At 63.8% G+C, this 110,476-nt stretch carries 119 protein-coding genes and 2 pseudogenes (2 of these 121 running past the window's edge); 57 read left to right on the top strand and 64 right to left on the bottom strand.

Features of this window, described 5'->3' with window-relative positions; translation table 11 throughout:
- Positions 1-65, bottom strand: the 5' end (the start) of a protein-coding gene (locus LJF34_RS07615; RefSeq protein WP_231184283.1) for a hypothetical protein. It extends 733 nt beyond the left edge of the window; the window shows 65 of its 798 coding nt (coding positions 1-65); it begins with the start codon at positions 63-65; the stop codon falls past the left edge of the window.
- 120 nt (positions 66-185) lie between these two features.
- Between LJF34_RS07615 and LJF34_RS07620 the strand changes: the two genes are divergently transcribed.
- The 4 genes from LJF34_RS07620 (at position 186) to LJF34_RS07635 (ending at position 3,529) form a co-directional block, all read left to right on the top strand.
- Entirely contained in the window at positions 186-374 is a 189-nt protein-coding gene (locus tag LJF34_RS07620; RefSeq protein WP_231184284.1) for a hypothetical protein, read from the top strand.
- Positions 375-391: 17 nt separating this feature from the next.
- Complete coding sequence (locus LJF34_RS07625) at positions 392-1,459, top strand: endonuclease/exonuclease/phosphatase family protein (protein ID WP_231184285.1); 1,068 nt, start codon at positions 392-394, stop codon at positions 1,457-1,459.
- Positions 1,460-1,740: 281 nt separating this feature from the next.
- On the top strand, positions 1,741-3,210 hold the full coding sequence (locus LJF34_RS07630) for a sodium-dependent transporter (protein ID WP_231184286.1): 1,470 nt from the start codon (positions 1,741-1,743) through the stop codon (positions 3,208-3,210).
- A 1-nt stretch (position 3,211) separates the two neighbouring features.
- Positions 3,212-3,529, top strand: coding sequence for a hypothetical protein (locus LJF34_RS07635; RefSeq protein WP_231184287.1), 318 nt, complete (start codon positions 3,212-3,214; stop codon positions 3,527-3,529).
- Between the two features lie 56 nt (positions 3,530-3,585).
- On the opposite strand, the gene LJF34_RS07640 is transcribed toward LJF34_RS07635, so the two are convergent.
- A complete protein-coding gene (locus tag LJF34_RS07640) occupies positions 3,586-4,791 on the bottom strand; it encodes a cytochrome P450 (RefSeq protein WP_231184288.1) in 1,206 nt (401 codons plus the stop codon).
- 446 nt (positions 4,792-5,237) lie between these two features.
- Between LJF34_RS07640 and LJF34_RS07645 the strand changes: the two genes are divergently transcribed.
- Positions 5,238-6,896, top strand: coding sequence for an MFS transporter (locus LJF34_RS07645; protein ID WP_231184289.1), 1,659 nt, complete (start codon positions 5,238-5,240; stop codon positions 6,894-6,896).
- 16 nt (positions 6,897-6,912) lie between these two features.
- On the opposite strand, the gene LJF34_RS07650 is transcribed toward LJF34_RS07645, so the two are convergent.
- Together LJF34_RS07650 and LJF34_RS07655 are read right to left on the bottom strand one after the other, a co-directional pair.
- Positions 6,913-7,578 (bottom strand): DUF308 domain-containing protein, encoded by a 666-nt coding sequence (locus tag LJF34_RS07650; protein ID WP_231184290.1) that lies wholly within the window; start codon positions 7,576-7,578, stop codon positions 6,913-6,915.
- 82 nt (positions 7,579-7,660) lie between these two features.
- On the bottom strand, positions 7,661-7,906 hold the full coding sequence (locus LJF34_RS07655) for a DUF202 domain-containing protein (RefSeq protein WP_231184292.1): 246 nt from the start codon (positions 7,904-7,906) through the stop codon (positions 7,661-7,663).
- Positions 7,907-8,052: 146 nt separating this feature from the next.
- Here LJF34_RS07655 and LJF34_RS07660 point away from each other — a divergent pair, with 146 nt between their 5' ends.
- A complete protein-coding gene (locus LJF34_RS07660; RefSeq protein ID WP_231184293.1) occupies positions 8,053-8,466 on the top strand; it encodes a DUF5518 domain-containing protein in 414 nt (137 codons plus the stop codon).
- Between the two features lie 274 nt (positions 8,467-8,740).
- Complete coding sequence (locus LJF34_RS07665; RefSeq protein ID WP_231184294.1) at positions 8,741-9,658, top strand: serine/threonine-protein kinase RIO2; 918 nt, start codon at positions 8,741-8,743, stop codon at positions 9,656-9,658.
- Here LJF34_RS07665 and LJF34_RS07670 read toward each other — a convergent pair.
- Entirely contained in the window at positions 9,655-9,807 is a 153-nt protein-coding gene (locus LJF34_RS07670; RefSeq protein ID WP_231184295.1) for a DUF1328 family protein, read from the bottom strand. The two genes, LJF34_RS07665 and LJF34_RS07670, sit on opposite strands and share 4 nt — an antisense overlap.
- A 215-nt stretch (positions 9,808-10,022) precedes the next feature.
- Between LJF34_RS07670 and LJF34_RS07675 the strand changes: the two genes are divergently transcribed.
- Positions 10,023-10,160, top strand: coding sequence for a hypothetical protein (locus LJF34_RS07675; protein ID WP_231184296.1), 138 nt, complete (start codon positions 10,023-10,025; stop codon positions 10,158-10,160).
- Between the two features lie 4 nt (positions 10,161-10,164).
- Here the strand turns inward: LJF34_RS07675 and LJF34_RS07680 are convergent, their stop codons facing one another.
- Together LJF34_RS07680 and LJF34_RS07685 are read right to left on the bottom strand one after the other, a co-directional pair.
- Positions 10,165-12,270, bottom strand: coding sequence for a hypothetical protein (locus tag LJF34_RS07680; RefSeq protein ID WP_231184297.1), 2,106 nt, complete (start codon positions 12,268-12,270; stop codon positions 10,165-10,167).
- A 28-nt stretch (positions 12,271-12,298) separates the two neighbouring features.
- Positions 12,299-13,000 (bottom strand): hypothetical protein, encoded by a 702-nt coding sequence (locus LJF34_RS07685; protein WP_231184298.1) that lies wholly within the window; start codon positions 12,998-13,000, stop codon positions 12,299-12,301.
- Positions 13,001-13,227: 227 nt separating this feature from the next.
- Here LJF34_RS07685 and LJF34_RS07690 point away from each other — a divergent pair, with 227 nt between their 5' ends.
- On the top strand, positions 13,228-13,818 hold the full coding sequence (locus LJF34_RS07690; protein ID WP_231184299.1) for a 50S ribosomal protein L15e: 591 nt from the start codon (positions 13,228-13,230) through the stop codon (positions 13,816-13,818).
- A 47-nt stretch (positions 13,819-13,865) separates the two neighbouring features.
- Here LJF34_RS07690 and LJF34_RS07695 read toward each other — a convergent pair whose 3' ends face one another.
- Positions 13,866-15,446, bottom strand: a complete 1,581-nt coding sequence (locus tag LJF34_RS07695; protein WP_231184300.1) for a lamin tail domain-containing protein — start codon at positions 15,444-15,446, stop codon at positions 13,866-13,868.
- A 190-nt stretch (positions 15,447-15,636) separates the two neighbouring features.
- Between LJF34_RS07695 and LJF34_RS07700 the strand changes: the two genes are divergently transcribed.
- Positions 15,637-16,260, top strand: coding sequence for a TMEM175 family protein (locus LJF34_RS07700; RefSeq protein WP_231184301.1), 624 nt, complete (start codon positions 15,637-15,639; stop codon positions 16,258-16,260).
- 305 nt (positions 16,261-16,565) lie between these two features.
- Here the strand turns inward: LJF34_RS07700 and LJF34_RS07705 are convergent, their stop codons facing one another.
- Together LJF34_RS07705 and LJF34_RS07710 are read right to left on the bottom strand one after the other, a co-directional pair.
- Entirely contained in the window at positions 16,566-17,582 is a 1,017-nt protein-coding gene (locus LJF34_RS07705; protein ID WP_231184302.1) for an NADP-dependent oxidoreductase, read from the bottom strand.
- Positions 17,583-17,656: 74 nt separating this feature from the next.
- Positions 17,657-18,469, bottom strand: coding sequence for a CPBP family intramembrane glutamic endopeptidase (locus LJF34_RS07710; RefSeq protein ID WP_231184303.1), 813 nt, complete (start codon positions 18,467-18,469; stop codon positions 17,657-17,659).
- A 97-nt stretch (positions 18,470-18,566) separates the two neighbouring features.
- Here LJF34_RS07710 and moeB point away from each other — a divergent pair, with 97 nt between their 5' ends.
- The 4 genes from moeB (at position 18,567) to LJF34_RS07730 (ending at position 22,418) form a co-directional block, all read left to right on the top strand.
- Positions 18,567-19,385: a molybdopterin-synthase adenylyltransferase MoeB gene (gene moeB / locus LJF34_RS07715; RefSeq protein ID WP_231184304.1), complete on the top strand. Its 819-nt coding sequence runs from the start codon at positions 18,567-18,569 to the stop codon at positions 19,383-19,385.
- A gap of 110 nt (positions 19,386-19,495) precedes the next feature.
- Positions 19,496-20,065 carry a DoxX family protein gene (locus LJF34_RS07720; protein WP_231184305.1) on the top strand — a complete coding sequence of 190 codons (570 nt, stop codon included), beginning with the start codon at positions 19,496-19,498 and terminating at the stop codon, positions 20,063-20,065.
- Between the two features lie 37 nt (positions 20,066-20,102).
- The gene (locus LJF34_RS07725; RefSeq protein ID WP_231184306.1) at positions 20,103-21,221 is read left to right on the top strand and encodes a VIT1/CCC1 family protein; all 1,119 of its coding nucleotides are present in this window, start codon (positions 20,103-20,105) and stop codon (positions 21,219-21,221) included.
- Between the two features lie 78 nt (positions 21,222-21,299).
- A complete protein-coding gene (locus LJF34_RS07730) occupies positions 21,300-22,418 on the top strand; it encodes a hypothetical protein (RefSeq protein ID WP_231184307.1) in 1,119 nt (372 codons plus the stop codon).
- Positions 22,419-22,431: 13 nt separating this feature from the next.
- Here the strand turns inward: LJF34_RS07730 and LJF34_RS07735 are convergent, their stop codons facing one another.
- Genes LJF34_RS07735 through LJF34_RS07745 form a run of 3 tightly spaced genes read right to left on the bottom strand, consistent with a single transcriptional unit; the run spans position 22,432 to position 24,494 of the window.
- Positions 22,432-23,601 carry an NAD(P)/FAD-dependent oxidoreductase gene (locus tag LJF34_RS07735; protein WP_231184308.1) on the bottom strand — a complete coding sequence of 390 codons (1,170 nt, stop codon included), beginning with the start codon at positions 23,599-23,601 and terminating at the stop codon, positions 22,432-22,434.
- Between the two features lie 33 nt (positions 23,602-23,634).
- Positions 23,635-24,147 carry an ArsR family transcriptional regulator gene (locus LJF34_RS07740; protein WP_231184309.1) on the bottom strand — a complete coding sequence of 171 codons (513 nt, stop codon included), beginning with the start codon at positions 24,145-24,147 and terminating at the stop codon, positions 23,635-23,637.
- A 23-nt stretch (positions 24,148-24,170) separates the two neighbouring features.
- The gene (locus LJF34_RS07745; RefSeq protein WP_231184310.1) at positions 24,171-24,494 is read right to left on the bottom strand and encodes a hypothetical protein; all 324 of its coding nucleotides are present in this window, start codon (positions 24,492-24,494) and stop codon (positions 24,171-24,173) included.
- Between the two features lie 110 nt (positions 24,495-24,604).
- Here LJF34_RS07745 and LJF34_RS07750 point away from each other — a divergent pair, with 110 nt between their 5' ends.
- Genes LJF34_RS07750 through LJF34_RS07770 form a run of 5 tightly spaced genes read left to right on the top strand, consistent with a single transcriptional unit; the run spans position 24,605 to position 27,989 of the window.
- On the top strand, positions 24,605-25,240 hold the full coding sequence (locus tag LJF34_RS07750) for a DsbA family protein (protein WP_231184311.1): 636 nt from the start codon (positions 24,605-24,607) through the stop codon (positions 25,238-25,240).
- A gap of 58 nt (positions 25,241-25,298) precedes the next feature.
- Positions 25,299-26,018, top strand: coding sequence for a ribonuclease H-like domain-containing protein (locus LJF34_RS07755; protein WP_231184312.1), 720 nt, complete (start codon positions 25,299-25,301; stop codon positions 26,016-26,018).
- A 40-nt stretch (positions 26,019-26,058) separates the two neighbouring features.
- On the top strand, positions 26,059-26,655 hold the full coding sequence (locus LJF34_RS07760; protein WP_231184313.1) for an aminodeoxychorismate/anthranilate synthase component II: 597 nt from the start codon (positions 26,059-26,061) through the stop codon (positions 26,653-26,655).
- Complete coding sequence (locus LJF34_RS07765; RefSeq protein WP_231184314.1) at positions 26,640-27,533, top strand: aminotransferase class IV; 894 nt, start codon at positions 26,640-26,642, stop codon at positions 27,531-27,533. Before LJF34_RS07760 ends, LJF34_RS07765 begins: the two co-directional genes overlap by 16 nt.
- 48 nt (positions 27,534-27,581) lie before the next feature.
- A complete protein-coding gene (locus tag LJF34_RS07770) occupies positions 27,582-27,989 on the top strand; it encodes a Rieske (2Fe-2S) protein (protein ID WP_231184315.1) in 408 nt (135 codons plus the stop codon).
- A 31-nt stretch (positions 27,990-28,020) separates the two neighbouring features.
- Here LJF34_RS07770 and LJF34_RS07775 read toward each other — a convergent pair whose 3' ends face one another.
- Positions 28,021-28,317, bottom strand: a complete 297-nt coding sequence (locus LJF34_RS07775; RefSeq protein WP_231185051.1) for a transcriptional regulator — start codon at positions 28,315-28,317, stop codon at positions 28,021-28,023.
- A gap of 92 nt (positions 28,318-28,409) precedes the next feature.
- Between LJF34_RS07775 and LJF34_RS07780 the strand changes: the two genes are divergently transcribed.
- Together LJF34_RS07780 and LJF34_RS07785 are read left to right on the top strand one after the other, a co-directional pair.
- A complete protein-coding gene (locus tag LJF34_RS07780) occupies positions 28,410-30,425 on the top strand; it encodes a bacterio-opsin activator domain-containing protein (protein ID WP_231184316.1) in 2,016 nt (671 codons plus the stop codon).
- A gap of 78 nt (positions 30,426-30,503) precedes the next feature.
- Positions 30,504-31,478: an NDP-sugar synthase gene (locus LJF34_RS07785; RefSeq protein WP_231184318.1), complete on the top strand. Its 975-nt coding sequence runs from the start codon at positions 30,504-30,506 to the stop codon at positions 31,476-31,478.
- A 229-nt stretch (positions 31,479-31,707) separates the two neighbouring features.
- On the opposite strand, the gene LJF34_RS07790 is transcribed toward LJF34_RS07785, so the two are convergent.
- From LJF34_RS07790 to LJF34_RS07850, 13 genes are all read right to left on the bottom strand, one after another.
- Positions 31,708-32,415 carry a diphthine--ammonia ligase gene (locus LJF34_RS07790; RefSeq protein ID WP_231184319.1) on the bottom strand — a complete coding sequence of 236 codons (708 nt, stop codon included), beginning with the start codon at positions 32,413-32,415 and terminating at the stop codon, positions 31,708-31,710.
- A gap of 37 nt (positions 32,416-32,452) precedes the next feature.
- Complete coding sequence (locus LJF34_RS07795; RefSeq protein WP_231184320.1) at positions 32,453-33,592, bottom strand: DUF373 family protein; 1,140 nt, start codon at positions 33,590-33,592, stop codon at positions 32,453-32,455.
- Between the two features lie 103 nt (positions 33,593-33,695).
- Positions 33,696-34,877, bottom strand: a complete 1,182-nt coding sequence (locus LJF34_RS07800; protein ID WP_231184321.1) for a DHHA1 domain-containing protein — start codon at positions 34,875-34,877, stop codon at positions 33,696-33,698.
- 52 nt (positions 34,878-34,929) lie between these two features.
- Positions 34,930-35,784, bottom strand: a complete 855-nt coding sequence (locus LJF34_RS07805) for an SDR family oxidoreductase (RefSeq protein WP_231184322.1) — start codon at positions 35,782-35,784, stop codon at positions 34,930-34,932.
- 68 nt (positions 35,785-35,852) lie between these two features.
- Positions 35,853-36,287, bottom strand: coding sequence for a DUF5791 family protein (locus tag LJF34_RS07810; RefSeq protein ID WP_231184323.1), 435 nt, complete (start codon positions 36,285-36,287; stop codon positions 35,853-35,855).
- The gene (locus LJF34_RS07815; RefSeq protein ID WP_231184324.1) at positions 36,256-39,471 is read right to left on the bottom strand and encodes a hypothetical protein; all 3,216 of its coding nucleotides are present in this window, start codon (positions 39,469-39,471) and stop codon (positions 36,256-36,258) included. The genes LJF34_RS07810 and LJF34_RS07815 overlap by 32 nt, the downstream gene beginning before the upstream one ends.
- A complete protein-coding gene (locus LJF34_RS07820) occupies positions 39,468-40,301 on the bottom strand; it encodes a hypothetical protein (protein ID WP_231184325.1) in 834 nt (277 codons plus the stop codon). The genes LJF34_RS07815 and LJF34_RS07820 overlap by 4 nt, the downstream gene beginning before the upstream one ends.
- Entirely contained in the window at positions 40,301-40,699 is a 399-nt protein-coding gene (locus LJF34_RS07825; protein WP_231184326.1) for a hypothetical protein, read from the bottom strand. Before LJF34_RS07825 ends, LJF34_RS07820 begins: the two co-directional genes overlap by 1 nt.
- Positions 40,677-41,174, bottom strand: coding sequence for a hypothetical protein (locus LJF34_RS07830; protein ID WP_231184327.1), 498 nt, complete (start codon positions 41,172-41,174; stop codon positions 40,677-40,679). Before LJF34_RS07830 ends, LJF34_RS07825 begins: the two co-directional genes overlap by 23 nt.
- 74 nt (positions 41,175-41,248) lie before the next feature.
- The gene (locus tag LJF34_RS07835) at positions 41,249-42,961 is read right to left on the bottom strand and encodes a type II secretion system protein (protein ID WP_231184328.1); all 1,713 of its coding nucleotides are present in this window, start codon (positions 42,959-42,961) and stop codon (positions 41,249-41,251) included.
- Positions 42,958-44,994: an ATPase, T2SS/T4P/T4SS family gene (locus LJF34_RS07840; RefSeq protein ID WP_231184329.1), complete on the bottom strand. Its 2,037-nt coding sequence runs from the start codon at positions 44,992-44,994 to the stop codon at positions 42,958-42,960. The genes LJF34_RS07835 and LJF34_RS07840 overlap by 4 nt, the downstream gene beginning before the upstream one ends.
- Positions 44,995-45,020: 26 nt before the next feature.
- Positions 45,021-45,551: a hypothetical protein gene (locus LJF34_RS07845; protein ID WP_231184330.1), complete on the bottom strand. Its 531-nt coding sequence runs from the start codon at positions 45,549-45,551 to the stop codon at positions 45,021-45,023.
- Positions 45,548-46,033 (bottom strand): hypothetical protein, encoded by a 486-nt coding sequence (locus tag LJF34_RS07850; protein ID WP_231184331.1) that lies wholly within the window; start codon positions 46,031-46,033, stop codon positions 45,548-45,550. Before LJF34_RS07850 ends, LJF34_RS07845 begins: the two co-directional genes overlap by 4 nt.
- A 130-nt stretch (positions 46,034-46,163) precedes the next feature.
- On the opposite strand from LJF34_RS07850, the gene LJF34_RS07855 reads away from it, so the two are divergent.
- On the top strand, positions 46,164-47,240 hold the full coding sequence (locus LJF34_RS07855; RefSeq protein ID WP_231184332.1) for a tubulin/FtsZ family protein: 1,077 nt from the start codon (positions 46,164-46,166) through the stop codon (positions 47,238-47,240).
- Positions 47,241-47,341: 101 nt separating this feature from the next.
- Here LJF34_RS07855 and LJF34_RS07860 read toward each other — a convergent pair whose 3' ends face one another.
- Complete coding sequence (locus LJF34_RS07860; RefSeq protein ID WP_231184333.1) at positions 47,342-48,499, bottom strand: pyridoxal phosphate-dependent aminotransferase; 1,158 nt, start codon at positions 48,497-48,499, stop codon at positions 47,342-47,344.
- Positions 48,500-48,626: 127 nt separating this feature from the next.
- Here LJF34_RS07860 and LJF34_RS07865 point away from each other — a divergent pair, with 127 nt between their 5' ends.
- Both LJF34_RS07865 and LJF34_RS07870 read left to right on the top strand, forming a co-directional pair.
- Positions 48,627-49,523, top strand: a complete 897-nt coding sequence (locus LJF34_RS07865; protein WP_231184335.1) for a 1,4-dihydroxy-2-naphthoyl-CoA synthase — start codon at positions 48,627-48,629, stop codon at positions 49,521-49,523.
- A gap of 294 nt (positions 49,524-49,817) precedes the next feature.
- Positions 49,818-50,213 carry a hypothetical protein gene (locus tag LJF34_RS07870; protein ID WP_231184336.1) on the top strand — a complete coding sequence of 132 codons (396 nt, stop codon included), beginning with the start codon at positions 49,818-49,820 and terminating at the stop codon, positions 50,211-50,213.
- A gap of 3 nt (positions 50,214-50,216) precedes the next feature.
- Here the strand turns inward: LJF34_RS07870 and LJF34_RS07875 are convergent, their stop codons facing one another.
- Together LJF34_RS07875 and LJF34_RS07880 are read right to left on the bottom strand one after the other, a co-directional pair.
- The gene (locus LJF34_RS07875; protein WP_231184337.1) at positions 50,217-50,714 is read right to left on the bottom strand and encodes a GNAT family N-acetyltransferase; all 498 of its coding nucleotides are present in this window, start codon (positions 50,712-50,714) and stop codon (positions 50,217-50,219) included.
- 434 nt (positions 50,715-51,148) lie between these two features.
- A complete protein-coding gene (locus LJF34_RS07880) occupies positions 51,149-51,907 on the bottom strand; it encodes a DNA-directed RNA polymerase subunit epsilon (protein WP_231184338.1) in 759 nt (252 codons plus the stop codon).
- A gap of 129 nt (positions 51,908-52,036) precedes the next feature.
- Between LJF34_RS07880 and LJF34_RS07885 the strand changes: the two genes are divergently transcribed.
- From LJF34_RS07885 to menE, 4 genes are all read left to right on the top strand, one after another.
- Positions 52,037-52,420 carry a hypothetical protein gene (locus LJF34_RS07885; protein ID WP_231184340.1) on the top strand — a complete coding sequence of 128 codons (384 nt, stop codon included), beginning with the start codon at positions 52,037-52,039 and terminating at the stop codon, positions 52,418-52,420.
- 590 nt (positions 52,421-53,010) lie between these two features.
- Positions 53,011-53,952, top strand: coding sequence for a 1,4-dihydroxy-2-naphthoate polyprenyltransferase (locus LJF34_RS07890; RefSeq protein ID WP_231184342.1), 942 nt, complete (start codon positions 53,011-53,013; stop codon positions 53,950-53,952).
- The gene (locus tag LJF34_RS07895) at positions 53,949-54,971 is read left to right on the top strand and encodes an o-succinylbenzoate synthase (protein WP_231184343.1); all 1,023 of its coding nucleotides are present in this window, start codon (positions 53,949-53,951) and stop codon (positions 54,969-54,971) included. The genes LJF34_RS07890 and LJF34_RS07895 overlap by 4 nt, the downstream gene beginning before the upstream one ends.
- Positions 54,968-56,431: an o-succinylbenzoate--CoA ligase gene (menE, locus tag LJF34_RS07900; RefSeq protein ID WP_231184344.1), complete on the top strand. Its 1,464-nt coding sequence runs from the start codon at positions 54,968-54,970 to the stop codon at positions 56,429-56,431. The genes LJF34_RS07895 and menE overlap by 4 nt, the downstream gene beginning before the upstream one ends.
- 29 nt (positions 56,432-56,460) lie before the next feature.
- On the opposite strand, the gene LJF34_RS07905 is transcribed toward menE, so the two are convergent.
- Positions 56,461-57,072: a CHRD domain-containing protein gene (locus LJF34_RS07905; protein WP_231184346.1), complete on the bottom strand. Its 612-nt coding sequence runs from the start codon at positions 57,070-57,072 to the stop codon at positions 56,461-56,463.
- Positions 57,073-57,162: 90 nt separating this feature from the next.
- Between LJF34_RS07905 and LJF34_RS07910 the strand changes: the two genes are divergently transcribed.
- Together LJF34_RS07910 and LJF34_RS07915 are read left to right on the top strand one after the other, a co-directional pair.
- Positions 57,163-57,864, top strand: a complete 702-nt coding sequence (locus LJF34_RS07910) for an NRDE family protein (protein WP_231184348.1) — start codon at positions 57,163-57,165, stop codon at positions 57,862-57,864.
- 25 nt (positions 57,865-57,889) lie between these two features.
- A complete protein-coding gene (locus LJF34_RS07915; RefSeq protein ID WP_231184349.1) occupies positions 57,890-58,240 on the top strand; it encodes a MarR family transcriptional regulator in 351 nt (116 codons plus the stop codon).
- Positions 58,241-58,251: 11 nt separating this feature from the next.
- On the opposite strand, the gene LJF34_RS07920 is transcribed toward LJF34_RS07915, so the two are convergent.
- The 5 genes and pseudogenes from LJF34_RS07920 to gatC form a co-directional block, all read right to left on the bottom strand.
- Positions 58,252-58,917, bottom strand: coding sequence for a bacterio-opsin activator domain-containing protein (locus tag LJF34_RS07920; protein WP_231184350.1), 666 nt, complete (start codon positions 58,915-58,917; stop codon positions 58,252-58,254).
- An 89-nt stretch (positions 58,918-59,006) separates the two neighbouring features.
- Positions 59,007-59,153: pseudogene (locus LJF34_RS07925) on the bottom strand (amidase family protein); the annotation flags it as partial.
- A gap of 80 nt (positions 59,154-59,233) precedes the next feature.
- The gene (locus LJF34_RS07930) at positions 59,234-59,551 is read right to left on the bottom strand and encodes a cupin domain-containing protein (RefSeq protein ID WP_231184351.1); all 318 of its coding nucleotides are present in this window, start codon (positions 59,549-59,551) and stop codon (positions 59,234-59,236) included.
- A gap of 213 nt (positions 59,552-59,764) precedes the next feature.
- Positions 59,765-61,033 (bottom strand): Asp-tRNA(Asn)/Glu-tRNA(Gln) amidotransferase subunit GatA, encoded by a 1,269-nt coding sequence (gatA, locus tag LJF34_RS07935; RefSeq protein WP_231184352.1) that lies wholly within the window; start codon positions 61,031-61,033, stop codon positions 59,765-59,767.
- Positions 61,030-61,308: an Asp-tRNA(Asn)/Glu-tRNA(Gln) amidotransferase subunit GatC gene (gene gatC, locus LJF34_RS07940; protein ID WP_231184353.1), complete on the bottom strand. Its 279-nt coding sequence runs from the start codon at positions 61,306-61,308 to the stop codon at positions 61,030-61,032. Before gatC ends, gatA begins: the two co-directional genes overlap by 4 nt.
- 277 nt (positions 61,309-61,585) lie before the next feature.
- Between gatC and LJF34_RS07945 the strand changes: the two genes are divergently transcribed.
- Positions 61,586-62,560 carry a transcription initiation factor IIB gene (locus LJF34_RS07945; RefSeq protein WP_231184354.1) on the top strand — a complete coding sequence of 325 codons (975 nt, stop codon included), beginning with the start codon at positions 61,586-61,588 and terminating at the stop codon, positions 62,558-62,560.
- Positions 62,561-62,597: 37 nt separating this feature from the next.
- On the opposite strand, the gene LJF34_RS07950 is transcribed toward LJF34_RS07945, so the two are convergent.
- From LJF34_RS07950 to thsA, 3 genes are all read right to left on the bottom strand, one after another.
- Entirely contained in the window at positions 62,598-62,990 is a 393-nt protein-coding gene (locus LJF34_RS07950) for a hypothetical protein (RefSeq protein WP_231184356.1), read from the bottom strand.
- 43 nt (positions 62,991-63,033) lie between these two features.
- Positions 63,034-63,297, bottom strand: a complete 264-nt coding sequence (locus LJF34_RS07955) for a hypothetical protein (protein WP_231184357.1) — start codon at positions 63,295-63,297, stop codon at positions 63,034-63,036.
- Positions 63,298-63,410: 113 nt separating this feature from the next.
- Positions 63,411-64,973: a thermosome subunit alpha gene (thsA, locus tag LJF34_RS07960; RefSeq protein WP_231185052.1), complete on the bottom strand. Its 1,563-nt coding sequence runs from the start codon at positions 64,971-64,973 to the stop codon at positions 63,411-63,413.
- A 147-nt stretch (positions 64,974-65,120) separates the two neighbouring features.
- Between thsA and LJF34_RS07965 the strand changes: the two genes are divergently transcribed.
- A complete protein-coding gene (locus tag LJF34_RS07965) occupies positions 65,121-65,945 on the top strand; it encodes an amidohydrolase family protein (protein WP_231184358.1) in 825 nt (274 codons plus the stop codon).
- 6 nt (positions 65,946-65,951) lie between these two features.
- Here the strand turns inward: LJF34_RS07965 and LJF34_RS07970 are convergent, their stop codons facing one another.
- Together LJF34_RS07970 and LJF34_RS07975 are read right to left on the bottom strand one after the other, a co-directional pair.
- Entirely contained in the window at positions 65,952-66,875 is a 924-nt protein-coding gene (locus LJF34_RS07970; protein ID WP_231184359.1) for a glycosyltransferase family 2 protein, read from the bottom strand.
- 54 nt (positions 66,876-66,929) lie between these two features.
- Entirely contained in the window at positions 66,930-67,637 is a 708-nt protein-coding gene (locus LJF34_RS07975; protein WP_231184360.1) for a class I SAM-dependent methyltransferase, read from the bottom strand.
- A gap of 110 nt (positions 67,638-67,747) precedes the next feature.
- Between LJF34_RS07975 and LJF34_RS07980 the strand changes: the two genes are divergently transcribed.
- On the top strand, positions 67,748-67,906 hold the full coding sequence (locus LJF34_RS07980; RefSeq protein WP_231184361.1) for a hypothetical protein: 159 nt from the start codon (positions 67,748-67,750) through the stop codon (positions 67,904-67,906).
- Positions 67,907-67,917: 11 nt separating this feature from the next.
- On the opposite strand, the pseudogene LJF34_RS07985 reads toward LJF34_RS07980, so the two are convergent.
- Positions 67,918-68,314 (bottom strand): annotated as a pseudogene (locus LJF34_RS07985) (PPOX class F420-dependent oxidoreductase).
- Between the two features lie 137 nt (positions 68,315-68,451).
- On the opposite strand from LJF34_RS07985, the gene LJF34_RS07990 reads away from it, so the two are divergent.
- The 4 genes from LJF34_RS07990 to LJF34_RS08005 all read left to right on the top strand — a co-directional run bounded on the left by LJF34_RS07990 (position 68,452) and on the right by LJF34_RS08005 (position 71,129).
- A complete protein-coding gene (locus LJF34_RS07990) occupies positions 68,452-68,712 on the top strand; it encodes a helix-turn-helix domain-containing protein (RefSeq protein ID WP_231184362.1) in 261 nt (86 codons plus the stop codon).
- Between the two features lie 106 nt (positions 68,713-68,818).
- Positions 68,819-69,568 carry an MBL fold metallo-hydrolase gene (locus LJF34_RS07995; protein ID WP_231184363.1) on the top strand — a complete coding sequence of 250 codons (750 nt, stop codon included), beginning with the start codon at positions 68,819-68,821 and terminating at the stop codon, positions 69,566-69,568.
- 45 nt (positions 69,569-69,613) lie between these two features.
- Positions 69,614-70,252 (top strand): YkgJ family cysteine cluster protein, encoded by a 639-nt coding sequence (locus tag LJF34_RS08000; protein ID WP_231184364.1) that lies wholly within the window; start codon positions 69,614-69,616, stop codon positions 70,250-70,252.
- A gap of 442 nt (positions 70,253-70,694) precedes the next feature.
- A complete protein-coding gene (locus LJF34_RS08005) occupies positions 70,695-71,129 on the top strand; it encodes a TRAM domain-containing protein (protein ID WP_231184366.1) in 435 nt (144 codons plus the stop codon).
- Between the two features lie 352 nt (positions 71,130-71,481).
- Here the strand turns inward: LJF34_RS08005 and LJF34_RS08010 are convergent, their stop codons facing one another.
- On the bottom strand, positions 71,482-73,209 hold the full coding sequence (locus LJF34_RS08010; RefSeq protein ID WP_231184367.1) for a radical SAM protein: 1,728 nt from the start codon (positions 73,207-73,209) through the stop codon (positions 71,482-71,484).
- Between the two features lie 966 nt (positions 73,210-74,175).
- On the opposite strand from LJF34_RS08010, the gene LJF34_RS08015 reads away from it, so the two are divergent.
- Both LJF34_RS08015 and LJF34_RS08020 read left to right on the top strand, forming a co-directional pair.
- Positions 74,176-74,334 (top strand): hypothetical protein, encoded by a 159-nt coding sequence (locus tag LJF34_RS08015; RefSeq protein ID WP_231184368.1) that lies wholly within the window; start codon positions 74,176-74,178, stop codon positions 74,332-74,334.
- Positions 74,331-74,708 carry an Hsp20 family protein gene (locus LJF34_RS08020; RefSeq protein ID WP_231184369.1) on the top strand — a complete coding sequence of 126 codons (378 nt, stop codon included), beginning with the start codon at positions 74,331-74,333 and terminating at the stop codon, positions 74,706-74,708. The genes LJF34_RS08015 and LJF34_RS08020 overlap by 4 nt, the downstream gene beginning before the upstream one ends.
- Before the next feature lie 16 nt (positions 74,709-74,724).
- Here LJF34_RS08020 and LJF34_RS08025 read toward each other — a convergent pair whose 3' ends face one another.
- From LJF34_RS08025 to LJF34_RS08040, 4 genes are all read right to left on the bottom strand, one after another.
- The gene (locus LJF34_RS08025) at positions 74,725-75,867 is read right to left on the bottom strand and encodes an FAD-dependent oxidoreductase (protein ID WP_231184370.1); all 1,143 of its coding nucleotides are present in this window, start codon (positions 75,865-75,867) and stop codon (positions 74,725-74,727) included.
- Positions 75,864-76,628, bottom strand: a complete 765-nt coding sequence (locus LJF34_RS08030) for a creatininase family protein (RefSeq protein ID WP_231184371.1) — start codon at positions 76,626-76,628, stop codon at positions 75,864-75,866. Before LJF34_RS08030 ends, LJF34_RS08025 begins: the two co-directional genes overlap by 4 nt.
- A gap of 104 nt (positions 76,629-76,732) precedes the next feature.
- A complete protein-coding gene (locus tag LJF34_RS08035; protein WP_231184372.1) occupies positions 76,733-77,518 on the bottom strand; it encodes a luciferase in 786 nt (261 codons plus the stop codon).
- A gap of 169 nt (positions 77,519-77,687) precedes the next feature.
- On the bottom strand, positions 77,688-79,259 hold the full coding sequence (locus LJF34_RS08040; RefSeq protein ID WP_231184373.1) for a flippase: 1,572 nt from the start codon (positions 79,257-79,259) through the stop codon (positions 77,688-77,690).
- 245 nt (positions 79,260-79,504) lie between these two features.
- On the opposite strand from LJF34_RS08040, the gene LJF34_RS08045 reads away from it, so the two are divergent.
- Together LJF34_RS08045 and LJF34_RS08050 are read left to right on the top strand one after the other, a co-directional pair.
- The gene (locus tag LJF34_RS08045; protein ID WP_231184374.1) at positions 79,505-80,830 is read left to right on the top strand and encodes a hypothetical protein; all 1,326 of its coding nucleotides are present in this window, start codon (positions 79,505-79,507) and stop codon (positions 80,828-80,830) included.
- 183 nt (positions 80,831-81,013) lie between these two features.
- Positions 81,014-82,237, top strand: a complete 1,224-nt coding sequence (locus LJF34_RS08050) for a glycosyltransferase family 4 protein (RefSeq protein ID WP_231184375.1) — start codon at positions 81,014-81,016, stop codon at positions 82,235-82,237.
- Positions 82,238-82,239: 2 nt separating this feature from the next.
- Here LJF34_RS08050 and LJF34_RS08055 read toward each other — a convergent pair whose 3' ends face one another.
- Together LJF34_RS08055 and LJF34_RS08060 are read right to left on the bottom strand one after the other, a co-directional pair.
- Complete coding sequence (locus tag LJF34_RS08055) at positions 82,240-82,953, bottom strand: TOBE domain-containing protein (protein WP_231184376.1); 714 nt, start codon at positions 82,951-82,953, stop codon at positions 82,240-82,242.
- A 50-nt stretch (positions 82,954-83,003) separates the two neighbouring features.
- The gene (locus tag LJF34_RS08060) at positions 83,004-84,356 is read right to left on the bottom strand and encodes a cytochrome P450 (RefSeq protein ID WP_231184377.1); all 1,353 of its coding nucleotides are present in this window, start codon (positions 84,354-84,356) and stop codon (positions 83,004-83,006) included.
- A 90-nt stretch (positions 84,357-84,446) separates the two neighbouring features.
- Between LJF34_RS08060 and LJF34_RS08065 the strand changes: the two genes are divergently transcribed.
- From LJF34_RS08065 to LJF34_RS08075, 3 genes are all read left to right on the top strand, one after another.
- A complete protein-coding gene (locus tag LJF34_RS08065) occupies positions 84,447-85,109 on the top strand; it encodes a helix-turn-helix domain-containing protein (RefSeq protein ID WP_231184378.1) in 663 nt (220 codons plus the stop codon).
- A gap of 166 nt (positions 85,110-85,275) precedes the next feature.
- Positions 85,276-86,514: an MFS transporter gene (locus LJF34_RS08070; protein WP_231184379.1), complete on the top strand. Its 1,239-nt coding sequence runs from the start codon at positions 85,276-85,278 to the stop codon at positions 86,512-86,514.
- Positions 86,515-86,565: 51 nt separating this feature from the next.
- Complete coding sequence (locus LJF34_RS08075; RefSeq protein ID WP_231184381.1) at positions 86,566-87,102, top strand: 20S proteasome subunit A/B; 537 nt, start codon at positions 86,566-86,568, stop codon at positions 87,100-87,102.
- Between the two features lie 63 nt (positions 87,103-87,165).
- Here the strand turns inward: LJF34_RS08075 and LJF34_RS08080 are convergent, their stop codons facing one another.
- Positions 87,166-87,333: a hypothetical protein gene (locus LJF34_RS08080; protein ID WP_231184382.1), complete on the bottom strand. Its 168-nt coding sequence runs from the start codon at positions 87,331-87,333 to the stop codon at positions 87,166-87,168.
- A 174-nt stretch (positions 87,334-87,507) separates the two neighbouring features.
- Here LJF34_RS08080 and LJF34_RS08085 point away from each other — a divergent pair, with 174 nt between their 5' ends.
- The gene (locus LJF34_RS08085; protein ID WP_231184383.1) at positions 87,508-87,810 is read left to right on the top strand and encodes a HalOD1 output domain-containing protein; all 303 of its coding nucleotides are present in this window, start codon (positions 87,508-87,510) and stop codon (positions 87,808-87,810) included.
- A gap of 3 nt (positions 87,811-87,813) precedes the next feature.
- Here the strand turns inward: LJF34_RS08085 and LJF34_RS08090 are convergent, their stop codons facing one another.
- On the bottom strand, positions 87,814-88,113 hold the full coding sequence (locus LJF34_RS08090; RefSeq protein ID WP_231184384.1) for a hypothetical protein: 300 nt from the start codon (positions 88,111-88,113) through the stop codon (positions 87,814-87,816).
- A 113-nt stretch (positions 88,114-88,226) separates the two neighbouring features.
- On the opposite strand from LJF34_RS08090, the gene LJF34_RS08095 reads away from it, so the two are divergent.
- Positions 88,227-88,553 carry a hypothetical protein gene (locus LJF34_RS08095; RefSeq protein WP_231184385.1) on the top strand — a complete coding sequence of 109 codons (327 nt, stop codon included), beginning with the start codon at positions 88,227-88,229 and terminating at the stop codon, positions 88,551-88,553.
- A gap of 275 nt (positions 88,554-88,828) precedes the next feature.
- On the opposite strand, the gene LJF34_RS08100 is transcribed toward LJF34_RS08095, so the two are convergent.
- A complete protein-coding gene (locus tag LJF34_RS08100) occupies positions 88,829-89,521 on the bottom strand; it encodes an SDR family NAD(P)-dependent oxidoreductase (protein ID WP_231184386.1) in 693 nt (230 codons plus the stop codon).
- Positions 89,522-89,661: 140 nt separating this feature from the next.
- Here LJF34_RS08100 and LJF34_RS08105 point away from each other — a divergent pair, with 140 nt between their 5' ends.
- The 9 genes from LJF34_RS08105 (at position 89,662) to LJF34_RS08145 (ending at position 99,066) form a co-directional block, all read left to right on the top strand.
- Entirely contained in the window at positions 89,662-90,288 is a 627-nt protein-coding gene (locus tag LJF34_RS08105) for a heme-binding protein (RefSeq protein WP_231184387.1), read from the top strand.
- Between the two features lie 375 nt (positions 90,289-90,663).
- The gene (locus LJF34_RS08110; RefSeq protein ID WP_231185053.1) at positions 90,664-91,806 is read left to right on the top strand and encodes a 2-isopropylmalate synthase; all 1,143 of its coding nucleotides are present in this window, start codon (positions 90,664-90,666) and stop codon (positions 91,804-91,806) included.
- Between the two features lie 363 nt (positions 91,807-92,169).
- Positions 92,170-94,005 carry a biosynthetic-type acetolactate synthase large subunit gene (gene ilvB / locus LJF34_RS08115; protein ID WP_231184388.1) on the top strand — a complete coding sequence of 612 codons (1,836 nt, stop codon included), beginning with the start codon at positions 92,170-92,172 and terminating at the stop codon, positions 94,003-94,005.
- Positions 94,002-94,721 carry an acetolactate synthase small subunit gene (gene ilvN / locus LJF34_RS08120; RefSeq protein WP_231184389.1) on the top strand — a complete coding sequence of 240 codons (720 nt, stop codon included), beginning with the start codon at positions 94,002-94,004 and terminating at the stop codon, positions 94,719-94,721. The genes ilvB and ilvN overlap by 4 nt, the downstream gene beginning before the upstream one ends.
- A 12-nt stretch (positions 94,722-94,733) precedes the next feature.
- Positions 94,734-95,795, top strand: a complete 1,062-nt coding sequence (gene ilvC / locus LJF34_RS08125) for a ketol-acid reductoisomerase (protein WP_231184391.1) — start codon at positions 94,734-94,736, stop codon at positions 95,793-95,795.
- Positions 95,796-95,835: 40 nt separating this feature from the next.
- Positions 95,836-96,075, top strand: a complete 240-nt coding sequence (locus LJF34_RS08130; protein WP_231184392.1) for a hypothetical protein — start codon at positions 95,836-95,838, stop codon at positions 96,073-96,075.
- Entirely contained in the window at positions 96,072-97,493 is a 1,422-nt protein-coding gene (gene leuC / locus LJF34_RS08135; protein WP_231184393.1) for a 3-isopropylmalate dehydratase large subunit, read from the top strand. The genes LJF34_RS08130 and leuC overlap by 4 nt, the downstream gene beginning before the upstream one ends.
- Entirely contained in the window at positions 97,490-98,089 is a 600-nt protein-coding gene (gene leuD / locus LJF34_RS08140) for a 3-isopropylmalate dehydratase small subunit (protein WP_231184394.1), read from the top strand. Before leuC ends, leuD begins: the two co-directional genes overlap by 4 nt.
- Positions 98,086-99,066, top strand: a complete 981-nt coding sequence (locus LJF34_RS08145; RefSeq protein WP_231184395.1) for an isocitrate/isopropylmalate family dehydrogenase — start codon at positions 98,086-98,088, stop codon at positions 99,064-99,066. The genes leuD and LJF34_RS08145 overlap by 4 nt, the downstream gene beginning before the upstream one ends.
- Positions 99,067-99,085: 19 nt before the next feature.
- Here the strand turns inward: LJF34_RS08145 and LJF34_RS08150 are convergent, their stop codons facing one another.
- Both LJF34_RS08150 and LJF34_RS28885 read right to left on the bottom strand, forming a co-directional pair.
- On the bottom strand, positions 99,086-99,319 hold the full coding sequence (locus tag LJF34_RS08150) for a hypothetical protein (RefSeq protein ID WP_231184396.1): 234 nt from the start codon (positions 99,317-99,319) through the stop codon (positions 99,086-99,088).
- Positions 99,320-99,377: 58 nt separating this feature from the next.
- Positions 99,378-99,509 (bottom strand): hypothetical protein, encoded by a 132-nt coding sequence (locus LJF34_RS28885; RefSeq protein ID WP_255665758.1) that lies wholly within the window; start codon positions 99,507-99,509, stop codon positions 99,378-99,380.
- On the opposite strand from LJF34_RS28885, the gene LJF34_RS08155 reads away from it, so the two are divergent.
- Entirely contained in the window at positions 99,508-99,948 is a 441-nt protein-coding gene (locus LJF34_RS08155; protein ID WP_231184397.1) for a VOC family protein, read from the top strand. The genes LJF34_RS28885 and LJF34_RS08155 overlap by 2 nt on opposite strands.
- Before the next feature lie 4 nt (positions 99,949-99,952).
- Here the strand turns inward: LJF34_RS08155 and LJF34_RS08160 are convergent, their stop codons facing one another.
- The 10 genes from LJF34_RS08160 to LJF34_RS08205 form a co-directional block, all read right to left on the bottom strand.
- Positions 99,953-100,363 (bottom strand): hypothetical protein, encoded by a 411-nt coding sequence (locus LJF34_RS08160; RefSeq protein WP_231184398.1) that lies wholly within the window; start codon positions 100,361-100,363, stop codon positions 99,953-99,955.
- 57 nt (positions 100,364-100,420) lie between these two features.
- Positions 100,421-101,218, bottom strand: coding sequence for an ABC transporter permease (locus LJF34_RS08165; protein ID WP_231184400.1), 798 nt, complete (start codon positions 101,216-101,218; stop codon positions 100,421-100,423).
- Positions 101,215-102,222, bottom strand: coding sequence for an ABC transporter ATP-binding protein (locus LJF34_RS08170; protein WP_231184401.1), 1,008 nt, complete (start codon positions 102,220-102,222; stop codon positions 101,215-101,217). Before LJF34_RS08170 ends, LJF34_RS08165 begins: the two co-directional genes overlap by 4 nt.
- 46 nt (positions 102,223-102,268) lie before the next feature.
- Entirely contained in the window at positions 102,269-103,585 is a 1,317-nt protein-coding gene (locus tag LJF34_RS08175; protein ID WP_231184403.1) for an aspartate aminotransferase family protein, read from the bottom strand.
- Between the two features lie 18 nt (positions 103,586-103,603).
- Positions 103,604-104,941, bottom strand: coding sequence for a dicarboxylate/amino acid:cation symporter (locus tag LJF34_RS08180; RefSeq protein WP_231184405.1), 1,338 nt, complete (start codon positions 104,939-104,941; stop codon positions 103,604-103,606).
- A 295-nt stretch (positions 104,942-105,236) separates the two neighbouring features.
- Positions 105,237-105,458, bottom strand: a complete 222-nt coding sequence (locus tag LJF34_RS08185) for a hypothetical protein (RefSeq protein ID WP_231184406.1) — start codon at positions 105,456-105,458, stop codon at positions 105,237-105,239.
- Between the two features lie 141 nt (positions 105,459-105,599).
- The gene (gene ilvD / locus LJF34_RS08190; RefSeq protein ID WP_231184407.1) at positions 105,600-107,351 is read right to left on the bottom strand and encodes a dihydroxy-acid dehydratase; all 1,752 of its coding nucleotides are present in this window, start codon (positions 107,349-107,351) and stop codon (positions 105,600-105,602) included.
- Positions 107,352-107,434: 83 nt separating this feature from the next.
- Positions 107,435-108,814, bottom strand: a complete 1,380-nt coding sequence (locus LJF34_RS08195; RefSeq protein ID WP_231184408.1) for an FAD-dependent monooxygenase — start codon at positions 108,812-108,814, stop codon at positions 107,435-107,437.
- A 91-nt stretch (positions 108,815-108,905) separates the two neighbouring features.
- Complete coding sequence (locus LJF34_RS08200) at positions 108,906-109,136, bottom strand: hypothetical protein (protein WP_231184409.1); 231 nt, start codon at positions 109,134-109,136, stop codon at positions 108,906-108,908.
- Positions 109,137-109,209: 73 nt separating this feature from the next.
- Entirely contained in the window at positions 109,210-110,094 is an 885-nt protein-coding gene (locus tag LJF34_RS08205; RefSeq protein ID WP_231184410.1) for a sulfurtransferase, read from the bottom strand.
- A gap of 106 nt (positions 110,095-110,200) precedes the next feature.
- On the opposite strand from LJF34_RS08205, the gene LJF34_RS08210 reads away from it, so the two are divergent.
- Positions 110,201-110,476, top strand: the 5' portion of a protein-coding gene (locus LJF34_RS08210) for a hypothetical protein (protein WP_231184411.1). The gene runs 6 nt beyond the window's last position; the window shows 276 of its 282 coding nt (coding positions 1-276); the start codon lies at positions 110,201-110,203; its stop codon lies off the right edge, out of view.

Below are 110,476 nucleotides of genomic sequence, written 5' to 3' on the forward strand. Positions count from 1 at the left end.
TAGCTATCGAAACGACAGCGTTCGTCGGCGAAGTCGGCGAAATAGAGCGAGACGGGGGAGGACATGAGGGGGCGTTCGATAGCTGGTGACTTCACGGTGTCGTGACCATGACATCGTCTGTCAGCTGTAAATCAGCGGCCAACTCCGCCAAAAAGGCATTATGATGGCGTGTGGTATGAGATAACGTGCCAGAAGGATACATCTGCGACGAATGCGGTGATTTTCTCACCGTCAAACCCCACTCGCTGTTCCGATACGGTCCGGGCGGAACTGAACAGGACCGCGAGTTCACGTTCTGTGAGGAGTGTGCACCCGACATCGTCAAGGAGCACGGGTGGTCACCGCCGAGTCGTGAGGAAGGACACATAGAGTAAGCGAAACGGTGATTCACATGGGGGAGTACGTCTTCGCTCAGTACAACGTCGAGCGGCTGACCACCGAGAAGGTTCAACGGACCGGCACCCCGCAACTCGAGGCGGCCGCCGAGATGATTCAACGGTCGCCGACGCCTGACGTGCTTCTCGTGAACGAGATGGACGACAACACCGTCCAAGGGTGGGAAGGCAGACACAACGCGACGGCGTTTCTGGAGGACTATCTACGCGAACCCCAAGCCCCGGACGTCGAAGGTGTCGATTTCGAGGAGTGGGTGGCACCGCGATGCAACACCGGCATCCCGAGCGGGATGGACGTCGGCAAGGACGGAATCGGCGTCGAACCGGGGACGGACGCGTACGCCCGGGATTGTTTCAGTTATGCTCCCTATCCGGGGCGGTATTCGATGGCCCTGTACAGTCGGTATCCTATCCAGCGGGACGAAATCAGAACCTTTCGGGAGTTTCTCTGGAACGACCTTCCCGATAACCGTATTCCGACCGACTCGAACCGTGACCTGTATCTCACCGACGATGACCGGAACCGTTTCCGACTCCCGGCGAAGACGATTGCGGACGTCCCGATAGCGCTTCCCGACGGCGAGGTTCACGTCGTAATCGCACATCCGTCGCCGCCGCTCGCCGACGGCATGGACACGCTCAACGCCCCGCGGTGTCACGACGAGATCCGTTTTCTCGGGGATTACATCGACGGTGCCGAGTATCCGTACGACGATGCTGGTCGCAAAGACGGTCTGCCGGACGGTGAACGGTTCGTCATACTCGGGGACCTGAACGCCTACCCGGGTGAGGCGGTGACCGACGACGCGGTCACGAGACACCTCCTCGAAAACCCACGAATCGGGTCCCTGACGCCGTCGAGTCCGGGCGGGCGTGAACGCAGCGCGCCGCACGCGACCGGACTCCTCTCACGTGGACCCGCGCGAGTAGACTACGTTCTTCCGTCAAACGGGTTCGACGTCTCGGCTTCGGGAGTCGAATGGCCCGCGGCCGACGAACCGCATCGGGAGATTGCCGAGCGAGCGTCCGACCATTTTCCGGTGTGGGCGGTCGTCGCGGACTGACCGTACTCGATGCAAACGGTGCGAGCGATTTCACGACACGGTCGGGAACCTCACCGGTGCAAAATCCATCGGCGCTATTTCGTATATCGTTATAGAATATATCGAGGCGCGTTTCGGTAATTCCCCACCGAAGGACGGTTCGAGCGCCGACCTTTCCTCCGATGGATATGCAGTTGTCGATATATCTGTAGTCCATAGTATAAGGAAGGAAATTTGAGCAGAAAATACCACGGCGACCGTATCCCTATAAGTTTCTCCCGCCCGTCGGAACCGCCGTAACCATGTCAGATGCTAGCGCACGGACTGTTCGGGAGCAGTGGGGGAGCAGGTTCGGCTTCCTCATGGCGATGCTCGGTGCGATGGTCGGCGCGGGAAACATATGGCGGATGCCGTTCACGACGGGAGAGAACGGGGGTGGTGCGTTCCTCGTGGCGTACGTCATCCTCCTGTTCCTTATCGCCGTTCCCGGCCTGATGGCCGAGACGGTGTTCGGGTCCTACACGGATCGGGGCGTCATCGGTGCGTTCAAATCCGCCTTCGGCGAGGGTCGGGCGGAGGGACTCGGGTTGGTCGTCGTCCTCGTGAACATCGCGCTGATGTCCTACTACGCGCCCATCATCGGGTGGACGCTGTACTACGCGGCCCACTCGCTCCTCTTGACCTTCTCGCAAACCGGCTTCGCGTCGGGGGCGTTCTGGGACTCGTTTTCCGGATCGCCGATGCTCACCGTCGGGATGGACACCATCGCGATGGCGGCGACGGGCGGCGTCCTCCTGTTCGGCATCAAGGACGGCATCGAGCGCGTCGTCAAGTGGATGATTCCGTTCCTCGTCCTCGCGCTCATCGCGATCGGAATCAAGGGACTCACGCTCCCCGGTTCGATGGACGGACTCGCGTTCGCGTTCACCCCGAAATGGGAGTATCTCAGTAAATCGTCCACGTGGATCGCCGCGCTCGGACAGGCGCTGTTCTCGACCGGTCTGGGCTGGGGGATTGCACTTACCTTCGGGAGTTACCTCAGCAAGAACGACGACGTACCCCTTGGCGGCGGGGTGTTCACCGCCATCGGTAACACGAGCATCGGACTGCTCGCTATCTTCGCCACCTTCCCGGCGGTGTTCGCGTTCGGCCTCGAACCGAGCGCCGGTTCCCAACTGGCGTTCGTCGCGCTCCCCAAAGTGTTCGGAAGCATGGCGGGCGGGCAGGTCTGGGCCATCCTGTTCTTCGTCGGCTTCCTGTTCGCGACGTTCTCGTCCGGACTCGCCATCACGGAAGTCGCGGTGACGACGATTTCCGAGGAGACGAGATTAAGCCGGAAGAGCACCGTGCTCGCGGTCGTCGGTATTATTTGGCTGCTCAGCCTACCGAGCGCCTATTCCGGGGACTTCCTCAACACGATGGACTTCATGTTCGGGAACTGGGGCCTGCCGCTCGCGACCCTGCTCATCATCCTGACCGTCGGGTGGAAACTCGAAGCCGAACCCATGCGCGTCATCGCGCTCAACCGCAATTCGGACATCCACGTCGGCAGATGGTGGGTCGGCATCATCAAATACCTCATCCCGATAGTGATGGTGTTGATAATGGTCATATACGTCGTAACATACATGAGCAAATCGCTGGCCCAGACGGTCGGTGGCGTCGTGCTGATGGCCGTCCTGCTCGTCGGTTCCGTCCTCATCATGGGCGCACTTCGCGGCCGCGGAGGCTCGCGTGAAGCGCCGGAAACTGCCACAGGAGGGGGTGACTGAGATGGCACTCTCGATGATCACGTGGGTGGTCATGCTCGGTGCGATCACCGTCCTCTGGGGAACCGCGGTCTGGGCGCTCGTCCGTTCGCTCCGGGACGAGGACGAGAAGCTCGAACTGCTGAACGAACAGGGGGAAATCGACACCTACTCGCCGCGCTCCTTGACGGAGCTACGAGAGTGGATACGCGACAACCCCAGCGACAAACACGCGTCCGAGGCTCGCAACCGGTACAACGAGTGCGTCGAGACGCTCCAGCGCATCGATACGACGTTTTACGACTGGAATCGGGAGGAAATCGACTCGCTGGAGAAGCTGTAGCGGCACGAAAGCCGATTTTCGAACCGCAGAGGGGGGTCATCGGGGGCCGATTCGACTCATTCGACGCGACAGGGGAGCGATTCGAGTCCGTACAGAATCTGGCTGGGAACCGGTTTCTTCGTCGCTTCGGTGGGTTCGACGGTGTCGAACCGTTCGAGCAGGGCTTCGAGCGCTACATCCGCTTCGACGCGCGCGAGCGGGGCCCCGAGGCAGTAGTGGATACCCTTCCCGAACGCGATGTGTCGGTTCGGGCTTCGTTCGGGCCGGAACTCGTCGGGCGTGTCGAACACGTCGGGGTCGCGGTTCGCGGACCCGACCCACGCCGAAATCAGATCACCGGATTCGATGGTTTTTCCACCGAGTTCGACGTCGCGGGCGGCGACGCGGCGAAGCGACTGCACGGGGGAGCGGTATCGAAGCACCTCCTCAATGGCCCGTTTTCGGTCGATACCGCCGGTCCGAACGGCATCGGTCACGTCGTGTTCGTCGAAACACCAGACTGCGTTCGTGATGAGGTTCGTCGTGGTGATGTTGCCCGCGGTGAGAAGGAGCATACAGAACCCGATCTTCTCGCTTCGTTCGAGGTCGTCGCTGGTCGCGGCGAGCGTGACGAGGTCGTCGCCGTCGCCGTCGGCCCGTTCGTCGAGGAGGTCGGCGAAGTAATCGCTCATCTCGCGGGAGGCCCGCTGGCGATTTTCGCGATTTTCCTCTATCGCCGCTTCCGTCTCGTCGCGTGGGCTGGCGACGAGCGCGTCGGACCACGCCTTGAACTGGTCGCGGCGGTCGGCGGGGATACCGAGCAGTTCCGCGATGACGGTCACGGGAAACGGATACGCGAAATCGCCGACGACCTCGATTCGATTTTCGTCCTCGATAGCGTCCAGAAACTCGTCCGCCAACTCCTCGATTCGGGGTCGGAATTCGCGTATCGTCCCCGGCCGAAACCGTTCGTCGACGAAGCCACGAAGACGGTCGTGTTCCGGCGGTTCCGTGTTTATCATCGTCCGGTTGAACGCCTGGTCGTCGTCGAACGACACCTCGGTGGCGTCCCGCACGCCCGACGTGAAGGAGTCGTGATCGGAGAGAACCCGGTCGACGTCCTCGTATCGGAAGACGTCCCAGATGTTGCGACGTTCGTCGTACCGTATCGGTGCATCCCGGCGCATCTCCGCGTACCAGTCGAACGGTGCGAGTTGTCGCTCTCTGTCGCGCAGTTCCGTTGGAGGTCGGAGGGCCGCGTTCGGTTTGTCGGGGGAGTCCATCGACTGAATGATCGTTCAGTCAGTTTGTAGGTTTTTCGGTCGAGACGCTTTTCGGAACGAACGGCGTCGAAGCCCCACAGTTGCTCGTCGATATCGCGCGTTTCGGAGGGAAGGCGGCGACTGACTGATCGGTTACCCCGCTGTCTTCTCCGTTTTCCTCTTTTCACGACCATACGGTCGAACCGCCCTTGTGCCGAGGGTGATGGTGAGGTCGTGAAACGGTCTGCCGAGATCGTCGGCCTTCGATCAGAAGATGGCACGCGTGATTGGGAATCGAATCGTCCGTCCGTATTCGACAGTCGAACGATCATTCAGCGGACATAGAATAAATTTGTTAACACTATTTATCACCGTGAGCGTCGTACCTCGTTCGGGGGTTCTCATGGGCACGAAACATCGGGAACACGAGCGACAGCAGTTGTCGACTGTTCCAACGGAGGGTGAGCGTGGCGACTGATAACGCGGATGTGGAAGCGGGGACCGAGCGGGAATCCGATTCGTTTCTCGACACGTGGGGGACGCTCGTCGTCGTGACCATCGTCATGTTCGTCGTCAGCCTCGACGCGTCGATGATTCCGGTGGCCATCGAACCGATCAGTACCGACCTTCGAACGAGCGCGAGCGGGGTTCAGGCCGCGCTCGCCATCTACTCGGTGGTGGACGCGCCGCTGTTGCTGACCGGTGCCGGACTGGGCGTCCTCTACGGGAACAAACGGATATTCCGATACGGTATCGTCCTCTTCTCGATCGGGACCCTCATCGGCGCGTTGAGCCCGTCGCTCGGGATTTTCGTCCTCGGGTGGTCCGTTATCAAGGCCGTCGCCGATACCATGATCACGCCCATCTCGCTGGCGTTGCTTCTGGCCACGTACGATGGAAAGCGACGGGCGACGGCGTTCAGCGTTTGGGGTGCGGTCACTGCGTCGGCGCAAGCCGTGGGGCCGTTGCTGATGGGGTTTCTGGCTACCGTCGCCACGTGGCGGTTGGCCATCGGACTGGAAAGCGTCGGCCTGCTCGTCGCATTCGCGCTGCTGTTTTCGGTCCCCGAAACCGAGACGGAGGAAGAAGCGGCGTTCGATTGGGGCGGGACTGTCCTGTCCTTCCTCAGTATCGGGGCTGTCATCCTCTCGTTCCTGTTGGCGGGCCAGTACGGCTGGGTGACTCCAATCCGACCGCTCGTCGTCGAGGGCGTCCGGATAGCTCCCTTCGGCCTCTCGGTCGTTCCGTTCGTGTTCGGATTCGGATTGGTCGTGCTGTGGGGTCTCATCGAGTGGGAGCAACGACGGCTATCCCGCGGCGAAGCCGCGCTCTTTCGGCCGAAACTGTTCACGAACCGCGTGTACGTGACGGGTCTCTCCATCTACGGCATCTACAGCGTCGTCACGACCGGGTTCGGGTTCGTCCTGCCGACGTTTCTTGCGATGGCGGTCGGGTTCGACCCGTTGACCATCGGTATCGCCTTTCTGCCGTTCGCGATAGCCGCCATCCTCGTCTCGATCGGCTCGGGGTGGGTGGAAGGATACCTCTCGCCGAAACATATGATTCAGATCAGCGTTGCGTTGTTCGTCGCGGGCCTGCTGCTGCTCGGGTACGTGCTGTCCCCGACCGTCACGGTCGAGGCGATGGTCGTTCCGCTGGCCGTGTTCGGCGCGGGTGCAGGACTCATGCGAGCACCCGTTTCGAACATGTCCCTGTCCTCTGCCGGCGACGAAGAGGGCGGAGAGGCCTCGGGAATCCTCGAAACGGGGAAGGAGTTCGGGAGAGGCATCGGGAACGCCGTCATTGGAAGCATCTTCCTGGCGAGCCTGTACGGCGGCATCGTCGACCGGGTGCTGCACTCCACGGGTATCCGCGTTTCGACGAGCGAGCGAACCCGACTCATCGTCGCGCTCGAAGACGCCGCCCAAACGTTCAACTCGCCGGGGAACAGCGCCGCTGCCAAGGAACTCCCGAACGCAGTGCGAGGGCTGCTCGTCGAAATCGTCGAGAACTCGGCCGTCGAGGCGGTACAGCTCGCGCTCGTCATCGTCGTCGTGTTCGTCCTCATCCAGTTGCTCCTCTCCGGATTCCTGCCCGGAACGCAGCGGTCAGAGAACGACGAGTAGCGTGAAAACGTCGCCCCTAGCGATGCGGGGCCTCGGTCGGCGGCGTGACGACCGCGTCACGTTCGCGCGACACCTTTCTCCGCCCCATCGCGGTGGCGACGAGGGCGACGCCGCTCGCGAACAGGTTCACGCCGAAGACGAGGCCGATGATGCGGAGCGCGCCGACCGGCGAGACGAACAGGACGATAGCCCCGGCCACCAACGCGACGACGCCACTGAGGACGAGCCACGACCATCCCGACTCGGGGCGGGTTCGAAGGCCCGTCCCGAGTTCGAGCAGGCCGCCGAGGAGGAAGAAGACGAGCAACAGGGCCGTAAACGACGTCGCCTCGACCAGCGGATTGATGAGGAGCGCGAGGCCGAAGACCGTATAGACGGTCGCGAGGAGTATCTCCAACCGCCTTCCCTTCCACTCCCTCGCGCCGAATCCCGTCGCCGTGAGAACCGTCCCACCGATCAGTAACAACACGCCGAACAGCAACGAGACGGCGATGGTCGCCGCGAACGGGAGCACGATGAGGACGCTCCCAAGTCCGACGAGTACCTGTTCGGCACCGACGACGGCGACGATACTCAGGATAACCAGTAGTACCCCGACACTCAGAAAGAGTCGCCAGTTTTCCGCCGCCGTGTTCGGTACTCGTTCCCGCGACTGCTCTTCAGGTCGAACGTCGTGACTCATTTTCCCCCTCCGTTCTGCCCTACGCCGGGGAGCAGCATAAACGAATAGTCGGCCGGAACGGACCCCTCTGGAACGGACGACGTCACCTGGAAGCGATGAACAGATAGAGACCACCGAGGACGAACAACGCACCCACGAGCAGGAAGAAGACTCCCGTGTAGTCGGTCAGTTTCCCCGCGAAGAGGCGAATGAGGGCGATACCGAAGATGAACGACGCGAACCCCGTTCTGATGTACGAGAGAATCGTTCGGGTCCACGCGAGACGCGTCGTTCGGTCGCCGGAAATTCCGCCCCGCCCGTCGGCCACGTCTATCGAGTCGTTCGACATGGGGTCGAAGTCGACTCGAAGCCGCAAATCCCTGTTCCCGTACGTTGATGGTTACGGTACTGTCGCCGAGTCGTTACCGTTTTAGCAGTCCTGTCACCGTCGAGAGGAGCGATTCCGCTATATCGTCGGCTAGCGTAGCTCGACCTATGGCAACGAATTGGAGAGCGGTGATAATCGGATTCATCGTCATGGTCGTCATCGGCACGTTCGGAGGAATCGTCCTGCCTGTCGTCGGTACCATCGGTGGGGGAATAATCGGGGGATTCGTCGCTGGCTACATGGCGGGAGAGGGAATCGGAAACGGAACGTGGAACGGATTGCTCGCGGGCGGGTTCGGCGGTATCGTCGGGGCGATACTGCTCGCGCTCGGCGGCGCGCTCGTCGGGAGCCTCGCCGGCCCCGTGGGAAGCGTGTTCGCGGGAACAGGGGTGCTCCTCGTCGGTATCGTCGTCGCCCTCCTGTTCGCCATTCCGAGCGGTATCGCGGGAGCGCTCGGCGGTTGGTTGAAGGGTTCGCGACAGGAACGCGGCGTCAAGCCGCCGGAGCCAGCGACCCGCTGAATCGATTACGACTGTTTTTTCGACATGTCCGAACGGGCATAAACGGATACGGATATCGGTGAGGGAAACCCGGTGATGGAATCGTAACTCACCAAATAAATCATTTTTATATACAAAATCTGAGTTTATTCCGGCGACGAATCCGGCCGAACGGGGTCGGTGGAGGGGTAATTTTAGCACGAACGACGTCGAGTGATTGTCGGGTACGGGATGGTGATTCGTCCCTCGGTTCGTGGCGCAAGTCCCTTACGCACCGGACGAGTAGGCGAACGCGATGGTTCGGAACGTCGCGCCCGAGATGGCCGAGTTGGAACAGGAGGACTTCTATCTCCTCTCGGGCGTCGAGCAGGGAATGCGCTTTAGCGAATGGGTACAGAAGGAGAAGATTCCAAACTTCTCGCGGTTGACCGCGGAGGAAGTGGCGTATCGAATCGACCGCTGTCTCGACCGCGAACTCCTCCAACGCAAGACCATCCAGTACGAGGGCTACACGCTCACGTTCGAGGGATACGACGCACTCGCGCTTCGGACGTTTTCCGAACGCGATACGATTCAGGGCGTCGGCTCACCGCTCGGCGTCGGCAAGGAAAGCGACGTGTACGAAGTGCAGTCGTTTCGCCCGATGGCGTTGAAGTACCACCGCGAGGGGTACACCAACTTCCGCGAGGTGATGAAAGAGCGCGATTACACGTCCGACCGCGAGCACGTCTCGTGGCTCTACACCGCTCGGAAAGCCGCCGAACGGGAGCACGATATCCTCGAAGCGCTGTATCCGGACGTAAGCGTCCCGCGTCCCATCGATCACAACCGCCACGCCATCGTGATGGAGAAGATAGACGGCGTGGAACTCGCGCGCTCGAAGTTCGAGGACGAACAGGTCGTTCCCGTCCTCGATCTCGTCCTCCGCGAGGTCGGCGACGCGTACGAAGGCGGATACGTCCACGCCGACATGAGCGAGTACAACGTGTTCGTCAACAGCGACGGAATCACCATCTTCGACTGGCCCCAATCGATTCCGACCGACCACCAGAACGCGTCGGAGTTCCTCGAACGCGACGTTCGCAACATCGTGGGCTACTTCGAGCGGAAATACCCCCGCCTCGTCAGGGACGTGGACGTACCTGAAGTCGCGCGCGCAATCGCGGAAAACGAATTCGAATCGGTCAGCAACTACGCGGACGACGGACCCTAGATGACGTAGGACACCACCGCCAAGACCAGGAACACGATTATCAACCACTTGGCGATGTCCATCGACATGCCAGCGACGCCACCCGCGCCGAGGACGCCAGCGACGATAGCGAGGACGGCGAACGCGATTGCGAGTTCGAGAATCGCCATTAGCGACCCACCTCGCCGACGCCGTATCTGTGTGCGAGATACATGCACGTTGATTTCCCGGCTAGTTACTTCCTCTCACGGGCTGAATTAGCAAGTACCGTATGTTATTTATGGCCGAAACGGGATTTTATCAGAGAAACCGAGGCTTCGTATAATAATTGTCTTGTTAAAACTGATTAAATAAATTAATTTTGTTTAGGGAATATAGGATATGTATGGCACGAAACGATGTTGCCACGTACCTCGAACAGCACCCACGAATGATCGGCGTTTTGTTTATGGCCAGTTTGCTACTGATGGAGGTCGTTCCCGTGGTCGCAGGCGGGACGGCAGAAGCGACGGGTGGTCCGTAGAGTTTTAATTAATAAAGTCAATCGGATTCCAATGGATTTGACCGTTGATAGTTGCTGGTTGTTGCTCTAGTCCTAAAAAATCTTCAAGATCTGCGACGATTACGTTTTCAAAAGAGGTATCGCTTGAAACGAGAGTTCTCGATGTGCGACCAAGTACATTTACAGTATATGTAGACCCAAATTGACATCGGGGATCGAGAAAAGTGTTGAATGTAAGATTATATTGATTATCTTCCTTCAACGTGATTGATATCCAACTCGGAATCCCACCATCAGATTGCACCAACGATCGACTCCCATTTCCGAGCGTAATGTATCGATAGCCGGATACGGATTCGCTTCGAGCAATCGACAGTGCTGTTCGTAACGGGAAGCCACTGTTCAGGAAAGCCGCAAAGGTTCGACCAACCCGTGTAGCCGTTTCATTGGCAACGTCGTCAAGCGTAACCACACCGCCCATACTTCCTTTCCCAATCAGTGCCATTCCCTGTTCATACGAAGAACAAGCATTCAAAAAGAAGGCCTTGATACCAACGTCATCGAGTGTCTGAGCGTCCAAACTACCGTCCACACAGAGGAATCCGCTATCATCTACATGACCGATGTAGTGGAACAAATCTACGGGTGTCTCTAGTATCTCACGCAACTCGGCCACGGTTCGATTGTAGTCGATGGTTATGTCGTACTCGACCAGTTCACGAAACCCGTACAGTTCGTCCACGATTTCGTCACTCATCTCGGCGTCGTTACAGACGACGTGAATGCTGATACTGGATTTGTTCGGTGCGGAGTAATCGAATCTCCGTTTGAGTGTTTCGACCGTCAGTTTGTTCGCACCCAACGGAAATCCGTCCCCGACCCACGCGTGTTCGGTCGTCTCCACGGGGTCGGGTCGGACGATTTTCCCTGCGTCAGTTCGGTCACTTACCCCTCGAAGGAAATCCGCGTTTTCGAACTCCCGCTTTTGTTCCCGCGTGAATCCCGTTCGGTAGAAGTCGTCGAACATCTGTGGCTTCGAAATCGACTGTTCCGAGGACTGAAGCGGCGCAGAGCGAATCTGGGACAGGTCGTATGCGAGAAACGGCAACACCCTGGCGTGTTTTTCCAGCGGCGTGACGTCAGTCGTGAGGTTCCACGTCGGGACGTACTCCGAAATCGCCTCGAGCGGGATCGAGAGGTACGTCTCCAACTGCTCGGGAAGCGAACTGCGGTACACCTCCGCGAAGTCCATGTCGAGTCGCGGTTCGAGTTGATTTCGTTCGTACGACTCGTCCTTGACGATTCCCTCGGTTCGGACCAGACAGTCGAGAAACGCGGTCTGGCGGAGGAGGCGGTGGAGGGTCTCCTCGTACGTTCCGTCGCTTTCGAGGGAGTACTCGAAGTCGCCAGCGATCAGTTTCGGAGTCCCGCCGGTCGGAACCACCTCCGCACCGAGGTAGTAGGCCAGCGACGCCGCCGGAAAGACCTTCTCGTGCATCAGGGGCAGTTCGAGTCGAACCCCGGTGTCCGGCGGGTCGATGGACTCCGGGACGTGGAACTCCTCGCCCAGTTCCACCAGCGGCGGGTGGCCTCGGAGGGTCGGATGGGCGCGGTCGGGGGTCGTCATCTTGAGCGCCGACCCGAACGTCGAGAGCGCTCGCATCGTGTCCCGCACCGACCCGGTGACGGTGACGGTTCCTTCCGGCGCTTCGTGATACGAGCGTGCGCCGATTCGAATCGGTGTCGGTCCGTCGAACGAGAGTCGTATCTCCGTCTCCGACTTTCGAATCGTGACCGCGGAAGAGAACGAGAGGTAGATGACTATCGGCGTCCCGTTGATCTGGAGGTATCGTGGTCCGGAATCGAGCGTCAGTTCGGAGTCGCTGTTCGGGGTGAAACTTCGGTCGAACTCACCGTCCACCGAATAGGCGAAAACGCTCGCCAGTATCGGGAGGGCGATTTCGTCCGTCTCGATGGTTACGGCCGAATCGACCGGATAGTAGAACGAATCGGCGTCCGCTGGCGTCGGTTCGACGGCACGCGGCGTGTGCAACTCGAAGCGAACCGTTTCGATGGGGTCCCGAACCTCGATACCGGGTCTCGCTGCCAACGACTCGAACTGTGGGTCCACGATTTCGTGTGTTACAGACTCCGTATATTTATAGGTCTACCCACGCGGTCGTCATGTCGAGGGACGGTACGTGCCACCGGTGGTCGGGGTGGTCACCGTTCCGTTGACGGAGTTCGATCCGCGCGTCGAACAGGGGTGATAACTCCGCAACCGTAGCGTCGTCGTCCGGCACCGAAAAGTGGTAGTGCGCCATTCCACGCACGCCCTTGATGATGGCACAGATGGAACGGAGAAAACGCTTGAGCGCGAGAAGGTCCTGCTCGTCGACGAGGTAGTTCAGCGAATCGACACAGAGCCGAAGCTCCGCCGGGGCGACGCCGTCCGTCGCGTCGTCGTAGTATCCCGTGGCGGTCACTATCTCCTCGCGGAGTTCGTGAAGGCCGTTTTTCCCGTCCAACGGCGGAAGGGTTTCGCCGATACTGGCGGCCGCCTGCGGAAGGGAACGGCGGCGGTTCCCGCGGTCGATGAGCCAGACGGAGGAGTCGTCGGGAGAAACGTCAACCGGGAAGTGTTCGTTCGCGGTGTTGATTCCCGCATCAGTGAGTGCAAGAACCCGCTTTCGGTCGTGTATATCGTCACCGAAGAGGGTTCGTGACGCTCGATTCGTAACGCGTTGTGACACTTCACCGGTGACGAGGAGGTTGCTTCCGTGCTGTCGGAGGCTTTCGAGGTGGTCCCGGAACACGTACACGTCCTCCTCGTCCCGGAATAACGACCGACAGTCTTTCATCTTACATTGTATCTTTCGTAATTTTATAAAACATCTCTGATTCCGACGAGCCAATACGAAGGCCTTAAACCCGCCAACCGGGAACGTTCGATAACTCGCTGGAAGACGGGCACCAGCGGGCACCTGCGATAGCAGGACGGAATGTGGCGTACGCGATTCGACCGAATCGCGAGGAGGCGGGCTACCGCCGAACGCGCTGAACCACCCAACGCCCGTGGTGATAGACCATGGCAAAAAGTTTCTACTCCCACATTCGAGACGCGTGGAAGGACCCGGACGACGGCAAACTCGCCGAACTCCAGTGGCAACGAAAGCAGGACTGGCGAAAACAGGGTGCCATCGAGCGAATCGACCGCCCGACCCGACTCGACCGCGCCCGCTCGCTCGGCTACAAGGCCAAGCAGGGCGTCGTCGTGGCACGCGCGAGCGTCCGCAAAGGCGGCGCGCGCAAGCAGCGACACAAGGCCGGACGCCGTTCCAAGCGGCAGGGTGTCAACCGCCTCGGACGGCGGAAGAACATCCAGCGCATCGCCGAGGAGCGCGTCAGCAAGAAGTACCCGAACCTTCGCGTCCTCAACTCCTACTGGGTCGGCGAGGACGGCAGCCAGAAGTGGCACGAAGTGATTCTGGTGGACCCCGAACACCCCGCCATTCAGAACGACTCGGACCTCAACTGGATCTGTGACGACTCGCACCGCGGCCGCGCCCACCGTGGCCTCACGAGCGCGGGACAGCGAAACCGCGGCCTCCAACAGCGCGGCAAGGGGACGGAACACACCCGACCGAGCAACTCCAGCGGCAAAGGCCGCGGCAAGTAACGCGTTCGCCGATTTCGATTTTTTGGTCGATAACTCCCCGAGAGACGTCAGTACGAGCGTTCCGTCACGAGGGAATCCGTATCGTCGAACACGGAAACCGTGTCCCCGTCGTCGTTCCAGACGCTCCGCGAGCGACCCCAATTGAGGACGACTTCGTCGGTTCCGGTCCCCGTTCGAAGCGTTGCCGCCGCTCCGGGTGGGAGCGTGAACCCATCCGGGAACCGGTACTCGTGTTCGGCTTCGTCCGTCACCCTCCAACCGGTCAAATCGAGCGGCCGGTCGGTCGTGTTCTCCACGACGATGGATTCCGCCGTCGGCGAACCGGACCCGTCCTCCGGACGCGGGTGTACCTCGATAACCGAGAGCGACGGTTCCGACGCGGAGTCCGGGGTGTGCGCGTCGAACAGGTCGAACGACGCGTTCAGTTCGGTCGTCGTCGGCAGGGACGGGTCGCCGTTCAGGTTGGCGGGTTCGTCCGTCACTCGGTCGTTGTTCAACCGGAGGTCCGTCCCGAGTTCCGCGGCGAGCGCGTTCAATCGTGACCGCGCCTCGTCGGGCATGCCTTCGTCGGAATGACCGACGAGAACGACCGCACCGCCGGATTCCGCGAAGGATGCGACCGCCTCCCGCTCCGCCGCCGTGAACGGTTCGGCGGGCGGCGTCACGAGGAGCGCCCGTCCGTTCAGCGCACCGTCCCCCGCCAATTCGTTCACCTGTCGGAGCCGGAGGTCCTGCCCTTCCAAATATCGCCCGTAGTAAGCGGTATCCTCGGCGGAAAGGGCGTACTCCGCGTCGAACTGCCCGTGTCCGCCGTCCATCAGGACCGCGCCCGACCGTTTGGTGAGCGAGGCGATTACGTTGGTGAGGAAGGGGAAGTTTCCGTAGCGACTGGTGTCGGCCGGGAACCCCTCCGCCTGCTCGTACGTCTCGTCGATGAGCGGGCCGCCGACCAGCACGACGGACGCCGATTCGTCGACGGCGACCAACGGAATCCGCTTCTCGTATGCGGTTCCGTCCCCCGGACGCTGCGTCGCGGTTTCGGCGGCGAAGACGGGAACCCTGTCCGATGAAACCGGTCCCCCGTCGGTTTCGATGCTCGCGGGGGTGGGCACGAAGAGTTTCTCCACGGACCGGTCCCGAACTTCGGGAGCGGCGGCGACGTTGCTCTTCGTCCAGACGTGTCGGTGTTCTCTCCTCGCGGTGGCTTCCAGTTTGGAGTACTCGTCGTGGTGTGTGAACCCGGAGTCGTAGACGCGAGCGAACCCTTCGGCGACGGCCTCGCGATTGTAGACCGTCTCCCGTTCGCCGGTGTCGTCGGCGTCGTACCGAACGTATCGCAGGAGTCGACCGTAGCTTCCCCTGTTCGGTTCGTTTTCGTCCGTCAGGAGGTCGACCGTCGCCCCGGCGAGTTCGTCCTTCGCGAACCGACTCGCCGCTTCTCCCCACCGGCCGAGATAGTTCAGTTCCTCGATTCCCTCCCACTCGGCGCGGCGCTCGGCATCGGCGTTATCGGTCGTTTCCGGCGTGTCGATGCCGATGATTCGGACCGTTTCGGTGGTTCCGTCGTCGAACCGGACGTCTATCGTGTCGCCGTCGGTAACTTCGGCGACGGTGGCCGTCGTGGACATACGTTCCCCGATACGCACCGTAGCCGCATCATTCGTTCTTAGATTTTCTGATAAAATTTCAAGTGGTATAAATAGCAATAAATATGTGAACCGAACGGCACCGAAAGACGGTCGGCCCGGTTCGGAAAGAAACGGACTCGTTCGTGAACCCACACAAATGCTATCTGGCAGCGAGTAGTTAACGAGAAAAATGGGCGAATCGGAGGGGGAGGCGGGGAACCTGACGGACCGAAAGCGAACCGAAGGGATGAATCGGCTCATGGGCTTCAGCGACGGCGTCTTCGCCATCGCCATCACGCTGTTGATACTCAACATCGAAGTACCCAAGCCGACGGGAGCGGCGGCGTTGAGTCAAATCGTCGACGAGTGGCCCGACATTCTGAGCTACGTCATCAGCTTTCTCGTCATCGGAAACTACTGGATCGTCCACCACGACATCTTCGGGGATGTCGAGCGCTACAACCAGAAACTCCTCTGGCTGAACATCATCTATCTCATGTTCATCGCGTTCATCCCGTTTTCCACCTCGCTCATCGGCGACTTTCCGGGGGGCGTTCCCGTGATGGTTTACGCCGGAACGCTCACGCTGACGAGCATCGTCCTCGCCGTTCTCTGGCGGTACGCGTGGGGAAGCGACCTGCTCGACGGGACGGTCGACCGCGATGACATGCGCGAAGTCACGTACGACATTCTCACCCCCGCCACCGTCTTCGCCGTGTCGATTCTGATAGCGCTCGTGAACGCACGGTGGGCGACGTATTCGTGGTTTCTCCTCCTCGTCGCCGACCCGATTCGGGAGCGATTGATCGGATGATCTCCAAGATCGCATATTTTGGACGGTACAGGACGGTAAACGTCGGAAACTCGGATCGAGACGGGAAATGTATAAACTGCAAAATGCGATATCAAATGGCTGTACATACCACCCGACCATTTGACTTCTGATAATTCGGTCAGCGCCGACGGGGTTTCTCCATCGGAGAACCGTGACGCTATATGGATGACTCCGGGGACTCTCCGACGTACTCGCCGAACACGGTTTCGAACTCACCACGTTCGCACCGAAGCCGGACGTGGGAGTCGTAGAGACCGCTATCGTCGAAAAACGGACGGACCGGACTACTCCTCTCGCTCGCCGACCTTCACCAACTGCTTGCCGATGTTTTCGCCCTCGAACAGGCCGAGGAAGGCGTCGGGGGCGTTCTCCAACCCCTCGGTGACGGTTTCTCGATACCGGATTTTGTCCTCGGAAATCCACTTACCGAGTTGCTTCGCGCCCTGTTCGAATCGCGGCGCGAAGTCGCCGACGAGGAGACCCTCCACGGTCGCACGCGTCTCGATGAGTTTGCCGAGTTTGCGCGGACCGGTCGGTACGGATTCGGCGTTGTAGAGCGCGATTTGACCGCAGACGGCGACGCGAGCGTCGACGTTGAGTTTGGAGAAGACGGCGTCCGTGATCTCGCCGCCGACGTTGTCGAAGTAACGGTCCACGCCCCCGGGCGCGGCGTCGTCGAGCGCCTGCCCGTAGTCGTCCACGTCCTTGTAGTTGATTCCGACGTCGAACCCGAGTTCGTCTTCGAGGAAGGACACCTTCTCGTCGGACCCGGCGAAACCGACGACTTTGGCACCCGTGAGCTTCGAAATCTGGCCGACGACGGAGCCGACCGCACCGGCCGCACCGGTGACGACGACCGTATCGTCCGCGCGGGGTTGGAGGACTTCGCGGGTGCCGAAGAAGCCGGTCAATCCCGGCATACCGAGGACGCCCAGCGAGGTGGAGATGGGCGCGAGGTCCGGGTCGACTTCTTGGAGTTCCGGTCCGAGGGCGGTGACGTAGTCGGCCCATTCGAGGTTGCCGGTCACGATGTCGCCCACCTCGAATTCAGTGCCGTTGGATTCGACGACTTCACCGACGACGCCGCCTTCGAGTGGGTCGCCGACCGCCCACGGGTCGGCGTAGGACTCCCGGGCGTCCATCCGACCGCGCATGTACGGGTCCACGGAGAGGTACAACGTGCGGACGAGCGCCTCGCCCGGACCCGGTTCCGGGACGTCCCCTTCGACCAGTTCGAAGGTGTCTCGGTCGGGCGTTCCGCTCGGGCGCTTCGACAGCAGGAATTTTCGATTCGTCGCCATACTGAGCGATAGTTGGTACACGGATAAGGGGGCTGTGGCGGAAGCCGCCTTTGCCGCTTACGGGAGGACGACAACTAAGGGAGGACAGCAAGCGACACGACGACGACGAGGTGGAAGGTGACGTGACCGGCCATCGACGATTCGATGCTGTTCTGCCAGTAGAGCCATCCCAAACCGACGCCGACGAGCGCGTTGAGAAAAACGACCGGAACGACCAGCGCGGGCGTTACCGCGGCGGTGGCCGCGAGCACGGGGAGATGACCGGCACCGAACGCCACCGCGGAGACGGCGATTGCGGCCCACATGACGCCGGAGGAGGGACGGTCCCCGCCGGTGAGCTTCCAGAGGACCCACGCGACGAACGTCATGAAGCCGTACCGGACGAGCAACTCCTCGGTGATACCGCCGTAGAGGAATTTGGTCAGGAGTCCCACCGCTACCGAGTAGACGGTTGCGTCGTTCGCAGCGACCGCGAGGAGTGACGACAGTCCGGGAACGAACGCCGCGAACGCACCGTCGAGGACGAGAACGGCGAGAGCGAGGACGACGCCGACACCGACCGATGCGGGTAGCTCCTCGGCGAACAGCACCGGCGGTTGCGTCGTTCCGACGACCCGGTAAAGGACGTGCGAATGGAGTCGCACGCGGGGAATGAGGGCGGTACCGACGAGGCAGGCGAGTGAGAGGAGGACGAGCGGTTGTGCGATGGCGAGCAAGAAGAGGAGATGGGTAGGCACGTCGGCAACCTGCGGAAGGCTGTGCAGTTCGTCGAGCGACGACGCGCCGACGAACAGGACGCCGGGAATCCCGAGCGCGAACATCAGGGCGGCCCCTTCGACGAACGAGCGCGGTCGTAGTCGGTCCCTCGTCGAACCGCGGTGACTCATATGACCCGGACCGTACCCGAGGACCAAAAAGGTTCGAGTGACGGTTCGGGTTCCGGTGGAACCACGGATTTATAGCCGGATGTGCCCACTGGAAACCATGGGCGGCCTTTCGCTCGACGCGACGCAACTCGACCGCTACTCCCGGCACATCATTATGGACGAGGTGGGCGCGGAGGGCCAACAGGCGCTCCTCGACGCCCGCGTCCTCGTGATCGGTGCCGGCGGCCTCGGCGCACCGGCCATCGAATACCTCGCGGCGGCGGGCGTCGGCACCATCGGAATCGCCGACGACGACGCCGTGGAGCGGAGCAACCTCCAGCGACAGGTGATTCACGGCGACGGCGACGTTTCGCGTCCGAAAGTCGAGAGCGCCGCCGACTTCGTTCGGGACCTCAACCCCGACATCGCCGTCGAGACCTACGAGGTCCGCGTCGAACCCGACAACGCGGAATCGCTCATCGCGGACTACGATTTCGTCGTGGACGCGAGCGACAACTTCCGAACCCGGTACCTCGTCAACGACGTGTGTACCCTCACCGACACGCCGTTCTCCCACGGCGCGATTTACAAGTTCGAGGGACAGGTCACGACGTTCACGACCGACGGGCCGTGTTACCGCTGTCTGTTCCCCGAAGCGCCGCCGGAAGACATGGTCGCCGACTGTGCGACGACGGGCGTCCTCGGCGTCCTCCCCGGAACCGTCGGCTGTATTCAGGCCACGGAGACGGTCAAATCGCTCACGGGAATCGGCGAGGTGCTGGAGGGCCGGATGCTGTTCTACGACGCGATGGACATGAGCTTCGAGGAAGTTCAGTATCGCAACAACCCCAACTGTCCCGTCTGCGGTTCGGACCCCATCGACTCCATCGAGGACGTGGAGTACACCGAATCGTCGTGTGCAGTGCGGGCGGACTGACCGTATTTTTCGACAGTGCTAAACACCGTCAAACACGGTTCTTATGCCATGAGAACCGCAACATAGGTTTATCACATATCCCGACGTCTCTACAATCGTAGGTGAATGCAATGGCAACTAACCAACTCAACACTGGAGCAAACACGTTCGAAAGCAAAATCGGCGGCCTAACCGTTCGCGGACAGGCACACAGCCTGAGCGCGTGGTTCGTGTTGGCGCTCCGTCTCATGATGGGCTACGCGTTCCTCGCCGCCGGATGGGCGAAGATCGCGGCGGCCGAACCGTTCGACGCGGCGGGCTACCTGACGAACGCGGTTCCCGCGGCGAGCCCGATGGTCGGCGTGTTTCACTGGATGGGTACCACTCCCTGGTTCGTGGACGTCGTGAACGTCGCCGTCCCGTGGGGTGAACTGTTCATCGGCCTCGCGCTCCTCGTCGGCGCCTTCGTTCGCCTCGCGGCGTTCTTCGGCGCGTTCATGATGGCCATGTTCTACTTCGGCAACTGGACGGTCGAACACGGCGTCATCAACGGCGACTTCGCGTACATGCTCGTCTTCCTCGCCGTCGCGGCGTTCGGCGCGGGGTACATCCTCGGCTTGGACACGCTCATCGCGCGCTACGAAGTTGGCGGCGAGGCGCTGGTCGAGCGCTATCCCGCCCTGCAGTACATCCTCGGCTGAGCACGCTTTTTTCGCGGTGGACAGCGACAGTAGTACCATGAAATCGGGGGACGTGGAACGCTGGCGAAATAACTGGCAGGACGAGGTGGACGGCGCGGCGCTCTATCGCGCGATGGCCGAGTCGGAATCGAACCCGGAACTCGCGGAGTTGTACCGAAATCTGGCCGAGACGGAAGGAGAACACGCGGATTTTTGGGCGACGAAGCTGGACGACGCTGACGAACCGGTCGGGTTGCCCGCCCCGAGCCGTCGTGTGCGAACCCTCGCGTGGCTCGCGCGGCGGTTCGGCGCGAACTTCGTCCTTCCCGCGGTTCGCGGAAGCGAAATCGGCGGGAGCGTGGAGTATCACCGCCAGCCCGATGCTGACTCCTCGCTCGTGGACGACGAACGCTCACACGCTCATCTCCTCGCGAATTTGGACACGTCGAGCGGCGTGGAGGGCGGGACGCTGGCACGACTGGAAGGCAGACACCACGCGACCAGCGGGAACGCGCTCCGGGCCGCCGTCCTCGGCGCGAACGACGGTCTCGTCTCGAACCTGAGTCTGGTGATGGGCGTCGCGGGCGCGGCGCTGGCCCCGACCTCGATTCTCATCACGGGACTCGCCGGACTGCTGGCGGGTGCTGGCTCCATGGCGATGGGCGAGTGGCTCTCGGTCACGAGTTCGCGGGAACTGTACCAGCGCCAAATCGGCGTCGAAGCCGAGGAACTCGCGGAAGTGCCCGAGGAGGAGGAAACCGAACTGGCGCTTATCTACCGGGCGAAGGGTCTGTCGCGGGAACAGGCGGAAGAACTCGCCGCCCAAATCGTCTCGGACCGGGAAACGGCCCTCGACACGTTGGCGCGGGAGGAACTGGGCATCGACCCGGAAGGTCTCGGCGGGTCGGCGTGGGAGGCGGCGGGGTCCTCGTTCGTCCTGTTCGCGCTGGGCGCGATCGTTCCGGTCGCGCCGTTCGCCGTCTTTTCGGGCCTCACCGCGGTCGGGGTGAGCCTGCTCGCGAGCGCGCTCGCGCTGTTCGCCATCGGCGCAGGTATCACGCTCCTCACCGGACGGAGCGTCCTGTACTCCGGCGGTCGTCAGGTCCTCATCGGACTCGCGGCGGCGGCGCTGACGTTCGGCGTGGGCCGACTCATCGGCGTGACCATTGCGGGATGATTTCCGAGGGGCGGTGCGGTGAAACAACCCTCGACGAAAATCCGTGAGTACATGACGATGCGACAGAGATGGGCGAGTATGGACTCGAACGTGGGGCGGTGGAGCGGTCGAGCGGTCGTCGCGGTGACGGCGCTCGGCGCGCTTCCGGTGGTTTCCGCTCACGGCGAGAGCCACCCGCAACCGTATCCGCAATGGCTCGCGCTGGTCGTCATGGCCGTCGGTATCGCCATCGTCGGCGGGAGTGTCCTTCTCGGACGCACCGTGTGGGAACATCGCCGAACCCAAACCCTCTACGGCGTCTACCTCGGCCTGTTCGTCGCCGCCGCGGGTGCGGTCGGTCTGGTACAGCTTTCGCCGGTGCAGACGCTTCGGGCGTCGCAGGAACCGATCGCGAGACAGTGGTACCAACCGCTGACGCTGGCACTCGGGACGATGATAGCCGTCGGAAGCCTCATCGCCGGGCGTCTGCGATTTCCCGAGCGCCCGCGCTACGCCGCATTCGGGATAGCCCTCGGCGCGTGGGTCGCCTACCCGACGGTGATGTCGTCCGTCGGCGCGGCGACGAACCCCGTGGGATACGCCCTCGTCCTCGGACTCCCGGTCGGCGTCGGCTACATCCTCTGGCGGGACGCGCGCGAACCGCTATCGCGGGTTTTCAGCAACGGCAAGGCCCGGTGGTTTGGCGTCGGAACGGGCGTCCTCGCGTCGCTGTTCTTCGCCTTCTCGATGGGCATGGTGACGTTCGTCCCCGAACACGGAATCGGCATCCCGAAGGGGTCGTTCGTGACGACGGCGCAGGTCGCAAACCCGCTCGTCTACTGGACCGCCGTGGAGTTCGGCTTCCCGTCGATTCCGATCTCCGGGGTGTTCTCGACCGGACTGCTGATTCAGATCGGGCTCGTCGGCGTCCTCGTCGGCTTGAACGGCGGGATAATCGCCAACCAGTGGCTCGGCGACGCAAGGACCGGGTCCACCGGCGCGGCCTCGGGAACGGCGGCCGTCGCGGCCCCGAACGCCTGTTGTTGCTGTGGTCCGGTCATCTCCGAACTCGCCGTCGTGTCGGTCGGTCCGTCGGCCGCGGCCCCGCTCTACTGGCTGTTCGTGGACCTCGCGTCGCCGGTCGGCGCGCTCTTTTTCGTCGTCAGCGTCGGCCTGCTGGTCGGCAACCTCGCGCTGTTCGGCATCAGGAACGAGTGAGCGAATCGAACGCTCAGTTTCCGCGGTCGTACTCCCAGTCGTCGCGGAGCGCCCGCCACACCGACGTTCGCACGGCCGGGATAGACAGCAAGCGAGAGATGAGCGACGGATGGGTGAGGAGGCGGAACAGCGCTCGGGTGGGGTGTCGGTCGATGTCCTCGATGTCGATGCCGGACGCCACCGCGAGCAGGTCAGCCAGCAGGTCGGTTCGTCCCTCGTCCAAAACGGTCGTGACGAGCGACGAGAGGAGGTATTCGGCCCGCATCCCGCGATGGAGCCTGTCGGGATACACGTCCAGTTCCCCCGATGCGACGCAGTTTCCGAGCAGGGACGCGGAGTGAATCGCCTGCGAGATTCCCTTTCCCGTGAACCGGTTCGCGATGCCAGCGGCGTCGCCGACCCGGACAGCGTTGTTCTCCGGGCGGTAGATCCGTTCCGGGTCCAAACTCGGCCCGCGCGGAATGATGGCGACGTTCGTCTTGCTTCGCTCCGGTTTCGGCCAGTCGTTCCGCTCGCACGCGGCGTTGAAGGCGGCGAAGTAGTCGTCGGGGACGTCGCCCTCGTGCCATCCGACGCCGACGTTGGCCCGCGTTTCGGTCTTCGGGAACAGCCACTCGTAGCCGAGGTAGCCCTCGAAAACGATGCGCGAGTGCGGGTAGAGCGCGGAAAAGTCACCCGTCACGTCCGCGTTGAGCGCGACCATCCGCCCGGAGTATTCGTTCGTCGTCCCGCAGACCTTGCTCGTGAGTGAGGGCTGGCCCGTGGCATCCACCAACAGGTCGTACTCGCCCGCGAGGCGGCGAAATTCCGCCTTGCTCACGCCGTGTTTCTCGCGGATGTCGACGCCCCGGTCGGCGAGCCACGCCGCCCACCGCCGTTCGACCACGTTTCGGTCGGTGATGTAGGCGTCCGCCGCCGGAAACGTTCCGCTGCCGATGACGTTCTCGCCGCCACGAACCGCGACGTGGAACGACGGCACGCGGTTCAGAAATCCGTTCTCCGCGGTCTTTTCCAGCGGAATTTCCGAGGCCGACGTCATCGCCTCGCCGCAGTTGACCCGTTTCTCGTCGTATCGCTGCCGCTCGTAGAGCGTCACGTCGTCGCCGAGTCGGTGAAAAGCGGTGGCGGCCGCGAGACCGCCGACCGCACCGCCGATGACAGCAATTCGTCCCCGACTTCGCATGTCGTCCTCGGTACGGTTCGGGACGCAAAAAACCTACTCAGCCAGCAAACTGTCCACGAGTCTGGTGAAGCGGTCCACCATCCGCTCGGGAAACGACGGCGTCACGGCCGCCAGCAGATGGGCCGTCTCCTCGGGTCGGGTCGGCGCGAGCGTCACCCGGTTTCGAACGTCGCGGTGCTTCTCCACGAGGTCCTGCTCTTCGAGGTGCGAGACGTGCCATTCGAGCGTGCTCCGGGCGATGCCGAGGTCGTCGGCCAGCGTCGCGGGACGCGCCGTGTCGCGTTCCAACAGCGTGACGAGCACGTCGCGAGCGGTTTCCCGGCGGAGCAGGGCGAGTGCCGCCCGCTCCCACTCGTCGTACTCGGGAGCGTAGTAGTGGGTCTTCCCGTAGAGTTGCTCGCTCACGAGTCGCTCTTCGGCCAGCAACTCCCGCATGTGATACTGTATCTGTCCCGGAGCGATGTCCGACTCCCGGACGAGGTCGTTGAAGTGAATCCCCGGACGGGAGTCCACACATCGCGCGATTCGTGTTCGTGTTTCCGTCATCGTCGTTCGGTCGTCATGGTTGGTTATCGCGTTTCGACGCTTCGTGCGTAGTACACCGCACCCACGAGGAGCGCGATTACCACGATGTCGAGGCCATGTTCGTACAGGTGGTGCGTGTTCGCGGAGAGGTAGTTCGCCGCCGTCATCCCGCCGACGAACTCGCGGCCCGCGAGCGCCCCGAACGCGAGCGCGACCAGCAGATAGGGAAGCGTCCGCCGCTGTCGAAACGCCGCGAGCGCCAGCAGAAACACCGCCGCGGACCCGAGCGCCGCCACTGCCAACACGACGTGGAGCGCCAAACTCCCCTCGGAAGCGACGGCGTGGAGCGGGTACAGCGCGGGAGCCATCTGGCGTGGCGTTAGTGCCGGACGTACCTGAGGCGTTCGGTTCGGACGGACAAGGGGCAACGGCTTCCGGGGACATCCGGTTTTACCCTCCCAGCACACAAGCAACGGGCATGAGCCATCCCGAAGCGACCGACCGACTCGTCGTGTACTCCGATTACGTTTGCCCGTTTTGCTACCTCGGGCGGCAGTCACTGAAGCGGTACCGTGAGACGCGCGAGGAACCGCTCGCGCTCGACTGGCACCCGTTCGACCTCCGGAGCGGGAAGCGCAACGCGGACGGGTCCATCGACCACAGCGCGGACGACGGGAAGGACGACTCCTACTACGGACAGGCGCGGGAGAACGTCCGACGGCTACAGGAAAAGTACGGCGTCGAGATGGCCCAGGAGATCGCGACCGACGTGGATTCGCTTCCCGCGCAAGTCGCCTCCTACTACGTCAAATCCGAACACCCCGAACGCTGGCTCGACTTCGACGAAGCTATTTTCGAGGCGCTGTGGCGGGACGGGCGGGACATCGGGGACGACGACGTTCTCGCCGAACTCGCGGCGAACAACGGACTCGACCCCGAGGAGATACGCGACGCAATCGAGGACGACGCCCTGCACGAGGAACTGCGGGAGCAGTTCACCGAGGCACGACAGCGCGGCGTGACCGGCGTTCCGACGTTCACGTACGACGGCTACGCCGCCCGTGGTGCGGTCCCGCCGGAACAACTCGAACGACTCGTGGAAGGCGGGCAGTAACGCGTTCGAAACCGATTACAGTAGTTTTACCATCGCCCGTCGACGCCGTGAAAGATAGATGGCAGGACGGTTCGCACTCGACATCGAGACGGTGAGTCCGACGCTCGAACACTACGAGACGCCGCCGGATTTCGACGACCCGGCGTATTTCGAACTCCTCGCGGTCGCGCTCGGCTACGAATCGCCGGACGGAGACAGGGAGACGGAGATGTTGTTCCGGCGGGACGACACGCAAAACGACGAACTCGACTTGGTGGCACGGACGCTCGATTGGCTTGCAGAGCGACACGGGGACGAGTACGTCACCTACGGCGGCGAGACGTTCGACGTTCCCCAACTCATCGGCCGAACGAGGGCGGCCGCGGACGGTTCAGTGCGGGACGGTCTCGTCGACCGACTCCGAACCAGACTCGAAATCGACCTCATGCACGTCGATTTACGGCGGCCGGCGTGGGACGCGTTCGGCGACTACACGCGACTCGAAGCGGCCTGCCGAAACGTCGGGATACGGCCGGATGACACCGACTGGGAACAGTACGACCACGGCATCGACCTCGACGCGCTCCGTCCCGAGAAGTTTCAGGGCTTCGGGAAGGTCATCAACAAGGACGTCCCGGTGTTCGGCGAGCGGTACATCGCGCTCGCGGCCGCCGGTGCGACCGAGACGCTGACGTTCCGATCGTTGCACGAACTGCTGGACCACTACGGGCGGGAGGACATCGTCCACCTGTTCGACCTCGCCGACGCTCGGCCGTTCGGGGAACCGAACACCTTTTAGCGGCGGTACGCCCAAACGACGCCATAGTGAACGCGTACCAATGATTCTCGTCATCGACAACTACGACTCGTTCGCCTACAACCTCGTCCAATACCTCGGCGAGTTCGCCGACGACGTAGTCGTGCGGCGGAACGACGCCATCGACGTGGCGGGGATCCGCGACCTCGATCCGGACGGAATCGTCGTCTCGCCGGGACCGGGGACACCCGCCGAAGCGGGCGTCTCGATGGACGTGTTCGCGGAGACGACGTATCCCGCGCTCGGCGTCTGTCTCGGTCATCAGGCGCTCTGTGCGGCCCACGGCGCGCCGGTCGTCCACGCTCCGGAGGTCATCCACGGGAAACCGTCGACGGTGACACACGACGGGGAAGGCGTGTTCGCTGGACTCCCCGACGAGTTCGAGGTCGGCCGCTATCACTCGCTGGCGGTCGAACGTACTGACCTCCCGGACGTGCTGGCCGAGACGGCCCGAACCGCGGACGACCGCCGGACGCTGATGGGGATTCGACACGCGACCGTACCGCACGTCGGCGTGCAGTTCCACCCCGAAAGCATCCTGACCGACGAGGGGAAACACCTCGTTCGAAACTTCTGTGACCTGTGCTACGGAACGGAGGAACCGTGCACTACCACGTGAACGGCGACATCGTGCCCGAATCCGAGGCGACCGTGAGCGTCCGCGATCGGGGGTTCATGTACGGCGACGCGGCGTTCGAAACGATTCGCGCCTACGGCGGGAGTCCCTTCGAGTGGGACGCCCACGCGGACCGCCTGCGTGCCACCTGCGACGCGCTTTCGCTCGATCACGGCATCGCCGACGACGAGCTCCGTCGGCGTGTCCGCCGGACGCTCGACGCGAACGACCTCCGGGAGGCGTACGTCAAACTCTCGATTTCGCGCGGCGTCCAACCCGGAAAGCTCACGCCCGGTCCAACGACGAATCCCACCGTGGTCGTCATCGTCTCCGAACTGCCGCGCGGCGGAATCGCTGGCGAATCCGTCTGGAGCGGCCCCGCAACCGCCGACGTGGTGGAGACGCGACGCGTCCCCGATGCCGCGCTTCCGACACGCGCGAAGACGCACAACTACCTGAACGGCATCCTCGCCCGCCTCGAAACCGACGCCGACGAGGCCGTCATGCTCGATTCGTCGGGGGCCGTCACCGAGGGCGCGACGAGCAACCTGTTTTTCGTCCGCGACGGCACGCTTCACACGCCCTCGCTCTCGGGACCCGTCCTCCCCGGAATCACGCGCGACGTCGTCCTCTCGCTCGCCGAGGCGGAAGGGATTCCGACCGAAACGGGACGGTACGAACCGGACGATGTGCTGTGCGCCGACGAGGCGTTCCTGACGAACACGACGTGGGAGGTTCGCCCGCTCGCCCGAATCGGCGCGACCGAAATCGGCGAGGGGGACGAAACCGTCGAACTCGGTGGCGGGGACGTGACCGCACAACTCGCCGACGCGTTCGACGCGCTGGTGGGGACGCGCCACTACGCCGGAAGTCGGGACTGACGCCCGGTTTGAAAAGGCTCAAACGCCTCCGCTGGCTACGTGAACGCGATGGACGAGAACCGACGAATCGCCGCCGTCGAGGAGATCCCCGACGACACGACGTTCCTGTTCACGATTCGGAACGGCTTCGACGAAGAGGAGGCCGTGCTGGTCGAGAACGACGGCGATGTACGGGCGTGGAAGAACTACTGCCAGCACTGGACCGACGTGCGCCTCGACAAGGGCGACGGCGCGAGCATGCGCGACGGCGAACTCGTCTGCGGCAAGCACGGCGCGCTGTTCGAGGCCGATTCCGGCATCTGTACCTACGGCCCGTGTGAGGACGCGGTTCTCGACGAAGTGGACGTGACCGTCGAGGACGGTGCGGTGTTCCTCACCGACTCGGAATACGAGTTCGTCCAGCGCGGGTCGTCCATCGAGTACGACCTCTCCTCGAACCGCTCGCTCGGGTTCTGACGGACGGCGGGAAATCGGTTCCTGTCCGTCTCTATTCCGCCTCACGAATCACGAACGTCGGTTCGTCCACCGCTTCGCTTTTGCACTCCGGGCACCGTGACGGCCTGTTCGCCGGGTTGTCGAACCGGTGGAAGCCACAGTCCCGACACTCGGGCGGGGCGACTAACAACTGCTCGCCGTTCGATTCGACCGAACGGGCGACGTGTCGGACGTGTCGCACCGCCGCACCGGCCGTGATTTCGAACTCCGTCGCGAGGGTGCTCGGGGACGCCGGTTCGCTTCGGAGGAACGTCGCAATCCGCTCGCGCGTCGTCTCGTCGTCGCGCATACTCATCGTTCGTCGTCGGGGTTCAAATTTGTAGCGCGAAATTTCGGACAACATAAACTGTTTTCCGGTCGGGGTTCATGAGGTAATTTGCGATGGGGGAGCGACCGACCACCGGCGAATCGACCGGGACGGAGATGACGAGAGATCATACGGTTCTCTTCGTCGAACACGAGACGGATATCGCGCGGGTCCTCGACGGTTACGAGGACCTGACGGTGCACGTCGAACCGTCCATGAGCGAATGCCTCTCCCGTCTCTCCAACGAAGCGATAGACTGCATCGTCAGCAACTACGACCTGCCGAATTCGACGGGGTTAGAGCTCCTCGATTCCGTACGCGAGGAGCATCCGAACCTCCCGTTCGTCGTGTTCACGGGGGAAGGGAACGAGCGAATCGCCAGCGACGCCATCGACCGCGGCGTGAGCGATTACGTCCCCGAAACGGCCATCGAGGACGCCGCCGACCTCCGAGAGCGAATCGTGAGCGCTATTCGAACCCACCTCCGCGGGCGCGGCGAGAGCCGAATCGATACGCTGATGAGCGCGTTCCCGGACGTCGCGTTCCTCTTCGACGAGGACGGTCGGTATCGGGAACTCCTCGTCGGCCCCAACTCCGAAAACCTCGCCATTACCGCACCGCCCGACCTCGTCGGGCGGCGGATTCACGATGTGTTTCCGGCGGACATCGCGGACACGTTTTTAGCGCATATCCACCGGACCTTGGAGAGCGGTCGCGTCGAAACGATGGAGTATCCGATGACCGTCGAGAGCGGACGACGATGGTACGAAGCGCGTTCGACGCCGCTCGGCCAGGAGATAGACGGAAAGGACGTCGTCGTATGGGTCGCCCGCGACATCACCGACCGACGCGAGCGTGAACGGACGTTGACCTGCCAACACGAGGAACTGGAGACGTTGAATCGGATTCACTGGGTGATTCAGGAGGTCATCCACGAACTCGTTCACGCCGCGACCCGCGACGACATCGAACAGTTGGTGTGCGAGCGGTTGGTCGAATCCGGGCTGTACGAACTCGCGTGGACCGACGAGAGCGAGGTCAGTCGCGGCGGCGTCACGCCGCGAACCCGTGCCGGCGGTATCGACGGCTATCTCGATACCCTCGTCGAGTTCGGCGAGGATGTCGGCGACGACCCCGCGAGCAGGGCGATGCGGACCGACGAGCTACAGGTAATCCAGGACGTTCGAAATACGCCGATGCTCCCCGAACCGATCAGAGCCGAAGCGATCGCCCGCGACATCGAGTCGGGCATCTCCATCCCGCTCTCGTACGGCAACACGATGTACGGGTCGCTGTCGCTCGTTTCGACCCGCTCGGGCGTCCTCGGCGAGCGGGCACAGGCCGCCCTCGAAACCCTCGGGGACACCATCGGGTTCGCCATCAACGCCGCGCGGAACAAGAAGATACTGTTGTCCGACAGCACCGTCGAACTGGAGTTCCACGTGAGCGGGTCACGGGACGCGGTTATGGCCGCATCCCGCGAACTCGACTGCACGTGTCACCTCCTCGGATTGGTTCCGGCCGCGGAGGGCCAACTTCTCCACTACATCCGCGTAGAGGACGCTCCCACCGACCGTCTCGAAGCGATGCTGTCCGAGTCGGATGACGTGGCGGAGTGCCGATTCATCGATACGGAAGAGACCGGTGCCGTCATCGAAATCCGCATGACTGAATCGACGCCCAAGCGGCTGGTCGAAGCCGGTGCGGCCGTCCAGTCCGCGACGGCGAATCGAGGGGAGGTGTCCATCGTCGCCGAAATCCCGCGCGAGACCGACGTTCGGACGGTCGTCGATACCTTTCAGTCGACGTATCCGTCCGCGGAACTGGTCGGGAAACGCACCATCGACCGCCCGATTCAAACCGCACAGGAGTTCCGCCAGTCGTTGACCGACCGTCTCACCGACCGACAGGAGACGGCGCTTCGAACCGCCTACTTCGCCGGCTACTACGACTGGCCGCGCGGAAGCACCGCCGAGGACGTTGCCGGCGCGCTCGACATCGCCTCGGCGACCCTCCACTACCACCTTCGAAAGGCACAGCACGGACTGCTCGCCGCGTTGTTCGACGAGACGGGTACCGACGACACCTGACCGATTACCCGACAGTATTTCCCGCAGAACGGTCACGCAATGAAAAAGGACTTAGGGAGGCGCGGTGACGATGTGGCTATGAAAGCCGTCGTCCTCGCGGGCGGATACGCGACGCGCCTGTGGCCGATTACGAAACAGCGCCCGAAGATGTTTCTCCCCATCGGTGAAACCACGGTCATCGACCGTATTTTCGCCGACTTGGAAGCCGACGAGCGCGTCGACACCGTCTATGTGAGCACGAACGAACGATTCGCGGACGATTTCCGTGACCACCTCGCGGAAAGCGAGTTCGAAAAACCACAACTGAGCGTCGAAGACACCTCCGAGGAGGACGAGAAGTTCGGCGTGGTCGGCGCGCTCGCGCAACTCGTCGAGCGCGAGGAGGTCGACGACGACCTCGTCGTCATCGCCGGCGACAACCTCATCAGCTTCGACGTGGACGAGTTCGTCGACTTCTTCGAGGACAAAGGCTCGTCCTGTCTCGCCGCGTACGACGTGGGAAGCAGGGAACTCGCGAAAGCCTACGGTCTCGTCGAACTCGACGGCGACCGAGTCGTCGAGTTTCAGGAAAAGCCGGAGGACCCCAACTCGACGCTGGTCTCCATCGCCTGCTATGCGTTCACAGAGGAGACGTTGCCGCTGCTGGAACGGTATCTCGAAGACGGCAACAATCCCGACGAACCGGGGTGGTTCCTCCAGTGGTTACAGTCCCGCAAACCCGTTTACGCTTACGTCTTCGAGGAGGCGTGGTTCGACATCGGAACCCCCGAGAGCTACCTCGAAGCCGTCGCGTGGTATCTCGGCGGTGACTCCCGTATCGCCGACAGCGCCACGCTGGAGAACACCACGATCGGCGAGAACGTCCACGTGATGGACGGCGCGGAAGTCACCGACGCCAATCTCGAAAGCGCTATCATCTTCCCCGAGGCGACGATTCGGGGCGGCGACGTGCGCGATTCCATCATCGACGAGGGAACGCACATCGAGAACATGAATTTGGCTGGCGCACTCATCGGCGCTCACACGCAGATAACGAGCGATTCGGACGAGTAAGACCCACCTTTCGTTCCCACCTTTTTTACGCTCGGATAACGCGAGAGCCGGAGGCTCTCGCGTACCACTCGCGCAAAAAATCTGGACCAAAAAATGCCGCTCGCTCACCATGTTCGCTCGCGGTAGAGCCGAGAGCATGACTCCGCACCGCTACCTGCCAAGAGGCCAAACGACAGCCTACAACCGCGCCGTAGACATCACAACTCCAAACCACGACCGCAAACTGCGATCACGCGCCGAGCCAAGCGTCCGTAATCCGCACCCGTCCCCGCGACCCGTCCCACTCAGTTTCGAACTCCAACTCGATGCGACGGTCCATGTGCGGCGCGTCCGTCACCAGGGTTTCGAACTCGCCGCCTTCACCCAAGATGTGAACGCCGTACTCGTCGTTGAGGGCTTCGAGTTCGGAAAGCGCGTCGGCGTCCAGCGTCCGTCCGAGCCACGATTCGTCCAGTCCGTACGCCGCGACCTGAACGATTCTGATCTCGAATCCGGCGTCGAGCATCGCGTCCGCGAGTTCGCGGGGGTCCTCCCGCCAGAGCGGCGCGAACAGGTCGATGCCGAGGTCGTCACAGAGGTCCTGAATGCGGTGCGTTTGGAACTCGCTTTCGACCGCACCGGCCGTGACACCCGCGAGGTCGATATCGAGGTCGCGGAGGGCGACTTCCATGATTTCCGTCTCCATGTCGCCCTGTTCGCCCGCGTCCTCGACTGATTCGGCGTCGAAGTCTCCCTCGACGTTCACGAGCGGGATACCGATGCTTTCGGCGGCGAGCGTCGCGAGTTCGGTCGCCGGAACGTGATACATGTACGAGTCGCCCGCCGGATGAACGGTGAGGAGTCGCTCGACGTTCAACCCCTCTTCGAGCGCGCAGTAGAGCGCCCACGAGGAGTCCTTACCGCCGGAAAAGAGGCTGACCCACGCCTGCTGGTTCATGGGGCAGTTTGCGAGTCGGGGGATAAATGCGCCTCGGTTACTCGACCAGTTCCTCGCTGATGGCCGTCCCGCTCACGTAGGACGTCACGCGAACGCCGACGAGGCTGACCAGAACGCCGAGGACGACGTACACCGCCAGTCGCATACTGGGGTCGAACGTGAGTTGCTGAACCGTCGTCTGACCGACCGTGATCTTGGGAATCACGACGGGCGGGATTTCGCCCGCCCGCTGGAGGAAGTAGGCCGAAAAGCCACGGACGACGAGTCCGACGGCGAGGACCCCGAACGGGAGGTTGAGATACGAGTTTCGCACCCGGTCGTTGCGGATGGCCTCGTCCAGCAGGCGGCCCATGCTGGCGGTGAGGGCGGCGACGGCTATCCACGGGACGCTCTCGAAGGCGAACGCCATCGCGGTCATGAGGACGTTACCGGTCGAATCGACCGGTGCGGCCCGGAGCGCCCCGGCGAACACGCCGATGAGCGACAGGCCGACGCCGACGACGTAGGTCACGATGGACACCCGGCCGGAGTAGAGGGCGTCGCGGGCCTCGCCGGGGAGCTTACGGAAGTAATCACCGATGGCGAGTCCCTTGTACAGGACGAACAGGCCGATGACGGCGGTGATGGTCGATGTCGCCATGGCGAGCCCTAAATACAGGAGGAGAACCGGGAACGTGATGAGCGCCACACCGGTCGGAACGAGGATGGTCTGTCGAAGTTCCTCGTCGGCGAGGAACTGCTTGAGCAGGTAGTAGGTGGATTCGATGTCGCGGGCCTGTCTGACGACGACCCGGTCCACGGCGTCCACGCGGACGCGACTTTCGAGGATGGGGACGAGTCGCTCGTCCTCCGCGCTGTCGATGACGATGATGGTCGAGTCGGGGTCGTACGTCTCCATGAGTTCATCCATCTGGGCCGCCACGGCGCGGTCCGCGCCGACGCGCGTGTCCCCGGTCCCGGAGATGACGGCGACTATCGACGTTTCGTCGCCGTCTCGCAGATCGCGGGCGACGCGGAGCGCTTCGAGGAGACAGTTGACACTCGAATCCTCGGGGTCGGCCAAGCCGACATCCGTGACGAGCGCCTGTACGGCCTCCCACCCGGCGACGGGCATCTGGAGGCCGGTTTTACGCCCGATGTCGTCGTTCCGATCGACACACACCACCAGCGTACTCATTCGATATTCGGTTCCAGACGGCGAGAGGATAAAAAGGTCGTCTTTATCGCAACTTTTCCCCGTGTTGACAGTATTTCGGTGGCGCCCGACGACGGCCCGCCGCTCAGACGTTTCCGTTCAGTGCGTCGAAAATACCGTCGGTGAACTCCTGCTCCAACCAGAGTCCCGCTTCCATGCCGCCCGCGACGACGGCGGATTCGACGGGAACCTGTCCCCCACCCATGCGGGCGTGTCCGCCAGCGTCGGCACCCGGAATGTCGGTGACGGCCATCTGCAACGCCTTTCCCATGTGAACACGGTCGTCCCGCGAACGACCGGAGATGTAGAGCGTGTCCTCGCGGCGACCGTAGATTACGACCGCGGTGACGCCTTCGAGGTGCATCAGTTCGTCCGCGGCCTGCGGAATGGCGTCCGCGTTCGAGAGCGCCCCGACGTTACAGACGGCGAACGATCCGCGTACCTCCCGTTCCGTGATGGCGCGCGATTTTATTTCGAGAACTTCCGCGCTCACTTGCGGGTTCGCGATGCGGTCGAGGCAGTGTTCGTCCACGCCCTGGTACAGATACGCGCTGGCGGAGAACTCCGCCGCACAACACCCGTTCGTGAGGTGTTTCGTGTCGGACTGAATACCGTACAACAGGCCGGTGGCGATGTCGGACGGGAGGACGAACTCGTCCTCCGGAGGGATCGCATCCGGGGTGATCGGCGTCGCCCCGAGATCCTCGAAGTACTCCGCGACGATGGTCGAACACGCGCCGTAGTTCGTTCGCTTGTCCGTGAACACCTCCCCGGTTCCGTTTCCGGGGTGATGGTCGATAACCGCGTACGGTTCGATTCGCTCCGACCCGTCAAACCCGCGCGGCGTGTTGTGGTCCACGAGAACGATGGTAGAAGCAGCGAGGTCGGTTACGTGTTCGACGCGGTCGAGTTCGAGGTCGAGAATGGTCCGAAATGCGCGATTTTCCTGATGTCGTATCTGCCCTGCGTACTGAAGCGTCGCCTCCGTCCCGACCGTTTCGGCGAGATACGCGATAGCCATACCACAGGCCATCGCGTCGGGATCGGGGTTCGGATGCATCAGGACGACGAGTTCGTCCCGCTTCGCCAACGCGCGTTTGAGACGAGCGCCTTTCGGTCGCCGAATCCAGCGGACGACCAGCCAAAGGGATACCGCCAACACGGCCGCACCGACGACGGCACCGATGACGAGCATCGGGTTGTCGGTACTGTAGAGTTGTGCCGAGCGGAACAGTCTTTGTGCAGACTGGTCGCCGCGAAACTGCATACCCTCGAAGTCGATACGGGAAACCAAGAACTTTTCCCAACGGTAACAGGTGTCAGACGTTTTGGGAGTGTCGGAACGCTTCGATGGCCGCCCGATACCCCTCCCTGTACGTCGGATATCGGAGTTCGTACCCCAGTTCGCGGAGTCTTTCGTTCGAGCAGCGCTTGCTCGCTCGCGCCCGCTCGCCCGTCGCCGGTTCCCGTGGCGGGGGGGACACGCCGCACTGGTCGGCGAGCCAATCCGCGAGGGTGGGTTTTCGAACCGGTTCGTCGTCTGAGACGAGGACGACCCCGTTTCGCCCGTTGTCGGTTTCGAGGAGATACCGAATCGCGCCCGCGGCATCGTCGCGATGGATCATGTTCAGATATCGGTCCGAAACCGGCCCTTCGAGGTAGCGCTCCAGTCGATAGCGGTCGGGACCGTACAATCCCGAGAACCGAGTCACCGTCCAATCCCACTCGCGTTCTTTCCGAACGGTGGCCTCCGCTTCGGCCAGAATCTCCTCCCGTTCGGTTCGCGGTTCCAACGGCGTCGATTCGTCCACCCGCGCGCCGTCGCGATCGCCATACACGCCGGTACTGGAGGTGTAGACGACGCGTTCCGGTGACGATTCGCGGGCCGCGAAATGGTCGAGCGTCGTCCGAAGTCCCTCGACGTAGGCGGTCCGCGCCGCCTCCGAGTCGCGGCCGTCCGCGCTCACGGCGTAGACGAGTACGTCCACGTTCGGAATCGAGGAAAGCGAATCGTCGTCCGTCACGTCCGCCCGTATCGCGTCGGCACCGACGTCTTCGACCGCACGAAGTCCATCGGCGGAACGGCGCACGCCGACGACGTCGTGACCATCCGCGAGCAGTCCCCGTGCGAGTTCGCAACCGACGTAGCCGCATCCGAGTACTGCGACGTTCATACGATGCCTTCGGACGGGCCGCGGATAACTCCGCCGTCTCCCCCTCGAAAATCCGCCACTGTTCTCGATTATCGGTCGTTTCGTTTCGCGATGGCGTGATGAACGAGCGCGTACTCCTCCAACGTCATCGGTGCCCGTCCTTCGATTTTCTGCTGGATGGCGCGCGCCTCGAAGTCACCGTCGATGTCCCGTGCGAGCGTGTCGACGTCCAGCAACCCCGTCGTCATCCCCATGAGCAAGTGGTCGCGCACTTCGAGGAGGATGGAATCCTTCTCCGGCATTCCCTCCTCGGTCGCGAGAATCGCTGCCGCGTCTTCGAGCGTCACGTCAGCGACGATATCGCCGTCGGCAATCGACTCGACGGTTTCACGGTCGAGTTGGCTCCTCTCGACCACCGCGTCGATACCCACCGATTCGACCGTCTCCGAAAGTTCAGCGACGTACTGTTCGAGGAGTTCCGTCGGCGTCGTCTCACCGGGGTCGTCTATCTCGTCGTAGAGCATGGTCGCCACGACGGCCGGGTGCGCCAAATGGATTGTTACTCCGGTTCGACCATCCGGAGGAGCGCTCGTCCGCGTTCCCGTCCACGTCGCCGACGCCCGTTTTTCCGGGCGGCACCGCAACGACGACCGTCGTTTCCGTGTCGAACGAGATCGGGGTCGTCCGCCCGAGCGTCTCCATCGTGCCGTCGCCGTCGGTGTCCAGACGGACGGAACCCGATTCGCGGGAGTACGCCACCGATGCGCCCGGCGAGGTTGGCGACCCTTCGCGTGCTCGAACCGTAAACCGGGCGTAGGTTCCGGACACGTCCACCTGCCAGACGTTGACCGTCGCGTACCAATAGCCAGGAATCGGGACGACGGGCAGTCCCGCCGGGAGATCGCCCACCGTTTCGTTGATGGATTCGTTCAGCCGCCGCTGGACCCGATTCTCGACTTCCTGTTGGACCGCCGCTTTCAGTTCCGCCACGAGAACGCCACGGGTGGTGGAGACGACCGACTTGACGTTCGACTGGCGGACGCCGCCGACGTCCCGTCGTGCCGATTCGAGCGCGAACCGAACGCGAAACGTCACCGTGTCGCGTCGCATTCGATTCCAGTGGACCCGTTGCTTTCGCTCGATTTCCCGCGCGATTCGTTCGGCGGCGGAACCGTTCGAGATGGCGATTGCCCGATCCGCCGTCGTTCGCCAGTCGGCCAGCCCACGGTGAACTGCTAGCCGGCGTTCCGTGCGGTCGAGTTCGATGGCGTCGCTGGTGGCGAGTTCGTCCAGAAGATTCGCCTCGATATCGTCTATCGACGCCGAAATCGACTTCCGTAGCTCGTCTCGATGGCGACGCAACGACTCGTTTTTCGCTGTGGCGAGCGTCTCGTTTGCGGAGCGGAGCGCGAAGCCAGCGGCGCGAAGGCTCACCTGCTTCGGCTTTCGACTGTCGGGCAGGAACGAAAGGACGCCGTCCGCGATGTCGGAGGACGGTATCGTGAACAGGTTGGTGTTCCGCGCTGAAAGCGGATAGGCCGTCTCTCCCCGTCGAACCGCCGAGACGTGACGGTGTGTGACCGCCGAGAGCGTTAGATACGACGGCGAACCATCGACGCTGAGGTTTACCGGTGCGCCGGGGCCGTTCGTCGGGAGGAGATGACTGGACGGCGATGAGACGTCGGACCGGGAGGAGACGAGTCGCCGAATTCGGCCGACCGAGATACCTGTTGCGTCCCGTATCGCCTCTCCGAATCCCTTCTGCGTTCGACGGGTGCGCTCCGCTCTGCGTTCGAGACGGCTGATGACTGAATCGAGATACACGGCGCGTGCCGCGTACTTCGCCCGGTCTCCGGCGCTCTCATATCCTGCGGGAGCATTGACGAGCGCGTTCCGCCGCTCGCGGAGGGTTGCCGCGAGTCCCGCTGCGGGATTCGTTCCGGCCGTCGCGACGGCCCCTCGCGAAACCGTTACCGAGCGATTTCGAACGCGCGCTCGAAGCCTCCGAACGTCCCGATAGACGTGTTGGCGGAGCGACGGCACGTATCGGCCTTGCACCGTAACCGCCCGCGTATCCATCGTCCCGACGGTTGCGCGCCGCGCGAGGGCGTCCGCGCCACCGCGGTGCGTTATCAGTCGGGAGACCGCTTTCCCGCGAACGCCAGCGAGATTCGGTCCCGAACGACCTCTCGACTCGTGAGCGCTCGCCACGGGACGGTCCGGGGCGTATTCCGTCGTCACGTGATCACCCGCGACGCCGAGCGAGACGACGAACTCCTCGGTCCACTCGTGGGTCGTTTCGACGGTGCGATTTTTCGATCGGGTCGGCTGTGCCGGCAGTCGTGGAAAGGACTGTCTTGCAGTCGAGTCTTTCCGTCCTTCCTCCGTCCGTTGCCATTGTCGAACGACAGTGTGCGTACGGACGACGCGTCGGGCACCGCTCCAGAGGAGGTGCCAACCGCGCTGTGTTCCGGGGGACGATGCCGTGGCGTTTTCGACCGAAATCCGCGTGGAGGTTCGTTCGCTCGCGAGCGTCCATCCGTCTCCCGGCGAGTCGGGAGTGGGTTCCGATTCGTCGCGCACAGTGTGAACGCTCGCGACCGGTTTCGCGGAAACCCGATACGCCGACGCGATGGCGTCGTCCAACGCGCTCGACTGGCCGCCGTCGATGAGCTCCAAGAGCGCCCTGTCCGCCGATTCGTTGACGCCGACTTCCATCCCGGTTTCCGGGGTATACGGTGAGTCGGGCGATTCCGGAGTTGCGTTTAGACTGCCGTCGACGGTTCCGTCCGAACCGCCCGCGTCCGCCGCGTTCAACACGAGGTCCGTCCAGAGCATTCCGCGTTGGGTCGTCGGGGCGAGGAGGTCGGTCAGTCCGACGCGTGCGGTCGCGCGGCGAACGCCGCGTCGTCCGGCGGGGTCGCTCGCGCCGAATACGTGTGTCTGTTCTTCCAGAATCGCCCCGTTCGTCATCAACTCCACGTGGCGATTTCCGAGGACGTTCGCGATGGGCGCACCGCCGTACTGCGCGTAGCCTCGCGCCCACGTCACCGCGTAGAGTCGGGCGGTCAGTCGTCGCCCGAGTCCCGAATCGAGCGGTCCCGTGTCGAGTCGTCGTTCGAACCGCTGGACGCGCTCGTGAAGCGCGAGAACCGGAGTTTCCACGACCAGCGTCACGTCTCTCGTCGTGGCGGCAACGGTCGTGCCACCGCGAGTCGCACGCACGGAGACGTTTTCGATTCGAACGCGAAGCCCAGCGTCGATGGGTTTTCCGACCGGTTCGACGTGAACTCGACGTTTCGCGCGGCGGAGCGCGGTCGCGTTCGGCGTCATCGGGAGCGATGCGGTTCCGCGTACGTCGCCAACGTGCGCGGAAACGGCGCGTAATCGCCGTCGAGAGGAGAGATAGATTCGAAGGCGGAGGTAATCCCGAAACGGTGTGGAATCGTTGATCACGCGACCCGCGGTCGTGTTCGCCGTGCGGATGAGGGGTTCGGCGGCGGCATCCCGTCCTGCCTGTCGAATCGCCCCTCGAAGCGCGGTTTGCGTTCCGGCGGTCACGGCCCGCATACTCCGGTCTACATTCTGGTTTACGTTCGGTGTCGGACGAGTCACGAGCGCTCCCGCGAAGGCGACGCTCCCGACGAGGAGCAGGACGCCGACCAACGCGAACGGAACCCGCCCTCGGGTGTCGTCGGCGAGTCTCATGCGTCCCACGTCCTGACGACGAGTCGTGTCTCCCCGATCGAGACGGACCGTGCCGCGTCCGTCGGCGTCTCGAACGTCGTCTGGAGGTCGTCTTCGATAGCGTTCGTCACGGCATCGACGAGTGACGCTCTCGTTCGTTCGCTGGCGAGGAGATGCGTGTTCGACACGTCCACGTCGTAAAGATGGGCCAACCGTCGAAGTCGGAGGCCAACCGCGGAACTCGTTTCTCGGTCGGAAAGCGCCAATCTCGTCGTCCGCTCCGGAACCATTCCCGCGACGACGGCGGCCGCAACGACCGATGCGACGCCGCGGTAGCCGTCGTGTCGTGCAGCGTCGATCGCTCGTTCCCGAACCGGTGGAAGTCCGCTCGGAAGCGAGACGACCGCCGCGTGAACGTCCACACGAGGAGGGGGTGATTCGCCGACGACGAACTGGCCTTCGAGGTGGGCATCGCGGTACGGCATCCAACGGACGAGGAGTTGCACGCCGGACGAATGGTCGAGTCGTTCCCGGACGCGACGTGCCACTCGGCGTTCGAACGGGTCGGTCGTGTGCGATAGTTCGCCCCCACGAACCGTCGTGTTGGCGAGGACCGCTTCTCCGAGCAGTCCGGCGAGGGAACCGTGTGTCGTCCGACGAATCCTCCCCGTGTTCGTCGGAATCGTGTAGTTCACCTCGGCGGTGCTGGTCGTGAGGACGTTCGCCGTCGATTCGGCGGTTCGCGTCCGTATCGACGAGTCGGGTGGTTTCACACCGACGAGGACGAAAACGCTAGCGCTGATCAGGAGGAGACACAGGCTCACGTCGAAAACCGTGCTGATGGCTCTCATCACCAGATCACCACGCGAAGTCGTCCCGGTCGAACGTCGCCGGGGGCGATTCGAACGCTGACGCTCGCCGTCGCGGTTTCGGTCGAAGCAGCGGGATTTTGCGGGGGAAACGGTCCACCGTGCCACTCACGTGACCCTACCGAGAGTGAGACGTTGAGATCGTAGCCATCGGGATTCGCCCGAATGCCGGAGGGGAGGCGAGCGGGACGGAGAACGCCGTTCGAACTCATCTCGCCACGGACGGTCGAAAGCGTCGTCGGCCCGAGGGTCCGCTCGGACCGCGGCATCGCATCGCCGAGGACGCCAGTGTAGGTGAACAGTCCGAGACAGACCGCGAAGACGGCGACGATGGCAGCGATGGGTTCCGTCTGCGCCCTATCCGGAGACCAGCGTCGCATCGACTCCCTCCCACGAAACACAGCGAGCGCGAAGCGTGCTTTCCGCCCGTTTCCACACCGGCCGTCGTTCTTGCGAGTTCCGTACCGCCGCGCGGAAATCGGCCGGGGAATCGAACACCGCGGACGGCGGCGAACCGGACAACACGCGGTCCAATCGCTCGCCGGAACGTCCGTATTCTCCCGTCGTGGTTCCACCGACCGGCACGATGGGGCCGTACACGAACGTCGAGTGGGCGGTTCCACCCGCGCCTTCGAGGCCGAGACGGCGTGGGCCGAGTTTGATCTTCCGCGCCGAAAGCGGATGCTCCGCTGTCGCGGTGTACGAACAGCCAGCGACGGAATCGACCGTATCGGCGACGCTGGCGGCGTTCGGAGGCGGTGCGGTCGGCAGTTCGATGGCGACGCCGAGGACGGCGAGACTGGCAATCGTCACGCCGAACCAGATGTACCACGCGTCAAGGGGTGCGTCGAACATGGGCCGGAATCGTCCCGTTCTCGCACTTAAACCTACGTCGGGAACGTGGGAAACTCGGGAATGAGATACTCGGGTCAGGTCAACGATCCCGCGAGCGCGAACGCGAGGAGATAGACGGCGGTCGCGGAGAGCACCGATTGACCGACGCGATAGCCGACGAGCGTTCGGTCGAGTCCGTGTTCGAGCCCGACCGCGAGTGCGGTGACGATGGCGGAAAGACAGAGGACGTACGCGCCGACGGCGAGTCCCAGTACATCGACCGGAAACGCGTTACCGAACGAACTCCCCATTCCCGCCATTCCGCCCGCCAGCGCGACTGTCGCACCGGAGACGAGTGGTCCGAATATCGCCGCCGTGTGTCGAAGCGTCTCCGTAACCTGAGACAGTTCACGCCGTGCGTCGCGTTCGACGCTCTGTAGGTCGTCCAAGTGGTCGGCCATCGCGAGTACGGCACCACCAGCGGGTCGCCCTTCGTCGGCGGCAAGTGCGAGGAGGGAGACGGCGCTCCGAGCGCGAGGGCTGGGCACCGTCGAAAGAGACCCGTACTCGCCGAGAAACGACTCCTTGACGCCCATCCCCAGTCGGCGCTGGACGCCGGTCGCCTGCTCGAAGACGGCACCGGTTTCCCCGGTGAGTTCGTCGGCAGCGGCGACGATGGCCGCCTCGGCCGCCTGTCCCTCCCTCACTCTCCGACCGACGAGATAGAGCGCGTCCGTGAGGTTTGACTCGACCGCCCGAACGCGATTTCTGACGAGAACGGTCGGACGTGTGAATCCCACGAGGAGGGTTCCGACGAGACAGCCGAACCCCGCGACCCAGCGCGTCCATTCGGGAAGCAGGAAGGGCGTGGCAATCAGCGCCACAGCGCTTGTGCCGAGGCCGAGCGCTGTGGCGGGCCACCGTTTTTCGGGAACGTCGGGATGCGAACGCGAAACGTCCGGCGGCGGAAATGCAACCGGCCGACGAGTGAGCAACCACACGCTCGCTCCCAGCAAGAGCGCGGGAAGCACGAAATCGTAGGTGACGACCAACGCGGCGGGCGACATGGGCAGTCCCGCCGTTCGCGCCGCCGGAAGCACCGCGACCAGCGCCAGCGGCAGCAGAACCCCGAAGGCGTACAGCGCGGTCGCCGGGCCGCGAATCTCGCCGACGAACTCGGCCATCCGCTCGCGCGTCCCGTCGAGAATCGCGGTGAGCGCCCGATCCAGAGTCCGCGTTCGCTCCTCCGGTGGGGTCTCACTCGCCGCCGCGATGAGTACCATCGAACGGTGAAGTGCCGGGTTCCATCGGTCCCACTCGGCGGCGAACGTCGTCAAGCCAGCCATCGGGGACCCCGCCGCGCGTCGAACATGGTCGCCGAGACTCGCCGCGAGCGGACCGTCGCCGGTTCGCGCCGCGAACGCCGCGGCTCCCTCCGCCGTCGGTTCGATTCGCATCCACAGCACCGCGCGGGCCGCGAGGTCGGGCGCGTCGCCGAGTGCCTGCGTTCGCTTCGCGGCGGCGAGGAGTTCGGGTACGCGTCGAATCAGCGCGGAGAAGCCGACGCCGAGCGCGACCAGAAAGCCCCCGGCTACGAGGCGGAGCGGTCGTGGTGCCACGGACACGCCGAGGAGCGCGACGAGACACCAGAGAACCGCCGCACCGTTCGCACCACGAGTGATCACCGTGCTGTCGATTTCACCGTCCAGAAATCCGATAGCGCGGTCGATGTCCGCGTCCGTCGAACCGTCCCACGGGGAGAACCAGGCGAGGTACGAACACAGCGACTCGAACCGGTTCGAAATCACGCCGGGTCACGCTCGGTTCGTCCGTTTCCGAGTCGTTCCGTCGTGACTTCAAACGAGGGAAAGTGTTTCTCGACGCGTCGTTCGATGTTTCGCGTTCGGTCGGCGAGCGCCGCCCGGACGTCGGCGTAGGTTTCGGTCGATTCGGCGAGCGAGGAGACGAGGACGCTGTTTCCCCGCGCGACACGCCCCGTCGGGACGAGTTTTCCGTCGTCGAGTTCGTACAGCGGTTCGAACCGTATCGAGTGGGGGTCGTCGGTTTCTCCCACTCCACTCCCTCCTCCGCTTCCACCCTTCCCGGTCGTGACGACCTCCTCGATGCACTTCACCCGCTTTCCGTGCGTTCCGTCCGTTTCGTAGGATTCGACCGTGACGACGAACTCCGTCGTCGCGAACGAGGAAGGCGGGACGCCGAGGTCGGTGACGACTCGCTCGTACACCGCGTCGCCGCAGTCGCCGTGTATCGTCCCGAGGACGGCGTTTCCGCTCGCGCCGACGCGCATCGCTTCGTACAGCACGCTCGCCTCCTCGCCGCGGACTTCCCCGACGACGAGCGCACCGTCCCCCAATCTGAGGGCCGTCCGAAGCGCCTCCGCCGGGCGGAGTCCCGGTTCGTCGTCACTCGCCGTCGTCCGAAGCAACTGCACGTCGCGGCCGTCGTCCTGCAACGATTCGACCGGCAACTCCGGCGTGTCTTCGAGGACGACGGTTCTGACCCTCGTGGGGAGTTCCCACAGCAACGAACCGAGGAGCGTCGTCTTTCCCGCCCCACGCGGTCCGGCGACGAGTCCGGTTCCGGAACGTTCGACGGCCACCGAAAGGAGGGCCGCCGCCTCCGGCGGGAGCGTCCCGTTTTCGACCAGCGCGGGGAGTGTCCACCGTTCCTCCGATTGGACGCGGAATGCGAATCCGATGCCGTCGCTGACGGGGTCGGTGATGCCCGCGACACGGACGCTCGTGCCGTTAATCTCGGTCACGGCGTCGAGCGTCGGGCTAGCACGCGAGAACGACCTGCCGCTCGTTCGCCGGAAGCGCGACGCGAGCGACGCCGCCCCGTCGGGCGTGAGATGGACGTTCGTCTCCATCTCCTCGCCGTCGACCCGCACGCGAAGCGGATTGCCCGCGACGGGGGCGGTAGCGAACACGTCGGAAACGCCCGGGTCTGCGAACAGGTCGGAGAGAACGCCGTATCCCTGCGTGTATTTCCGGAGGACGCCGGTGAGCGTGTCCACGTTCGCCTCCGTGTCCGTCTCCGTTCTCGTTTCCGTGTTCACCTCGACGACTGCTCTCACGGCACGTCCGGGCGCTCGTTTTCCTCCCGAGACGCCGCCGTTTGCGAGGAGCGTCGCGGCCGCGTCGAGCGTCTCGAACGTTTCGTGACCGATGTCGTACTCCACCGGTTCGAGGTGGTAGATCCGGTGCGGGTCGTGGGTTTGGTTCTTGTCCCCTACACCGTCGAAATCGCCGGGGTCGAACTCCACGTTCCGTTCCGTCTCGTAGTGGCGAACCGTCGCGCCGGTCGAAAGCGAATACCGGTCGGCCAGTCGGGCGTTCGCCGGGGGGCGGAGCGAAACGCGCGACCGGGCGATGGTCGGGCCGACGAACGGACGGAGGAGGGTGGAGTACTCCTCGAACCGATGGACGCCTTCGGCGACGCCGGTTTCCCCCGCGACGTGGGCAACGGGTCCCGCTCTCCCGACGGCATCCATTCCGGCGCGGAGCGGGTCGGTTCGCGCCCGCTCCGCGAGCGCGGGGTCGTGGGCGGCGACCCGTTCGACGAACCGACCGGTGGCGACGAGAAACGCCGCGCCGTCGCCGTCGTAGGTTCGTTCGACGCCCGTCGCACGCGTCACGATGCGGTCCGCGTCGCGTTCGGCAAGCGCGTCGATGACCGTCGCCCGGCAGTCGGGACGTTCGGCGAGTTCGCCGCGCCCCGGGCAGTCGTTCGCATCGACCACGAGCGTCGCGCCGTCGAACGACGGATCACATCGGCAGTCGCGTTCCCGGGACCGACCTCTCGACAGTGGGTTCCACATGAACCACCGTGGTCGCGTTTTCCGACTTAAAGTTCAGCCGCAGGGACGACGAGGAGGGTTCGATTTCCACCGTAATCGACCAACAACAGTGCGATGTCGCGCCGGGTAGGAGCGCGGACGACGAGCGGTTTTTCGTCCGGTCGAACGACCAATTCGCGCCCCGTCTCGCTCCTCGTCGCCACGCGAACGTCGAACGGGAGGTGGCGAACGCGGGTCCTCCCGCCTTCGACGCGGTACGCGAGAACGTCGCCGAAATCGTCCTTCGGGCAGCGGTGGAAACCGGGAACGCCGCCGATCGCGACGAACTCGATTTTCCCGGTCGTCGCGGATTCCGCCGGAAGCGAGAGGGCGACCGTTCTGCGAGCACCGACCGGTTCGGTATCGTCGAACGGTACCGCCGTTTCGTCCGCGAGGTCGACCATCGAGCGTGAGACCTCGGCCAGTTCCGCGTCGGCGCGGTACGCCGCGCGGTCGCGCCGAGCACCGTCGATGACGGGGTAGGAGACGCTACAAATGGCCACGACGAGTAGGACGGCGAGGACGGTTCGAACGCTCACAGCAGGTGACGGAGACGCGTCGTGAGCGAACGGTCGTCGGATTCGTCGCGCTCGGGGTCACATCGAGGGAGTTCGTACGGTGACGTCGGACTCGGGGGAGTACCCTTTTCGGGAGGGGTCTCCGAGCGTAGTCGGTCGGGATTCCGGTTTCCGGAGGACTCACCTCCGTTCGAAGGGGGGCGAGAAGTCATGTTCGAACGGTCGGGACGGCTCGTTTCCGCTGCCTCGGCTTTCGCGAGCGCGGCGTCGGCACGGCGTTCGACGTCGTCGTTGACGGCACGGATGTTGCCTACGTAGCCGCGAAGGGCCTGCACTGCGGCGTCGAGTTCGTCCAGTTCGGCTTCGAGTTCGTCCATTCGTTCGGCGAGGTTCGCTGTCGTTTTGCGGAGGTCCGCGTCGTCCCGTCGCGACGGAATCTCTCCGTCGGTTACGGTTCGTTCGAGCGCGGACACACGTTCCGAAAGCGTTTCGAGGTCGGCCATCGTCGGGGTTGGTTACGTTTTCCTATTTAAGTCTCGTTGAAAGGAGGGTGCGACGAGTCGGGGTCGTTTCCAGAAATTTACATCGAATATCGTCGGAAAATTCATAAGTCATGAATCAGTCCAATTCCCCATGAAAGTCGTCCTGATTGGTGTGGGGCAAGCGGGTGGGAAACTCACCCAGCGATTGGTCGAATTCGATGCAAGTATGGATTTCAACGCCGTCCAAGGCGCACTAGCTATCAACTCCGCGAAAGCTGACCTCCAGTCGCTGGACCTCGATACCGTTCTCGTCGGGCAGGACCGGGTGAAAGGACACGGCGTTGGCGGAGACAACGAACTCGGCGCTGAAGTGATGCAGGACGACGCCGGAGAAGTGATGAACGCCCTCGACGGCCGAATCACCGCGCGATCGGACGCCCTCTTCGTCGTCGCGGGACTCGGCGGGGGTACCGGGAGCGGCGGCGCGCCGGTTATCATTCACCAACTCCAGCGAATCTACGAGATTCCCGTCTACGCGCTCGGTATTCTTCCCGGTAAAGGCGAGGGGGCGATGTACCAAGCCAACGCCGGACGGTCGTTGAAAACCGTCGTCCGCGAGTCCGATGCGGCCCTCCTCATCGACAACGACGCGTGGCACGAGACGGGACAGAGCGTCGGCGAAGCGTTCGAGAACATCAATCAGCAGATAGCCCAGCGCATCGGCCTCCTCCTGGCGTCCGGAGAATCGGTCGAGGGCGTCGGTGAGAGCGTCGTGGATTCGAGCGAGGTCATCAACACGCTCCGCTCGGGCGGTATCGCGGCGCTCGGGTACGCCAGCGCGGGTGCCAGCGAGGAGAGCGGCGAGAACATCAACACGGTGACGAGCAACACCCGGCAAGCGGTTCTGAGCAACCTCAGCATGCCGAAGGCGACGGACGCGGACTCCGCGCTTCTCGTCGTCGCCGGCGACCCGGACAGGATTCCGCGGAAAGGCGTGGAGAAGGCCCGTAAATGGCTCGAAGGGGAAACCGGAAGCCTGCAGGTTCGCGGGGGGGACTTCCCGCTCGACAGCGAACGACTCGCCTCGCTGGTCCTCCTCGGTGGCGTCGAACGTTCGCCGCGGATACAGGAGTTCATGGAGCGCGCGAAGGAAGCGAACAAACAGGAAACGCGCAAGCAGGATCCGGCCGAGATGTTCCACAACGACGAACTCGACGACCTGTTCTGAGGCGGTATTTGGCGTCGGATGGTGGCGGACGCCGGTAGTCGTTGACGATCGTCGACGGTCGTTGGCGGACGTTGACGGGGGTTGGCGGACGTTGGCGGACGTTACTCCAGTTCGTCCCGGACCATCCGTTCGATTCTGTCGAGGCCGAGTTCGAGGCGGTCCATGCCGTTGGCGAAGCTCAATCGGAGGAAACCCTCACCGGCGGCACTGAACGCGGCACCCGGCGCGGTGACGACGCCGTAATCCGACAGCAACCGTTCTGCGATGTCGAAACTCGACCCGTCCAGTTCGCTCACGTCGAGGAAGGCGTAGAAGGCCCCTTCCGGACGCGGACAGGAGATGTGCGGTATCTCGGCAACGCGCTCGGTCAGGTAATCGCGGCGTTCGCGGAACGCGTCGTACATCTCGCGCACGGGGTCCTGCGTGCCGGTTATCGCCGCGAGCGCAGCGTGCTGGCCGACGCTCGACGGACAGGCGGTCGTACTCTCCCCGAGGCTCGTGGCGGCTTCGACGACGGGTTCCGGTCCGACGAGCCACCCTATTCGCCACCCCGTCATCGCGTACGTTTTCGAACAGGAATCGACCGTCAGCAGTCCGTCGTAATCCGCGTACGACGCGATGCGTCGATGGTCGCCGTCGTAGGTCAGGCGGGCGTACACCTCGTCCGCGATGACGTAGGTGTCGTGCTCGGCGGCGGCATCGACGACCTCCTTCACGGCCTCCTCGTCGTAGATGCGACCGGTGGGGTTCGACGGCGTGGTCAGTATCACGGCGGCGGTGTTATCGTTCAAATTCTCGACGATACGGTCCGGGTCGAGGTCGAACCCGTCGTCCGCGGGAAGCGCCACCTCGACGGGTTTCGCACCGGCGAGGATGGCCTGATTCCGGTAGTTCGGCCACGCTGGTGTCGGGATGATGACTTCCTCGTCTGGGTCCGCGATGGCCGAGAAGGCCAACGACAGCGCCTCCATCGCGCCGTTCGTGACCGTCACTTCTTCGGGCGCGACGGGAACGTCGGCCTCGTCTCGCATCCGTTCGGCGATCGCCTCACGCAGTTCGGGAATCCCTGCCCCTGAGGTGTAGTGCGTCTCGCCGTCGCGGGCGGCCTGTGCCGCCGCGTCGATGGCGTGTCCCGGGGTGTCGAAGTCCGGTTCGCCGACTTCCAATCGTACGAGGTCGCCGCCCTGCTCCTCCGCGAGTTCGAACATCACGCGGATACCCGAACGCTCGAAGGTGTCCGCCCGTGCCGATGTCTTCATGGTTTCGACCGTCGTTTCCGCGGAGCAAGTAGCTTCGCAGTCCCTCCGCTCTTTGCCGGGGTGCGTGGGTCGGACTCCTGAAGAACGGACGGGAATCTATTAGACCGACGCACCGACAGTTTCGGGTATGGTATCAGAACTCTTCGACGCCGAGCGTTGGGAGGAAATCCCCGACTTCGATTTCCGCGACATCACCTACCACCGCGCGACGGACCAAGGAACGGTCCGCATCGCGTTCGACCGCCCGGAAGTTCGAAACGCATTCCGCCCCGGAACCGTGGACGAACTGTATCGCGCGCTGGACCACGCCAAACGCCAATCGGACGTCGGCTGTGTGCTTTTGACCGGAAACGGACCGTCGCCGAAGGACGGCGGGTGGGCGTTCTGCTCCGGCGGCGACCAGCGCGTGCGGGGTGGGGAAGGGTATGAATACCAAGGGGAAGACGAGGAGAGCAAGGATGCGTCCGAGGTGGGCCGCCTGCACATCCTCGAAGTCCAGCGACTCATCCGACACATTCCGAAACCCGTCATCTGCGTCGTTCCGGGGTGGGCCGTCGGCGGCGGCCACAGTCTCCACGTCGTCTGCGACATGACGCTCGCCTCCGCAGAACACGCCGAATTCCTCCAGACCGACCCCGACGTGGCGAGTTTCGACGGCGGGTTCGGTTCGGCCTACCTCGCACGACAGGTCGGCCAGAAGAAGGCCCGCGAGATATTCTTCCTCGGCAAGACGTACTCCGCCGAGGAAGCCGAAGAGATGGGCATGGTCAACGAATCGGTCCCGCACGAGGAACTGGAGGAAGTCGCCCTCGACTGGGCCGAAGAGATAAACGGGAAGAGTCCGACCGCGATTCGCATGCTCAAATACGCCTTCAACCTCGAAGACGACGGCCTCGTCGGCCAGCAGGTGTTCGCCGGGGAAGCCACCCGACTCGCCTACATGACCGACGAAGCACAGGAGGGACGGGACGCCTTCGTGGAGAAGCGCGACCCCGACTTCTCGGACTATCCGTGGCACTACTAACGCACCGTTTACCACCCACCTTTTACGACGGTCACCAACAAGAGCGATGGCGAGCGCCATCGCTCTTGTTGGTTCCCTGTAAAAGCTGGACCAAAAGCACTCCTTCCTCGCTTCGCGTTGCTCCGCTCGGTCGTCGGCCCGCTCGCTCACTTCGTTCGCTCGCGGTGAGTGACCGACCGCCCGTGTTCGTGGAGTATGGTGGTAAAGGGGGAAACTCGGCCCACGACGACGGTCAAGCAACTGTTTCACCCTACGGAGGGATTATATCTCACTAGAGCAACACGAAAAACGAACATGACCGAGAGAGTCAACGGGAACAACACCCTGCTGCCGGGCGTCGCGGCAACGGGCATTTCAGTCTGTCTCGTCGTCGTTGCGATGTGGTTCTGGACCGAATTCACGTTCGCGAACCCACCGCTTTCGCTTCCGGTAACGGTCTACTTTCTGGGCGGGATTTTCCTCGTGCAACTCGCGCGGAGCGTCTTTATGGACGATTGGACGCGTCGTGGCGCTGCTCTCGGCGTCGTCGTCGGGGCTCTCGTGATGCTGTTCGGCATGCGGCCGATGGGCCACTGTGCGGACACGACCGCATCGAACTGCGGCACCTCGTTCAATCCCGTCTTCCCGATTCTCGCCCTCGGATTCCTACTGACGACCGCACTGCTGTACGTCGATATTCGACGCCGGTAGCGGTCAGGGTTCCTTCGCGTACACGTATCGCTCGCAGTCGAAATCGTCGTCCCAGTTCTCCTCGATTCGCTCGAATCCCCGCGCTTCGTAGAAGCCGATGGCGTTCTCGTTCGGTCCGATGACCGAGAGTTGCAGTCGCGTCACGTTCCGCCGCCGCAGTTCCGCTTCGAACCGATCGAGCAATCGCGTGCCGACGCTCACTCCCCAGTGGTCGGGGTGGACGTAGATTCGGTAGAGGTGAAACCCCGCCTCGCGGTTCTCGTCCGGGATTCCGATGACGAACCCGACCACCGTATCGTCGCGTTCGGCGACGAAGAAGGGCCGTTCGTCGCGGTTCACGTCTGCGATGACGTTTTCGGGTGCGAACCACGAATCGACGGACCTCTCGACCGTTTCCGCGCCCATGATGTCGTCGTAGGCGGCGTGCCACGAGGCACGTGCGACGCGCTGGACGGCGGCGGCGTCCTCCGTCGTCTCCCGAACCACCACGGTATCGTTCATACGACGGCGGTCGTACTGTCGATACAAAAGTTCGTTCGGAATACTGGAAACGGTTCGTTCTCGCTTTAAGTGATTCTCGTGATAAGGTAGAGATATGGACGGTATGAGGGCGGTTCTCTGAATGTTCTTCCCCGATAGCAATCGCGTTCTCGGTTCTCCGGAGTCCACGATTCGAGAGCGTGGCAGTTCGCGATTTCGTTTAAGTAGTTCTCGTGACAAGGTGAAGCTATGGACGGTACGACGGTCGGGTTCTTCGGGTACCAATCTGCTTCGTAGCCGATGGCTTCTCACGAACGTCGTAGTTCGTCGGGAACCGTGGGAAGCCGTGGTCGCTTTAAGAGGTTCTCGTCACAAGGTAAAGATATGGACGGTCGGACGACGGTTCTCACGAGCGCTCACATTCCTCAGCGGCGGCTATCGTCGGCAAATTCGGATTACGGACTGCTTTGATTCTCTCTGACGGCGTCTCCCCATCGGTCGGTCAAACTCGGTAGATTGGGGTCGCGGTTGGGGTTGCGGCCGTGGACGGCGAACTCCAGATTCCGCTCCTCGATTTGGTCCTTGAGCACCCGCCGAAGCCGATTCAGACTCGTGATGTCGAGGCCGTGTTTCGCCGTGAGTTCGTCGAACCGCTCCTCGTCGGTGAGCGACTGGAACGTCTCGTAGAGTTCCGTCAGTCGTTCGGGCGGTTGCTGGCGAATCCACTCGTCGTCGTGGAGCCCGAGATGGTGTTCGCGCTCCCGGTCGACCACGTGGCGGATGACGACCAGCGCCACCTTCGGGATGGCCCGTTGGCTTCCGAAGACGGTCAAATCCAACTCGCTCATGATGCCGATGACGCAGTCGCGTTGCCACGGCGTCAGCGACAGGTCGTTACAGAGCGCGTGACTGACCCTGAGTTTGTCGAGTTGGTGCATTCGACTGCTGTGGCCCGCCATTGCGGAGTGGCGCTCCTCGTGCAGTCGGCGGATGTTCTCGCTCAGGTCCGATTCGGGCGAGTCCGCCCGACCGATGACCGTCGCGCTCGGCGTGACCGGTCCCCAGCGGCGTACCGACTGATCCCGTTGCAAGTCGGCCCGTCGAACCGTCCCGTCCCCCGGCCGCCTGCTGAGTTGCGGTGGCGCGTCGTCGCCCACGTTCCGCCCGTCGGACTGCCAATGAACGACGTGCGAACCGCCGTCAGTTTGACGCATCGCATCCCTCTACTCGGTCGATATAGTTTAAACGTGTGCCTCGGGAGAGAACACTGACATGTCCCTCGCAAGATATCGGACGTTCTTCCCGGTGCAAAGATACTTTTCACGCGGGATTGTAGGATAACTATGAAGAATCGAACGGCCGCGCTCGCCGGGGTCATCCTCGGTTCCCTCCCGGTCGCGGTCCTGTACGTGGACGGGTATTGGGACGTACAGTTGGCGGCGGTCATCTGGGGCGTCTACGCGCTCTTGGGGTGGCTGATACTCCGGCAGGGAGACATCTGGCGGACACGGGGCGACCGATGGAATGCTCTGCTCGTCATCGTGGCTATGGGCGGGTCACAGTTCGGCGTTCATATGAACCTCCCGATGTCGGGGAAACTAACCATCGCGCTCTGGTTCCTCGTCCTCGGCGTCGCATTCACGGCGGCAGCCATCGGCGTCGAGATGGCCGGAACGACCGACGGGAACGCGTCCGAGCAGGATAGCTACGTGCCGTCCGCCGACTGACGGACGCTCGAACGTGGGATTGTTGGTATACTGGCCGTTGGCATCGTTGAAACTCCCACTCAGTGATTGCTGGTCGTCTGTTGAGTACAGAGCGTGCATGATCGGCACAACACCTTTGTTCCGAAACTGCATTTGGTGAGGAAAGGTGGCGACGCCCAGTGGTCGAGTGCTCGGTCTATTTGCCTCTCTCGCCGTTCTCGATATTTTGCTACGGTTGGATGGCGGTAACGTAGTTTCAGCACTCGCGCTGATTGCTCTCTATTCGGTTTTGCTGTGGGGGATTGTGGAAACACAAGAACGGCGAGTTGTTCGAGGAGTAAAACCTCCGCTCTCCATCAAGCGGATTCTACCGACTTACGAGGATTTCGATAGTGCCTAACCGTTATGTACAGCGGTAAACTGAGTGGTTGCTGTCGAACGATGAGTTCCGTAGAAGCGACCTCATACCGTCCATATCTCTACCTTGTGACGAGAATTACTTAAACGGCCGTCGCGGGAACGAATTCGAATCCGAGACGCTTTGAGAAAACTTCGACGACGTTTCGTGAAACCGTAGATGCTATACACCTCTCGCGGGAACTATCTCGATAATGAACGATACGGCCACCGAAATCTCCCGGCGGAAAGCGTGGCTGATGGCGGCCCGTCCACACACGCTCCCGGCCGCCGCCGCGCCGGTCATCGCCGGCGTCGGTCTCGCGCTCCACGAGGGCAAATTCGCTCCGCTCCCCGCCCTCGCCGCGTTCGTCGGCGCGGCGCTCATCCAGGTCGGAACGAACTTCGCGAACGACTACTACGACGCCGTGAAGGGCGTCGATACCGACGAGCGGACAGGTTTCACCCGTGTCACCCAGTCGGGGCTCATCTCCCCGAGCAAGGTGAAGCAGGCGATGTACGGAACCTTCCTGCTCGCCATCCTCGTCGGCGTCTATCTCGTCTACGTCGGCGGTCTTCCGATCGTCATCATCGGCCTCGCCAGCGTCGTCAGCGGCATCGCCTACGCGGGCGGACCGTTCCCGCTCGGGTCCAATGGGTTGGGCGATCTGTTCGTCTTCGTCTTCTTCGGCGTCATCGCCGTGATGGGGACGTTCTACGTGCAGGCCGCGGCCCTCCTCTCTGCACCGTTCCCGCTCGGGATTCCGGCGGGCACCGTCACGATGCAGGCGTTCCTCGCGAGCCTTCCGGTCGCGGCGATTTCGACGAACATCCTCGTCGTGAACAACATCCGCGACTTGGAAAACGACAGGAAAGCCGGCAAGCGGACGCTCGCGGTTCTCATCGGCTATCGGGCGAGTCGCGGCGAGTACGTCGGCATGCTCGCGCTCGCCTACCTCGTCCCGGTCTACTTCGTGACCACCCCGACGTTCGACCTCCCCGTCCTCCTGCCGCTCCTGACGATTCCCTACGCCGCGATGGTCACACGGACGGTGCTCACGAAGACGTCCGGCGAGGCGCTCAACCCCGCCCTCGAACAGACGGGAAAACTGCTGGCCGCCTACTCGGTCTGTTTCGCCCTCGGACTGATGGTATGAAGGTGGAGTTACACGAGTTTTCGCTCCCGCTGACCTCGCCGCTGGAGACGGCACACGGCGCCATCGAGCACCGAAAGGGGCTCCTCGTTCGGGTCGAGGAGGGTGACGAAGTCGGTATCGGCGAGGCGACGCCGCTTCCGGGGTGGACGGAGTCGCTGCCCGCTTGCCGCGCGGCCATCGCGCACGTCGACGACCCCGAATCGGCGCTCTCCAGCCTCGACGCCACTCCGGCGGCCAGACACGGCCTGTCGCTCGCGCTGGCGGACCTCCACGCGAAACGGGCCGAGCGACCGCTGTACCGCCATCTTGGCGGCCCGGAACAGGTCGAATCCGTCCCGGTGAACGCCACCGTCGGCGACGCTCCTCGGGATGAAACCGTGGCGGCGGTGAACGAGGCGGTCGATGCGGGGTTCGAATGCGTGAAGATAAAAGTCGGCGCTCGGTCGGTCACGGACGACGTGGCCCGACTTCGGGCGGTTCGGGATTCGGTCGGTTCGGACGTGGAACTCCGCGCCGACGCGAACGCGGGATGGTCGCGTGCGCAGGCCCGAGAGGCGTTCCACAGGCTCGACTCGCTCCGAATCGCCTACGTCGAACAACCGCTTCGCTCGGCCGACATCGATGGACTCGCCGACCTCCGCGGCCGCTCGGTCGGCGTTGCGGCGGACGAATCGGTGATCGAAACGCCGGTCGAAACGATTCTGGACGAGGGGGCCGTCGACGTGCTCGTCTGCAAACCGATGGTACTCGGCGGCCCGGACAGGGCCGTCGAGGTCGCCGAGCGCGCCCGTGCTGCGGACGTAACGCCCGTCGTCACGACGACCATCGACGGCGTCGTCGCTCGGACGGCGGCGATTCACGCGGCGGCCGCGATTCCGGACCGCCCCGCCTGCGGGGTCGCCACCGGAACGCTGTTGGCCCGCGATTTGGGACCGGACCGGACGCGACTCGTGGACGGTACGGTCAGCGTCCCGCAGGAACCGGGGAACGGCGTGGCGGACACGTGGGGGACGCCATGAACGATTGGCTCGCGCATCGGGCCGACGTGTCGCCCGAAGGAACGGCGATCATCGAAGCGACGGACGGGACCGAGTGGACGTACTCGGAACTCGACTCGTCGGTCGAGGAGACCGCCGGAAAGCTCGCGGGATTGGGACTTCGGGAGGGCGACCACCTCGGAATGCTGATGGAGACGCGGATGGACGGAGTCGTACTCGTCCACGCCGCGATGCGGCTCGGGTGCGTGCTCGTTCCGCTAAACGTCCGTCTCGCCGCCCCGGAACTCCGACGACAGGTGGACGTGACGGACCTCTCGGCGCTCGTCTGTGAAGCCGAGACGGAATCGGTCGCGCACGAAATCATGGGGGAGGTTCCCGTCGTCTCCGTCGATTCGTCCGAAACGACGCTCGCCGACCGCGACCCGGCGGCGTTCGCGTCCGCCGACTGGTCGCGCGAGGACCCGCAGGTGTTCCTGTTCACGTCGGGAACGACCGGGAATCCGAAAGCCGTCGCGCTCACGATGGGAAACCTGTATGCCAGCGCGACCGCCTCGGCGTTCCGCCTCGGCGTCCTCCCCGACGACCGCTGGCATCTCTGTCTCTCGACGTACCACATGGGCGGGCTGGCTCCCCTCCTGCGCTCCACGCTGTACGGAACGACCGTCGTCCTGCAACGGGGGTTCGACGCCGAGGAGACGCTCCCCTTCCTCCGGGAGTACGAACCGACCGGTATCTCGCTCGTGCCGACGATGCTCCGGCGGCTCCTCGATACGGGCGACCTCCCGGACTCGCTTCGGTTCGTCCTCCTCGGGGGTGCGCCCGCCCGCGACGACCTCATCCGGGAGTGTGCGGAGCGCGGCGTTCCGGTCTGTCCCACCTACGGCATGACCGAAACGGCCTCCCAAATCGCCACCGCTACTCCCGACGAAGCGGCGTCACACGTCGGAACCGTCGGACGGCCGCTGCTGTTCACGGACGTTGCCGTGGTCGACGAGGACGGTTCTCCCGTCCCGACCGGGGAACCGGGCGAACTCGTCGTCTCCGGGCCGACCGTGATGGCGGGGTACTACGGCAATCCTACCGCGACAGAGGAGGCGTTCGGCGAACACGGCCTGCGGACCGGCGACGTGGGCTACCGAGATGAGGGTGGCCGCCTCCGGGTGCTGAACCGGCGCTCGGACCGCATCGTCACCGGCGGCGAGAACGTCCATCCGGGCGAAGTCGTGGACGTGCTTCGTGACCACCCCGACGTGGCGGACGTCGCCGTCGTCGGCGTCGAGGACGAGGAGTGGGGCGAGCGAATCGCCGCGCTCGTCGTGCCGGCCCCCGGAAGCACGGTCACGCTCGACTCTGTGCGGGAGTTCTGCGACGGGCGACTCGCCGGATACAAACACCCGCGGCTCCTCGACACCGTCGCCGAACTGCCGCGAACGGCCTCGGGAACGGTGGACCGTGATTCGGTTCGTGAGCGATTTCGGTAGCTGAGTACCCTACACCTGCCGTATCTGGACTACGACTGCTGGATCTGAAGGCTCACCGACCGCCCGACGTTCAGTCCGTTTTCGGCACGTACGTTGAGAGTTTGCTTAAACCGCGCCCGTGCGTTCGAGACGGGTGTGAGCTGCCCGCGAATTTCCCCCTCGGGATACTGCTTCGTGTGGACGTTGACGTATGCCTCGCCGGCCTGGATGGCACTCGCCAGTTCCGAGAGCGATTGCCCCTGCAACGGTCCGACGAGGTCGTTCGCGCCGAACGTTCCGGACGCGAGGACGCCGTCGAACTGCCCCGAAAACTGCCGTCCCTCCGTCGCGGTCGTACTCGGATAGAGCCAGACGACCGGCGGGCCGCTTTCGCCCTCCGCACCTCGGTGGATGTGCGCTTCCGTGACGTTCTCCAGTTTCGAGACGAGGAGGACGAATCGGACGTTTTCGCCCGCCCGCGTGAACATCGCCACGCCGTTGGCGTTCGTCTTCACCCGTTTCGGCTGGCTCTCGCCCGTCATCTGCCCCGTGCTGAACGCCGGACCGCCGCCCATCTGTGCGGTCGTGAGTCCGGTTCCGAGAACGCCCGTTCCGACCCCCAGCGTCGCACCCGTCTTTATCACGTCGCGTCTGTGTGTCATGGTGGAAATCCCCACGGACCGCTCCACGAGAAACCCCATAAGCGGCGGGGCCGACGAAGCCTTTTATCGAGTCCGCGCCAACCCGTAAGCGTGTGTACACTCATCGTGGCGTGGCGGGTGTTCGATGACGCGCCCGTCGTCGCCGCCGCGAACCGGGACGAAGCGTTCGGGCGGCCTTCCCGCGGTCCCGGAGTATTGGACAGGAATCCGATCGTCGTCGCCCCGCAGGACGAGGAGGCGGGCGGCACGTGGGTCGGCTACAACGACCGCGGCCTGTTCGTCGGCGTGACGAACCGTTGGGTCGAACTGGAGGGCGAACGCTCCCGCGGCCTGCTTGTACGCGACGCGCTCTCCCACGACTCGGCCGTGTCCGCCCGCGAGTTCGTCGTGAGCGAAGTCGCCGAACGGACGTACGCCGGGTTCAACCTCGTGATCGCGGATTCGACGGAAGCGACCCTGTTGGAGTGGGACGGAACGCTCGAAACGACGCAGTTCGACCCGGGCGTCCACGTCGTCGTGAACAGGGGGTTCGACGAAGGGGCCCCCAAATCGAAGCGGATTCTATCGCTCGCGGAAGCGGACCCGGACGACCCGCCGTCGCTGGTCGACTGGCGGGCGGAAACGAAGGACGTCCTCCGAAACCACGACATCGGGGCGTGCGTCCACGGCGACGGGTACGGAACCCGTTCATCGTCCATCGTGACCCTGTTCGCGGACGGGAGCGGGGCCTACGAGTTCGCCGACGGCCCCCCCTGTGAGACGTCGTACGAGAACGTGGAAAGTCACATTTAAACGGCCGCCCGTCCCTGTAGTGAACATGAGCACGGCAACGTCCGAGGAAGACCTCACCGAGGACGAGTATCACGGACTCGAACTCGTTCGCGAGACCGGCGGCATCCACCAGAGCGACTTCTGGAAGCAACTCGATGTCTCCTCGCGGAAAGGAAGCCGAATCGTCGAATCGTTGGAACGGATGGGATTCGTCAAGCGACAGGAAACCGTCTACGAGGGACACAACACCTACTTCATCACGCCCGCCGCGAAGGACCTCGAATTCTCGCTGTTGATGGCCGGCGACATGCTCTCGCCGTTCATCGGGGAGGAGGAGATCGATCCCGAGAGCGACGCCTTCTCGCAGTGGATAATGAACCTCGCGTACGAGGAGTGAAACCAGCGTCGCTATTTCTCTTCGTCCGTCTCCCGGCCGATAATCAGCGTGTTTTTCACGAGGCTTCGATGGCCGCGCCGCAGTCGCTCGGAGACGGCTTGGTGTGACACGTCGAGTTCGCCCGCGAGGTTTTCCGCGGAGGCCTCGCGGGGAATGTCGTAGTACCCCTTCTGAAACGCCAGGGTCAGCGTGTCCTGTTGGTCGTCGGTGAGGCCGAACCGTCCCTTGCGACCCTGATCCAACTGATAGATGTTGCGGATATCGAGCGAGAGGTCGTTTTCCCGGCAGTAATCGTACGTCTGTGATAGCGCGTCTCGGTCGGGAAACAGGATTCGAAGGTGCCAGTGACTGCTGTTGCCGGACGCGGAGAGAACGGTCGCCTCCTCGTCGACGAGGATGTGAATCAGCGTCTGGATGTGGTCCGTCCACTCCATCTGATAGAGCTGTTCGTCCTCCAAATCGGCGAGTAACTGCAAGTTCTCGACGCTGCTGTCGTTTTCCAGTATCGTTTTGGTGTCCTTAGTGCCGCCGCTCGCCCAAACGAACGGCATCACGCGGTCGTTTTCGTGGGCGACGACGCGTTCGATTTCGAATTCGAGGTTTTCGTGCTCCGTGAGCGTCTCCCAGAGTGCGAACTCGTCGGCGGGAATCTCGACTTCGACGACGGTGCCTGCCATACGTGTAATCGAACTTCAGGGGAGAAATAACCGTTGGCATCGTCACCCTGCCGGACCGGTTTCAGCGCGCTCCGCGGCCAAAAACGGAGTCATTCCAACGCGCTCCCGACTCGAATCATGCGCTTCTCGCCGAACTTCGGCCCGATGAACTGCCCGCCGACGGGAAGCCCGTCGGTTTCGCCCGCCGGAACCGAAATCGCGGGCAGGTTAGCGGGGTTGACGGGGACGACGTTCGAGGCTGTTCGCGGAGGGAACGAGCCACTACCGTGAGACGAGCGCGTCGGTCGGTTGCTGTCGAGTACCGCATTCAAATCGTTTACAGAAAATCCTCTCGGGGTGGCGAGAACACGTCGATAATCTCCCCGGATTCGATTATTTCGTAACTGTGCTCGACGCCACCCGGTATCGAATAACTGTCTCCGTCAGCTATCATTTCGTCGTCGTCACCGATGTGGATTCGATACGTACCCGAAATCACGTATCCGCTCTGTTCGCTCTCGTGGCTGTGCGGCGGAACGTCGTTGCCTTCTCTGAAGTGCATCTTCGTCACCATCGACTCGTCGCCGACCGCGAGCACGTCGAACTGTACGCCTTGAAACTCGTTCGAATCCGCGTCTTCTGCTTTGACAATCATCGGAATCGCACTCGATAATAGGTCGTTTATACTATAATATGATTTCTAGTTTACCATCCAATCAATTCTGCCGCCGAACAGTGTAGTTCGATGGAGACGCGGCAGATAGCCTCGTAAAACTGGACACTCGTCAAGCAATTTATAAACGATAGCCCCTGCTCATCGTCCTCCGAACCAGTACGACCGTCGCCCGCAGAAACTCGAAACGGTTCGTTACTCCAGCGCGCTCCCGACTCGAATCACGCGCTTCTCGCCGAACTTCGGCCCGATGAACTGCACGCCGACGGGGAGCCCGTCGGTTTCGCCCGCCGGAACGGAGATAGCCGGAAGGTTGGCGAGGTTGACGGGGACGGTGTTCGCGTCGGCGAGGTACATCTGCAGTGGGTCGTCCAGACTCTCGCCGAGTTCGAACGGCGGCGTGGGCATGGTCGGGCTGGCAAGGACATCCACGTCCTCGAACGCCGAATCGAAGTCCCCCTTGAGCCACGCACGGGCGTCCTGTGCTTTCTTGTAGTACTTGTCGTGATAGCCCGCCGAGAGGGCATAGGTGCCGAGCAGGATGCGTCGTTTCACCTCGTCGCCGAAGGACTCCTCGCGCGTCCCGGCGAAGGTCTCGTTCCAGTTGCCGTCGTAGCCGCCGGACTCGCCATACCGAACGCCGTCGTAGCGCGCGAGGTTCGAGGACGCCTCGGACATGGCGATGACGTAGTACGCCTCGACGGCGTGTTCGACCGACGGGAGCGACACTTCGTGAACGGTCGCACCCTGCGATTCGAGTTCGTCCATGGCGTCCCGGAATCGCTCGACGACGCCGTCGTCCGCGCCCTCGACGAGTTCGGTCGGGACGCCGATGTCGAGTCCGTCCACGTCGCCGTCGGCGGCGCTCGCGTAGTCCGCGTCGGCACCTTCGTCGCGGGTCGTCGCGTCGTGGTCGTCGGGTCCGGCGATGACGTCGAGCAATCCCGCGGCTTCCTCGACGGTCGGCGCGATGGGACCGATCTGTTCCAGACTGTTCGCGTAGGCGACCAGGCCGTACCGCGAGACGAGTCCGTAGGTGGGCTTGATGCCGACGACGCCACAGAACGCGGCGGGACAGCGAATCGATCCGCCCGTGTCGGTACCGAGCGCGAGCGTGGCCTCACCCGCCGCGACCGCCGCCGCGCTTCCGCCCGAGGAGCCGCCCGGAACGCGACCCTCGGCGACGGGGTTCTCCGTCGGACCGAAGGCGGACGTTTCGGTCGTCGTTCCCATGCCGAACTCGTCCATGTTGGTCTTTCCGACGATGGTCGCGCCGGCCTCCTTCAGCCGTGAGACGACCGTGGCGTCGTAGGGCGGGACGTACTCCTCCAACATGGCCGATCCGCAGGTGGTTCGGACGCCCTCGGTGCTGATGTTGTCCTTGACGGCGACCGTCGTTCCGGCCAACGGACCGTCGTCCGCGCCGTCGATGGTCTCCTCGGTGATGAATATATCGCCGCTCATGAGACGTTCGGTCCCTTGAAGTAGCCGTCTTCGGTCTCCGGTGCGTTTTCCAGCGCGTCGGCTTGGTCGAGGCTGGTCCGTACCTCGTCCTCGCGCATGACGTTCACGAGGTCGGCTTCACGCTCGACCTCGGGCACCTCGTCTAACGTCTCGAAGTAGCCGAGGATATCGGCGAACTGTTCGGCGAATCGCTCGGCCTCCTCGTCGGACACCCCGACGCGGGCCAACCGTGCGACGTACCGAACCTCGTCCGGTCCGGGAGGCGTATCGCTCATGTGTTGACGAACCCTCGGACGAGCGGTAAGGGTTTCGATACTCACCGCCGAATCACCCATAAAGACGGCGAATCTACGAGTAGTGTGCAAAAATCGAATACTGCATTATTATCGATCTTTCGACGATGAATACGCCGTTTTTGGAGCCGAGAAAATTCCCGATTTGCCCACTGGAGTTAAGTAGCTATGGGTACTATAAGATATGTCTATCGATTACTTCCACTCTCCGACTCTCGTAGTACACCATCGACCCTCTGTCTTCTCCTGACAGTACGCCATGACTGATACACGTACCCGACCGACCGAAGAAACGGAAACCACCGGTGAGCGATCCGAAACGCGAGCCGACGAGCAACAGCAGTGCCCCGAGTGTGGCGGCCCGCTCGTCACCGACGAGGAGCGCGGTGAGCGGGTGTGTGACGACTGCGGCCTCGTCGTCGAGGAAGACGCCGTGGACCGCGGACCGGAATGGCGCGCCTTCGACGCGAGCGAACGCGAACAGAAATCCCGCGTCGGTGCGCCGACGACGAACATGATGCACGACAAGGGGCTGTCGACCAACATCGACTGGCGCGACAGGGACGCCTACGGCAACTCGCTCGGTTCCCGCCAGCGCGAGAAGATGCAGCGCCTGCGCAAGTGGAACGAGCGCTTCCGCACCCGTGACAGCAAGGAGCGCAACCTCAAGCAGGCGTTGGGCGAAATCGACCGCATGGCGAGTTCGCTCGGCCTGCCGGACACCGTTCGGGAGACGGCGAGCGTCATCTATCGCCGCGCGCTCGACGAGGACCTGCTACCGGGGCGCTCCATCGAGGGCGTCGCGACCGGCGCGCTGTACGCCGCGGCGCGACAGGCCCGGACGCCGCGTAGCTTGGACGAGTTGACGGCCGTGTCGCGCGTCGAGAAGGACGAAATCGCACGCACCTACCGCTACATTGCCCGCGAACTCGGCCTCGAAATCGAACCCGCCGACCCGAAGAGCTACGTCCCGCGCTTCGCCTCCGAACTCGACCTCTCGGACGAAACCGAACGCCGTGCCCGCTCGTTGCTCGACACGGCGACCGAGAAGGGCCTTCACAGCGGCAAATCGCCCGTCGGACTCGCCGCGGCCGCCGTCTACGCCGCCGCGCTCCTGACCAACGAGAAGGTGACACAGAGCGAGGTCAGCGACGTGGCGAACATCAGCGAGGTCACGATTCGCAACCGATACCACGAACTCCTCGACGCCGAGGAGGGCACCATCGCGCCGTAAAACCGCACGAACATCGAATTATTCCTTTTGTATTCCGCTAGCGGTCGTTCCATCGCCGCGACAGCGACGGACCGTAGGCGAAGAAGACGATTCCGGTCCAGAGAACGGCGAAGACGAGCGCGCCGCTCATCGTCGTCGTGGCGTACTGGAGAAACGTCAGGTCGGTCGTCAGCGGGTCGTACGTGTCGAGGATGACGTAGAACGCGAAGAGGGTCGGCAGGTTCGCCAGCAGAATCGTGGCCGCGACGGCCAACAGGTCGCCGGTCGTGGCCTTCGCTTTCGACGTTCGTGAACGGGTTCCGGTCGCCATACCGGAGGGAAGTTCACCGACCGGAAAAACGGTTTCCGTCTCGTGCCAGGCCGCCCATCTCACCTCACTCGTATCCGCCGTTCGTCCGTCGCCCCGTTTCTCGCCCGTTGCTTCCGTCATTCGTCAGTTCACGTCTCTCGTCCGTTTTTCGTCTGCCGTCAGTTCACGTCACGTTGTTGCTGTCGAAGCGCGACGCGTAGGAGACGAGGGCGAACAACAGGACGAGAACTGTCGTCGTGAGCGCCATTCCGAACAGGGCCATGGAGACGGGACTCATGTCGAACAGCGAGACGCCGAGCAGCGAGAGCGTCTTTCCGCGGTTCTGGCCCGTCGCGCCGACGGTGAGTCCGATGCCTCCGGCGGCGATGACGATGGTTATCGCGGTGGCGAGGAAGACGGGGCGGCTTGAGATAACGCGGTCGCTCATCGCCGGGAATTGTCACCCGGCGGGGTTAGGGTTTGCTACTTCCGCTCGGGACGAGTCGAAAAGGGTCGAGGCGGACGACGGTAAAAGGAATCGAAAATCGGGAGCGAACGCGCTTACTCGGCGGCGATGACGTCGTCGATGCGGACGATCATCGTCGCGGACTCGGTGGCGCTCTCGACGGCCTCGCGCTTGACGGCGGCGGGGTCGATGACGCCCTCCTCGACGGGGTTCGCGATTTTCCCGGTCTCGCCGGAGGAGATGACGCCCGCGCTTCCCTCCTCGTCGTCGTTCGCGGCGCGGAGGTCCACGAGCGCGTCGATGGGGTCCATGCCGGTGTTCTCCGCGAGGGTTCGCGGGAGGACTTCGACGGCGTCGGCGAACGCCTCGACGGCGAGTTGCTGGCGGCCTTCGATACCCGCGGCCTCGTCGCGGACGCGGCCCGCGATGCTGGTCTCTATCGCGCCAGCGCCGGGGACGACGCTCTCGGTTTCGACGGCGGAGGTGACGACGTCGAGCGCGTCCTCGATGGCGCGCTCCAGTTCGTCGACCACGTGGTCCGTTCCGCCGCGGACGAAGACGGTGACGGACTGTGCGTCGGCGGCACCCTCGATGAACACGAGGTCCTCGCCGCCGTACTTCTCGACGCGGATGGAGTCGGCGTGGCCGAGTTCGTCGTCGTCGACGTCGTCCGGCTTGCCCGTGCGTTTGCCGCCCGTGGACTTGGCGATGGCGCTCGTCACGTCGTCGTCGACGTCGTCGAAGGCGAGGATGCCGTGTTCGGCGAGGTACGCCGCGGTGCGGTCTTCGATGGAGGAGTGGGAAAAGACGACGTCGACGCCGGCGTCCGCGATGGTGTCGGCGAGTTCGCGGAGTTGGTTCTCCTCCGCGTCCATCGCGGCGGTGAGTTGGTCGACGTTGTCGACGGAGTACTCGGCGTCGATTTCGGTTTCTCGGACGCCGAAGGAGCCGTCGGTGGCGAGGATGGTCGCGTCCTCGACGGAGCGCGGCATGTTCTTGTGTGCGGGTTCGGCGTCGGTGACGATGCCCTCGATGAGTTCCGTTGCGCTGGAACTCGACCCGGTCTGGGTGAGGACGCGAATCTCGTCGCGGCCGATTCCCTCGTCGCTTTCGACGCCGCGAACCGCGTTGACGACGACTTCGGCGAGGCGCTCGGTCGTGATGTCGCCGGTCCCCTTGCCGGTCATGCTGGACTCCGCGACCTGTTTCAGCAGGTCGTCGTCGATGTCGACGTCGAGCGAGAGGTCGTCGACGGCTTCGACGGCGATGTCACGGGCGCGGGCGTAGCCTTCCACGATGGTGGTCGCGTGAACGTCCTGGTCGAGGAGGTTCTCGGCCTTCGCGAGGAGTTCCCCGGAGAGCACGGCGGCCGTGGTGGTGCCGTCGCCGACTTCGTCCTCCTGGGTCTGGGAGACTTCGACGATCATCTGCGCGGCGGGGTGCTCGATGTCCATCGAGTCGAGGATCGTGACCCCGTCGTTCGTGATGACCACGTCGCCGTCGTCCGAGACGAGCATCTTGTCCATTCCGCGCGGCCCGAGTGTGGTCCGTACCGCCTCGCTGACCGCTTTACCGGCGGAGATGTTGGAGGACTGCGCGTCGCGACCCTGCGTTCGCTCCGTCCCCTCGCTGAGGATGAACATCGGTCGGCCGCCCATGCGTCGCTGTCCAAAGCCTGATTCTGACATACGTATAACGAATGATTGATGTTCTATATAAACGTTTCTACACAGTTCGCTGGACGGGACGCCGATACGACCATCGACCGATAGATACATGCCCGACTGTAATCGAGAAAATTTCAGATGTTGGAACTGGAGCATCGGTTTCGAGTGGTGGACGTCCACGCGCGCCTTCCCGTCGAGGAGTCCGTGACGGCGCGTGGACGGGCCATCTCGCCCGACAAACTGGAGCGCGAACTCCACCAAGCGGGCGTCGTCAGCGCGGTCGTGTTTCCCGGCCCGCAGGAGGGAAGCAGCTATCTCCGGGCGAACAACGCCGTCGCCCGGCGAAGCGTGGAGCGCCCGTTTTTCGCCTTCGCTCGAATCAACGGCCCGCGTGACCCCGACGGAAGCGCCACGGCGCGACTCAGGAATTTCAGGTCGCGTCGGAAGGAGTGGCACACGTCCTCGGACGACATCGAGCAGTACGCCTACGACGACCGGTTCCACGGATTCAAACTCGACCCGACGTGCGACGGACTGCCCGAAGACGACGTCCTCTCCCGATTGGAGGCGGTGAACCTCCCCGTTCTCGTTCACGCCGGGGAAGGGTTCACCCCCCGAGCGGCCGCCGACATCCTCCTCGACCGTTCGTTTCCCGTCGTCCTCTCGCACTTCGGCGGATTTCCGCTGAACCGCGACCTGATGGCGTCCGCCATCGACCTGCTGGATTCGTACGACGACTGCTACCTCGACACCAGTTTCGTCCGCTATCGGGAGCAGATGGAGCGGGCGATAATGGAACACCCCGATCGCGTGCTGTTCGGAAGCGGTGCCCCGAACGCCCACCCGAACGTCGCCGTGATGGAAATCCTCACCCTTGACGTTCCCGAGGACGCCATGCGAAAAGTGTTCACCAACAACCCGTCCCGCGTCGTCGAAGCCCTCGCGCCCGACCACGAGGAGTAGCGGCGGTCACTCGATTTCGGTCTCCACATCGCGCCAGTCGTACCGTTCGACGGCGCGGTCGGCGCGCGAGGAGAGTCCGGCGGGGTTGCGCGCTTCGCTTCGGTCACGAAGTCGCCCGATGAGGCCGTCCCTGGTCCCCCCGGCGATTCCCTTGAGTACCTGTTTGCCACACCCCGCCCAGAGGGACGGTTTCGCGTCGCCCGAAGCCACCTCTCCGCCCGCGGTTCGCGCGTCGCGGACGGCGTCGTGGAAGGTCCGCCTGAACACGGTCAGTCGCGGGCCGTAGTTTTTCACCATGCGATAGGAGAGCGACCGGTATTTGGCACACCAGTCGCGTTCGACGCCCTTCTCGTCGGTGTCGTCACGACGGACAGACACGTCGGACGACCACGCTATCGGTCGCTCCTGTCCCGCGAGACGATGAGCGCAGTCGCGTGCGCCGCCGGTTTCCAAGTTCTCGTCGAAGCCGTCGACCGCTTCGATACCGTGACGCGTGAATGCGACGTTCACGCCGGAAAAGTAAGTTACGTCGCGTCCGGCGATGGTTCGCGTTTCGACCGTCTCGGTCGTCATCCCGGCACGGACCATTCGGTGGACCGGTCCCGTCACCGTGTCCGCGCCGTCCGCGATGGCGTCGCGGATACCGTCGAACCACGACGCTTCGACGGACACCTCCTCCCCGATGAACGCGATGACCTCGCCGCTGGCCTCGGCGAGTCCCGCGTTCCGCGCGACGTTCAAATTGCGATCGGAGATTTCGACGAGGGCGCTCACGTCGGGGCGCTCACAGACCATGCCGGAGGTGCCGTCCGTGGAGGGACCGTTGACCACGATGACCTCGGCATCGGGCGCGTGTCGCGTAACCGCGTCGAGGGCGTCGCTCAATGGCTCCCGACCGTTGAGCGTTGGGACCACCACGGACAAGTCCATATCCGCTTTTCAGATACCGAGTACGTAAAAGCAATTCGGCACGCGGTCGTCACATCACTCGACGCTCGTGTTCCAGTAGGAGACCGACGCGAGTTTGTCGCCGAACATCGAATCGCCGATGGTGGTGTCCATATTCCGGATGCGAGACGCTATCGCGTCCGGAATCTTCCGATAGAATCCGTAGGGAAGAACCCAGTCGTGGTCCGAATCGACCAGCGAAAGACCGGTTTCCCCGAGGAGTTTCTGTACGTCCTCCAACGAGTACAGTCGCGACCCCATCGGCAACAGCCAGTTGTAGAGGCTTCGCGTGCTCGGTCCCGCGAACGTGTCGAAGAAGACTTGATTCTTCGACACGCGACACATCTCGCTCAAGAACGAGGCCGGCGTGTTGGCGAGATGGAAAAAGCGCATGGCGAACACGGTGTCGAAGTGGTCGTCGGGGAACGGGAGACGCGCGGCGTCGCCGCGCATGAACTCCAAGTGGTCCGCGACACCGGCGTTTCGCGCCTTGTGGCGACCCTGTTGGAGCATCGCGGCCGAAATGTCGAGGCCGACGATGTCCGCACCCCGCTCGGCGAGCATGACGGTAAACCGGCCGGTACCACACGCTATTTCGAGAACGCGTTTGCCGTCGACCGGTCCGATAGCGTCGAGGACGGCTTGCTTCTCGCGGCGGTCGATGAGCCTACCGCCACGGGAGAATCGCTTCTCTTCGTATTCCTCGGCCACCTCCGTAGCCTGATACCACTCCTGTCCCTTCACACTTTCTTCGTCCGAACAACCTCACCCGAGGGATAAAACGGTACTGGATGTGGATAGGGACGGGGCGAACGCCTTTGCGCGTTCGTGCCGTATCCTGCACGGGATTTCGAATGCCGATTTGTAACCACTGTGAAGGCGAGTTCACCGCGGACGACCTCGTTCGTCACGAATACGAGCGCATCATCGTCGTCCACTGCCCCGACTGTGGCTATGTTTTCGGCCAGTACAACCGCCACAGCGGACCGCCGAAAACCGACCGTAGGCGGTAGTCACGTCGACGTTAGCCGCCCGTCACCACGCGGTCGGGGCGGATGCGAACGACGACGCGTGGACCGCCTTCATTGCCGAGGTTCGGGTACTCCTCCCGGTCCATGTACCGCTCGGTGAGTTCGTTGATGTGGTCCACCGCGCCCTCCTCGGTCACTTCCTCGACTTCGCCGCGAATCGAAACGAACCGATACGGGTCGTCGGGGTCGAGGATGGAGAGACCGACCTTCGGGTTCCGCCGGACGTTGCTCCTTCTGGCGGCCTTTCGCCGTATTGATGAGAAGATGGGTGCCGTCGTAACCGACCCACACAGGCGTCACCTGGGGCGTCCCGTCGGGCATGACCGTGGCGAAGTTGGCGAACGCCTTCCGTTCGAACAGGTCCCTGTACTCCTCGGATATCGGTTCCATGAGCGGTGTACGTCGGGAAGAAGCCTGAACGTTCTCCCCGACCTATCAGGCCATCTAAGTGTGATATTATGACGTTTAAGGTGTCGATATTGTATGAACACACCTATAGCCAACGTTTACCACCATGCCGTGGTCGCATGGTATACATGAGCACGACTGTAGCAGAACCAGCGCGCGATTTCCGTGAACGACTCAGAGAATTACCCCCCAGTGCCAAACTCGTCGCCAAAGTGTTGGAAACCGAAGAACCGCTGACGCAGGGCCAACTCGCCGAGGAATCCCTTCTCCCGGACCGGACCGTCCGCTACGCGCTGACCCGTCTCGAAGAGCAGGACCTCATCGTCTCGCGTCACAGTTTCCGCGACGCGCGAAAGCAGGTTTACCTGCTGAACAACTAGCTCCTCACGCTTCCCGGTTTTCTCACCGACGTTTTTCGACGTTCTTCGTTTCCCGCCCACCAGTGACCACGAACGACTTTTCTCGCTGGGGGGCCACGCCCCGGACGTGAACCCGATTCCCGTCCCCACCGAAACGCTGGCCCCGCACGGGGAGACGAACGCCTACGTCGTCGATTCCGTCCTCGTCGACCCGGCGGGACGGACGGACGAACTCGACCGAGCGGTCGAGGAGAACGACGTCGAACACGTCGTCCTCACCCACACCCACCCGGACCACGTCGGCGGCGTCGCTCACTACGCCGACGTCTGCGATGCGACGGTTTGGGCGCGCCGAGGCCGCGAAGAACGCTTCGAGCGAGCGACGGGGGTCACCCCGAACCGCACGTTCCGCGAGGGAACGACCGTCGGTCCGCTGACCGTCATCGAGACGCCGGGACACGCCCCCGACCACGTCGCGTTCGCCGCGGACGACGGACTCGTCACGGGCGACCTCGCCGTCGCGGAAGGAAGCGTCGTCGTCGCCGCCGGGGAGGGCGACCTGCGCGCCTATCTGACCTCGCTTCGCCGACTCTACGCGAAGAATCCCGCCGTCCTCTATCCGGGGCACGGATCCGTCATCGAGAATCCGAGGCGGGTGATTCGGCGACTCATCGACCACCGACTGCGCCGCGAAGAACGCGTGTTGGACGCGGTTCGCGGCGGTGCGGAAACGCTCTCCTCGGTGACGGACGCCGCCTACGACAAGGACGTCTCGGACGTCAGGGAGTTCGCCGAGCGGACGGTGGCGGCCCATCTGGAGAAGTCGGCCGTCGAGGGGAACGTGGACTGGGACGGCGAACGCGCCCGTCCGACTTGAACGAAAGCCCACAACCGTTTTCCCTCCTCGCACGAACCGTCCTCCGTGGAATCCCTCGAAGCCGAACTGGAACGCGCGAAATCGCTCGACGTGACCGACCTCGCGGACGCGATCGAGGACATCGGGTTCGAGTGCACGCGCTGCGGTGCCTGCTGTACGAGCGAGACCGACGACCCGCACACGGCCACCGTCTTCCCCGACGAGGTGCGCGCGTTGCAGGAGACGACGGAGTACGACTTCCGCGACGTCGCCCGACCCATGCCGTTCGGTCTGGACGAGGACGGCGGCGAAACGTTCGAGTGGGCGCTCCAGACCGACGACTGCGGCGACTGTCGGTTTTACGAGGAGGGAATCGGGGCGTGTTCGGTCCACCCCGACCGACCGCTCATCTGCCAAACGTACCCCTTCAGCGTGGCGCTCGGCGGGACGAGTCAACCCATGGGCGAACCCGTGGACGAGTCGGGGATGGTCCGCGCCCACGAGTGCGAGGGCCTCGGCCGCGACATCGACAGGGAACACGCCGAGGAACTCGCGGCGGCGCTCAAGAAACGCGCCGTCCGCGAACTCGAAGAGGCCATCGGCGTCCGCGACAACTACGAAGCCGCGAACCCCGACTCTGGCGAAATCGTCGTCCACGACTCGGAGGGTGCCAAAAACCCCGACGGAACGGCGTACGAAGGCTGACGAGGGCCGGAAGGGAGACCATTTTCGACAGCGAGCGGCGGGCGCGAACGAAGTGAGCGCCGCCGCGAGCGATAGGCCGGTGAACCAACCACCAGAAACGGCAGACGATCAGTCACCGGAAAACAGCAGACGAATCGGCCGCCAGAAACGGTCGGTGACACGGTCATCGGAGATCAGCTGGTGGCACAACCACCGAAGCCAGCAACCCCACCGGAAAATCTCCGATTTTCCGGGCCGAGGAACCTCCAACGGAGTGCCCTCGGCACGACGGACGGAGGTGACAACGGCTTTTGGTCCAGCTTTTTCCAAGGAGGTAGGACGAACCCGGCGCGATTCGCGCCGGGTTCGTCTCCCGACTGCAGAAAAAGGTGGGTGGGAAAAGGTGGCTGTCGATAATTCTATAATGGTTGACTACTTGTTTTCATCTGGAGGTCTACGACCCTTGGAAATCTCTGACAAACTCCTGTGTCTGTTCAGCGCTGATGTTACTCTCAAAGGCGACGAATACGTCGTCAGTGTGCCACGTCGTGAAATCGATACGGGTTCGGTCGAACCGGGAGAAACCTACCGTGTCGCGCTTATCTCGCGGGAGACCGAAGAGGAATCGAGCGACGAACAATCGGCGACAACGACGCAATCGAGCGCCAACACGAACACCGGAACCGTCTCGTCGGAACCGCAGCCACCCGTCGAAGCCGGTGAAATCCGTTACGTCGAAGTCGAAGATATCGGCAAGCAGGGCGACGGTATCGCTCGCGTCGAGCGCGGCTACGTCATCATCGTCCCCGGCGCGGAAATCGGCGAACGTGTGAAGGTCGAAATCACGGAAGTCAAGTCGAACTTCGCCGTTGGTGAAATCATCGAAGAGGAGTTCTAAAACGGCCTTTTACGACGGTCAAAGGGATGACTCGGACCGATTCGGTCCGAGTCATCCTGTCTCCCTGTAAAAGCTCGAGCAAAAGCACGCCGCTTTCATTTCGCATTGGAAGAGCTTCGCTCTTCCATGCGCCATTCAATCGGCGGCCCGCTCGTTCGTTCCTCACTCGCGGTGGAATCGCTGATCGCTAGTGATTGTGTCACCGGCCGATTTTTGATGGATGTGTCACCGGCCGACTTCCGGCGGTTGGTTCAACTGCTGTTTCTGGCGGTTGGTTCACCGGCCTATCGCTCCCTCCGCCGATGACTCGCTTCGCTCGCCCTCGACGGTGGGTCGCTGTGAAAATCAGTTTTCAGTCCGCGTTTCTGGAAACCGGCGCTCCGGCGAACTTGCTGAGGTCCACGTCCACCGTCTCGGCGAGGTCGTCCGACGTCTCGTAGGGGCGATTGACGATGACGTTTCCGGCGCGCTGCTTGCCGAGACCGGGAATCGCCGTGAGTTCGTCCATCGACGCGCTGTTCACGTCGAGCGGGTACGGAACGCCCGTGACGGAGCGGTAGCCGTGGTCCACGACGGCCACGTCGATGGTCCGACCGAGTTCGCGCTCGCCCGGAATCCCGACGAGGAGCGGGTAGGTTCCCAACTGTCGTCCGAACGTCCGGCCGTCCTTGTGGTATTCGAGGTGGACGTTCGGCAGCACGGTCCCCGGCGGCGCGACGCGTTGGAGCATCGGGTTGTCGATCTCCTCGCGGACCTCGCTCTTGTACCGCTTGAACAGTTGCTTGTGATTGTCGGCGATGTCAGTTCCGACGGCGTTCATCTCCGTTCCCGAGAAGGCCATGACCTGCCGGATGTTCACCCGGCGAAGCATCAGCCCCTCGTCGTAGACTCGCTGGAGGAACTCGCGGTTGTGGTCGAACGTCTCCGTGCGCTCGCCCTTCAACCCGTGGAGGAGGTTGATTCCCGGGAGCAGTTTCGGCAGTCGATTCGCGGCGTCCGGGCCGTGGGTCGGGGCGTCGTCGGGCGACTCCCCGGGCCGCCATCCCGCCTCCTCGTTGACGATTTTCACCGCCTCGAAGCACTCCTCGGCGGTGACGTTCAGGTTGTTCTGCTCCTGCACCACCGGGTCCGCGGATTCCAACCCGAACGCGGCGGTGTCGCCGGGCGTGTTGTGCTCGGCGATGACCCGAATCCCCTCCCGCGACAGTTCGGGCCACTCCACGACGGTGATCGGGTTCATGTTGTCGAGGTGGAGCGTCCCGAGGTCCGGCGCGACCTCGCGAATCCCGCCGTACAACTCGCGGAGCGCGTCCGGATTCGGTTTCTCGCCGTCGCCGCCGTAGGCGAGGATGTCGGCCTGTCGCCCCAGTCGGAAGTGCTTGACGCCCCGGTTCGAGAGGCCGTCGACTTCCGCGACGACGGACTCGGGTTCGCGGAACGACGGGTTGCCGTACAGCGGTTCCGTGCAGAACGAACAGCGATAGGGACACCCCCGCGAGGTCTCCATCTCGCAGATGAGGTACTCCGGGTGGTTCGGGTGCTGTTCGACCACGAACGCGCCCGCCTCGGCCCAGCGGTCTATCTCCTCGTTGTCCCGCATCCGGTTGTTGAAGCCCTCCAATCCGCTTTCCACGAGGTCCGCGGCGGCGGCTTCCACGTCGCCTTTCGCCACGAAGTCGAAGTCGAGGTCGTCGCGCTCGGTTTGGGTTCCCCCCGCGTTCTCGTCCCCGACGCCGAACTTGACGGGGCCGCCCATCAGACTCGTCCCGTCGGCGGTCCACGCCATCTTCCGCACCTCGTCCGGTTCGGCGGGCGTCCCGCCGACGTACTTCCCCGGCACCGTCATCCCGCCGATGTAGACGAACAGGTCGGCGTCGGCCACGTCCGCCCACTTCGAATTGTCCTCCCGGAGTTCGTCGATGGTGTGGTACGTGATCCGTTCTTCCGGCACCCCCGCGTCCACGAGCGCTCCGGCGGTGTAGCGCGGATACGTCGAGATGTACGGCGGCACGCCGAAATGCGCCGGTTCGTCGACGTAGCCGTCCACGAGCGTCACGTCGAGGGTCGCGGGGTCAGTCATTACCCGCCTTTGTGACTCGGCGGGTAAAACGGTGACTACGTGGAACGCGGCTACGAGATGACTCCAACTCCGGTAAGAACGTAGCAGCAACTGCGATGAAGACCCCGAAAGCCCCCGCCCGCTCGCTACGAAAGAATACTGACTCTAGTGTGATTTCAATCGCCGAGAAGATGTCTTCGAAAGCCCCCGCCCGCTCGCGGCACCGGAAGACGTTCCAGCTCACTTCGTTCGCGGGCATGCGACTTCCGTGCTCACACTCACTGCGTTCGTGTGAACCGCTCGGCAACATCTCGACTCGGCACAAACCGCGTGCCTCGTCGAGAGCGGTCACCGAGACGACCATGTGAACGCGACCGGACGGCCCCTTTCAGTCCCACCCAGACGACCGCACAGCACCGTACCGCTTGCTCACGGCGTTGCCGTTCGCATTCGAGGTTTCTACGAAACCTCGCAAGCCACACCCTCCCCAACCGATTGCGCTCCTCACTTCGTTGCGGTGCTCATCCCTCGCACGCTACAGCGAACCGACGCGGCCGAGAGTGGCCGCGTCGTCCCGCCAGCACGCGCCATGGTGGAAGTTCAGATATGCGAAACTGGGCCAACCACTTCGGCGCGTGCGCGCAGGTCCGCGGTCAGCAGTCGGCCGCGGACCTGATAGCTATCACGCGAGGGATGAGTATCGCAGACCGAAGGTCGAGAAACGCAATCGGTTGGGGAGGGAGTGGCGCGGTGCGGTTGCGATGCGGTTTCAGTGACGTCTGTACTTGCGGTCACAGCAATACCAACCACGAATCGGAGAACGGACGGCGACTTTCTGGACCATTACTTCTATCGTTCCGATCATACCAAAATCGGAAGCAATGCTGGTCTCCGGTGAGAGAACTCGTCTTCGACCGAGCGATTCTCGCAACGCAAATCCTAGCCGAAGTCCGCGCGTTTATTTTCGTCCGGAACGTATCGTCGTGTATGCCCGCGACGCTTGAGGTCAAATGCACGGACGGCGACTGCGAGATGGACATGTTCGAGATGCACTACACCTACGACATGCCCGACGACGTCGGCGTAAACGACTTCCAATGCCCGTACTGTGGCGAAACCGATTCCCTCGAAGCGATCGAGCTATGACGCTGCGCGACCTCGGGCGCTCGACCGTGACGGCCGTCGCATCGAAGGTCGGCCGCGCCGCGAGCAAGGTACAGGAGTCGCGGCCCGTTCCGTCCGACCTGCTCGAAAGCGAGGACGCGTATCTCGTCGTCTTCGACGCGGCGGGAGCGACCGGCAGCGACGTGCAAGTCCGGTTCGTCAGGGATTCCGTCCTCGTTCGAATCGACCGCTTCCGCGACTTCCACGACGGGTTCGACATGGTGTTCCCCGGCCGCGGAATGTCGCTCGACGGCGAAGTCGAACTCCCGGCGGACGCCGAGGTTGACGCGAAGAAAGCGACGGCGACGCTGACCGACTCCGGCACCCTCGAAGTCACGGTGCCGAAGTCGAACTGAGAGCCGACCGGTACTCTCACTCCACCGCCATTCCTTCGACGATTTCGAACTCCTCGTCCCCGGTGAAGCGTCTCGGATCGAACTCCGGGATGCCGCCGTCGCCGAGGATGTCCTCCGCAACCGCCTCTCCCAGCGCCGGTGAGCGCATGAAACCGTGGCCCTGCCACCCGGCGGCGACGTAGCAGTTCGGTCGAATCTCGCCGAGGAGCGGGTCGTGATCGGGCGTCGCGGTGCAGAGGCCCGCCCACGCTCGTTCGACCGCCGGGGAACCCTCCGAACCGAAGTCGAGACGGTGGGCGAGGCGTTCCTCCATCGTCGTCTGGAAGGCGGAATCACCCGCGTGCTTCCACTCCGTCGGGTCGCTTTCGACTTCTTCGGTGCCGTCCCCGGCGAGGAGGCCGTCGGGATGTGGCCGGAGGTAGTAGCCCTCCGTGGCGTCGTACAGCATCGGCGTGTCGGCGTCGAACTCGCAGGTGAGTGCTTGCACGCGGTACGGTTTGAGCGCGACCGGGATGCCGGCATCCGCCAACACGCGCTTCGTGTGTGCGCCCGCCGCGACCAGCATCGCGTCGAACGGCTCCGCGTGGCCGCCGTCGGGAAGAATTCGTGGCGCTCCGTCGGTCGCCGTCTCGTCGAGTCGGACGCGGACTTCGGTCTCGGTTCGAATCTCGACCCCGTTCTTCTCGGCTTCGGCCGCCATCATCCGGGCGTAGCTTCCGGGGTCGGTTCGGCCCGTGTTTCGAGCGATCGCCGCGACGCCGATGTCGTCCGCGTTCAACGCGGGATACCGGTCTTCGAGTTCCGACGCGTGGATGAACGCGACGTCCCGCCCGTGTTTGCGCATCCGCGGGACCTGTTCGCGGATGGATGCCGAGCGCTTCTCGTCGCCCGTGCGTGCGAACCAGACGTAGGGCGTCTCCACGAACTCGAACCCGGCGGTGCCCGAGAACTCGTGGAACCGTTCGATCGCACGCGCACCGACGCGGGCGTCCTCCGGTGCCGCGAAGGCGTCGTACAGCACGCCCGCCGCTCTGAACGTGCTCTCCCCTTCGTTCGGGATGGTGCCTTTCTCGAACAGCGTCACGTCCGCCCCCCGAACCGCGAGGTCACGGGCGGCCGTCACCCCGACAGCGCCGCCGCCGACGATGCCGACGTTCATCGGTGGTCCTCGGGCCAGAGGTGGTCGATATTTTGGTCCGCGAGCCATTCGACCAGCGCTGCGAGTTCGCCGCTCGACGCGCCGAGGAGTCGCTCCCCGGCCTCCCGCGAGCCTCTGGTGGGAGTGCCGACGACGCCGCTGTCGGAGAAGTCGGCCGTGTCGAAGCCGATGTTCGCGCCGTGAACTTCCTCGCCCCACGCGTCGTTCGCGCCTGCCTCGGCCGCTTCGAGCGCCGCTTCACGGACGAGTTCCTCGGCGACTTCGAGGAGCATGCTCGTCTCGATTTCGTCGGCGTGCGTGATGCCCGCCCCGAACTCGTCTTCGAGCACGTCGCCGATGCCGCCCCACCAGTTCCACGGGACGGCGTAGGCGACCTCCTCGCGTCGAACCCGGCGCGCGACGCGCGTGAGCGCGTCGTTGTTGCCGCCGTGACCGTTCACGACGACGACCTTCTCCACGCCGTGGCTGGCGATGCTCGAAACGACGTCCTCGACGTAGTCCTCGAACGTCGCCGGGTCCGTCCAGAGGGTGCCGTCGAACTGGCGGTGGTGTTCGCTGACGCCCACGGGAATCGTCGGGAGGAGGACGACGTCCTCCCGGTCCGCGAGCGTCTCCGCGACCGCCTGTGCCGCCATGAAGTCCGTTCCGAGCGGAAGGGCGGGTCCGTGCTGTTCGACGCTTCCGGTCGGAAGCAGCGCGACGTCCACGTCCGCGAGCGCCTCGCGGGCCGTGGTCGTCGTCTCGTCTACAAGTCGGCTCATGAACTGTGATTGCGGCCGCGGTATTTGAAATTGGGTGTCGCGGCGAACGGAAAATAGGGCCACGGACCCGACGGATCCGGACTACCGGCCGATGAGCGTTCGGACTATCGACCGATGAACGAGTCGATTCCCTGCGCAGGATAGCCGACCACGGTGTCCACACCGGCCGCTTTCAGTTCGTCGATGCGCTCGCCGACTTCGGCGTGCGTCCCGACGAGCGCGAAGTCACGGCTCGCGGCCGAGAGGACGCGGCGAGCGCGACCGTCGGCGCTGGCGTCCGTCGGTGCGTCGTCGGGGAGCGCTCGCGCCACGGGCTTTCGCCGGGAAACGTACGCGCCGACGGCGTCGAGTATCACGTCCTCCTCGCCGGTGAGAACGGTCGGTGCGTACACCGCGACCGTCCCGTCGAACCCGGCGGCGCGAAGCGCGCGCACGTCGCGGGTCGTCGAACGAGAGAGCAGTTCGAACTGCGTCGCCCCCGTCGCCGTGGCGACGCGCTCGATGCCCTCCGTGCCGACCCACGCGTCGGGCGACCGTTCCAACGCGGCCCCGAGTCGGGGTGCGACCGCCCGGGTTCGCTCCTCCTCGGAGAGATAGGCGGAATGTCCGGCGACGAACACGGTTCCCACGTCCTCGGGGAGTCGTCCGAACAGCGAATCGTCGCCGAGCGGGTCGAAGCCGTCCGCACGGACGGGAATCGTCATCAGCACGTTTTTCTCCGCCGCCAGTTCGCGGAGCGTCTCCGTGTCGGGGAGGTGTTCGCGCCCCTCGTAATCTATCGTCACCGTCTCGAACGGCATCGAGTGGGCTCGACGGACGTCGCACTCCGCGGGCTTCAGCGCGGCGGCGTCGAGTCCCGTTCGAACGAGGGCGTGGCTACTGGCTAGCATTCGTGCTCAACTCCCGTATTCAGAATTAGTCGGTTACTACTCTCGCGGAACGCGATCCATCGTCTGTGCGACCATGGACGTTGTAACGCCAGCGGGGTCAAAAGGCTATCGGCGACGGCAAGGATTCGACGGGGGGGGGGTTCGTGCGCTCCGCCACCCCGCCAGATGCTCATTCACCCTGCATCGGGACGTAGCGTTCGATTCCGGGGACTTCGACGCCGAGCGTTCCCTCGATGAACTCGATGAACGCTCCGTCCTCGGACTGAAGGCCACCGGCGACGGTGACGGCGGCGAGGCCCACGAGGCCCGTACCGACCAAAAAGACGGGAAGCGTGAGGAAGGAAAGCGTCAGCCAGCGACCGGCGAGGAGGCCGATGGGAAACAGGACGAGCGGCAGGATGACGTACGTCCGCTTCGTGTACGAGGAGAACGGGGAGATACCGCACTTCGACAGGAGGGCGACGTTGAGCGCGAGGTTGCGGACGACGTAGGCCCCGGAGGAGGCGACGGCGGCACCGACCATCCCGTACGTGGGAATCAGGAGGAGGTTCACGGCGAAGTTGAGCGCGAGCGTGAGGATGTCGACGCCGAGGATGGCCTTCGTGTGACCGAGGGCGGCGAGCGTCGTCCGGTTTCGCCCCGCCGCCGCGCTCGTGAAGAAGCCGACCGAGAGGATGGCGAGGACGACGCCGCCGCCCGTGTAGCCGGACCCGAAGAAGAGGGCGAGGACGTCGTCCGGGAAGACGGTGAACACGAGGAACGCGGGGAAGGTGAGGACGTAAATCCACTTCGTCGTGATGCGGTAGATGCTCGTCACCTCCTCGCGCTCGCCGTCCGCGTCGAGCCTAGACGTGAGCGGCAGGTAGAGGTAGCCGAACGAGGAGATGACCATCAGGAGGCTGTTCGCCAGCGGATAGGCGGCGTTGTAGACGCCGACTTCGTTCGAGGTGCGAAACTGGGCGAGCATGAGGGTGTCCATCCGCGTCAGCAGTATGGAGAGGACCATCGTCACGATGAGCGGTGCCGAGTAGGTGAGCAGTTCGCGGGTGTGGGTTCGCGTCGGGCCGACGAGACGCACGAGGCGGTTCGAGAGCAGGTAGACGACGAGGAGCGTCCCGAGCGTGGCCGCGAAGTAGGCGTAGCCCACCGAGACGAGGTCGAACCCGCCCGCGACCAACGCGACGAGCAGAAAGATTCGGAGACACGGGTGGAGGAAATCCTTCGTGTAGAGCTTGTAGCGCGTGTTCTCCAATCCGCGGAGGGCGCTCACGCCGACGGTCAGGCCGACGCTGACGGGAATCGTCAGGACGAACAGGCGGAGCAACTCGCGTGCGACGCTCGTCTCGAAGAGCGCGACGGCGATGCGGTCCACGTTCAGGTACAGGACGAGGGAGACGGCGAGGCTGACGGCGAGGGAGAAGGCCAATCCGAACAGCCAGACGCCACGTACGTCCCGGTCGTCGTCGTAACGCGAGACGAAGCGCGGAATCCCGTCGTTGAGACCGACGAGCGAGACGGTCGTCCCGATGGTCATGATGGCGAGCGCGATCATCACCTCACCGTACAGTTGGGGCGAGAACCAGTGGGCGATGATGACGCGTTCGACCAACCTGCCGACGGAGGCGACGACGACGCCGACGACGATGAGTACCGAACTCGACAGCAGTTTCGAGAGGTGAGAATCACTCGTCGCCATTCGGGAAGGAAAGGGTGGAGGGATGCGTCCGACCGCGGTGCTCACGGCTTCGTTGCGTTCTCGGGTTCACGGTGGGACAACCAACCGGATCGAGGGGCTTTGTTATAGGCACCGTACGGCGGAGTAATCGCCCTCAACCGCGTGTTTGGGCCTTCCATCGACAGAGTCATGTAATAGACGTTCGTGATATTTTCACATGAACATGGAGTTCGTTGCGACGTTCACGACCGTTGAGACGTAGGGAACAACACCGAAAGAATATTAATAGATGTCTTTGCATTGAAAACCGCATGGCACGCGATTGCAGTACGACAAACAACGATAGCGGAGCGGACGTCAGTCCCCTCGCGCGTCGTTCGTATTTGAAACTGACCGGCGCGGCCGCGGTTGCGGCCGCCGGTACGAGTATGGCGACCAGCGCCGCGGCGGCGAACGGGTACGATACCGTTACGATTCCCGCGAACACGGCGAAACAGTTCACCGTCGGGAGCGGCGAGACGTTCGAGAACAAACTCATCGACATCAGCGCGCCGGGCGCTGACGTCCGCATCGTCGCCAGCGGTTCCGACTGGACGATTCGCAACGTCGGGTTCACCGGCGAGGCCGACACGAGCGGCCCCCACTCGCCGGGAAAGAACCTCGGCGGGTATCCGAACCTCATAACCGCGTCGGGAACCGGCACCATCGAACACGTCTACCTCGGCGACGGCGTGTCGGGCGACATGGTCCGCAAGGGCGCTATCGGGATTCCGATGTCCTTCGCCGGCCACATCGACATCACCGAAGTCACGATGAACGGCTGGACCGGCAACGCGATTTACGCCGGCGGCGCGGCGAAGTCCGGCGGCGGCGGCGGCACGCTGGCCTTCGACCGCTGTCTCCTGAAGAACAACAACATCAGTCACCTCCGCGTCGCGACGGACGGCACGACGGTGAAGAACACCGTCATCTACAACACGAACGACGTGCCGCTCCACCCGATAAACGGCGGCGTCGTGAACTCCCGCGGCGTCTACGACGGCTACGGGACGACGAGCGACGTGGTGACGTTCGAGAACTGCGACATCGATTGCACGGAGGCGGACACGAACGGCGCCGCCTCCGCGCTCGTCGCCGCCCACACGACGTTCGAAGTGAAGAACTCGCAAGTCAAGGGCGGCCTCATCGGCAACGTCGAGACGACGAACGTCGGCAGCAACCCGTCACACGAAGCCCCGGACGGCGCGCCCACGACCGCAACGGAAGCCGCGAGCGGCGCGGCGTCGTCCAGCGGGAGTTCCGCGACGAGCGGAAACTCGGGAACGGAACAGAAGAAGGCGAAACAGCAGAAGAAAGCCGAGAAAGCGAAGAAGACGACGAAGCCGAAAAAAGCGAAGAAAAAGAAACCGAAGAAGCAGAAGAAACCGAAGAAGCAGAAAAAGCAGAAAAAGCAGAAGAAGGCCAAGGCGAAGAGAGACAAGAAGCAGACGAAACCGAAGCGGCCGAGCGACCCGAAGATGGCGAACGAGTCGGCCGCCGCCGCACCCGGTTCGACCGACTATTGTTTCACCTACAACGGACGCCGCTACTGTTTCGACCTCGGGCAACTTCTGCGGTCGTTGGCCGGAGTCCGCTGAGAGCGGAAACTCGGGGACGTATTTTTCGGCGCGTAGGAGTCGCATACCGCGATGGAACGCCCCGATTGTCGCATTCACGGCCAGCCATCGCGTTCGGGAGGGGTGTTCCGTGGCGTACGGAATCGAAAGGCGGGTCGTTCCCACGACGCATAACAAAGTGGAATTAAGCCGTCGAACGGGTAAATGAGCAGCCGTAATCGACTGCACCAACGCGGAGTCGACGCGCCGCAAACGGAACCCGAACGCGGAGACGAACGCCCGCGGTCCGACGAGCGGTCGGAGGAACTGACGATCGGAATGTACTACCGGAAAGCGGGGACGAGGGACGCGGGCGGCGTCGTGATGTACGTCCAAGAACTGCTCGACGCGCTGTCCGGCCACCAGTCCGCCTATCTCTACACCGAGGACGGGGAGTTGACGCCGAAGATGCGCGCGACGGACGCCGAAGTCGTCCAGTTGGCGTCGGGGGAGACGGGTATGCTCGGAACGCTTTCGACCCGCGTGTGCCCCGGACTGTCCGAAAAACTCGGTCCGTTGGTCGGCGCGCTCCGCGACGGAACGATAGCGCACATGGACGAGACGCTCGACGTGCTCGTGACCCACGACTTCCTGGACGACATCGTGCTGTCGAACCTCCTCGACGTGCCGGTGGTCCGTATCTTCCACGGGTTCGAGCGGACCGGATTGGGAACGACGGCACACGGAGCGCTGTCGGATAGCCACTCGATAGCGAACTCGGTGCAGACCAGCGCGGAGTTCGTCGAGGAGCTGGGCCACGAACCCGAAGGCATCGTCTATCCGGGCGTCGATACCGACCTGTTCCACCCGGACGCCCCGCCCGCCTTCGACCGCGACGAACCGACGATACTCTTCGTCGGACGGTTCGTGGAGTCGAAGGGGGTGTTCGACCTCATCGACGCACTCGCGGCGGTGCGCGACACCGCCGACGCCACCGACGCCGAACCTCACCTGTCGATAATCGGACGAGGGGACCACGACGCCGTGGAGCGACGAATCGAACGGCACGGGTTGGAATCGTCGGTTTCCGTCGTGGGGGCGGTCCCGCACGACGACCTTCCCGGATACTACACCGCAGCGGACGTGGTGTGTTCGCCCTCGCACTACGAGAGTTTCGGCATGGTCAACATGGAGTCGATGGCGTGCGGCACGCCCGTCATCACGACGGCCGTGGACGGCGTCACGGAGTACGCCATCGACGGCGAAACCGCGCTGCTCGTCCCGCCGAATTCCCCGGACGACCTCGCCGACGCGATAGCGACGGCGGTCGAATCGCCGGAGCTACGCGATCGACTCGCGACGCAGGGAAGGGCGGTCGCGGAGCGCTATTCTTGGGAACAGTCTTCGAAGCGTCTCGCCGACCTGTGTTTCGAGATGGTCGAAAACTGACGTCAGGACTCGACGTCCAACCCCGTGGGAACCGCCCGCGTCGCCGTCGCCTTGAACGACGCGACGGCCAACGTGCCGGGTTCCAACCCCAACCGCTCGACGCTGGTGGTCGTGACGAGCGCCTGTAACGGCGTTCCACCGCCGACGTCGACCGCGATTCGGGCTATCTTTTCCCCCTCTTCGACCGACGAAACCGTCCCGGAAAACTGGTTTCTGGCGCTCGTCGCGTCGCCGATGGGGGCCGCGTCCGGACTGTACAGCGTCACCACGTCCGAGCGGATGCAGACCTCAACGGCGTCGATTTCCGGGGGAACGAGCGCCCGCACGGTCCCCACGTCGGTCTCCACGAGTCCGAACTCGCCGTCGCGCTCGGTGACGGTCCCGACCAGTACCGTCTCGTCCACCTCGGCGAGTCCCGACGATTCCGCCGTGAGGCGGCGAAACCGCTGGATGAGGCCGCGCGCCTCGTCGGTCAGCGTACTGCCGCCGCCGGACGAACCGCCGCGTTCGCGCCGGACGAGCGGTCCGAACCCCTCCTCCAAAGTCACGATTCGACGCTGTGCGTGCGCGTACGAGCGCCCGAGCGCCGTCGCCGCCGCGTTGAGCGACCCGTGTTCGTCGATGGCCCGGAGCAAACGCACGTCCTTTTCATCGAAGGCGACGTCGTCGGCGACGAGTTGTGCGTCGAACGTGGCCCGTGGCGTCCCGTCGTGCATCGTCACTCCTTCGGTCGTACTCCCCGCTACATCAGTTCTCCGGCCTGTCCTCACTCCGAACGTCGATGAACCGTCATCGGGATTTCCTTCTTCGGGCGGGCGGTGATGGTCGCCATCAGGTCCAGTTCGGCCTCGGGCGTGAGTTCGATGTGATACTGCTGGTAGATGGTGGCGAGGAGGAGACGCGCCTCCAGCATGGCGAATCGGTCGCCGATACAGCGCCGCGGACCCGCGGCGAACGGGAAGTAGGCGAGTTTGGGGAGCGACTTCTCGAACTCGTCGGTCCAGCGCTCGGGACGGAACGCGCGCGGGTCGTCGTACCAGCGCGGGTCGCGGTGGACGACCCACTGGTTCATCTGTACCGTCGCGCCCGCCGGAATCTCGTACCCGCCGATGATGTCGGGTTTGGTCGCCTCGCGGACGATTCCCGGTACGGGCGGGTAGAGTCGCATCGACTCCTTCACGACCCGTTCGGTGTACGTGAGGTCGGACAGGTCGTCCATCGTCGGCGTCTCGCCGTCGAGCACCTCGTCGAGTTCGGCCACGAGTTTTTCCTCCACTTCGGGGTACTGGGCCAGCGCGTACATCGTGAGCGTCAGTGACAGCGCCGTCGTCTCGTGTCCGGCGAGGAGGAGCGTGACCACCTCGTCCCGAATCTGCTCGTCGCTCATGTGGTTGCCGTGTTCGTCGGTGGCCGAGAGGAGCGTCGAGATGACGCCCTCGCCGTCGGCGTCGTTCCGCCGCTCCCGAATCATCCGATAGACGACGCCGTCGAGTTTCTCCCGCGCGTCCTTGATGCGCATCCGCGACGGCGTGGGGACGCCCGGCGGGAGGATGAAGTTGGCGAGGTTTTCGGTACCCATCATGAACTCCGAAAGCGCCGTCCCGATGGTGTCCACCTCGTCGTCGATGTCGACGCCGAACAGCGCCCGGGCGACGATTTTGAGCGTCACCTCCATCATGTCCTCGTGGACGAGTCGGGTTTCGCCGTCCTCCCACGTATCGAGTTCCTCCTCGGTGAAATCCGTCATCATCGTCGAATATCGCTGGATTTCCTCGGGGTGGAACGCGGGTTGGATGAGGTGGCGGTTCCGCCGCCACACCGCACCCTCGCTGTTCAGGATACCCCGTCCGAGGACGGGGCCGAGGATGTGCTGGAAGCCCTCGCCTTTGATGTAGTTCTGGTTGTTCTGGACGAGGACCTGCTCGATGTAATCGGGGTGGTTGAGTTGGTACATCGGGCCGTCCAGTTCCTTCCAGTGGGCGATGTCGCCGTACTCGCGGGCGGTTCTGGTCATGAAGCCGAACGGGTCGCGGATAAATTCGAGTCGAGTTCCGACTATCGGCAGTCCGTCCGGTCCCGGCGGCGTCTCTCCCGTTTCGGTAGGTGTGTCGCTACTCATCCTTACCCGATAGTTCGGGGTCCCGCAGTCTATGTCTGTTTCCCATCATCCTAGGTGTGTTTAAATACTGCCGGACGCTAGGACCGCGATATGCGGTACGCCACCATCGTCCTGACGTGGGGACCGGACGTGAGCGTTCATCCCGTCGATGACCTCCTGTCGGGGACCGACGACGTGACCGTCGAAACGATTCAGTACGTCGGTCCGGTGTACGAAGGCCGGTACGTCGAGTTCGTCGAACTGCACGGCGACCTCGACGTGGCGCGGGCGCTGTTGACCGACTCGCCGGAGACGGTCGAGTTCGACATCGTGGGCGAGAAGGGTCGCGGCGTCCTCTACCTGCACTGTCGAACCGCGGGGTTGGTCGACGACCTCCTGACCATCCTCCGCGAGCAGCAAATCGTCCTCGACTGGCCGATGCAGTACATCGACACGGGCGGCGAGCGCGGCCTGCAACTCACGGTACTGGGGACCAGCGAGGCGATTCGTCGGGCCGCAGGCGACGTTCCCGACGGAATCAAACTCCGCCTCGAACGGATGGGCGAGTACGAACCCGACATGGGAAACCTGTCGTCCATCCTCACCGAGCGACAGGAGGCGCTCTTCGACCTCGCGGTCCGCGAGGGCTACTACGAAGTGCCGAGGGAGACGACGCATCGGGAACTCGCGGACGAACTCGACCTCACGACCGGCACCGTCAGCGAACGCCTCCAGCGAATCGAGGCGAAGTTGGTCGGCGCCTACGTCGATTGAGGGGAAGACACGGCGGGCGATGGAGGGAAATCGCGGCGGACGGTAGCGGTGATTCACGACGGACAGTGGAGAGATATCACGACAGACAGCGGAGAGGAATGGATGCGGCTAACTCCTCCGCTCGCCTCCCATCTAGTGTGACAATCAGTGTCGCAGGGTAGGGACCATGCCACCTTCACAGCCATCCGCTTCGACGAATCGCCCGGAGAACGAGGAATCGACGTCGCCGTGGCGACTGCCGACGGTTCAAATCGTCCTCGCGGCGACGCTCCTCGCACCGCTCGGCGTGCCGCTCATCAGTCCGACGCTCCCCGCGTTCCGCGACGCGTTCGGCATCACTGACGCGCAGGCGAGCCTCCTCATCAGCACGTACTTCCTGACCGGAATCTTCCTGTCGCCGTTCATCGGCATGCTCGCCGACAGGATCGGACGACGGGCCGTCCTCATCGGCGGCCTCGTCGTTTTCAGCCTCTCCGGCGGTGCCATCGTCGTCGCGCCGAGTTACGAGGCCGTCCTGATACTCCGAACCATCGGCGGCACCGCCGCCGCAGGCATCTTCATCACCACCGTCACGCTCATCGGGGACTCGTTCGAGGGCACCCAGCGGAACACCGTCCTCGGCATGAACAACGCCGTCCTCTCGGCGGGGGCCGGATTGTTCCCCATCATCGGCGGGGCGCTCGCCACCGTCTCGTGGAACGTGCCGTACGTCGCCTACCTCCTCGGCTTGCCGCTCGCGCTCTACGCGGTTCGACACCTCGAAGAACCGGACCACGAACGCGACTCGAAGGGCTTCGCCTACCTCCGCCGCGCCGCGAGCGTCCTGAGCGGCCCCGACGCGCTCGTCTGCTACGGCGCGGCGTGCATGACCGAACTCCTGTTGTTCGGCACGGTGCTAACGATTCTGCCGTTCCTCCTCGCGGGCGACTTCGGCATGTCGGCGTTCGCCATCGGACTCGTGTTGTCCGTCGCGGAGGTCTCCTCGGTGGTCGTTTCGGCCAAGAACGGCTGGTTCGCCCGGTACACCTCGAACTACGGCCTCATCGCCGCCGGGTTCGTCTGCTACGCGGTCGGCCTGTTCGGCGCGTGGTTGGCCCCCTCGCCCGTCTTCATCGCGGCGACGATGCTCGTGCTGGGCGCTGGACTCGGCCTCTCCATGCCCGCCGTCGATGCCGCCATCAGCGACCTCGTTTCCTCGGGACTCCGCGGCGGGGCCTTGAGCCTCCGCAACAGTACGACGTTCCTCGGCCGCGCCGCCGGACCGATACTGTTCGCCGGGTTGGCCGAGGTGACGGGCTACTACCCGCTGTTCGTCATCAGCGCCATCGTCGCGCTCGTCATCGCGCTCTCCATCGCGTCGATGAGCGTCTACCGGACCCGTCGCCACCCGGCCGTCAGGGCGTAGATCCGATCGAACGGCGACAACCCTCTTTTCCGTCCGTCGCGTGGCTCACCCATGGCAACCGTACTGGGGATTCGATGCGACGACGGGGCCGTCCTCGCGGGTGACCGGCAGGCGACCGTCGGCGGCACGGTTCGCTCCGACGCGGTTCGGCGCGTGTTCGACTACGACGACGCCGGCGCGGCGCTCGTCGGCGACGTCGGAGCCATCGAGGAGTTCGACAGACGGGTCGGGTCCGAACTTCGGAGGGAACGTCTCGACAGCGACGAACCGCCGTCGATGGAGCGAATCGAGCGAATCGCGGCCGACCTCGCGGGGGAAGTCGGCGTCGATGGGTTGGTCGCGGGAACTGATTCGAACGGCAACGCGGCCCTCCGCGAGATCGGAAGCGACGGCCTCGTCTTGGCGACCGACGCCACCGCGGTCGGAAGCGGTGCCGCCGTCGCGTACGGACGCCTCGAAGACGCCGACGAGGGGGCGAGCGTGGACGATATCGAAGCCCTCGCCCGAGAGACGCTCGCGGTAGTGGCCGAGCGTGACACCGATACCGGCGACGACATCGACGTACTCCGATTCGAGGGGACGGCCTGAGCGCAAGAAGTGGGAGACTCAACACATCGAATCGGGCCACAAACGGCCTCGAATTCCGTGGTGTTATCGGTCCGGTTCGCGGTCGTCGTCGGCGTTGGTTTCCGCTTCCGGTTCGGTTTCGGTTTTCCCCGACTCTATTTGACGGAGGAGGTCGGGGGTTCGTTCGTGCCGTGGCGTCTGCGCGAATCGTTCGATTTGTTTGATATCTTCGTCGGTTAATCCAGATTCCATACTAAACTTGGCGATTCTATACGGTATATATCTATGCAAAATAGTGGATTTTCTGAACTGTATACTGATTTTCTTGTCACCGTTGTCATACGATATGATGGCTCTACGCCCACGTTCGTTCCAGATAATAGGGTTTTTTATACACCGTCGTTGGCAACAAATAGTAGTCGAACGATGTCTCCGGGAAAACAACTGACACCCAACCAACCGACGATACCGACGACCGAATCAACGCGAGTGTTCACCGTTCGGGACGGGGAACACGTAAGCGAGACGGTCATCCGCGCCGTCTCGGAACAGGACGACGTGAGTCTGACGAACGTCGAACCGCTGTACGAGCGAATCGACCCCGACGCACTGGACGACTTTTTCGACCCGACTTGTAACGGACGGGGTTCGACAGCGATGAGCGTCGAATTCGATTACGCCGGACACACGGTCATCGCCCGCGGGTCCGGCGTCGTCGAACTGAAATAACGGTTATCGGTCCGACTCCAGTGCGGTCACGTTGACCGCGCGAACACCGAACCCGTTCTGAAGAGCCGTTTCGACTGCTTCTCGGCCACGTGCCTCGTCCACCGTCAACCGCGCGACGATATCGACTTCGATGTCCGTCGCTCGGGGACGGAACCCGGCGTGTTCGACGTCGTGAACGGTTCGAACGCGCTCGATTGCCGCGAGCGCGTCCCGCGCCGCCGTCGTGAGGGTGCCGTCGGTACCGCGGGGGACCAACACCGTGACTTCGGCAGTGACGGTCACTGCGTGGAGTGCCTGTGACATACTGCTCCCGCGCGATTCGAACGCGGACCGTCACCCGCAACCCATCGAAACCGATGAGCGCGGCGTGGGGTAGACCACTACCCGACGGGAGCGGTGGAACGGGGTGGGATGATATGGAACGAGGCGTATCGGTGCGGTCGGCGGTGGCTCGAACCGTTCGACAGCGACACCTCTCACGGGGTTCGTCCGAGGACGAACCGCGGCGCGTGAACGCTCGTGGCCGTCCGCCCGTTCCGGTCGCGGACGCCCGCGAATCGCAGCACCCGACACTACGCGGTCACGAAGACGAACGCCGATACCGGGACGGAAACGTGGTCGAAAAGAGCCGGAAGCGGCCCGAACCCACGCGCAGTCGGGTGTCTCTCGATTCGGTGGAATCGAAGAAAACACCCGCCGCCGCTGGCAGTGGCGTCCGCCTTACGCGACGAGCGTGGGTGTAAACCGACCGTGGTGGCCATCGGCAACACCATACCACCCGTCGCGTCCGCGGGAAAGATTCCCGTTGGGAGAGCCATACCGGCCCTTCCACGCGGATATCCCAACCGCGGACACGTCGTTCTCGGCGAGAACGAAGCGCGTTTGGCACGGTTGGGTGGTACGGGTCATGATGATCACTCGGGTTCGGTCCGTGGGTGTATCATCACGTATTTTGGCTAATATAATAATCGTTGTGCAACCGTGAGATTGTCTAGCAAGCCGACTGGACGTCCGCGGATCACCACCCGATGACGCATCGGTCCCGCCACAGTTTCCCGCTGGGACTTTCGGGTTCGAAGCGCGCCAACCACACCGGCGTCTCGGCACCCTTCTCGACGCTTCGAGGCGCACCGGACCCGCCCATATCGGTCCGCACCCACCCGGGACAGACGGCGTTGACGACGAGGTTCGGGTATTGCGTCGCCAGTGCGTCGGTGAAGGCGTTCACGCCCGCCTTCGAGACGCCGTAGGGGAAATGGCCGGTGTCGATGCCGCCGTCGAACTGCCCGGACCCGCTCGAAAGGGTGACGACGCGGCCGCCATCGCGCTCGGTCAGCAACGGCAGCGCGCGTTTCGTGACGAGCATCGGCCCGTGCAGGTTCGTCCGAAGCGTCGCCTCCAGTTCCCTGCCGTCGAGCGAGTCCAGTTTGCCCGTCGGGCCGTACGTCGCGGCGTTGTTGACGAGTATATCGAGTCGGCCCTCCTCGTCCGCAATCGTCCCGATGGCCGCACGAATCGCTTCCTCGTCGGTCACGTCGAGTCGGACCGCCCGCTGATCGGATGCCGTCACGGTGTCCGGGTCGCGCGCTCCGGCGTACACCGTCGCACCGAGTTCGGAGAGTCGCGTCGCGATTTCCTCGCCGATGCCGCGGTTCGCGCCCGTGACGAGCGCGACCTGCCCGTCCAGCGAATCGTACAGGTCGATGTTCATACGCGGTTCACGCCGTCCATCGCCATTCGTGTTGTGTCGGAAAGGGTGGCGAGAGGACGCCAGCGCACATCCGCGACCGTACCGTTCGGACCACACTACGGGGGAGTAGCTACTTGCCCGTGGCTGGCGTATTCGTCTCCATGGCACGGAACATCACGAAGTCCGCCGCGTTCGCCCTCGGGACTGCCGCCGCGCTCGGTGCCGCGTGGGTCGGGTGGGGAGCCTACACCCGGCGGACGACCGACCAAGTGCCGTACACGACCGCACTGCACGTCGATGGCGTGGAGATTCGACGCTACCCCGACACCGTGGTCGCCAAAACGACGGCGAGCAGTCAGGAAGAGGCGTTTCGGCGACTGTTCCGCTACATTCAGGGAGAGAACCGTTCGGAGACGGAAATCGAGATGACGGCACCCGTTTCGACCGGACGGGAGAAGATAGCCATGACGGCACCCGTCGCGTCCGAGTCGTCGGGCGACGGGATGGAGATGGCGTTCTTCCTGCCCGGCGAGTACACCGCCGAGGGAGCGCCGAAACCGGAAGACGAGACCGTGACCGTCGAACACGTCGAAGCGCGAACCCTCGCCGTCCGTCCGTTTTCGTGGTACGCGACGGAGGACCGAATCGCCGAGCATCGACAGCGGTTGTTCGATACGCTCTCGGCACACGATTTGACGCCGACGGGCGACCCGTTCCTCCTGCGCTACGACGACCCGTGGACGCCGCCGTTCATGCGCCGGAACGAAATCGCGGTGGCGTTGGAGTAGCGGTCCGGCGAAAGACGGTCAGCGCGACAGGGGGACCGGGGAGGGAAAGGGACGGAACCGCGCGCGGCGATATTTTCGAACCGCCGCCGAAATTTCACCCGGAAAAACGGCGAGATATCGGTATCGAATCTTCGGATGTCCCCCATAGACTCCGGATACCCTTAGCCACCTTAAACACATACCACCCCGACGATGTCCGTCGATTTCCTCCGAGCCCTTGTCATCGAGAAGATGAGATAATTTTGCCACCACCTGTCGGAGCGCCACGCTTATATAGGAGGTCGGCAATTGAACCGAGTACAATGTCAAACAACGACATGACCCCTAACAGGGGGGGTCGAGTTCTTCGAGGGCACGTTAGCCCACACCGACGAGATTGATTCAGTTCGAATTTTCGACACGACACTCCGCGACGGGGAGCAGACGCCACGCACCTCGTTTACGCCGGACGAAAAGCGCGAAATCGCGGCGAAGCTGGACGAGATGGGGACCCACGTCATCGAGGCGGGCTTCCCGGCCAACGGCGACGCCGAGTTCGCGGCCGTCCGCGACATCGCGGAGTCCACCAGCTCGACGACCTGTGCGTTGGCACGGATCGTCGACGGCGACGTGGAAACCGCGCTGGACACCGGCGCGGAGATGGTACACGTCTTCGCTTCGACCAGCGACGTGCAAATCGAGGATTCGATGCACACGACGCGCGAGGACGTGACGGAACGTGCCGTGAAAGCGGTCGAACGGGTCGCCGAAGCGGGAGCGATTCCGATGTTCTCGCCGATGGACGCGACGCGAACGGACCCGGACTACATGGCCGAAATCGTCGAAGCCGTCAGCGAGGCGGGTGCCGAGTGGATCAACATCCCCGACACCTGCGGCGTCGGCACGCCGAGTCGGTTCGCCGACTTGGTCTCCCACGTTCGGGACCACACCGACGCGCGCATCGACGTTCACACGCACGACGACTTCGGCATGGCGACCGCGAACGCCATCGCCGGCGTGGAGGCGGGCGCGGACCAAGTGCAGGTCAGCGTCAACGGCATCGGCGAGCGCGCCGGAAACGCCGCCTTCGAGGAGGTCGTCATGGCCGTCGAGAGCGTCTACGGCGTCGATACCGGAATCGACACGGAACGCATCACGGAACTGTCGGAGATGATAGCGGAGTACAGCGCGGTGGACATCCCGGTGAACAAACCCGTCGTGGGGGCGAACGCGTTCGCCCACGAGAGCGGGATTCACGCCGCGGGCGTCATCGAGAACAGCGACACGTTCGAGACGGGCGTGATGAAACCGGAGATGGTCGGGGCACACCGCGAGTTCGTCCTCGGCAAACACACCGGAACTCACGCGGTACGGCAGCACCTGCAACAGTCCGGGTTCGTCCCGACTGACTCCGAGGTACGCCAAATCACGCGCCGGGTCAAAGACCGCGGTGCGAAGAAGAACCGCGTGACGGTGAGCGACGTACAGCGATTCGCCCGCGAACTGGGCGTCGATTCTAGCGAGGAGGCGCAGGCGTAACCATGGCCTCCCGTCGTTTCATGACCCGCCGTGAGCCACGGCCAACACGACCCTGCAAGAATTGCCCGGCACGTAAGGGCTATTTGTGTCGCGGCACGAACGATGTTCACACAGATGCCACGACGACGTTCGACCCGCGGTTCGCAGCTGTCGAGCGTTGCGGCCGTGGAGCGCGTACGCATTATTGTAGGGGTCTAGCTACCCCTCACCTCTTCTCACCCCGAACCGGCACGAATCGAACTCCCAACAGCACGACGCATACGCGCAAACGATGAGCACACGACCGCAATCAGACACAGGCACACGACCGTACGCGGACCAGTATCGACCGATGAACGCGAATCGAACCGAGGTGACGGGGCCGTGAGCGAAGGCACCGTCAACCCGGTTTCCCGTGAGACGGACGACGAGCGGGAAACGAAGGCCACGGAGAAAGAAGTGGAGGCGACGCCCGAAGCGGAATCGGACGCGCCGGACGCGACGTCCGAACCGGCCACGAAGGAGGCACAGACGGGCGCACAGTCGCTCGTCTCGACGCTGGAAGCCGCGGGCGTCGAAACGATGTTCGGCGTGCAGGGCGGGGCTATCATGCCCGTCTACGACGCGCTGTTCGACTCGGACATCCACCACGTGACGATGGCCCACGAACAGGGCGCGTCCCACGCGGCGGACGCCTACGGCGTGGTCAAAGGCGACCCGGGCGTCTGTCTCGCAACCTCCGGGCCGGGCGCGACGAACCTCGTCACCGGCATCGCCGACGCCAACATGGATTCCGACGCGATGGTCGCCCTGACGGGACAGGTTCCCTCGGGAATGGTCGGCTCCGACGCGTTTCAGGAGACGGATACGACGGGAGTCACCACCCCAATCACGAAACACAACTACTTCGCGGGCGACCCGAACACCGTCGGCGACATGGTCGGCGAGGCGTTCGCGCTCGCCGAGACGGGACGTCCCGGTCCGACGCTCGTGGACCTGCCGAAGGACGCGACGCTGGGCGAAACGGATGGCCTCGAAACCGGAAAGACGGAAACGCCCGAGACGTACTCCCCGCAGACGGAGGCGGAATCGGACGCCGTCGAAGCGGCGGCGAGAGCGATCAACGGCGCCGAAAAACCGTTGTTCCTGTTCGGCGGCGGCGTCGTCAAGGGCGAGGCCTCCGAGGAGGCCCGGCAGTTCGCCATCGAACACGGGATTCCCGTGGTGACGACCATGCCCGCCATCGGATCGATGCCCGAGGACCACGACCTCTGTCTGTCGTGGGCGGGGATGCACGGCACCGGCTACGCCAATATGGCCGTCACGCACTGTGACGTGCTGATAGCCGTCGGCTGTCGGTTCGACGATCGACTGACCGGCGGCGTCGACACGTTTGCACCGGAGGCCGAGGTCGTTCACATCGACATCGACCCGGCCGAGATTTCGAAGAACGTCCACGCGGACTACCCGCTCGTCGGCGACGCCGGGACGGTCCTCGAACAACTCGAAACGGAGGTGTCATCGGTCCAATCGGGCGACTGGGGCGAGTGGCGAGAACAGTGTTCGACGTGGAAGGAGGAGTTCCCGCTGACCTACGACACGCCGGACGACGAACCGCTGAAACCGCAGTTCGTGGTCGAGGCGCTGGACGAGGCGACGGACGACGACGCCATCGTCACGACCGGCGTCGGTCAGCACCAGATGTGGGCCGCGCAGTTCTGGACGTACCGCAGTCCGCGAACGTGGGTGTCCAGTCACGGTCTGGGAACGATGGGCTACGGGCTGCCCGCTGCAATCGGCGCTCGGTTCGCGGCCGACGACGATCAGCAGGTCGTCTGCGTCGACGGCGACGGCTCCTTCCAGATGACGATGCAGGAGCTGTCCGTTGCGGTTCGGGAGAACCTCGACATCACCGTCGTCATCCTGAACAACGAGTACATCGGGATGGTTCGCCAGTGGCAGGACGCCTTCTTCGAGGGTCGGCGGATGGCCGCCGAGTACGACTGGTGTCCGGAGTTCGACAAACTGGCCGAAGCGTTCGGCGCGAAAGGGTTCGCCGTGGACTGTTACGACGAAGTGGCCGACACCATCGAGGAGGCGCTGGCCTACGACGGCCCGTCGGTCATCGACTTCCACGTGGACCCCGACGCGAACGTCTATCCGATGGTGCCGAGCGGCGGCGCGAACGGGAAGTTCGCCCTCACGGAGGACCAACTATGAGCGGGGAAGACTCCACGGACGACGGAGCGACGCGGAACCCGTCGGCGGGAATGCCCGGCAGCGCGCCCGACGACCGGCCGCATCCCGACGGCCGACGAAACGAGCAGGGAATCCGAATCGACCCGGAAGCGGAGGCGGAGCCGCGACGGCGGACCGCCGTCGTCTCCGCGCTGGTCGAACACGAACCGGGCGTCCTCTCGCGCGTCTCCGGGTTGTTCTCCCGGCGGCGATTCAACATCGAGAGCCTGACCGTCGGCCCGACGACGGTGGACGGCCACGCGCGTATCACCCTCGTGGTCGAGGAGACCGAATCCGGCATCGACCAAGTGGAAAAGCAACTGGCGAAACTCAAGCCCGTCATTCAGGTGGGCGAGGTGGACGACCCCGCCGTCCGCGCCGAGTTGGTGCTGCTGAAGGTGCGCGGCGACAAGCCCGACGAAGTGCACGCAATCACGCAGATGTACGAGGGCCAAACGTTAGATGCCGGGCCGCGAACCATCACGGTACAGATCACTGGAGACCAGCAGAAGATCGACGACGCGGTGGACGCCTTCCACCAGTTCGGCATCATCGAAATCGCACGAACCGGCCAGACCGCACTGGCACGCGGCGACACGCCGACGACGCCGGGCGAGGAACCGGGGCATTCCACCGAACCGCCGGAAAACCCGCACAGCGCGGAAGACAGCGAGACGTCGAACACGAACGAAAACTGAGGACTACCAACAATGACGAATCAACAAGACGCGACGATCTACTACGACGACGACGCGGACGATAGCTACCTGAACGACAAGACCGTGGCCGTACTCGGCTACGGCAGTCAGGGCCACGCCCACGCACAGAACCTCGCGGAGAGCGGGGTGGACGTGGTCGTCGGCCTGCGCGAGGGCTCTTCCTCCCGAAAAGCGGCGGAGGACGACGGACTCCGCGTCGCGACCCCGAAGGAGGCCGCGAGCGAGGCGCAGGTCGTCTCGGTACTCGTTCCGGACACCGTGCAACCCGCAGTGTACGCCGACATCGAATCCGAACTCGAAGCGGGCGACACCCTGCAGTTCGCCCACGGGTTCAACATCCACTACGGCCAGATCGAACCGTCCGAGGACGTGGACGTGACGATGATAGCGCCGAAGTCGCCGGGCCACCTCGTGCGCCGGAACTACCAAGCCGACGAGGGAACGCCGGGCCTGCTCGCGGTCTATCAGGACGCGAGCGGCGAGGCGAAAGAGGAGGCGCTCGCCTACGGGAAAGCCATCGGCTGTACCCGCGCCGGCGTGGTCGAAACCTCGTTCCAAGAGGAGACGGAAACCGACCTGTTCGGCGAGCAGGCCGTCCTCTGTGGCGGCGTCACGGAACTCATCAAGGCAGGCTACGAGACGCTCGTGGACGCGGGGTACTCGCCCGAGATGGCCTACTTCGAGTGTCTGAACGAGATGAAGCTCATCGTGGACCTGATGTACGAGGGCGGCCTCGGCGAGATGTGGGATTCGGTCTCCGACACCGCCGAATACGGCGGCCTGACCCGCGGGGAAGTCGTCGTCGACGACCACGCCCGCGAGAACATGGAGCAGGTGCTCGAAGAGGTGCAGAACGGCGAGTTCGCCCGCCAGTGGATCGTCGAGAATCAGGCCGGGCGGCCGTCGTACCGTCAGAAGCGGACGGCCGAGAAGAACCACGAAATCGAGGAGGTCGGGGACCGTCTCCGCCAACTGTTCTCGTGGTCGGAAACGGAAAACGAGGAGTCGGAATCCGACGAAACGGAACAGGAGCGGGTGACAGCCGATGACTAGCGATGTTCCTTCGGAACATCGAAAAGAGAACGGTGAAACCGTGAGCAGCGATGGTCCGGAGACGATGGGAGAGATAAGCCACGTCCACCCCTACGCCGACCGGGGAGCGATGACGCGGGTGTTCAGTCGCGGTCGGATCGTCACGGACGGCGGAGCGAGCGAATCGAGCGACGAAGAAGCGGAAACGATGGCCGACATCGAACACGAGCCACCTGCGGGAGCGGGTGACTCGGCGAGCGTATTCGAACGCGGCCACGAATACCGGGTACAGTATCGATGAGCGAGGGAACGCTCTACGACATGGTGTGGGACCGACACCGGGTGACTGACCTGCCGACGGGGCAGACCCAGTTGTTCGTCGGCCTGCACCTCGTCCACGAGGTGACGAGTCCGCAGGCGTTCGGAATGCTGGAGGAGCGCGACATGGAGGTCGCGTATCCGGAGCGCACGCACGCGACGGTGGACCACATCGTTCCGACGGCGGACCAGTCGCGCCCGTACGCCGACGACGCGGCGGAGGAGATGATGTCCGAACTGGAGGAGAACGTCCGCGAGGCGGGCATCGACTTCTCGCACCCGAAATCGGGCGACCAGGGCATCGTTCACGTCATCGGGCCGGAGCAGGGGTTGACCCAACCCGGCATGACCATCGTCTGCGGCGACAGCCACACCGCGACGCACGGCGCGTTCGGCGCGCTGGCGTTCGGTATCGGGACGAGCCAGATTCGCGACGTGCTCGCCACCGGGACCATCGCGATGGAGAAACAGAAGGTGCGCCGGATTCGCGTCACGGGCGAACTCGGCGAGGGCGTCTCCGCGAAGGACATCGTCCTCGAAATCATCCGCCGCCTCGGCACCGACGGCGGCGTCGGCTACGTGTACGAGTACGCGGGCGAAGCCATCGAGAATCTGGGCATGGAAGGCCGGATGAGCATCTGCAACATGTCCATCGAGGGCGGCGCTCGCGCGGGGTACATCAACCCCGACGAGACGACGTACGAGTACCTGCGCGAGACTGACGCCTTTAGCGACGACCCCGAGAAGTTCGAGGAACTGAAATCCTACTGGGAGTCCGTGCGCTCGGACGAGGACGCGACGTACGACGACGAAGTCGTCATCGACGGCGACGAACTCGAACCGATGGTGACGTGGGGAACGACCCCCGGACAGGGCGTCGGCATCACGGAACCAATTCCGGACCCCGACGACCTGCCGAAAGACAAGCGGGAGACGGCGCGACAGTCACAGGAACACATGCGCGTCGAACCCGGCGAGACGATGGCGGGCTACGACATCGACGTGGCGTTCGTGGGGTCGTGTACGAACGCTCGACTGCCGGATTTGCGACGCGCCGCAGCGGTCGTGAAGGGACGTCAAGTCCACGACGACGTGCGGGCGATGGTCGTTCCCGGCAGTCAACGCGTGAAAGCAGCCGCGGAGGAGGAAGGCTTGGACGACATCTTCCGCGAGGCCGGGTTCGACTGGCGCGGTGCCGGTTGTTCGATGTGTCTCGGCATGAACGACGACCAACTCGACGGCGACGAGGCCAGCGCGTCCTCCTCGAACCGCAACTTCGTGGGACGGCAGGGCAGCCCCGAGGGACGGACGGTCCTCATGAGTCCGGAGATGGTCGCGGCCGCCGCCATCCGCGGCGAAGTGACCGACGTGCGCGAACTGCCGGAGGTGGCGAGCGCATGACCGAGAAGGTCACGCACGAATCCGGAACCGGAATCGCCGTCCGCGGCAACGACATTGACACGGACCAGATAATCCCGGCCCGGTTCATGAAGGTCGTCACCTTCGACGGGTTGGGGCAGTTCTCGTTCTTCGACCAGCGGTTCGACGAGAACGACGACCCGCAACCGCATCCGTTCAACCGCGACGAACACGAGGGTGCGTCGATACTGGTCGTCAACGCCAACTTCGGCTGTGGCTCCTCGCGCGAACACGCGCCGCAGGCGCTCGCTCGGTGGGGAATCGACGCCATCGTGGGCGAGAGCTTCGCGGAAATCTTCGCGGGCAACTGCCTCGCGCTCGGGATTCCGACCGTCACCGCCGACGCCGAAACGGTCGAGGCGTTACAGGACTTCGTCGAGGAGAACCCCGACGCCGTGATCGAAGTCGACGTGGCGGCGGAAACGGTGCGCTACGACGGCGAGACGGTGGCCGCGAACGTGGACGACGCCCAGCGACAGGCGCTTGTGGAGGGCGTCTGGGACACGACGGCGCTGATGAAGTCGAACGAAGCCGAAATCGAAAGGACGGCCCAGAGCCTCCCCTACGTGGAACAATGAGCGAGCAAATCGCGGTCATCCCCGGCGACGGAATCGGGCAGGAAGTCGTTCCCGCGGCGCGGCGGGTACTCGAAGCCGTCGAACCGGACTTCGAGTTCGTGGAAGCGGACGCGGGCGACGCCGTGAAGGAGGAGACGGGAACGGCGCTTCCCGAGGAAACGCGCACGCTCGTCGCGGAATCCGACGCGACGCTGTTCGGGGCGGCGGGCGAGACGGCGGCGGAGGTCATCCTCCCGCTTCGCGGCGTAGTGGATTCGTTCGTCAACGTGCGCCCCGCGCGGGCCTACCCCGGCACCGACGCGCTCCGTCCCGAGACGGACCTCGTGTTCCTCCGCGAGAACACCGAAGGAGTATACGCGGGCCACGAATCGCGTCTGAGCGACGACGTGGCGACGCTGACCCGCGTCGTCACCGAATCCGCCTCCGAGCGACTCGCAGAGTTCGCGTGCGAGTACGTCGAGGGACGCGACGAGGAGTCGTTCACCATCGCCCACAAGGCGAACGTGATGCGCGAGACGGACGGCGTGTTCCGCGACACGGTGGACAGAGTCGCGGACGTCCACACCGTCCCGCACGACGAAATGCTGATGGACGCGATGGCGACGAATCTCTGCTTGCACCCCGAGGAGTTCGACGTCATCGTCTGTCCGAACCTCGCGGGCGACGTACTTTCGGACCTCGCCGCCGGACTGGTCGGCGGATTGGGACTGCTCCCGTCCGCGAACATCGGCCCGGACAACGCGCTGTTCGAACCCGTCCACGGCACCGCCCCGGACATCGCGGGCGAGGGCGTTGCCAACCCGGCCGCGACCATGCTCTCGGCGGCGATGTTGCTAGAACATCTGGACTACCACGAGGAGGGCGCGGCGGTTCGACGGGCGGTCGAATCCGTGCTGTCGGACGGGCCGCGAACGCCGGATCTCGGCGGCGACGCGACCACCGAGGACGTGACGGAAGCGGTACTGTCGCGGCTGTAGATACGTCCGTCTTCTTTCTTCAGGGCCAAGCGGCGAGGAGTACCATCAGAACGCCGATAGCGCCAAGCACGCCGAAACCGAGTCGCGTCGTGATGACCTTCCAGTCGGCGGGTTCGACGTCGCTCACCGGCGTCGTGCTTCCGATGGCGTCGGCTTGTTCGCTCATCCGGGCGAAGTAGTAGTCGAATCGAGTACCGAGCGCGCCGAGGGTGATGGCACCGAACCCGACGAGCATCGTTCCGAAATCGATCATTGTCGGGGAGATTAGTGCGTGCGATAAATGCTTTCTGCACTGAACGATGGGGTCGGAGTCATCGTCCGATGCGCGAAAGCGTCTCGATTCCGTCCGCCGTCTCGCGCCCGAAACGGGAACAGAGGCGGCCTATCGGACGACGGCGAACGGACCGGAACGGCCATTCGCGCGTCCGAGGAAGTGACCCCATGGACCTCGACGGCGTGTACGAGACGCATGTGGACGTGGCCGATCTCAACCGGGCGATGGACTTCTACGGCGACACGCTCGGCCTCGAACTCGGTCGGCACGAACAGGGAAGGAAAATAGCCTTCTACTTCACCGGAATCCCGCGCTCGATGCTCGGCGTGTGGGAAAAAGAGGACCCGAAATCGAGCCATTTCGCGTTCCGCGTGTCGGAGGACGAGGTAGACGAGATGCTTCCGTTCCTCGAAGAACGCGACATCGAACCGCGGGCGGCCTTCGGCGTCGAACCGGACGAACCCATCGTTCATCCGTGGATGCCGAGCGCGACAGTCTACTTCTCGGACCCCGACGGCAACTCGCTGGAACTGCTGGCGGAGTTGTCCGATGACCCCGACCCGGGCGACCCGATGCCGCTGAGTGAGTGGCGCGAGCGACGGGAGTAGTTGGCTACGTCACGCTCCAGCCATCGATTTCCCCGGCGTCGGCGATGTGTACTACCTGATAGACGAGGATGGCGACCATCCACCCGCCAATGAAGCTCTCTATCCTCGTAATCGGAAGGTCGACCGTGAGCATCGTCCACCAGACGCCGACGACGAAACAGACGATGACTGCCACGCGGCCAGCCCCCCCGATTGCTCGAAACCAGCGCCCGACGGCTTTTCCGAACGACGTGTTTCCGGCAGGTCCCAGCGCTACCACGAAGAGGGCGAATCCCACCGCGGTCCACCCCCACGAAATTTCGTCGTACGGATAGAGGTTGATGACGAGTGGGACGCAGACGAGAGCGGTCATCGCTACCTCCTTCCACGTCGGCGGACGGTCGGGAAACCAGTTGGAGACGGTTTGGGAGACCATGACAGGCCGTTATTGTAACCTATGCTACTAATAAATTCGCGTGCCCCGGAGAACCGCTCAGTCGGTCAACCCGTACCCCTTTCGGAACAGGTACGTGTCGATGCCCATCACGACGAGCGTCAGTCCCGTCAGCACGGCCAGCGAGAGGTTCGGGTCGAGTTCCGACGCGCCGAGGAAGCCGTACCGGACGCCGTCGACCATGTACACCATCGGGTTGAGAAGGGTGAGGGTCTGAAGGAGGTCCGAATCGAGGCTTTCGAGGGTGTAGAAGACGCCGCCGAAGAATACCAGCGGGCGGACGATGAACTGGTTCATCATCGTCAGGTTGTCCCAGTCGTCGGCCCAGAGGCCACCGATCACGCCGAAACTGGAGAAGAGCAGCGTGATGACGACGGCGAAGGCGAGGAGATAGAACGGCCGGGCGACGCCGACGGACGTGAAGAACGCTCCAAGGACGGCGATGAGCGCCCCGACGAGGATGCCCCGCGTCGCCCCCGAGACGATGTAGGAGGCGACCATCCGCGAGTAGGACATCGGCGAGGTCAGCGTCTCCTCGATGTAGCGGTTCCAACGTCCGTGGAAGATGGAAAAACAGGAGTTCTCGAAGGCGTTGGAGATTGCTCCCAGCACGACCAGTCCGGGCAGGATGAAGACGATGTAATCGACCGAGTGACCGCCGAATTTCATCTGCCCCACTCGATTGCCGAGGATGACGCCGAACACGGAGAAGTACAGCACGTTCGTCACGAACGGCGGGACGAACGTGTTCCGCGGCCGACGGAGGAATCGAAGGATTTCCCGGCGGGTCAGCGTGACGAATCCGGTGAGACCGGACGAATCGGTTTCGGCGCTCACGCCTTCTCACCGCCCGTAACCGCGGCCGGTTCGTCGTCCGCTCTCTTCCCATCTGCCGATTCGTCCCGTCCGCCCGTGCTCTCGTCCGCCCGCGTCATCTCGACGAACACCTCTTCGAGCGAGGTGCGCGAGATGTCGAAGTGAACGATTTCGAACCCCTTCCGGTCGAGTTCGCGGACCAGTTCCGGGGCGAGCAGTCCCGCCTCGGGTGCCGTGACGACGAGTTCGTCGCCGTCCAGTTCGACGTCCTGAATCCGGTCCCGGCCCGCCGACAGGTGCGGCGCGGATTCGGGCGGGTTGCGGAGCGAAATCGTGACCTTGTCCGGGCCGCGGTCCATGAGTTCCTCGGGGCTCGCCACCTCCACGATTTCGCCCGAATCGAGGATGGCGACTTCGTCACAGAGGCGTTCGGCCTCCTCGATGTAGTGGGTCGTGAGCAGAATCGTGGTCCCCGCCTCGTTGAGTTCGGTGATGAGGTCCCACAGGTCGTGGCGCAGTTGCACGTCCACCCCGGCGGTCGGTTCGTCCAGAATGAGCAGGTCGGGTTCGGTGATGAGCGCCCGCGCGAGGACGAATCGCCGCTTCATCCCGCCGGAGAGCCAATCGAAGCGCGTGTCGCGCTTGTCGTAGATGCCGACCCGCCGGAGGACCTCGTCCGCGCGCTCTCCAGCCTCCTGCCGCGGAATCCCGTGATAACCCGCCTTGTGTTCCAACACCTCACGAATCGGGAAGAATCGATCCACGTTGAACTCCTGCGGCGCGAGGCCGATTCGGTCGCGCGCCTCGCGGTAGTCGTCTTCCACGTCCGCGCCGAACACCTCCGCCGACCCGCCGGACTTCTTCACGAGGCCGACGAGGATGTTGATGAACGTCGTCTTCCCCGCACCGTTCGGGCCGAGCAGGCCGAAAAACGACCCCTTCGGAACGTCGAGGTCGACCCCATCGAGCGCCCGTACCTCCCCGTACTCCTTTTCCAGACCGCGTATTCGTATCGCAGAATCCATTCGAAAAACGGTAGTCGACGGGCGCGGTTAAGGGTGCTGAACCCGGTCAAAGGTTCCCAAACACGTCGTCGGCGTCGGCGAGATAGTCCGCCAGTTCCGCTTCGCCGTGTGCAAGCGAGAGGTGGTGGCGCTTGTACGGGTTCGGCGTGAAGAAGTGGCCGCGTTCGCGCATCCCCACCGCGAACTCGCGGAATCGCCCCTCGTCCAAGCCGAGGACGTCCTCGTAGTTCTCCGGTTCCCCCGTCACGCCGAACTGGACGCTGAAGATGCTTCGATGGCCGACGACCCGACCCTCGATGTCGCGGTCCGAGAGCAGGTCCCGGAGTCCGGCCCGATACTCGTCGCCGAGGTCGGTGACGTGGCGCTGGACGTCCTCCTCGACGATGGCGTCGAGGGTTTCGCGCGCCGCGGCGAGTCCGGGCAGGTTACCCGAGTACGTTCCACTGATGACGACGCCGGATTCGTTGTCCCCGCCCGCCTGCGCGAGCAAGTCCTCGCGACCGCCGACCGCCGCGACGGGATAGCCGTTTCCGAGGGCTTTCGCCACGCAGGTCAGGTCGGGTGTGACGCCGAACTCGCCCTGCGCGCCGTGCGGCGAGTGACGGAAACCGGTGATGACCTCGTCGAAGACGAGCGGAACGTCCGCCTCCCGCGTCACCTCGCGGAGCGTTTCGAGGAACTCCCCTCGGGGCAGGATGCACCCGACGGAGTGGGGAACGGGCTCGAGGATGACGGCCGCGAGGTCGTCGCCGTGTTCGCGAAAGACTTCCTCCACGGCCTCGCGGTCGTTGAACGGGACGACGAGCGTGTTCTCGACCGCTGACGGGAGCATCCCCTCGGATTCGGGGTACCCCCCGCCGAGTTCGTCCTCGGGTGGATAGACGCTCACGTCCACGTAGTCGTGCCAGCCGTGATAGCAGCCTTCGAACTTCAAAATTTTCTCGTTGCCCGTGTACGCCCGTGCGAGTCGAATCGCGTGATAGGTCGCCTCGCTCCCGCTGTTGCAGAAGTTGACCTGCTCGACGCCGGGGAGGAGGGAGGTCAGTCGCTCGGCCACCTCGACTTCGAGGGGGGTCGTTCCCGCGCCGTAGAGGACGCCGTCCCCGATGGCGCTTCGCGCGGCGTCGTCCACCCGGTCGTACGCGTGTCCGAGGATGATGGGGCCGAAGCCGAGGTGGTAATCGGTGTACTCCTCGTCATCGACGGTGGTCAACGTCGTCCCCTTCGCTCGTTCGAACGCGACGTCGCCGGTGTCGTAGGCCTGCGCCCGGAGTCCGGTCTGTGCGCCGCCCGGAATCACCTCGCGGGCGCGTTCGACGATTCGCTCGCTCCGCGTCGCGTCGGTTGTGGGGTCCGAATTCATCGATTGTCGTTGTTTCCGTTAGTCGCCGCCCGTGATAGTGTTGGGCGTGTCATCCGCGTCGATGCTCTCGTCGTCGACCCATACGCCGGTGCCGAAGTCGATGGCATCGTTCCACTTGGCGACGAGCGTCGTCACCGCGAGGTCGCCGGTGATGTTGTTCATCGTCCGCATCCGGTCGAGCAGCGGGTCGATGCCGAGGACGAACGCGATGGCCTGAATCGGCAGGCCGACCTGCGTGAACACGACGGTCATCATGACGATGCTCGCGCCCGGAACGCCCGCGGTTCCGACGCTGGCGATGAGCGCCGTGACGAGGATGCTCAACTGTTCCGAGATCGTGAGCGTCTTCCCGACCACGTTTGCCGTGAAGATGGCGGCAATACCGAGGTACATCGCCGTTCCGTCCATGTTGATGGTCGCGCCGAGCGGCAGGGAGAAACTGTACACCTCCTGGTCGATGCCGAGGTTCTCGTCAGCGTTCGACATCGTGACCGGGAGCGTCCCGCTCGACGAGCGGATGCTCAACGCCGTTACCATGGCGTCCTTCCCGCCGCGGACGAAGTCCATGGGGGAGTGACCGACGAGTCCGCGGACGATGACGAGGAGGTACACGATCGATATCTGGAGGCCGATGGCGATGGCGAGCGTGGCGAAGAGCTTGAACAGGGAGAGGATGGCCTCCGGCCCCGTCTGTGCGAACAGCGCGGCCATCAGCGCGAACACGCCGATGACGCCGTACTCCATGATTCCCCAGACGATTTTGAACATCACTTCGGCACCCGCCTCGACCACGTCGAACGTCGTCTGAACGCCGTTGTAGACGTCCGAACCCTCTTCGGCCTCGTCGCGGACGACCGTCAGGCCGACACCGAACGCCAGCGCGAAGAAGATGACGCCGAGGATTTTCCCCTCCGCCATCGCGCTGAACGGGTTCTCGGGGACGATGTTGAGAAGGACGCTCGCGAGTCCCGACGCCTGTTTCGTCTCGACGGCCGGTTTCGCCAGCGCGTCCTTGAGGTGCAACCCGACGCCGGGGTCGATGAGGTTCGCCACGCCGAGGCCGATGGCGATGGCGACGCCGGTGGTGAGGAGATACAGGAGGATGACCTGCCCGCCGACCTTGCCGAGGTTCTTCGGCGAGAGGTTCCGCGCCGCCATGATGAGGGTGAAGACGACGATGGGAACGATGACCATCTTCAACAGTCGAACGAAGAGGTCGCCGAGCGGTTGGAGGTTCGTCGCCGGTTCGCCGACCACGAGTCCCACGACGGACCCGAGGACGAACGCCGCCGCGATACGGTAGATGATGGCGACAGACCGGTAGCGCCGCCATGCCTGTTGGACAATACTTGCCATACGTCTCCAATAGTACTCAAAAACGATGCAAAAATACTTCGATTCGGGGCAGAATATGGAGATTAATTCCAATAACGACGATTATATTGAACCGATGTAGTTTTCACCGAGGGAGAACCAGTCGGTTATCGATGTCGCTGTTGTCCGTTTTTCCCCGGCTAGAGCTTCGCTCGTCGCGTTCTCCCCACACCGGAACCGTGTTCACTCGCCGGGAAAGTCGGCGAAACAGAACGTTTGTAAACGTGGAACTGTAGTGAAAGAAATCCGTCTTACTCCCGCTTCGCACCCGGATTCGTCACCGGGCCAGTTCCACCTTTTTCGGCGGTCGGAGGCAGAATCCGGCGTGAACCGCGCCGGATTCTGCCTCTCCCTCGAAAAATCTGGACCAAAAACACCGGAAGACGTTCCTGCTCACTTCGTTCCGCGGGCGTGCGACTTCCGAGCCGGTTACGAACGCTTTGCGTTCGTCACATCCCGAAAATCTCCGATTTTCGAGGACTTCGTTCGCGCTGCTCACGAAAAACCGAGTCACCCCGCTTTCGTCGCTCCTTTCAGTCGCTCCGTCGGGGGTTCCTCGGCCCGCTCACTCGACTCACGGCGTCGCCGTTCGTGTTTCGAGGCGCAAGCGCCTCGCTCGTTCGCGGAAACGAACCGGCGCTCACTCCCGCTTCGCACCCGGATTCGTCACCGCGCCGTTGGCCGCGGAGCCGAACGTCTCGCCGTATTTGGCGAGGACGCCGGAGGTGTACCGCGGGTCGTTCGGTTCCCAGTCGTCCAACCGATCGTCGAGTTCCTCCTCGGAGAGGTCCACGGAGAGTTCGCGGTTCGGTATGTCGACCGCGACTTCGTCGCCGTCCTCGACTACCGCGATTGGGCCGCCGTCGCGGGCCTCCGGGGCGACGTGGCCGACCATCGGACCGCGGGTCGCGCCGGAGAACCGCCCGTCCGTGAGGAGCGCCACGTCGTCCTCGTGGCCCTGTCCGACGACGGCCGCCGTCACGCCGAGCATCTCGCGCATGCCGGGACCGCCGCGCGGCCCCTCGTTTCGGATGACTATCACGTCGCCCGATTCGATGCCGCCCTCTTGAACGTACTTCATCGCGTCCTCCTCGTTCTCGAAGACGCGGGCCGGGCCGCTGTGGTGGAACTTGTCCTCCCCCGTGACTTTCAGAACCGACCCTTCGGGCGAGAGGTTGCCCTTCAGGATCTTGATGGCCCCCTCCTCGTGGAACGGGTCGTCGACGGGCCGGAGGAAGTCGGCGTCGGACTCGCCGCCTCGCGGGCTTTGCCCGCTCGAATCCGAGGCGCTTCTCGCCTCGCTCCCGAGATGGTCGAGTTCCTCCTCGATTGTGCGACCCGTCACGGTCATGGCGTTACCGTGGATGTAGCCCCCGTCGAGCAGTCGGCGGAGGACGACGGGGATGCCGCCCTCGTCGTGGAGGTCCTTCATGACCCGCGTGCCGCCGGGTTGGAGGTTGGCGATTTTCGGCGTCCGGCGCGATATTTCGTCGAAGTCGTCGATGTCGAGTTCGATGCCGGCCTCCGCCGCGAGCGCGAGGAGGTGAAGCACGGCGTTGGTCGAACCGCCCATCGCCACCTGCATCGTGATGGCGTTCTCGAACGATTCCCGCGTCAGGATGTCCGACGGTTTGCGGTCGTTCTCGACGGCGTCCAACACGAGTTCGCCCGCCCCTTCGGCGACTTTGTACCGCTCCGGCGATTCGGCGGGCGGACTGGCCGAACCGAGGGGTGCGAGGCCGAGGGTTTCGCTCATGGTCGCCATCGTGTTCGCGGTGAACATCCCGCCGCAGGATCCCGCGCCGGGACAGGCGTCGTGTTCGAGTTCGACCAACTCGTCCTCGGTCATGTCGCCGTGGGCCACCGCGCCGACGCCCTCGAAGACGTTCTGAACGGTTACTTCCCGCCCTTCGTGTTCGCCGGGGAGAATCGACCCGCCGTACAGGAAGACGGTCGGCAGGTCGGTACGGATGGCCGCCATCATCATGCCGGGGAGGTTCTTGTCACACCCCGCGACCGTGACGAGGGCGTCCACGCGTTCGCCGAAGGCGACGAGTTCGACGCTGTCGGCGATGACCTCCCGCGAGATGAGACTGGCCTTCATCCCCTCGGTCCCCATGGAGATGGCGTCGGAAATCGTGATGGTGCCGAACTCGATGGGCATGCCGCCCGCCTCGTTCACGCCGTCGATGGCCGCCCCGGCCACGTCGTCCAGGTGGACGTTACAGGGCGTGATGTCGGCCGCCGGGTTCGCCACCGCCACCATCGGCGAGGAGAGGTCGTCGTCGTCGAACCCCATCGCGCGGAACATCGACCGGTGCGGCGCGCGTTCCGGTCCTTCCGTCACTTCTCTGCTTCGCAACGACTCGTCCTTCTCTGAACTGTTGCTCATGACTGTGAGTATGGGTAACGAGGTGTGTTAAACCCTCCCGAATCGACAGACCTTGCTGTCGAATCCGTCGCACGGTTCGGCGGTCACGCAGGGACGTCATCGAACGTGACCGACAATCCCGTCGGTTTGAGGACGCGCCACGCGAGGGGCGGACGGAACAGCGACGTGGGCGGTTGCTCCATCGTCATCACTCGAAGGAACGCGGCGGACAGCACGTCGTCGGTGTGCGCCTTGCGAAGCAACCGGGAGAGATACCGACCGATGACATCGGTACCGCGTGGTTTGGAACCGATCGTTCGTTCGAACCCGAAATCGTTCCCGACCGCCAGCAACCACGCGGTATCGATGACCGACGCGGCGCGGTCGAAAAAGCGGAGCGCGAGGCGGTCGAAACCGCCCGCAGACACGGTGTGGTGGAGTACCAGCGCTTCGAGCGCGGCCACCGACATACCCTGTGCGTACACCGGATTGTAGCTGGCGATGGCGTCACCGACGACGAGTAGCCCTTCGGGAAATCGGTCGAGATTTTCGTAGCGGTATCGCCGATTTGACGGGAACGGGTAGCGGTCGATGCGCTCGGAAACCGGCGGGTGGTCGTCGAGTAATCGCTTCAGTTCGGGGACGGGAAGGCTCCCCGCGAATTCCGAGAACTCCCCGAAATCCGTCGGCGGAATGTCACCGTGGACGCCGTTCATGTTCACCACCCAGCGGTCACCTTCAACGGGTGCGGCCATGCCACCGCGAGTGCGGGGCGAGGACGGCGGCACGAGATACGTCCGGAGGTCGTCGGGGGGTCGGTCGACGAACGTCGTGCTGTACGTCACGTCGATACGGACCGTATCGAGCGGCGGCGACGTGTATCCGTGGCTCACCAGCCAGTTCGGCGTTCTGCTCGTCCGGCCGGTGGCGTCGACCACCAAATCGGCATGTAACGCCGTCCGCTCGGTGCCGTCGCGGACGGCGATACCCTCGACGGTCGTCACCGCGTCGTCGTGGAGGTACTCCGTAAACCGGCAGTTCGGGCGCACCCGCACCCGGTCGAGTTCGGAGACGTGGCGTCGGGCCACCTGCTCGAACAGCGGCCGACTCGCGGAAATCGTCTCCATGCGGTTCGGTCCGTGGGCGAGAAAGTCACCCTCGCTGTAGAAGTTCACGTCGGTGGAGAAATCGAGGACCGTTCCACCGGCCGAGACGACGTCCTCGCTGAATCCCGGAAACAGGTCCTCCAGCGTCGCCCGCCCGGCCTCCATGAGCGCGTGCGGTTGGCGTCCCTGTGGTACGCCACGCCGTGCAACCGGTTCGTCTGGGAACGAATCCCGGTCGATGACCCTGACCTCCTCGAACCAATCGGTCAGCACCCGCGCGGTAACCAGACCGGCCATCCCCGCTCCGATCACCACCGCCGTCCCGCTCCTGTCGGTCGGTTTTGCGCCGTCGTACCGTGGAACGGTTGCCAAGGTCATGCGGACACCCCTCCCCATCGTTGGCTTCGCCGAGGTGTGTGTTAACTGCTACCATAGGAGGAGCGTCGGAGGATCGACGATGCGGCGTCGGTCACTTCAGTTCGGAGAGAACTTCGTCCACCAACTCCCGCGCCCGTTCGACGTGTTCGTCCGCTTCCTCGCTGCCAGTCCCGTCGACGTGTGAGAGCAAATCGTCCGCCTGTGAGACGCGCTTTTCCACGACCGATTCGGGTGCACCTCTGGCGTCCCCGATGACCGCCTGTGCTTCGCCGAGGTACTGACTCGGACGGGTAGCGACCGGCAGGGACGCCGTCGCTTCCAAATGGTCGTACAGGTCCGCGACGAGTCGATGAAGGTCGGAGATGGTCGTGATTCGTGGGCGGCGGAAGAAGAAGTTACTCCTCGCCGGTTTCGATGGGCGCTCGCACCAGGTTCCCCCACTCGGTCCACGACCCGTCGTAGTTGCGCACGTCGTCGAAGCCGAGCAGTTCGTGGAGCGCGAACCACTCGATGGACGAGCGCTCGCCGACGCGGCAGTAGGCGATGATGGACTCCTCGCCGTCCACGTCGTGGTCGGCGTACAGTTCGCGCAGTTCGTCGGCCGACTTGAACGTTCCGTCGGCGGCGAGAACCTGTGCAACTGGGACGCTGCTCGCACCGGGGATGTGGCCGCCGCGCTGGGCCGTCTCCTGCAACCCTTCGGGAGCGATGATCTCGCCCGTGAACTCCTCCGGCGAGCGCACGTCCACGAGCGGCAGGCCGGACTCGATGGCCTTGTCCACGTCGTCCTTGTACGCCCGAATGCTCTCGAAGGGACCGCGGGCGTGGTACTCCTGTGCCGAGTGGTCGGGGACCTCCTCGGTCAGTTCGTAGTCGTTTTCGACCCAGTAGTCCTTCCCGCCGTTCAGCACGCGGGCGTCCTCGTGGCCGTAGTATTTGAACTCCCAGTAGGCGTACAGCGCAAACCAGTTGGGAATGTGTCCGTCGCCGTAGAAGACGACGGTCGAGTCCTCCGTGATTCCGGCGTCGCCTGCAACCTCCTCGAAGCCCTCTTTCTTCAGGATGTCGCGCTCGGTTTCGTCCGAGAGGTCCTCGTCCCAGTGCAACCCGATCGCACCGGGAATGTGTCCGTCGTCGTAGCGCGACGGGAAATCCCCCTCCGGCGATTCCGGACTGTTCACCTCTACGAGTCGATAGCCGGGGTCGTCGCTCTCGAATTCCTCCCTGTGGTCTTCCACCCAATCCGCCGAAACGAGAACGTCGTTTGCGTACTCTGGCATCGAACTCTGGACGACGCCGCGCGGCAAAACTCTCCCGGCCGGCGCGAGCAGGGTCGGAGCCACCGCTACCAGCAGGACTACTTTCGTGCCCGACGTGGTTCGGCACATGTCACGCACCTCGATACGCGAAACGGTTTCGACGCTCCGGGAGTCGCGGGAGGCGATTCACGAGGGAAAAATCGCCATCGCCGAAGCCAACGTCGAACTTCGAGCGCGCTACGACCGCGCCCGGCGTCGAATCGACGACGTCGACCGCGCCATCGACCTGCTTCGGGAGGAGGGTCCCGACACCGACCTCCGCGACCTGTTCGAACTGCTCGACGACGATACGTCCACCCGACGCGCCGCCGACCGCGGCAACGGCGAAGTCGTCGCCCCGTCA

Source organism: Haladaptatus sp. DYF46, assembly GCF_021083305.1.
GTDB lineage: Archaea > Halobacteriota > Halobacteria > Halobacteriales > Haladaptataceae > Haladaptatus.

What these genes read in the sequence shown, in the direction of transcription:
- LJF34_RS07625 (WP_231184285.1), top strand. Translation starts at nt 392, where the DNA reads ATGGGGGAGTACGTCTTCGCTCAGTACAACGTCGAGCGGCTGACCACC.
- LJF34_RS07630 (WP_231184286.1), top strand. Translation starts at nt 1,741, where the DNA reads ATGTCAGATGCTAGCGCACGGACTGTTCGGGAGCAGTGGGGGAGCAGG.
- LJF34_RS07635 (WP_231184287.1), top strand. Translation starts at nt 3,212, where the DNA reads ATGGCACTCTCGATGATCACGTGGGTGGTCATGCTCGGTGCGATCACC.
- LJF34_RS07640 (WP_231184288.1), bottom strand. Translation starts at nt 4,791, where the DNA reads ATGGACTCCCCCGACAAACCGAACGCGGCCCTCCGACCTCCAACGGAA.
- LJF34_RS07650 (WP_231184290.1), bottom strand. Translation starts at nt 7,578, where the DNA reads ATGAGTCACGACGTTCGACCTGAAGAGCAGTCGCGGGAACGAGTACCG.
- LJF34_RS07655 (WP_231184292.1), bottom strand. Translation starts at nt 7,906, where the DNA reads ATGTCGAACGACTCGATAGACGTGGCCGACGGGCGGGGCGGAATTTCC.
- LJF34_RS07660 (WP_231184293.1), top strand. Translation starts at nt 8,053, where the DNA reads ATGGCAACGAATTGGAGAGCGGTGATAATCGGATTCATCGTCATGGTC.
- LJF34_RS07665 (WP_231184294.1), top strand. Translation starts at nt 8,741, where the DNA reads ATGGTTCGGAACGTCGCGCCCGAGATGGCCGAGTTGGAACAGGAGGAC.
- LJF34_RS07670 (WP_231184295.1), bottom strand. Translation starts at nt 9,807, where the DNA reads ATGGCGATTCTCGAACTCGCAATCGCGTTCGCCGTCCTCGCTATCGTC.
- LJF34_RS07675 (WP_231184296.1), top strand. Translation starts at nt 10,023, where the DNA reads ATGGCACGAAACGATGTTGCCACGTACCTCGAACAGCACCCACGAATG.
- LJF34_RS07685 (WP_231184298.1), bottom strand. Translation starts at nt 13,000, where the DNA reads ATGAAAGACTGTCGGTCGTTATTCCGGGACGAGGAGGACGTGTACGTG.
- LJF34_RS07690 (WP_231184299.1), top strand. Translation starts at nt 13,228, where the DNA reads ATGGCAAAAAGTTTCTACTCCCACATTCGAGACGCGTGGAAGGACCCG.
- LJF34_RS07695 (WP_231184300.1), bottom strand. Translation starts at nt 15,446, where the DNA reads ATGTCCACGACGGCCACCGTCGCCGAAGTTACCGACGGCGACACGATA.
- LJF34_RS07700 (WP_231184301.1), top strand. Translation starts at nt 15,637, where the DNA reads ATGGGCGAATCGGAGGGGGAGGCGGGGAACCTGACGGACCGAAAGCGA.
- LJF34_RS07705 (WP_231184302.1), bottom strand. Translation starts at nt 17,582, where the DNA reads ATGGCGACGAATCGAAAATTCCTGCTGTCGAAGCGCCCGAGCGGAACG.
- LJF34_RS07710 (WP_231184303.1), bottom strand. Translation starts at nt 18,469, where the DNA reads ATGAGTCACCGCGGTTCGACGAGGGACCGACTACGACCGCGCTCGTTC.
- moeB (WP_231184304.1), top strand. Translation starts at nt 18,567, where the DNA reads ATGGGCGGCCTTTCGCTCGACGCGACGCAACTCGACCGCTACTCCCGG.
- LJF34_RS07720 (WP_231184305.1), top strand. Translation starts at nt 19,496, where the DNA reads ATGGCAACTAACCAACTCAACACTGGAGCAAACACGTTCGAAAGCAAA.
- LJF34_RS07725 (WP_231184306.1), top strand. Translation starts at nt 20,103, where the DNA reads ATGAAATCGGGGGACGTGGAACGCTGGCGAAATAACTGGCAGGACGAG.
- LJF34_RS07730 (WP_231184307.1), top strand. Translation starts at nt 21,300, where the DNA reads ATGGACTCGAACGTGGGGCGGTGGAGCGGTCGAGCGGTCGTCGCGGTG.
- LJF34_RS07735 (WP_231184308.1), bottom strand. Translation starts at nt 23,601, where the DNA reads ATGCGAAGTCGGGGACGAATTGCTGTCATCGGCGGTGCGGTCGGCGGT.
- LJF34_RS07740 (WP_231184309.1), bottom strand. Translation starts at nt 24,147, where the DNA reads ATGACGGAAACACGAACACGAATCGCGCGATGTGTGGACTCCCGTCCG.
- LJF34_RS07745 (WP_231184310.1), bottom strand. Translation starts at nt 24,494, where the DNA reads ATGGCTCCCGCGCTGTACCCGCTCCACGCCGTCGCTTCCGAGGGGAGT.
- LJF34_RS07750 (WP_231184311.1), top strand. Translation starts at nt 24,605, where the DNA reads ATGAGCCATCCCGAAGCGACCGACCGACTCGTCGTGTACTCCGATTAC.
- LJF34_RS07755 (WP_231184312.1), top strand. Translation starts at nt 25,299, where the DNA reads ATGGCAGGACGGTTCGCACTCGACATCGAGACGGTGAGTCCGACGCTC.
- LJF34_RS07760 (WP_231184313.1), top strand. Translation starts at nt 26,059, where the DNA reads ATGATTCTCGTCATCGACAACTACGACTCGTTCGCCTACAACCTCGTC.
- LJF34_RS07770 (WP_231184315.1), top strand. Translation starts at nt 27,582, where the DNA reads ATGGACGAGAACCGACGAATCGCCGCCGTCGAGGAGATCCCCGACGAC.
- LJF34_RS07775 (WP_231185051.1), bottom strand. Translation starts at nt 28,317, where the DNA reads ATGCGCGACGACGAGACGACGCGCGAGCGGATTGCGACGTTCCTCCGA.
- LJF34_RS07780 (WP_231184316.1), top strand. Translation starts at nt 28,410, where the DNA reads ATGGGGGAGCGACCGACCACCGGCGAATCGACCGGGACGGAGATGACG.
- LJF34_RS07785 (WP_231184318.1), top strand. Translation starts at nt 30,504, where the DNA reads ATGAAAGCCGTCGTCCTCGCGGGCGGATACGCGACGCGCCTGTGGCCG.
- LJF34_RS07790 (WP_231184319.1), bottom strand. Translation starts at nt 32,415, where the DNA reads ATGAACCAGCAGGCGTGGGTCAGCCTCTTTTCCGGCGGTAAGGACTCC.
- LJF34_RS07795 (WP_231184320.1), bottom strand. Translation starts at nt 33,592, where the DNA reads ATGAGTACGCTGGTGGTGTGTGTCGATCGGAACGACGACATCGGGCGT.
- LJF34_RS07800 (WP_231184321.1), bottom strand. Translation starts at nt 34,877, where the DNA reads ATGCAGTTTCGCGGCGACCAGTCTGCACAAAGACTGTTCCGCTCGGCA.
- LJF34_RS07805 (WP_231184322.1), bottom strand. Translation starts at nt 35,784, where the DNA reads ATGAACGTCGCAGTACTCGGATGCGGCTACGTCGGTTGCGAACTCGCA.
- LJF34_RS07810 (WP_231184323.1), bottom strand. Translation starts at nt 36,287, where the DNA reads ATGCTCTACGACGAGATAGACGACCCCGGTGAGACGACGCCGACGGAA.
- LJF34_RS07815 (WP_231184324.1), bottom strand. Translation starts at nt 39,471, where the DNA reads ATGAGACTCGCCGACGACACCCGAGGGCGGGTTCCGTTCGCGTTGGTC.
- LJF34_RS07820 (WP_231184325.1), bottom strand. Translation starts at nt 40,301, where the DNA reads ATGAGAGCCATCAGCACGGTTTTCGACGTGAGCCTGTGTCTCCTCCTG.
- LJF34_RS07825 (WP_231184326.1), bottom strand. Translation starts at nt 40,699, where the DNA reads ATGCGACGCTGGTCTCCGGATAGGGCGCAGACGGAACCCATCGCTGCC.
- LJF34_RS07830 (WP_231184327.1), bottom strand. Translation starts at nt 41,174, where the DNA reads ATGTTCGACGCACCCCTTGACGCGTGGTACATCTGGTTCGGCGTGACG.
- LJF34_RS07840 (WP_231184329.1), bottom strand. Translation starts at nt 44,994, where the DNA reads ATGTGGAACCCACTGTCGAGAGGTCGGTCCCGGGAACGCGACTGCCGA.
- LJF34_RS07850 (WP_231184331.1), bottom strand. Translation starts at nt 46,033, where the DNA reads ATGGCCGACCTCGAAACGCTTTCGGAACGTGTGTCCGCGCTCGAACGA.
- LJF34_RS07855 (WP_231184332.1), top strand. Translation starts at nt 46,164, where the DNA reads ATGAAAGTCGTCCTGATTGGTGTGGGGCAAGCGGGTGGGAAACTCACC.
- LJF34_RS07860 (WP_231184333.1), bottom strand. Translation starts at nt 48,499, where the DNA reads ATGAAGACATCGGCACGGGCGGACACCTTCGAGCGTTCGGGTATCCGC.
- LJF34_RS07865 (WP_231184335.1), top strand. Translation starts at nt 48,627, where the DNA reads ATGGTATCAGAACTCTTCGACGCCGAGCGTTGGGAGGAAATCCCCGAC.
- LJF34_RS07870 (WP_231184336.1), top strand. Translation starts at nt 49,818, where the DNA reads ATGACCGAGAGAGTCAACGGGAACAACACCCTGCTGCCGGGCGTCGCG.
- LJF34_RS07875 (WP_231184337.1), bottom strand. Translation starts at nt 50,714, where the DNA reads ATGAACGATACCGTGGTGGTTCGGGAGACGACGGAGGACGCCGCCGCC.
- LJF34_RS07880 (WP_231184338.1), bottom strand. Translation starts at nt 51,907, where the DNA reads ATGCGTCAAACTGACGGCGGTTCGCACGTCGTTCATTGGCAGTCCGAC.
- LJF34_RS07885 (WP_231184340.1), top strand. Translation starts at nt 52,037, where the DNA reads ATGAAGAATCGAACGGCCGCGCTCGCCGGGGTCATCCTCGGTTCCCTC.
- LJF34_RS07890 (WP_231184342.1), top strand. Translation starts at nt 53,011, where the DNA reads ATGAACGATACGGCCACCGAAATCTCCCGGCGGAAAGCGTGGCTGATG.
- LJF34_RS07895 (WP_231184343.1), top strand. Translation starts at nt 53,949, where the DNA reads ATGAAGGTGGAGTTACACGAGTTTTCGCTCCCGCTGACCTCGCCGCTG.
- menE (WP_231184344.1), top strand. Translation starts at nt 54,968, where the DNA reads ATGAACGATTGGCTCGCGCATCGGGCCGACGTGTCGCCCGAAGGAACG.
- LJF34_RS07905 (WP_231184346.1), bottom strand. Translation starts at nt 57,072, where the DNA reads ATGACACACAGACGCGACGTGATAAAGACGGGTGCGACGCTGGGGGTC.
- LJF34_RS07915 (WP_231184349.1), top strand. Translation starts at nt 57,890, where the DNA reads ATGAGCACGGCAACGTCCGAGGAAGACCTCACCGAGGACGAGTATCAC.
- LJF34_RS07920 (WP_231184350.1), bottom strand. Translation starts at nt 58,917, where the DNA reads ATGGCAGGCACCGTCGTCGAAGTCGAGATTCCCGCCGACGAGTTCGCA.
- LJF34_RS07930 (WP_231184351.1), bottom strand. Translation starts at nt 59,551, where the DNA reads ATGATTGTCAAAGCAGAAGACGCGGATTCGAACGAGTTTCAAGGCGTA.
- gatA (WP_231184352.1), bottom strand. Translation starts at nt 61,033, where the DNA reads ATGAGCGGCGATATATTCATCACCGAGGAGACCATCGACGGCGCGGAC.
- gatC (WP_231184353.1), bottom strand. Translation starts at nt 61,308, where the DNA reads ATGAGCGATACGCCTCCCGGACCGGACGAGGTTCGGTACGTCGCACGG.
- LJF34_RS07945 (WP_231184354.1), top strand. Translation starts at nt 61,586, where the DNA reads ATGACTGATACACGTACCCGACCGACCGAAGAAACGGAAACCACCGGT.
- LJF34_RS07950 (WP_231184356.1), bottom strand. Translation starts at nt 62,990, where the DNA reads ATGACGGAAGCAACGGGCGAGAAACGGGGCGACGGACGAACGGCGGAT.
- LJF34_RS07955 (WP_231184357.1), bottom strand. Translation starts at nt 63,297, where the DNA reads ATGAGCGACCGCGTTATCTCAAGCCGCCCCGTCTTCCTCGCCACCGCG.
- thsA (WP_231185052.1), bottom strand. Translation starts at nt 64,973, where the DNA reads ATGGGCGGCCGACCGATGTTCATCCTCAGCGAGGGGACGGAGCGAACG.
- LJF34_RS07965 (WP_231184358.1), top strand. Translation starts at nt 65,121, where the DNA reads ATGTTGGAACTGGAGCATCGGTTTCGAGTGGTGGACGTCCACGCGCGC.
- LJF34_RS07970 (WP_231184359.1), bottom strand. Translation starts at nt 66,875, where the DNA reads ATGGACTTGTCCGTGGTGGTCCCAACGCTCAACGGTCGGGAGCCATTG.
- LJF34_RS07980 (WP_231184361.1), top strand. Translation starts at nt 67,748, where the DNA reads ATGCCGATTTGTAACCACTGTGAAGGCGAGTTCACCGCGGACGACCTC.
- LJF34_RS07990 (WP_231184362.1), top strand. Translation starts at nt 68,452, where the DNA reads ATGGTATACATGAGCACGACTGTAGCAGAACCAGCGCGCGATTTCCGT.
- LJF34_RS08010 (WP_231184367.1), bottom strand. Translation starts at nt 73,209, where the DNA reads ATGACTGACCCCGCGACCCTCGACGTGACGCTCGTGGACGGCTACGTC.
- LJF34_RS08015 (WP_231184368.1), top strand. Translation starts at nt 74,176, where the DNA reads ATGCCCGCGACGCTTGAGGTCAAATGCACGGACGGCGACTGCGAGATG.
- LJF34_RS08020 (WP_231184369.1), top strand. Translation starts at nt 74,331, where the DNA reads ATGACGCTGCGCGACCTCGGGCGCTCGACCGTGACGGCCGTCGCATCG.
- LJF34_RS08025 (WP_231184370.1), bottom strand. Translation starts at nt 75,867, where the DNA reads ATGAACGTCGGCATCGTCGGCGGCGGCGCTGTCGGGGTGACGGCCGCC.
- LJF34_RS08030 (WP_231184371.1), bottom strand. Translation starts at nt 76,628, where the DNA reads ATGAGCCGACTTGTAGACGAGACGACGACCACGGCCCGCGAGGCGCTC.
- LJF34_RS08035 (WP_231184372.1), bottom strand. Translation starts at nt 77,518, where the DNA reads ATGCTAGCCAGTAGCCACGCCCTCGTTCGAACGGGACTCGACGCCGCC.
- LJF34_RS08045 (WP_231184374.1), top strand. Translation starts at nt 79,505, where the DNA reads ATGGCACGCGATTGCAGTACGACAAACAACGATAGCGGAGCGGACGTC.
- LJF34_RS08050 (WP_231184375.1), top strand. Translation starts at nt 81,014, where the DNA reads ATGAGCAGCCGTAATCGACTGCACCAACGCGGAGTCGACGCGCCGCAA.
- LJF34_RS08055 (WP_231184376.1), bottom strand. Translation starts at nt 82,953, where the DNA reads ATGCACGACGGGACGCCACGGGCCACGTTCGACGCACAACTCGTCGCC.
- LJF34_RS08060 (WP_231184377.1), bottom strand. Translation starts at nt 84,356, where the DNA reads ATGAGTAGCGACACACCTACCGAAACGGGAGAGACGCCGCCGGGACCG.
- LJF34_RS08065 (WP_231184378.1), top strand. Translation starts at nt 84,447, where the DNA reads ATGCGGTACGCCACCATCGTCCTGACGTGGGGACCGGACGTGAGCGTT.
- LJF34_RS08070 (WP_231184379.1), top strand. Translation starts at nt 85,276, where the DNA reads ATGCCACCTTCACAGCCATCCGCTTCGACGAATCGCCCGGAGAACGAG.
- LJF34_RS08075 (WP_231184381.1), top strand. Translation starts at nt 86,566, where the DNA reads ATGGCAACCGTACTGGGGATTCGATGCGACGACGGGGCCGTCCTCGCG.
- LJF34_RS08080 (WP_231184382.1), bottom strand. Translation starts at nt 87,333, where the DNA reads ATGGAATCTGGATTAACCGACGAAGATATCAAACAAATCGAACGATTC.
- LJF34_RS08085 (WP_231184383.1), top strand. Translation starts at nt 87,508, where the DNA reads ATGTCTCCGGGAAAACAACTGACACCCAACCAACCGACGATACCGACG.
- LJF34_RS08090 (WP_231184384.1), bottom strand. Translation starts at nt 88,113, where the DNA reads ATGTCACAGGCACTCCACGCAGTGACCGTCACTGCCGAAGTCACGGTG.
- LJF34_RS08095 (WP_231184385.1), top strand. Translation starts at nt 88,227, where the DNA reads ATGGAACGAGGCGTATCGGTGCGGTCGGCGGTGGCTCGAACCGTTCGA.
- LJF34_RS08100 (WP_231184386.1), bottom strand. Translation starts at nt 89,521, where the DNA reads ATGAACATCGACCTGTACGATTCGCTGGACGGGCAGGTCGCGCTCGTC.
- LJF34_RS08105 (WP_231184387.1), top strand. Translation starts at nt 89,662, where the DNA reads ATGGCACGGAACATCACGAAGTCCGCCGCGTTCGCCCTCGGGACTGCC.
- ilvN (WP_231184389.1), top strand. Translation starts at nt 94,002, where the DNA reads ATGAGCGGGGAAGACTCCACGGACGACGGAGCGACGCGGAACCCGTCG.
- ilvC (WP_231184391.1), top strand. Translation starts at nt 94,734, where the DNA reads ATGACGAATCAACAAGACGCGACGATCTACTACGACGACGACGCGGAC.
- leuC (WP_231184393.1), top strand. Translation starts at nt 96,072, where the DNA reads ATGAGCGAGGGAACGCTCTACGACATGGTGTGGGACCGACACCGGGTG.
- leuD (WP_231184394.1), top strand. Translation starts at nt 97,490, where the DNA reads ATGACCGAGAAGGTCACGCACGAATCCGGAACCGGAATCGCCGTCCGC.
- LJF34_RS08145 (WP_231184395.1), top strand. Translation starts at nt 98,086, where the DNA reads ATGAGCGAGCAAATCGCGGTCATCCCCGGCGACGGAATCGGGCAGGAA.
- LJF34_RS08150 (WP_231184396.1), bottom strand. Translation starts at nt 99,319, where the DNA reads ATGATCGATTTCGGAACGATGCTCGTCGGGTTCGGTGCCATCACCCTC.
- LJF34_RS08155 (WP_231184397.1), top strand. Translation starts at nt 99,508, where the DNA reads ATGGACCTCGACGGCGTGTACGAGACGCATGTGGACGTGGCCGATCTC.
- LJF34_RS28885 (WP_255665758.1), bottom strand. Translation starts at nt 99,509, where the DNA reads ATGGGGTCACTTCCTCGGACGCGCGAATGGCCGTTCCGGTCCGTTCGC.
- LJF34_RS08160 (WP_231184398.1), bottom strand. Translation starts at nt 100,363, where the DNA reads ATGGTCTCCCAAACCGTCTCCAACTGGTTTCCCGACCGTCCGCCGACG.
- LJF34_RS08170 (WP_231184401.1), bottom strand. Translation starts at nt 102,222, where the DNA reads ATGGATTCTGCGATACGAATACGCGGTCTGGAAAAGGAGTACGGGGAG.
- LJF34_RS08175 (WP_231184403.1), bottom strand. Translation starts at nt 103,585, where the DNA reads ATGAATTCGGACCCCACAACCGACGCGACGCGGAGCGAGCGAATCGTC.
- LJF34_RS08180 (WP_231184405.1), bottom strand. Translation starts at nt 104,941, where the DNA reads ATGGCAAGTATTGTCCAACAGGCATGGCGGCGCTACCGGTCTGTCGCC.
- ilvD (WP_231184407.1), bottom strand. Translation starts at nt 107,351, where the DNA reads ATGAGCAACAGTTCAGAGAAGGACGAGTCGTTGCGAAGCAGAGAAGTG.
- LJF34_RS08195 (WP_231184408.1), bottom strand. Translation starts at nt 108,814, where the DNA reads ATGACCTTGGCAACCGTTCCACGGTACGACGGCGCAAAACCGACCGAC.
- LJF34_RS08205 (WP_231184410.1), bottom strand. Translation starts at nt 110,094, where the DNA reads ATGCCAGAGTACGCAAACGACGTTCTCGTTTCGGCGGATTGGGTGGAA.